This window comes from Rhodoferax sediminis (assembly GCF_006970865.1).
In the GTDB taxonomy this organism is placed as follows: domain Bacteria; phylum Pseudomonadota; class Gammaproteobacteria; order Burkholderiales; family Burkholderiaceae_C; genus Rhodoferax_A; species Rhodoferax_A sediminis.
The window spans coordinates 835,825-951,167 of the sequence record NZ_CP035503.1 but is presented as its reverse complement, the minus strand read 5'-3'; the positions used below and the strand labels follow the sequence as shown (position 1 = coordinate 951,167).

The 115,343-nt window shown below is 60.2% G+C and carries 108 protein-coding genes, 2 tRNA genes, 2 pseudogenes and 1 riboswitch (1 of these 113 running past the window's edge); of the genes and pseudogenes, 56 read left to right on the top strand and 56 right to left on the bottom strand.

What is annotated here, in order from left to right:
- Positions 1-1,100, bottom strand: the 5' portion of a protein-coding gene (locus EUB48_RS04565; RefSeq protein WP_142817812.1) for a proline--tRNA ligase. 646 nt of this gene lie to the left of the window's left edge; only the first 1,100 of its 1,746 coding nucleotides appear in the window; the start codon lies at positions 1,098-1,100; its stop codon lies off the left edge, out of view.
- A 91-nt stretch (positions 1,101-1,191) separates the two neighbouring features.
- Between EUB48_RS04565 and EUB48_RS04560 the strand changes: the two genes are divergently transcribed.
- Together EUB48_RS04560 and EUB48_RS04555 are read left to right on the top strand one after the other, a co-directional pair.
- A complete protein-coding gene (locus tag EUB48_RS04560; RefSeq protein WP_077563271.1) occupies positions 1,192-1,845 on the top strand; it encodes an RNA pyrophosphohydrolase in 654 nt (217 codons plus the stop codon).
- Positions 1,832-2,338: a CNP1-like family protein gene (locus EUB48_RS04555; protein WP_142817811.1), complete on the top strand. Its 507-nt coding sequence runs from the start codon at positions 1,832-1,834 to the stop codon at positions 2,336-2,338. The genes EUB48_RS04560 and EUB48_RS04555 overlap by 14 nt, the downstream gene beginning before the upstream one ends.
- A gap of 17 nt (positions 2,339-2,355) precedes the next feature.
- Here EUB48_RS04555 and proB read toward each other — a convergent pair whose 3' ends face one another.
- The 4 genes from proB to rplU all read right to left on the bottom strand — a co-directional run bounded on the left by proB (position 2,356) and on the right by rplU (position 5,329).
- Positions 2,356-3,531 (bottom strand): glutamate 5-kinase, encoded by a 1,176-nt coding sequence (proB, locus tag EUB48_RS04550; RefSeq protein ID WP_142817810.1) that lies wholly within the window; start codon positions 3,529-3,531, stop codon positions 2,356-2,358.
- Between the two features lie 61 nt (positions 3,532-3,592).
- On the bottom strand, positions 3,593-4,663 hold the full coding sequence (gene cgtA, locus EUB48_RS04545; RefSeq protein WP_142817809.1) for an Obg family GTPase CgtA: 1,071 nt from the start codon (positions 4,661-4,663) through the stop codon (positions 3,593-3,595).
- Between the two features lie 84 nt (positions 4,664-4,747).
- Positions 4,748-5,005, bottom strand: coding sequence for a 50S ribosomal protein L27 (gene rpmA, locus EUB48_RS04540; protein WP_077563278.1), 258 nt, complete (start codon positions 5,003-5,005; stop codon positions 4,748-4,750).
- Positions 5,006-5,017: 12 nt separating this feature from the next.
- Entirely contained in the window at positions 5,018-5,329 is a 312-nt protein-coding gene (gene rplU, locus EUB48_RS04535; protein ID WP_142817808.1) for a 50S ribosomal protein L21, read from the bottom strand.
- 152 nt (positions 5,330-5,481) lie between these two features.
- On the opposite strand from rplU, the gene EUB48_RS04530 reads away from it, so the two are divergent.
- From EUB48_RS04530 to EUB48_RS04510, 5 genes are all read left to right on the top strand, one after another.
- A complete protein-coding gene (locus EUB48_RS04530) occupies positions 5,482-6,465 on the top strand; it encodes a polyprenyl synthetase family protein (RefSeq protein ID WP_142817807.1) in 984 nt (327 codons plus the stop codon).
- 38 nt (positions 6,466-6,503) lie between these two features.
- Positions 6,504-6,580 (top strand) — tRNA-Pro (locus EUB48_RS04525).
- Between the two features lie 291 nt (positions 6,581-6,871).
- Entirely contained in the window at positions 6,872-7,255 is a 384-nt protein-coding gene (locus tag EUB48_RS04520) for a hypothetical protein (protein ID WP_142817806.1), read from the top strand.
- Between the two features lie 261 nt (positions 7,256-7,516).
- Positions 7,517-8,260: a hypothetical protein gene (locus EUB48_RS04515; RefSeq protein WP_142817805.1), complete on the top strand. Its 744-nt coding sequence runs from the start codon at positions 7,517-7,519 to the stop codon at positions 8,258-8,260.
- 389 nt (positions 8,261-8,649) lie between these two features.
- On the top strand, positions 8,650-9,642 hold the full coding sequence (locus EUB48_RS04510) for a methyltransferase (RefSeq protein ID WP_142817804.1): 993 nt from the start codon (positions 8,650-8,652) through the stop codon (positions 9,640-9,642).
- A 216-nt stretch (positions 9,643-9,858) separates the two neighbouring features.
- Here the strand turns inward: EUB48_RS04510 and EUB48_RS04505 are convergent, their stop codons facing one another.
- Positions 9,859-10,530, bottom strand: coding sequence for a helix-turn-helix domain-containing protein (locus tag EUB48_RS04505; protein WP_338052421.1), 672 nt, complete (start codon positions 10,528-10,530; stop codon positions 9,859-9,861).
- Between the two features lie 413 nt (positions 10,531-10,943).
- Here EUB48_RS04505 and EUB48_RS04500 point away from each other — a divergent pair, with 413 nt between their 5' ends.
- Together EUB48_RS04500 and EUB48_RS04495 are read left to right on the top strand one after the other, a co-directional pair.
- On the top strand, positions 10,944-11,240 hold the full coding sequence (locus EUB48_RS04500; protein WP_142817803.1) for a hypothetical protein: 297 nt from the start codon (positions 10,944-10,946) through the stop codon (positions 11,238-11,240).
- A 535-nt stretch (positions 11,241-11,775) separates the two neighbouring features.
- Positions 11,776-12,477, top strand: a complete 702-nt coding sequence (locus tag EUB48_RS04495) for a hypothetical protein (RefSeq protein WP_142817802.1) — start codon at positions 11,776-11,778, stop codon at positions 12,475-12,477.
- 257 nt (positions 12,478-12,734) lie between these two features.
- Here the strand turns inward: EUB48_RS04495 and EUB48_RS04490 are convergent, their stop codons facing one another.
- On the bottom strand, positions 12,735-13,055 hold the full coding sequence (locus EUB48_RS04490) for an ATPase with chaperone activity (protein WP_142817801.1): 321 nt from the start codon (positions 13,053-13,055) through the stop codon (positions 12,735-12,737).
- Positions 13,056-13,166: 111 nt separating this feature from the next.
- Positions 13,167-13,529: an H-NS histone family protein gene (locus EUB48_RS04485; RefSeq protein ID WP_142817800.1), complete on the bottom strand. Its 363-nt coding sequence runs from the start codon at positions 13,527-13,529 to the stop codon at positions 13,167-13,169.
- 212 nt (positions 13,530-13,741) lie between these two features.
- Between EUB48_RS04485 and EUB48_RS04480 the strand changes: the two genes are divergently transcribed.
- Positions 13,742-14,059 (top strand): HU family DNA-binding protein, encoded by a 318-nt coding sequence (locus EUB48_RS04480; RefSeq protein WP_142817799.1) that lies wholly within the window; start codon positions 13,742-13,744, stop codon positions 14,057-14,059.
- Between the two features lie 633 nt (positions 14,060-14,692).
- Here EUB48_RS04480 and EUB48_RS04475 read toward each other — a convergent pair.
- On the bottom strand, positions 14,693-14,866 hold the full coding sequence (locus EUB48_RS04475; RefSeq protein ID WP_244618330.1) for a hypothetical protein: 174 nt from the start codon (positions 14,864-14,866) through the stop codon (positions 14,693-14,695).
- Between the two features lie 473 nt (positions 14,867-15,339).
- Between EUB48_RS04475 and EUB48_RS04470 the strand changes: the two genes are divergently transcribed.
- The 6 genes from EUB48_RS04470 to EUB48_RS21825 all read left to right on the top strand — a co-directional run bounded on the left by EUB48_RS04470 (position 15,340) and on the right by EUB48_RS21825 (position 19,514).
- Positions 15,340-15,951 carry a LysE family translocator gene (locus EUB48_RS04470; RefSeq protein WP_142817798.1) on the top strand — a complete coding sequence of 204 codons (612 nt, stop codon included), beginning with the start codon at positions 15,340-15,342 and terminating at the stop codon, positions 15,949-15,951.
- A 263-nt stretch (positions 15,952-16,214) separates the two neighbouring features.
- Entirely contained in the window at positions 16,215-16,625 is a 411-nt protein-coding gene (locus tag EUB48_RS04465; RefSeq protein WP_168226700.1) for an ester cyclase, read from the top strand.
- A 144-nt stretch (positions 16,626-16,769) separates the two neighbouring features.
- The gene (locus tag EUB48_RS04460; protein ID WP_142817796.1) at positions 16,770-17,297 is read left to right on the top strand and encodes a DUF1697 domain-containing protein; all 528 of its coding nucleotides are present in this window, start codon (positions 16,770-16,772) and stop codon (positions 17,295-17,297) included.
- Positions 17,298-17,669: 372 nt separating this feature from the next.
- Positions 17,670-17,851, top strand: a riboswitch (yybP-ykoY riboswitch).
- A 3-nt stretch (positions 17,852-17,854) separates the two neighbouring features.
- Complete coding sequence (locus EUB48_RS04455) at positions 17,855-18,427, top strand: TMEM165/GDT1 family protein (RefSeq protein ID WP_142817795.1); 573 nt, start codon at positions 17,855-17,857, stop codon at positions 18,425-18,427.
- Positions 18,428-18,480: 53 nt separating this feature from the next.
- Complete coding sequence (locus EUB48_RS22095; protein WP_476705530.1) at positions 18,481-19,026, top strand: GFA family protein; 546 nt, start codon at positions 18,481-18,483, stop codon at positions 19,024-19,026.
- Between the two features lie 359 nt (positions 19,027-19,385).
- Entirely contained in the window at positions 19,386-19,514 is a 129-nt protein-coding gene (locus EUB48_RS21825; RefSeq protein ID WP_274595976.1) for a hypothetical protein, read from the top strand.
- 117 nt (positions 19,515-19,631) lie between these two features.
- Here EUB48_RS21825 and EUB48_RS04440 read toward each other — a convergent pair whose 3' ends face one another.
- The 4 genes from EUB48_RS04440 to EUB48_RS04425 form a co-directional block, all read right to left on the bottom strand.
- On the bottom strand, positions 19,632-20,564 hold the full coding sequence (locus EUB48_RS04440; RefSeq protein WP_142817793.1) for a cation diffusion facilitator family transporter: 933 nt from the start codon (positions 20,562-20,564) through the stop codon (positions 19,632-19,634).
- A 317-nt stretch (positions 20,565-20,881) separates the two neighbouring features.
- A complete protein-coding gene (locus EUB48_RS04435; RefSeq protein ID WP_142817792.1) occupies positions 20,882-22,135 on the bottom strand; it encodes a c-type cytochrome in 1,254 nt (417 codons plus the stop codon).
- A gap of 29 nt (positions 22,136-22,164) precedes the next feature.
- Positions 22,165-22,776 carry a c-type cytochrome gene (locus EUB48_RS04430; RefSeq protein WP_142817791.1) on the bottom strand — a complete coding sequence of 204 codons (612 nt, stop codon included), beginning with the start codon at positions 22,774-22,776 and terminating at the stop codon, positions 22,165-22,167.
- Between the two features lie 110 nt (positions 22,777-22,886).
- Positions 22,887-23,075, bottom strand: coding sequence for a DUF2970 domain-containing protein (locus EUB48_RS04425; protein WP_142817790.1), 189 nt, complete (start codon positions 23,073-23,075; stop codon positions 22,887-22,889).
- Positions 23,076-23,252: 177 nt separating this feature from the next.
- Between EUB48_RS04425 and EUB48_RS04420 the strand changes: the two genes are divergently transcribed.
- The 4 genes from EUB48_RS04420 (at position 23,253) to EUB48_RS04410 (ending at position 26,032) form a co-directional block, all read left to right on the top strand.
- On the top strand, positions 23,253-24,668 hold the full coding sequence (locus EUB48_RS04420; protein ID WP_142817789.1) for an aminotransferase-like domain-containing protein: 1,416 nt from the start codon (positions 23,253-23,255) through the stop codon (positions 24,666-24,668).
- Positions 24,669-24,859: 191 nt separating this feature from the next.
- On the top strand, positions 24,860-24,997 hold the full coding sequence (locus EUB48_RS21280; RefSeq protein ID WP_168226699.1) for a hypothetical protein: 138 nt from the start codon (positions 24,860-24,862) through the stop codon (positions 24,995-24,997).
- Between the two features lie 200 nt (positions 24,998-25,197).
- Positions 25,198-25,677 carry a hypothetical protein gene (locus tag EUB48_RS04415; RefSeq protein ID WP_142817788.1) on the top strand — a complete coding sequence of 160 codons (480 nt, stop codon included), beginning with the start codon at positions 25,198-25,200 and terminating at the stop codon, positions 25,675-25,677.
- Between the two features lie 46 nt (positions 25,678-25,723).
- Positions 25,724-26,032 (top strand): acylphosphatase, encoded by a 309-nt coding sequence (locus EUB48_RS04410; protein WP_142817787.1) that lies wholly within the window; start codon positions 25,724-25,726, stop codon positions 26,030-26,032.
- Positions 26,033-26,282: 250 nt separating this feature from the next.
- On the opposite strand, the gene EUB48_RS04405 is transcribed toward EUB48_RS04410, so the two are convergent.
- The 6 genes and pseudogenes from EUB48_RS04405 to EUB48_RS04380 form a co-directional block, all read right to left on the bottom strand.
- Positions 26,283-27,248: an IS481 family transposase gene (locus EUB48_RS04405; protein WP_142821089.1), complete on the bottom strand. Its 966-nt coding sequence runs from the start codon at positions 27,246-27,248 to the stop codon at positions 26,283-26,285.
- 184 nt (positions 27,249-27,432) lie between these two features.
- Positions 27,433-27,693 (bottom strand): hypothetical protein, encoded by a 261-nt coding sequence (locus EUB48_RS04400; protein WP_142817786.1) that lies wholly within the window; start codon positions 27,691-27,693, stop codon positions 27,433-27,435.
- Between the two features lie 979 nt (positions 27,694-28,672).
- Entirely contained in the window at positions 28,673-29,539 is an 867-nt protein-coding gene (locus tag EUB48_RS04395) for a tetratricopeptide repeat protein (RefSeq protein ID WP_142817785.1), read from the bottom strand.
- A 360-nt stretch (positions 29,540-29,899) separates the two neighbouring features.
- Positions 29,900-30,220, bottom strand: coding sequence for a glycine zipper 2TM domain-containing protein (locus tag EUB48_RS21820; protein WP_274595965.1), 321 nt, complete (start codon positions 30,218-30,220; stop codon positions 29,900-29,902).
- 627 nt (positions 30,221-30,847) lie between these two features.
- Positions 30,848-32,025, bottom strand: a pseudogene (locus EUB48_RS04385) (chromate transporter).
- Complete coding sequence (locus EUB48_RS04380) at positions 32,018-32,971, bottom strand: chromate resistance protein ChrB domain-containing protein (protein ID WP_142817783.1); 954 nt, start codon at positions 32,969-32,971, stop codon at positions 32,018-32,020. The pseudogene EUB48_RS04385 and the gene EUB48_RS04380 overlap by 8 nt, the downstream one beginning before the upstream one ends.
- Positions 32,972-33,138: 167 nt before the next feature.
- On the opposite strand from EUB48_RS04380, the pseudogene EUB48_RS04375 reads away from it, so the two are divergent.
- Together EUB48_RS04375 and EUB48_RS04370 are read left to right on the top strand one after the other, a co-directional pair.
- A pseudogene (locus EUB48_RS04375) lies at positions 33,139-34,190 on the top strand (DMT family transporter).
- A gap of 169 nt (positions 34,191-34,359) precedes the next feature.
- Entirely contained in the window at positions 34,360-34,770 is a 411-nt protein-coding gene (locus EUB48_RS04370) for an MAPEG family protein (protein WP_142817782.1), read from the top strand.
- Between the two features lie 158 nt (positions 34,771-34,928).
- Here EUB48_RS04370 and EUB48_RS04365 read toward each other — a convergent pair whose 3' ends face one another.
- Positions 34,929-37,196 (bottom strand): copper-transporting P-type ATPase, encoded by a 2,268-nt coding sequence (locus EUB48_RS04365; protein WP_142817781.1) that lies wholly within the window; start codon positions 37,194-37,196, stop codon positions 34,929-34,931.
- Positions 37,197-37,864: 668 nt separating this feature from the next.
- On the opposite strand from EUB48_RS04365, the gene EUB48_RS04360 reads away from it, so the two are divergent.
- The 7 genes from EUB48_RS04360 to EUB48_RS04330 all read left to right on the top strand — a co-directional run bounded on the left by EUB48_RS04360 (position 37,865) and on the right by EUB48_RS04330 (position 43,281).
- The gene (locus tag EUB48_RS04360) at positions 37,865-39,325 is read left to right on the top strand and encodes a TolC family protein (RefSeq protein ID WP_244618329.1); all 1,461 of its coding nucleotides are present in this window, start codon (positions 37,865-37,867) and stop codon (positions 39,323-39,325) included.
- A gap of 13 nt (positions 39,326-39,338) precedes the next feature.
- Complete coding sequence (locus EUB48_RS04355) at positions 39,339-40,709, top strand: multicopper oxidase family protein (protein ID WP_142817780.1); 1,371 nt, start codon at positions 39,339-39,341, stop codon at positions 40,707-40,709.
- A 35-nt stretch (positions 40,710-40,744) separates the two neighbouring features.
- Positions 40,745-41,239, top strand: a complete 495-nt coding sequence (locus EUB48_RS04350) for a cupredoxin domain-containing protein (RefSeq protein WP_142817779.1) — start codon at positions 40,745-40,747, stop codon at positions 41,237-41,239.
- Positions 41,236-41,682 carry a DUF411 domain-containing protein gene (locus tag EUB48_RS04345; RefSeq protein ID WP_142817778.1) on the top strand — a complete coding sequence of 149 codons (447 nt, stop codon included), beginning with the start codon at positions 41,236-41,238 and terminating at the stop codon, positions 41,680-41,682. The genes EUB48_RS04350 and EUB48_RS04345 overlap by 4 nt, the downstream gene beginning before the upstream one ends.
- 14 nt (positions 41,683-41,696) lie before the next feature.
- The gene (locus EUB48_RS04340; RefSeq protein WP_338052420.1) at positions 41,697-42,068 is read left to right on the top strand and encodes a copper-binding protein; all 372 of its coding nucleotides are present in this window, start codon (positions 41,697-41,699) and stop codon (positions 42,066-42,068) included.
- Between the two features lie 261 nt (positions 42,069-42,329).
- Entirely contained in the window at positions 42,330-42,542 is a 213-nt protein-coding gene (locus tag EUB48_RS21600) for a GDCCVxC domain-containing (seleno)protein (protein ID WP_142817777.1), read from the top strand.
- Positions 42,543-42,663: 121 nt separating this feature from the next.
- Positions 42,664-43,281 carry a class I SAM-dependent methyltransferase gene (locus EUB48_RS04330; RefSeq protein ID WP_142821086.1) on the top strand — a complete coding sequence of 206 codons (618 nt, stop codon included), beginning with the start codon at positions 42,664-42,666 and terminating at the stop codon, positions 43,279-43,281.
- Between the two features lie 88 nt (positions 43,282-43,369).
- Here the strand turns inward: EUB48_RS04330 and EUB48_RS04325 are convergent, their stop codons facing one another.
- From EUB48_RS04325 to EUB48_RS04315, 3 genes are all read right to left on the bottom strand, one after another.
- Positions 43,370-44,530 carry an IS30 family transposase gene (locus EUB48_RS04325; RefSeq protein WP_142817776.1) on the bottom strand — a complete coding sequence of 387 codons (1,161 nt, stop codon included), beginning with the start codon at positions 44,528-44,530 and terminating at the stop codon, positions 43,370-43,372.
- 393 nt (positions 44,531-44,923) lie between these two features.
- Complete coding sequence (locus EUB48_RS04320; protein ID WP_142817775.1) at positions 44,924-45,295, bottom strand: helix-turn-helix transcriptional regulator; 372 nt, start codon at positions 45,293-45,295, stop codon at positions 44,924-44,926.
- Between the two features lie 870 nt (positions 45,296-46,165).
- Positions 46,166-46,519 (bottom strand): H-NS histone family protein, encoded by a 354-nt coding sequence (locus tag EUB48_RS04315; RefSeq protein ID WP_142817774.1) that lies wholly within the window; start codon positions 46,517-46,519, stop codon positions 46,166-46,168.
- Between the two features lie 336 nt (positions 46,520-46,855).
- On the opposite strand from EUB48_RS04315, the gene EUB48_RS04310 reads away from it, so the two are divergent.
- Together EUB48_RS04310 and EUB48_RS04305 are read left to right on the top strand one after the other, a co-directional pair.
- Complete coding sequence (locus EUB48_RS04310; RefSeq protein ID WP_244618328.1) at positions 46,856-47,716, top strand: transglycosylase SLT domain-containing protein; 861 nt, start codon at positions 46,856-46,858, stop codon at positions 47,714-47,716.
- 204 nt (positions 47,717-47,920) lie between these two features.
- Positions 47,921-49,243, top strand: coding sequence for an N-acyl amino acid synthase FeeM domain-containing protein (locus tag EUB48_RS04305; protein WP_142817773.1), 1,323 nt, complete (start codon positions 47,921-47,923; stop codon positions 49,241-49,243).
- 18 nt (positions 49,244-49,261) lie between these two features.
- Here the strand turns inward: EUB48_RS04305 and EUB48_RS04300 are convergent, their stop codons facing one another.
- From EUB48_RS04300 to EUB48_RS04245, 12 genes are all read right to left on the bottom strand, one after another.
- Positions 49,262-50,047 carry a S1C family serine protease gene (locus EUB48_RS04300; RefSeq protein WP_142817772.1) on the bottom strand — a complete coding sequence of 262 codons (786 nt, stop codon included), beginning with the start codon at positions 50,045-50,047 and terminating at the stop codon, positions 49,262-49,264.
- 86 nt (positions 50,048-50,133) lie between these two features.
- A complete protein-coding gene (locus EUB48_RS04295) occupies positions 50,134-51,243 on the bottom strand; it encodes a nucleotidyltransferase domain-containing protein (protein ID WP_142817771.1) in 1,110 nt (369 codons plus the stop codon).
- Positions 51,240-52,157 carry an HprK-related kinase A gene (locus EUB48_RS04290; RefSeq protein ID WP_142817770.1) on the bottom strand — a complete coding sequence of 306 codons (918 nt, stop codon included), beginning with the start codon at positions 52,155-52,157 and terminating at the stop codon, positions 51,240-51,242. The genes EUB48_RS04295 and EUB48_RS04290 overlap by 4 nt, the downstream gene beginning before the upstream one ends.
- Positions 52,154-52,438, bottom strand: coding sequence for an HPr-rel-A system PqqD family peptide chaperone (locus tag EUB48_RS21815; protein ID WP_274595964.1), 285 nt, complete (start codon positions 52,436-52,438; stop codon positions 52,154-52,156). The genes EUB48_RS04290 and EUB48_RS21815 overlap by 4 nt, the downstream gene beginning before the upstream one ends.
- A gap of 56 nt (positions 52,439-52,494) precedes the next feature.
- Positions 52,495-53,118 (bottom strand): hypothetical protein, encoded by a 624-nt coding sequence (locus EUB48_RS04280; RefSeq protein WP_142817768.1) that lies wholly within the window; start codon positions 53,116-53,118, stop codon positions 52,495-52,497.
- Between the two features lie 179 nt (positions 53,119-53,297).
- A complete protein-coding gene (gene prsT / locus EUB48_RS04275; protein WP_244618325.1) occupies positions 53,298-56,045 on the bottom strand; it encodes an XrtA/PEP-CTERM system TPR-repeat protein PrsT in 2,748 nt (915 codons plus the stop codon).
- 76 nt (positions 56,046-56,121) lie between these two features.
- Positions 56,122-57,483 (bottom strand): PEP-CTERM-box response regulator transcription factor, encoded by a 1,362-nt coding sequence (gene prsR / locus EUB48_RS04270; RefSeq protein ID WP_142817767.1) that lies wholly within the window; start codon positions 57,481-57,483, stop codon positions 56,122-56,124.
- Positions 57,480-59,606 carry an XrtA/PEP-CTERM system histidine kinase PrsK gene (gene prsK, locus EUB48_RS04265; RefSeq protein WP_142817766.1) on the bottom strand — a complete coding sequence of 709 codons (2,127 nt, stop codon included), beginning with the start codon at positions 59,604-59,606 and terminating at the stop codon, positions 57,480-57,482. Before prsK ends, prsR begins: the two co-directional genes overlap by 4 nt.
- A gap of 4 nt (positions 59,607-59,610) precedes the next feature.
- Positions 59,611-61,014, bottom strand: coding sequence for a TIGR03013 family XrtA/PEP-CTERM system glycosyltransferase (locus EUB48_RS04260; protein ID WP_274595970.1), 1,404 nt, complete (start codon positions 61,012-61,014; stop codon positions 59,611-59,613).
- Positions 61,015-61,143: 129 nt separating this feature from the next.
- Positions 61,144-62,742, bottom strand: a complete 1,599-nt coding sequence (locus EUB48_RS04255) for a hypothetical protein (RefSeq protein ID WP_142817765.1) — start codon at positions 62,740-62,742, stop codon at positions 61,144-61,146.
- A 393-nt stretch (positions 62,743-63,135) separates the two neighbouring features.
- Complete coding sequence (locus tag EUB48_RS04250) at positions 63,136-64,380, bottom strand: pyridoxal-dependent decarboxylase, exosortase A system-associated (protein WP_142817764.1); 1,245 nt, start codon at positions 64,378-64,380, stop codon at positions 63,136-63,138.
- A gap of 26 nt (positions 64,381-64,406) precedes the next feature.
- Complete coding sequence (locus tag EUB48_RS04245; RefSeq protein ID WP_142817763.1) at positions 64,407-66,023, bottom strand: acyl-CoA ligase (AMP-forming), exosortase A system-associated; 1,617 nt, start codon at positions 66,021-66,023, stop codon at positions 64,407-64,409.
- Positions 66,024-66,157: 134 nt separating this feature from the next.
- Between EUB48_RS04245 and EUB48_RS04240 the strand changes: the two genes are divergently transcribed.
- The 4 genes from EUB48_RS04240 to EUB48_RS04225 are packed head-to-tail and all read left to right on the top strand — an operon-like array spanning position 66,158 to position 68,853.
- Positions 66,158-66,409 (top strand): phosphopantetheine-binding protein, encoded by a 252-nt coding sequence (locus EUB48_RS04240; protein ID WP_142817762.1) that lies wholly within the window; start codon positions 66,158-66,160, stop codon positions 66,407-66,409.
- A gap of 14 nt (positions 66,410-66,423) precedes the next feature.
- Complete coding sequence (locus tag EUB48_RS04235; RefSeq protein ID WP_142817761.1) at positions 66,424-67,308, top strand: hydrolase 2, exosortase A system-associated; 885 nt, start codon at positions 66,424-66,426, stop codon at positions 67,306-67,308.
- Positions 67,305-68,183, top strand: coding sequence for a hydrolase 1, exosortase A system-associated (locus EUB48_RS04230; protein WP_142817760.1), 879 nt, complete (start codon positions 67,305-67,307; stop codon positions 68,181-68,183). The genes EUB48_RS04235 and EUB48_RS04230 overlap by 4 nt, the downstream gene beginning before the upstream one ends.
- The gene (locus EUB48_RS04225) at positions 68,170-68,853 is read left to right on the top strand and encodes a hypothetical protein (RefSeq protein WP_142817759.1); all 684 of its coding nucleotides are present in this window, start codon (positions 68,170-68,172) and stop codon (positions 68,851-68,853) included. The genes EUB48_RS04230 and EUB48_RS04225 overlap by 14 nt, the downstream gene beginning before the upstream one ends.
- A gap of 581 nt (positions 68,854-69,434) precedes the next feature.
- On the opposite strand, the gene EUB48_RS04220 is transcribed toward EUB48_RS04225, so the two are convergent.
- A complete protein-coding gene (locus EUB48_RS04220) occupies positions 69,435-69,629 on the bottom strand; it encodes a hypothetical protein (protein ID WP_142817758.1) in 195 nt (64 codons plus the stop codon).
- Positions 69,630-69,767: 138 nt separating this feature from the next.
- Here EUB48_RS04220 and EUB48_RS04215 point away from each other — a divergent pair, with 138 nt between their 5' ends.
- Positions 69,768-72,926 carry a golvesin C-terminal-like domain-containing protein gene (locus EUB48_RS04215; protein ID WP_142817757.1) on the top strand — a complete coding sequence of 1,053 codons (3,159 nt, stop codon included), beginning with the start codon at positions 69,768-69,770 and terminating at the stop codon, positions 72,924-72,926.
- 68 nt (positions 72,927-72,994) lie between these two features.
- Here the strand turns inward: EUB48_RS04215 and EUB48_RS04210 are convergent, their stop codons facing one another.
- Entirely contained in the window at positions 72,995-73,606 is a 612-nt protein-coding gene (locus EUB48_RS04210) for a GNAT family N-acetyltransferase (protein ID WP_142817756.1), read from the bottom strand.
- A gap of 594 nt (positions 73,607-74,200) precedes the next feature.
- Here EUB48_RS04210 and EUB48_RS04205 point away from each other — a divergent pair.
- From EUB48_RS04205 to EUB48_RS04190, 4 genes are all read left to right on the top strand, one after another.
- Positions 74,201-75,988 carry a hypothetical protein gene (locus tag EUB48_RS04205; RefSeq protein ID WP_142817755.1) on the top strand — a complete coding sequence of 596 codons (1,788 nt, stop codon included), beginning with the start codon at positions 74,201-74,203 and terminating at the stop codon, positions 75,986-75,988.
- A gap of 3 nt (positions 75,989-75,991) precedes the next feature.
- Positions 75,992-77,242, top strand: coding sequence for a hypothetical protein (locus EUB48_RS04200; protein WP_142817754.1), 1,251 nt, complete (start codon positions 75,992-75,994; stop codon positions 77,240-77,242).
- A 121-nt stretch (positions 77,243-77,363) separates the two neighbouring features.
- Positions 77,364-78,122, top strand: a complete 759-nt coding sequence (locus EUB48_RS04195) for an FkbM family methyltransferase (RefSeq protein WP_142817753.1) — start codon at positions 77,364-77,366, stop codon at positions 78,120-78,122.
- A gap of 123 nt (positions 78,123-78,245) precedes the next feature.
- A complete protein-coding gene (locus EUB48_RS04190) occupies positions 78,246-79,133 on the top strand; it encodes a glycosyltransferase family A protein (RefSeq protein WP_142817752.1) in 888 nt (295 codons plus the stop codon).
- Between the two features lie 31 nt (positions 79,134-79,164).
- Here the strand turns inward: EUB48_RS04190 and EUB48_RS04185 are convergent, their stop codons facing one another.
- The gene (locus EUB48_RS04185) at positions 79,165-80,607 is read right to left on the bottom strand and encodes an oligosaccharide flippase family protein (RefSeq protein WP_142817751.1); all 1,443 of its coding nucleotides are present in this window, start codon (positions 80,605-80,607) and stop codon (positions 79,165-79,167) included.
- A 5-nt stretch (positions 80,608-80,612) separates the two neighbouring features.
- Positions 80,613-81,887 carry a glycosyltransferase gene (locus tag EUB48_RS04180; RefSeq protein ID WP_244618324.1) on the bottom strand — a complete coding sequence of 425 codons (1,275 nt, stop codon included), beginning with the start codon at positions 81,885-81,887 and terminating at the stop codon, positions 80,613-80,615.
- 171 nt (positions 81,888-82,058) lie between these two features.
- Here EUB48_RS04180 and EUB48_RS04175 point away from each other — a divergent pair, with 171 nt between their 5' ends.
- The 4 genes from EUB48_RS04175 (at position 82,059) to EUB48_RS04160 (ending at position 89,155) form a co-directional block, all read left to right on the top strand.
- Entirely contained in the window at positions 82,059-84,941 is a 2,883-nt protein-coding gene (locus EUB48_RS04175; protein ID WP_142817750.1) for a right-handed parallel beta-helix repeat-containing protein, read from the top strand.
- A 12-nt stretch (positions 84,942-84,953) separates the two neighbouring features.
- Entirely contained in the window at positions 84,954-86,519 is a 1,566-nt protein-coding gene (locus EUB48_RS04170) for an asparagine synthetase B family protein (protein WP_244618323.1), read from the top strand.
- A gap of 88 nt (positions 86,520-86,607) precedes the next feature.
- Entirely contained in the window at positions 86,608-88,110 is a 1,503-nt protein-coding gene (locus EUB48_RS04165) for an MBOAT family O-acyltransferase (protein WP_142817749.1), read from the top strand.
- A 46-nt stretch (positions 88,111-88,156) separates the two neighbouring features.
- Entirely contained in the window at positions 88,157-89,155 is a 999-nt protein-coding gene (locus tag EUB48_RS04160; protein ID WP_142817748.1) for a hypothetical protein, read from the top strand.
- A gap of 10 nt (positions 89,156-89,165) precedes the next feature.
- On the opposite strand, the gene EUB48_RS04155 is transcribed toward EUB48_RS04160, so the two are convergent.
- A complete protein-coding gene (locus EUB48_RS04155; RefSeq protein WP_142817747.1) occupies positions 89,166-90,032 on the bottom strand; it encodes a ThiF family adenylyltransferase in 867 nt (288 codons plus the stop codon).
- A 75-nt stretch (positions 90,033-90,107) separates the two neighbouring features.
- Between EUB48_RS04155 and EUB48_RS04150 the strand changes: the two genes are divergently transcribed.
- From EUB48_RS04150 to EUB48_RS04140, 4 genes are all read left to right on the top strand, one after another.
- Positions 90,108-91,178: a nitroreductase family protein gene (locus tag EUB48_RS04150; protein WP_142817746.1), complete on the top strand. Its 1,071-nt coding sequence runs from the start codon at positions 90,108-90,110 to the stop codon at positions 91,176-91,178.
- Between the two features lie 221 nt (positions 91,179-91,399).
- Entirely contained in the window at positions 91,400-92,095 is a 696-nt protein-coding gene (locus tag EUB48_RS21270; RefSeq protein ID WP_168226696.1) for a hypothetical protein, read from the top strand.
- Positions 92,096-92,226: 131 nt separating this feature from the next.
- On the top strand, positions 92,227-92,493 hold the full coding sequence (locus EUB48_RS21265; protein WP_168226695.1) for a PEP-CTERM sorting domain-containing protein: 267 nt from the start codon (positions 92,227-92,229) through the stop codon (positions 92,491-92,493).
- A 290-nt stretch (positions 92,494-92,783) separates the two neighbouring features.
- Positions 92,784-93,536 (top strand): hypothetical protein, encoded by a 753-nt coding sequence (locus EUB48_RS04140; RefSeq protein ID WP_142817744.1) that lies wholly within the window; start codon positions 92,784-92,786, stop codon positions 93,534-93,536.
- A gap of 107 nt (positions 93,537-93,643) precedes the next feature.
- On the opposite strand, the gene EUB48_RS21595 is transcribed toward EUB48_RS04140, so the two are convergent.
- From EUB48_RS21595 to EUB48_RS04110, 7 genes are all read right to left on the bottom strand, one after another.
- Positions 93,644-93,997 carry a group II intron maturase-specific domain-containing protein gene (locus EUB48_RS21595; protein WP_244618322.1) on the bottom strand — a complete coding sequence of 118 codons (354 nt, stop codon included), beginning with the start codon at positions 93,995-93,997 and terminating at the stop codon, positions 93,644-93,646.
- Positions 93,957-94,391, bottom strand: a complete 435-nt coding sequence (locus EUB48_RS21590) for a reverse transcriptase domain-containing protein (RefSeq protein WP_244618321.1) — start codon at positions 94,389-94,391, stop codon at positions 93,957-93,959. The genes EUB48_RS21595 and EUB48_RS21590 overlap by 41 nt, the downstream gene beginning before the upstream one ends.
- 425 nt (positions 94,392-94,816) lie before the next feature.
- A complete protein-coding gene (locus EUB48_RS04130; RefSeq protein WP_142817743.1) occupies positions 94,817-95,602 on the bottom strand; it encodes a PEP-CTERM sorting domain-containing protein in 786 nt (261 codons plus the stop codon).
- Between the two features lie 192 nt (positions 95,603-95,794).
- Positions 95,795-97,090, bottom strand: coding sequence for a hypothetical protein (locus EUB48_RS04125; protein ID WP_142817742.1), 1,296 nt, complete (start codon positions 97,088-97,090; stop codon positions 95,795-95,797).
- A 4-nt stretch (positions 97,091-97,094) separates the two neighbouring features.
- Positions 97,095-97,865: an outer membrane lipoprotein-sorting protein gene (locus EUB48_RS04120; protein ID WP_142817741.1), complete on the bottom strand. Its 771-nt coding sequence runs from the start codon at positions 97,863-97,865 to the stop codon at positions 97,095-97,097.
- A gap of 20 nt (positions 97,866-97,885) precedes the next feature.
- Positions 97,886-99,283 (bottom strand): ABC transporter permease, encoded by a 1,398-nt coding sequence (locus EUB48_RS04115; protein ID WP_142817740.1) that lies wholly within the window; start codon positions 99,281-99,283, stop codon positions 97,886-97,888.
- Entirely contained in the window at positions 99,280-100,026 is a 747-nt protein-coding gene (locus tag EUB48_RS04110) for an ABC transporter ATP-binding protein (protein WP_142821082.1), read from the bottom strand. The genes EUB48_RS04115 and EUB48_RS04110 overlap by 4 nt, the downstream gene beginning before the upstream one ends.
- Before the next feature lie 93 nt (positions 100,027-100,119).
- On the opposite strand from EUB48_RS04110, the gene EUB48_RS04105 reads away from it, so the two are divergent.
- The 7 genes from EUB48_RS04105 to EUB48_RS04075 all read left to right on the top strand — a co-directional run bounded on the left by EUB48_RS04105 (position 100,120) and on the right by EUB48_RS04075 (position 106,221).
- Positions 100,120-100,644: a low molecular weight protein-tyrosine-phosphatase gene (locus EUB48_RS04105; protein WP_142817739.1), complete on the top strand. Its 525-nt coding sequence runs from the start codon at positions 100,120-100,122 to the stop codon at positions 100,642-100,644.
- A gap of 119 nt (positions 100,645-100,763) precedes the next feature.
- Entirely contained in the window at positions 100,764-102,500 is a 1,737-nt protein-coding gene (gene pilB / locus EUB48_RS04100; RefSeq protein WP_142817738.1) for a type IV-A pilus assembly ATPase PilB, read from the top strand.
- A gap of 22 nt (positions 102,501-102,522) precedes the next feature.
- A complete protein-coding gene (locus tag EUB48_RS04095; protein ID WP_142817737.1) occupies positions 102,523-103,740 on the top strand; it encodes a type II secretion system F family protein in 1,218 nt (405 codons plus the stop codon).
- Complete coding sequence (locus EUB48_RS04090; protein WP_142817736.1) at positions 103,740-104,582, top strand: prepilin peptidase; 843 nt, start codon at positions 103,740-103,742, stop codon at positions 104,580-104,582. The genes EUB48_RS04095 and EUB48_RS04090 overlap by 1 nt, the downstream gene beginning before the upstream one ends.
- 4 nt (positions 104,583-104,586) lie before the next feature.
- The gene (coaE, locus tag EUB48_RS04085) at positions 104,587-105,195 is read left to right on the top strand and encodes a dephospho-CoA kinase (protein WP_142817735.1); all 609 of its coding nucleotides are present in this window, start codon (positions 104,587-104,589) and stop codon (positions 105,193-105,195) included.
- A 23-nt stretch (positions 105,196-105,218) separates the two neighbouring features.
- On the top strand, positions 105,219-105,974 hold the full coding sequence (gene zapD, locus EUB48_RS04080; protein WP_142821081.1) for a cell division protein ZapD: 756 nt from the start codon (positions 105,219-105,221) through the stop codon (positions 105,972-105,974).
- A 34-nt stretch (positions 105,975-106,008) separates the two neighbouring features.
- Positions 106,009-106,221, top strand: a complete 213-nt coding sequence (locus tag EUB48_RS04075) for a DNA gyrase inhibitor YacG (protein WP_142817734.1) — start codon at positions 106,009-106,011, stop codon at positions 106,219-106,221.
- A gap of 21 nt (positions 106,222-106,242) precedes the next feature.
- Here the strand turns inward: EUB48_RS04075 and EUB48_RS04070 are convergent, their stop codons facing one another.
- From EUB48_RS04070 to secA, 4 genes are read right to left on the bottom strand one after another with little or no spacing between them, the layout of a single operon-like run.
- A complete protein-coding gene (locus EUB48_RS04070; protein WP_142817733.1) occupies positions 106,243-106,731 on the bottom strand; it encodes an NUDIX domain-containing protein in 489 nt (162 codons plus the stop codon).
- Positions 106,728-107,681, bottom strand: a complete 954-nt coding sequence (locus EUB48_RS04065) for an ATP-binding protein (RefSeq protein ID WP_142817732.1) — start codon at positions 107,679-107,681, stop codon at positions 106,728-106,730. The genes EUB48_RS04070 and EUB48_RS04065 overlap by 4 nt, the downstream gene beginning before the upstream one ends.
- Positions 107,678-108,907 carry a bifunctional glutamate N-acetyltransferase/amino-acid acetyltransferase ArgJ gene (argJ, locus tag EUB48_RS04060; RefSeq protein WP_142817731.1) on the bottom strand — a complete coding sequence of 410 codons (1,230 nt, stop codon included), beginning with the start codon at positions 108,905-108,907 and terminating at the stop codon, positions 107,678-107,680. The genes EUB48_RS04065 and argJ overlap by 4 nt, the downstream gene beginning before the upstream one ends.
- Positions 108,908-108,937: 30 nt before the next feature.
- Complete coding sequence (secA, locus tag EUB48_RS04055) at positions 108,938-111,733, bottom strand: preprotein translocase subunit SecA (protein ID WP_142817730.1); 2,796 nt, start codon at positions 111,731-111,733, stop codon at positions 108,938-108,940.
- Positions 111,734-112,031: 298 nt separating this feature from the next.
- Between secA and EUB48_RS04050 the strand changes: the two genes are divergently transcribed.
- Complete coding sequence (locus EUB48_RS04050) at positions 112,032-112,346, top strand: DciA family protein (RefSeq protein ID WP_142817729.1); 315 nt, start codon at positions 112,032-112,034, stop codon at positions 112,344-112,346.
- 22 nt (positions 112,347-112,368) lie between these two features.
- On the opposite strand, the gene EUB48_RS04045 is transcribed toward EUB48_RS04050, so the two are convergent.
- The 5 genes from EUB48_RS04045 to EUB48_RS04025 all read right to left on the bottom strand — a co-directional run bounded on the left by EUB48_RS04045 (position 112,369) and on the right by EUB48_RS04025 (position 115,338).
- On the bottom strand, positions 112,369-112,929 hold the full coding sequence (locus EUB48_RS04045; protein ID WP_244618320.1) for a Crp/Fnr family transcriptional regulator: 561 nt from the start codon (positions 112,927-112,929) through the stop codon (positions 112,369-112,371).
- Between the two features lie 94 nt (positions 112,930-113,023).
- Positions 113,024-113,099 (bottom strand) — tRNA-Thr (locus tag EUB48_RS04040).
- A gap of 58 nt (positions 113,100-113,157) precedes the next feature.
- Positions 113,158-113,667 (bottom strand): ClpXP protease specificity-enhancing factor, encoded by a 510-nt coding sequence (locus EUB48_RS04035; protein WP_142817728.1) that lies wholly within the window; start codon positions 113,665-113,667, stop codon positions 113,158-113,160.
- 188 nt (positions 113,668-113,855) lie between these two features.
- Complete coding sequence (locus EUB48_RS04030; protein ID WP_077563118.1) at positions 113,856-114,467, bottom strand: glutathione S-transferase N-terminal domain-containing protein; 612 nt, start codon at positions 114,465-114,467, stop codon at positions 113,856-113,858.
- A gap of 100 nt (positions 114,468-114,567) precedes the next feature.
- On the bottom strand, positions 114,568-115,338 hold the full coding sequence (locus tag EUB48_RS04025; RefSeq protein ID WP_142817727.1) for a cytochrome c1: 771 nt from the start codon (positions 115,336-115,338) through the stop codon (positions 114,568-114,570).
- Positions 115,339-115,343: the final 5 nt, after the last annotated feature.

The following is a 115,343-nucleotide window of genomic DNA, read 5'->3' as shown; positions in this document are numbered from 1 at the left end:
CAGTCGCTCATGACCACCACCTCGCGGTCGGCCACGATTTTCACGGGCTTCTTGAGCTTGATCGGGCCCAGATAGCCGGGCTCGCAGCCAAAGTGCTCGTCGATCTCGGCCGCGCTGGCGAAGCGAAAGCCCGCATCCAGCCCCGGCACCTTGCCGACCTTGACCTCGTTCATGCCATGGTCGCCGCGCAGCAGCAGCAGCCAGACCTGGCTCCCGGTGGCTTCGCCCTGCTCGTTGACCGGGTCGGTGGCCAGCACCAGCGACTTGACCGTGGTCGACAGCGGCACGCCCAGCAGCTCGGCCACGGCGGCGCAGGTGCTCTTGCCGGGAGTCGGCGTCATGGTCATGGCTTGCGTTGCTGCCGGGCGCGGGCCGGCCGGCGCCAGCGCCTCTGCCTTTTCCATGTTGGCGGCGTAATCGCTGCCCGGGCAGTAAACGATGGCGTCCTCGCCGGTGGCGGCGATCACCTGGAATTCTTCCGAGAGGTCGCCGCCAATCGCGCCGCTGTCGGCCGCCACCGCCCGGTAGGTCAGGCCGAAACGGTCGAAAATCCGCCGGTACGCCTGCGCCATCACCTGGTAGCTGGTCTTGGCCGCGGCGGGGTCGCGGTCGAAGCTGTAGGCGTCCTTCATGGTGAATTCGCGCCCGCGCATCAGGCCAAAGCGCGGCCGGCGTTCGTCGCGGAACTTGGTCTGGATCTGGTAGAAGTTCCTGGGCAGCTGTTTGTAGCTTTTGATCTCCTGGCGCGCGATGTCGGTGATCACCTCCTCGCTGGTCGGTTGCACCACATAGTCGCGCTCGTGCCGGTCCTTGATGCGCAGCAGCTCCGGCCCCATCTTCTCGAAGCGGCCGGTTTCCTGCCAGAGCTCGGCCGGCTGCACCACCGGCATGCTCAGCTCCACGGCGCCGGCGCGGTTCATTTCCTCGCGCACGATGGCCTCCACCTTGCGGATCACGCGCAGCCCCATGGGCATGTAGCTGTAAATGCCGGCGCCGAGTTTTTTGATCATGCCGGCGCGCGTCATGAGCTGATGGCTGACCACCTCGGCGTCGGCAGGAGCTTCCTTGAGCGTGGAAATGAAGAACTGGGAGGCTTTCATGCTTGTTTTGGGAGACGCCGGGGGCTTGGCCCCTTGATGCACGCGGTACGCTGTGCATAATGGTCTCAGTTTAAAAATTTGGGGTTTGATTATGCTTGACCGGGAAGGCTTTAGGCCCAACGTCGGCATCGTCCTGCTCAACCAGAGAAATCAGGTGTTCTGGGGCAAGCGTATCCGCAGCCACTCCTGGCAGTTTCCGCAAGGTGGCATTGACCGGGGAGAAACCCCCGAGCAGGCGATGTTCCGTGAGCTGCAGGAAGAAGTGGGGCTTCTGCCGGATCATGTGCGCGTGGTGGCCCGCACCCGTGACTGGTTGCGCTACGAGGTGCCAGACCGGTACATCCGCCGCGATGCGCGCGGATTCTACAAAGGCCAGAAACAGATCTGGTTTCTTCTGCAACTGGTCGGCCACGACTGGGACTTGAACCTGCGCGCCACGAATCATCCGGAATTCGACGCCTGGCGCTGGAACGACTACTGGGTGCCGCTCGATGTGGTGGTGGAATTCAAGCGCGGCGTGTACGAGATGGCCTTGACCGAACTGGCGCGCTTTCTGCCGCGCCACGATCACCGCAACCGCTACCTGCGCGGCGGCATGCGCACGCGCGAGCATGAGCTTCATGAGCCCGAGCGCGAGCCGGGCGCCACGTTCGAGTTGCCGCCAGGGGCCACGTTCGAACCCGACCCGCAAGCCGACTATCCGCAGACACCACCACCGCCAAAAGGCACGCATGCGACGTCTTGAACAGCTGGCCGTGGCACTGCTGGCATGCGTGGCGTGCAGCGCCTTTGCGCAGCTGGCAGCGGAAAACCCCGACTGGAAAGAAATACAGGTGCCGCCGGCGCCCGCCTTCAGCACCCGCCGGCTCGTTGTGCTGGATCTGGGCGCCAATCAGGCGCTGAAATTCGGGGTCGATCCGGCTACCTTGTCCATCTCGAAAGATGGCGTGGTGCGCTACGTCGTGGTGGCGTCCAGCGCCAGCGGCGCGACGAATGCCATGTACGAGGGCATTCGCTGCGCCACGGGCGAGTTCAAGACCTATGCACGTGCCACGACCAGCGGCACCTGGAACACGGTCGAGGACCCGCAGTGGCTCTCCCTGTACGCCAACCTGCCGTCCAGGCACGCCCTGGCGCTGGCCGAGCAGGGCGTGTGCAATGGCAAGGCGCCCGCCAACTCCGTTGAAGCCATCCTTCGCCAGCTGAAAAACCCCCAGCAGCAGTACGAACGCCGCTGACCCCGCGCAGCCCCGGGTTACCGGGTCAGCACCAGGTTGTCGCGGTGCACCATTTCAGGCTCGGCCGCGTAGCCGAGCAGTGTTTCAAATTTGCTGGACGCCTTGCGGCAAATCAGGCGCGCCTCGGCGCTGGAGTAGTTGGCCAGGCCGCGCCCGACCTCGACACCCGCCGCGTCGCGCACCGCAATCACGTCGCCGCGCGAAAAATCGCCCTCCACGCCCGTCATGCCGATCGGCAGCAGGCTCTTGCCTTCGTCACGCAGCTTGGCGGCCGCGCCGCTGTCGACGGTCACGGCGCCGCGCAGCAGCAGGTGGTCCGCCAGCCACTGCTTGCGCGCCTGAATCTTGTGGGTTTGCGCCACCAGCAGCGTGCCGATGGCCTCGCCTTTTGAGAGTCGCACCAGCGCGTCCGGCTCGCGCCCCCAGGCGATCACGGTCGAGGCGCCCGAGCCTGCGGCCCGCTTGGCGGCCAGGATCTTGGTGATCATGCCGCCGCTGCCGATGCTCGAGCCGGCACCGCCCGCCATGACCTCCAGCGCCGGATCCCCCGCCTTGGCCTCGTGCACGAACGTGGCCGCCGGGTCCTTGCGCGGATCGGCCGTGAAAAGCCCCTTCTGGTCGGTCAGGATGATCAGTGCATCGGCCTCGATCAGGTTGGCGACCAGCGCGCCCAGCGTGTCGTTGTCGCCGAACTTGATTTCGTCGTTGACCACCGTGTCGTTTTCGTTGATGACGGGCACCACGCCGAGGCGCAACAGCGTCAGCAGGGTCGAGCGCGCGTTCAGGTAACGCTCGCGGTCGGCCAGATCGGCATGGGTCAGCAGCACCTGGGCGCTGCCCAGGCCGTTCTCGCGCAGCTTGGTCTCGTACATCTGCGCCAGGCCCATTTGCCCGACGGCGGCGGCCGCCTGCAACTCATGAATCTCACGCGGCCGCTTGACCCAGCCCAGGCGCTTCATGCCCTCCGCGATGGCGCCGCTGGACACCATCACGACCTCGCGTCGGTGCCCGGCCGCGCCGGTGCGCGTCGGCGTGCCCCGCTCCAGTCCGTGTACCAGCGCCGCCAGCTGACGGCACCATTCGCCGATCGCGGCTTCATCGAGGCCACGCCCTTCGTTGGTCACCAGGCTGGAGCCGACCTTGACGACAATGCGCCGTGCATCGCGCAATACGCCTGTGTTCTTTTTATTCATCATTTTGGCCTGTAGCCCTTACCGCATCTGCACCGGTAGCTATTATTTCTATAGTCCCGGGTTACTCCGCAGGCCCCTGCGCAAAGCGCGGATCCACGTAGTCCGACGGCTGCTCGGACACCTGTTGCGCCTTGATGTGTTTGTAGACATCTTTCACCAGCGCGGCACACCCTTCGTGCGTCAGGGCCGAGATTTCGAACACCGGGCCCTTGTATTTGAAGCGCTTGACGAAGTCGCGGACCCTGGCCGCACGCTCGTCCACCGGTACCATGTCGAGCTTGTTAAGCACCAGCCAGCGCGGCTTCTTGTACAGCGCCTCGTCGTATTTCTTGAGCTCGCCGACGATCGCCCTGGCCTGTGCGACCGGGTCCACGCTGTCGTCAAACGGCGCCATGTCCACCACGTGCAGCAACAGCCGCGTACGCTGCAGGTGGCGCAGGAACAGATGCCCCAGGCCGGCTCCCTCCGATGCGCCTTCGATCAGGCCGGGCAGGTCGGCCACCACAAAGCTTTGCTCGGGGCCGACCCGCACCACACCCAGGTTGGGATGCAGCGTGGTGAACGGGTAGTCGGCAATGCGCGGGCGGGCGTTGGAAATGGCCGAGATCAGGGTGGACTTGCCGGCGTTGGGCATGCCCAGCAGGCCGACGTCGGCCAGCACCTTGAGTTCGAGCTTGAGGCTTTTCTTCTCGCCGGGCCAGCCCGGTGTTTTCTGGCGCGGCGCGCGGTTGATGGCGCTCTTGAAGCGCATGTTGCCAAAGCCACCATCGCCGCCCTTGGCGATCGTGATGACCTCGCCGGGGACCAGCATCTCGTACAGCACCTCGCCGGTTTCGGCGTCGGAGATGATGGTGCCGACCGGCATCTTGAGCGTGATGTCTTCGCCAGCCGCGCCGAACATGTCGGAGCCCATGCCGTGCTCGCCGCGCTTGGCGTCGTGGCGACGCGAAAACCGGTAATCCACCAGCGTGTTGAGGTTGGGATCGGCCACCGCGAAGACGTGACCGCCACGGCCGCCGTCGCCCCCGTTGGGGCCACCAAATTCCTTGTATTTTTCATGCCGGAACGAGACGCAGCCAGCCCCGCCATCACCCGCGGAGATGTCGATGTACGCCTCGTCAACGAATTTCATGAAGTGTCCAGTTTACAAAGAATGGGGGGCCAAAACACAAAAGCCCCGGCAAAGCGGGGCTTCGATGGGATCGAAGTAACGACCTTATGCCGGCGTCACGCTGACCATGTGCTTGTTCAGCGAACCCTTCACGGCAAACGACACGTGGCCGTCCACCAGTGCGAACAGGGTGTGGTCCTTGCCCAAACCGACGTTGGTGCCGGGATGGAACTTGGTACCGCGCTGGCGCACGATGATGGCACCGGCTGTGATGAGTTCACCGCCGAAAGCCTTCACGCCGAGCATTTTGGGCTGCGAATCGCGCCCGTTTCGCGTAGAGCCGCCGCCTTTTTTCTGTGCCATGACTCTTGCTCCTTATCCTGCAATGGCGCCGATTTGCAGTTCGGTGAACTGCTGACGGTGCCCTTGGCGTTTCATATAGTGCTTGCGACGGCGCATCTTGAAGATGCGAACCTTGTCGTGCAAACCGTGCGCCACAACAGTGACTGTGACAGTTGCGCCGGACACCAAGGGCGTGCCAACCTTGAGTTCTGCGCCGTTGCCGACTGCAAGAACCTGGTCGATCACAATCTCTTGGCCTACGTCCGCAGCAATCTGTTCTACTTTAATTTTTTCGCCAGTGGCAACACGATACTGTTTGCCACCGGTTTTTATGACCGCGTACATGCCTTGACCTCTTCAATTGAGTTCTGCGAACGAATTTCCACAGAGCCCGAGAGTATAGCATGGTATGCAATCACTAACATGCCCACGCCGGGCGTCAGGAAAAAGGGACACCAGTGTTCCTATAATTGCTCAAATTTTCTGCACTGCCCGCCTTGTCCGCCCACTCCTCCAGCACCGCCGCCGTTCTCGCCCTTGTTGCCGACGACATGCGCGAGGTCGACAAGGTCATTGCCGAGCGGCTCGCCTCCAGCGTGCCGCTGGTGGGCGAAATCTCACACTACATCATCGCGGCCGGCGGCAAGCGCCTGCGCCCCGCACTGCTGCTGCTGACCTGCGGCGCGTTGGGCTTTGGCGGTGCGCAGCGCTTCAACCTCGCTGCTGTGGTGGAGTTCATCCACACCGCCACTTTATTGCACGACGACGTCGTCGATGCATCCACGCTGCGCCGCGGCCGCGCCACCGCCAACGAATCGTTCGGCAATCCAGCCAGCGTACTGGTCGGCGACTTTCTGTACTCGCGCGCCTTTCAGATGATGGTCGATGCGGGCGACATGCGCATCATGCAGATTCTGGCCGATGCCACCAATGTCATTGCCGAGGGCGAGGTGTTGCAACTCATGAACATGCACGATGCCGCGCTGGATGAGGCCGGCTACCTGCGCGTGATCCGCTCCAAAACGGCAAAGCTGTTCGAGGCCAGCGCCCGGCTCGGCGCCATCCTGGCCCCATCGACGCCCGAAATAGAGCAAGCCTGTGCCGATTACGGCCAAGCCCTGGGCACGGCCTTCCAGGTGATCGACGACGCGCTGGACTACGACGGTGACGCCAGCGAGATGGGCAAGAACCTGGGCGATGATTTGCGGGAAGGCAAGGCCACGCTGCCGCTGATCGTGGCCATGCAGCGCGGCACCCCGGAGCAACGCGCCACCGTCCAGCACGCGATTGAAACCGGTGCAGTGACCGAGCTCGAGCACATCATCGCCATCGTGCGCGAAACCGGTGCCCTCGACGTCACGCGCCAGGCGGCTGCATCCGAGGCGCAGCGCGCCATCGCCGCGGCGCGCTGCCTGCCGCAAAATTCGTACAGCGAGGGTTTGATAGAATTGGCGGCTCAGCTGCTGGAGCGCCGGTCCTGAAGCCATTTCAGTAACGGCGCTTCCTGACCAAGAGTCATCGGGGTGTAGCTTAGCCTGGTAGAGCGCTACGTTCGGGACGTAGAGGCCGGAGGTTCGAATCCTCTCACCCCGACCAGATTTCCCCAATGAAATCAATGGTCTAGCAAGACACCGGGCAGCCAGCGCCTGCGCAAACAGGCGAAAAGGGGCGAAATGTTCCAAATCTGTGCCAAATCGTCTTGCGTGAAGATTCGCATCCCTGCGCCTGGCTGCGCTGGCCGCCACAGCTGAGCCCCCTTGGGGTGGGCTGCAGGCGGCCCCGCACAGCCGCGACAACGCGCCTCTAAAGACGCGTTTTTTTAGCGCCACATCCTTAAAGTTTTTGATTGCCTAGACGGGTTTCCAGTAACTTTTTTGGAGAATCTTTGTGGCCAGCATTACCAACCGCTCGAATTTCGTTGTCACCGTCACAAAACACGACGAACTCGAGAAATCCTTTCCCTATGACGCCGACGACAAGCTCAAGGCCTATGTCAAGAGCTTGCGTGAGCAGGGGTTCAAACCCAAGCTGGTCCAGCTCGCCACCAGCTTCCTGGTGCGCGTGCGCCGCACCGGCCACCCAGAGCAGTCCATCACCTTCGGCTCGCGACAAGAGGCCGAAGCCTTCGATGCGCGCGTCAAGGCCGACCAGCACCAGGGCCTGTTCATCGACTACCCACCCTGCAAGGCCGTGTGTGAGCTCAGTCCTAACGGGCGCCTTGAGACCAACCCTGGTTATTCGACTGCTAGTTCAGTTTCTGCTTGGCCGTGAGACCTCGTGCAAGGCAATGCCCGAGGCCTTCACCAACCCAGGGCGAATGAGACCGGCGTCAATGCCTGTGTACCTCCTTCCATTACACGATGCACAAGTAGTTCCAAGGTTTTATCTTTCAACGATTGCCCGTGCGGTCAAGCAACACTGCGGCATGGGTTCAGCTTTTTCACAAGCTATTTGTTACATATAGTAACCACATCGGTATACTTATTTCAAGGCAGAAAAAGGGAGCAATCTGACGCCGACCCGAGGGAATGGATGAATAAGCAAGAAATTGCGGTCAAGGTGAAGACCGAAGCCGGCGGTGCATTGGTTATCGAAACACGCGACGGGAGTGAGCAGACCTACTGCCTCAACCAACATCGGACGATGTATCTGCACGTCCGGCAACTCCATGTGTCCAGGGAAGTGAACCTGTTTCGCTTCGGCGATGACGACCTCGGGCTGGCGCCCGAGATGTCACTGCTCGTGCGGGGCACGGCCACGCTTGAAGACCGGTCGATTTCGATCATTGGCGACCCCGACAGCAAGGTCCGGACGCTTGGTATCGACTTCTATGTGCTTGACGAGGACTTACGCCGCAAGCGCATGGAACTGGCGCAAAAGCACGGTCAGGCGCCGCGATACCCCTGCGCCAGACTTGGGTTCGTCCGTCACAGTCGCGGCATCGGCATTGACGACGACTGGTTCATCCAGTGTCAGGTTCCTCCTGCCACGCTGCGCGCCATTTCAAGCGCCGCGTCTTGCGGCACGATGGGCGTGATGAGCGTGGGGCTGGCGTTGCGCAGAATTTATTCAAGCGAAGCCCGCGCGTCACAGTCGGTGAAGGCCGACTGGTACTTGAGACCGAACCGCCGGGACAACACCGTGGACGCACCGGAAATGGCCTACGGCGACATTACCCTGCTCAGCTTCGAGGAAGCTCTGGCGCATTCGTCGCTCGAGGCCGTCCCTCAGCGCTATGCATTCGACGACACGATTCCAGCGCCTATGTTGGCATAACCGAATTGCCACACTACGCGCTCTTTCAACGCTCCCGGGAATATGGGGTGAAGCCATTTACGTTGAACATTAGACGTCGCTCCCCTACCGGGTTCGTGCGGGCGAAGCGATGTTTCGTTGCAACCCTATTCATTGCCTTGGCCGCGTTGATGCTGTCAATTTCGGTCGGCGCAGGTCAAGGTAGCGCCAGTTTTCAGATTTCCTTGAGGATTGTGGCGCGCCCGCCGGCGCCCAAAGTGAGCCAGCAGGTTATCTCCGCTGCGTCGCCCGGCTACCCACCGCACCCGATGTTCACGGACAGGGTGGTAGTCGAGGAGAAGTCCGGGGATAAATTCATTGTCCTCAAGACTGAGTTCTGAGTCCGTATCCCCGCCAGGCGGTAGCTCGAACTGGCCTTTTACTGGCAATCACGAGCACTCTTCGCTGCAGCTCGACTGGACGTAGCAACCGTTCTTGGGCCGGAAAGCCTGAATGCATCAGAGCTTACTGGACGGGTTGGTGCCAACGGTGACGCTCTTGGGCGTCTGATGCGATTGCTTGCGGCAATGGGGGTCTTCGAGGAAGTGGCTCCCATGGTCTACCGCAATAACAAGCTGTCCAACTGTCTGCGTAGCGACGACAGGCAAAGTGTGCGGGCCATGATTCTGATGCACAACTCGGAGCTCATGAGCCGCCCCTGGTTCGAGAAGTTGGAAGCCGGCATTCGTGACGGCACATCGCCGTTCCGACTCAGCCACGGCGAGGAATTATTTGATTACCTCGACCACCATGCAGACTTCGACCATCTTTTCTCAGAAGCCATGGACAGTGTTGAGGCATTGGCGGGCGACGGGTTCGCCACCGACCTAGATGGGAGCCGATTCGAGCGCATTATCGATATAGGCGGCTCGCGTGGAACCAAGGCGCTCTCCATTCTGAAACGCCATCCCAATTTGGTTGCGCTGATTGTGGACCGGCCGCAGGTTGTTGAGGAAGCCCAAAGGTATTGGGCAAATCAGCATACGGATGGCGTCGAACGCCTTCACTTTCAGGCAGGAGACCTGTTCGATGCGATTCCGGCAGCAACCGGTGCGAAGGATATTTATCTGCTCTCGGCCGTCCTGCATGCATTTGACGACAGCACTTGCATACGAGCACTGCAAAAGCTTCATGAAGCCATCGGAAGTAGTGGCGCGTACGTAGGGGTGCTTGAGATGGTCATGCCGGAAACAGGCGCCAACATCGCTAGCGCTTCCTTTGACATGCAGATGTTCGTTGGCTGTCGAGGACGCGAGCGGACCTTGTCCGAATGGAAATTGGTCATTCAAGCTAGTGGGTTGGTACTCGAAGAAGTCGTGCGTCTTCGGTCGCTTGGGAGTATTTTGGTTCTGCGGTCGAGGTGAAGATATCGACAACTTTGAGGTAGCCTATATGTCAGCTTCGGGCGCGAACTGGAAGCTCATCCGCCCCTGAGCTTGTGAGCCGAAACTCATTGCAGCTACCCACCGATGCAGGTGTGCAAAGACCAGGGGGCGACCGAAGAAAATCCCGGAAAGACGTTCATCGACATCGCCGCTGAGCCCTGAAGCTGCATCCGCTTGCCAGGCGTTAGCTAGAACTCACCGCTCCGGTTTTTGCCAAGCGTCATCATGCGCATGGGTTTCAAAGACGCGCGTCAGAGCGTCCCGGTCGATGATGTGAATATGTCGTGCGTTTACTTCAAGCAGGCGTTGTTGCTGGAAAATTGAAAACGTCCGGCTGACGGTTTCCAACTTCAACCCCAGGTAACTGCCGATGTCAGCGCGCGTCATTCGCAGGTGAAATTCGCTGAGTGAGTAGCCACGGGCCTTCAGGCGTCGCGACAGGTTCAACAGGAACGCCGCCAACCGCCCCTCGGCCCTCAACTGCGATAGCAGCGCGTGACTGTGCTCGCGCACAATCTCGCGGCTCATCAGGCGGGCGACGAGGCCCTGCATGTCGGCGTTGCCGGCCGCCAATTTGGCGAGTTGCGCGTAAGGAATGGCCGAAACCTCGGTGTCCTCCAGGGCCGTGGCGCTGCTGGCATGGCGGCCATAGGCCACCGCGTCCAGCCCGGTCAGTTCGCCCGCCATGTAGAAGCCGTTCACCCGCTCGCCACCATCCGCCATCGCCAAGCTGGACTTCAACGTGCCGCTGCGCACAAGATAGACAAAGACGAAGGGGTCTCCCTCGCGGTAGAGCGTTTGCGCAGACCTGACCTTGCGCCGGTTCAACGCCAGGCTTTCCAGGCATTCCAAGTCGGCGTCACTCATGCCGCGCGGTAGGAAATAGTCGCGCAGGTGGTGGCCAGCGCCCTCCGAGGTTGGCGGCACGGCTGGCGTCATCCCGGGCCATGCCTGACGGGGCAATATGGTCCCGGGGACAACGGGAGACTCAACGCCAGCACGGGGCGTAGCCTTTTCTTGATTATTGCTATGCATTTTCATTCACCCGGTGGAGTTGGGGAACACTACATGAGCAGCGGCGTTGACGCGCCGCAAATGCCCCATGGCGATATTACTCGCCCTCAGCCTCGACTTGGCCTCGGTCGACCTGCACCGTCCGCCCGAGGAAGACCCTGAGCAGAATGAGTTTCAGAACACGAGCCCTGAGATGATGGCTGCGTAACCAGGCCATCGAGCGACTGCTGGGTAAGTGCTTGCGGGCAACGTCATTTAAAAGAGCCATGAACCTGAAACAAGCTCCATTGTCCAGGCCGGCAGGTTGGAAATCAGTGTGCCTCGCAGCAGTATTTCTCGGTGTGGCCTCATCGATGCTGCCGATGTCGGTCGGCGCAGGACAAGGCAGCGCCAGTTTTCAGATTTCCCTGAGGATTGTGGCGCGCCCGCCGGCGCCTCAGGTGAGCCAGCAGGTTATCTCCGCGGGGTCGCCCGGTTACCCACCGCACCCGATGTTCAAGAGCCAAGTGATGATCGAGCAGAAGTCCGGGGATAAATTCATCATCCTCAAGACCGAGTTCTGAGGCTGCATTTGCTTGCCAGGCGTTGGCTCCGACTCGCCGCCCTGGGCTGTCCCCGAGCGCCGTCATGACCTGCACGTGGCGGCCAAAGGCCTTTTCCTTCAATGCGCAAGTGCCGTCATGCGGCATTAATTCACAGTTTCGGCCCTTTTCCAATGCTGCTCGCCGTTGTTCGCAGGACTGGCACCTATAGAATTCCCGAAAAAAAGGGGGCCATCTGCTTTAGTACGGAAACCTTTTGCCTCCTGTCTCTGTTTTTTCGGGCATCGCAGATGCCCAGCCCCCGCGGATTGCGTTGACCGGCATCGCCTATTTGGCGAGCGCGCAAACATCTGCGGGGCGACCTCCCCACTCCACCACGTTGAGCAGACGCTCGAGCAAGTCGCGGGCTCTTCCACGCCAGGGTCGGGGCACCTATCGCTCCGACTGCGCCGCGGAACCTGCAACACACCGACGGGCAGATTCTGTCGCGACCCCGGCCAGTCAGCCATGGCAACTCCATCCGTACGGGCAATGAAGTGCCAATTCAGGGAACTCAATGAATCAGGAAAAAACTGTGGCCAGGGTCCACGCCGAAGTCGACAACAAGCTCGTCATCGAGACACACGAAGGCCTACAGCAGACCTACCTTCTCAACCCCAATCGGACCATGTACCTGCATGTCCGCCATCTTCAGGTGTTCAACGAGGCGCGCCGGTTTCGCTTCGGCGACAAGGAACTCGGACTGGCGCCGGCGATGTCGCTGTATGTGCGGGGAAGGGCGGCACTCGAAGGAGGGTCAATTTCGGTTGTCGGCGACCCAGACAACAAGGTTCATATGCTCGGCATCGGTTTTCATGCGTTGGATGAGGATATACGCTACAGGCGCGAGGAGCTGGTGCAAAGGCAAGGGAGCGCGCCGCATTACACCTGCGCAAGGGTGGGGGTTGTTCATCACAAGCTGGGTCTCGGCAACGACGATGACTGGTTCGTCCAGTGCGAGCTCCTCCCTGACGCGCTGAACGCCATCGCGCACGCCGTGTCTTGTGGCACGATGGGCGAAATGACTGTGGGGCTGGCGTTGCAGGGAATTTACGCGGCCGGCGACGGCACGCCCCAGTCCGCGAAGAACGACTGGTTCTTGAGACCGAGCCGACGGGACAACACCGTTGAGGCGCCCGAAATGGCTCAAGGGGACATTGCCCTTCTCAGCTTCGAGCAGGCGCTGGCGCACCCCGCGCGGCAAGCCTGCCTGAGCTGAATGCGAGCGATGAAATAAAGCGACGCAAACAGCTGCCGTATGGCACACGCCCGAGTGTCAGTCTGAACGTCTGCTTCCGAGAAAGTCGAATGACCGCGATGGGCGCAAAGCAGAAGTCTGCCAGGGAGGCAAACTGTTCGACTAACTGCGGCGTCACACGCTGATACGCAAGGTCACAAGGTCACCTTCGGCTTCGCCGACAGTGTTGGGATGCAACCCTTTGACTTAAAACGGCCGCCGCCCGACGTCGCACATCTCTACTCGACGACGGCAAAGTCTGGCAACGCCCAGTCCAACAGTTCGGCGAGGCGGCGAATCACCCACTCCGCCTCCTTTTCGGTCACCGCCTCAGCATCTGCCTTCAAGCCCTGGAGGCAACGCACAAGTACGTCCATCTCGGTCATATCCAATCTGAAAGACATGTCCCTCGCGTGTTCAGTGAGCATGTCGGCCATGTCTTCGCAGAGTTCATAGCGACTGGCTACGACCTCCCGAGGGGCGTTGGGTTTGTGTCGCCCAGGGTCGACATACAGCACCATGAATGACTGCGGAATCTCAATTTGGTATTCGTCTGACACGATGAGGTTCCTTGCACCCGTTGCCAGGTAGAACGTGCCCGGGCGCTACAGCCGGACACCAACATTGTCGGCGGCAACGGGCAGCATTTTTTTCCACCGAGGGGTTTCGCTCTACTTCACTTCCAGGTCTTGCGGTGTCTTACCCGACGCCAGCGCGTCCTTGTACCACCTCGGGCGCATACCGTGGCCAGTCCATGCGTGGCCCGCGTCATCGCGGTATCGAATCACGCCAGCAGGCTTCTTGGCCGCCTTCTTACGTGTCTTCCTTGCGACGACCTTTCCCGTTGCCTCGATAGTCTTGACGCCCTTGGCAGTTCGTCCCGAAAGGCCCAGGTCGGCGGCCGTCAGTCCGTAGTGTGTAATCGCCTCTTTGATGCGCGCAACAACGCCGGCGACTTCCTTTGCCTTTACCGCATCAGCCTTTTTTTGCAGTTCTGCAATCTGGGCATTCAATTGAGCGAGGGTTTTTGCCATTGATAATTCCTGTTTTTTGAGAAGAGGCGCAGAGCATAGCGCAAATTAACCCCAATTGAGTTCATCCGGAATTGATAAGCCGGAACGAATACTGCTTAGTCGCAAGCCTGGCGAAATCCGATTTCCATCACCTTCTATGGGGACGCCAAAGGCCTCCAGTCGTTAACCCAGTAAACTCACCACCTCATCAACTCCATTGCAACCAATCAAAAATGAATCGCGCTGAACTCATCGAAAAGCTTGTTTCCAAGAACCAAGACCTGTCCAAAGCGGCTGCCGGACGCGTCCTGGATACCCTCATTGAAACCATTCAGGTTGCCGTCAAAAAAGGTGACTCAGTCACTCTGGTCGGCTTCGGCACCTTTAAATCCGCAAAGCGCGCTGCCCGCACTGGCAAGAACCCGAGCACTGGCGCTGCGCTCAAAATCCCAGCGAGCACCGTGCCCAAGTTCACGGCTGGGTCAAGGTTCAAGGCCATCGTTGACCCGAAGGCTGCTGCTCGCAAGGCCGCCAAGGCTGCTGCCAAGTAGCCAGCAGAACTCACCTCCTCCCGGTCGGCTCTGCGTCGCTCGGTGAAAGTAGATGCCGCTTGACCCGATGGGTGGCGGCTTTTTTTTCACGGGGATTGGTCCTATCTTCACGAGTCTTACCTGCGTGGCCGGAGCCAGAGCTGCGGGTCATCAAGCCGGATACAGCCCGGCTCGCCGCCCAAAGTTACCCCTGCGAACCGTGGTCTAAGCTGTGGATAAAGGTATGCACAACCTGCGAACGTGGCGCCAACCTTGGGTATGCCGTCGTCGCTCAAAAAATCAGCACACGTAGTGGCCCTCTTGACCAGCGGTGGATAGACTTGCCAACAGGGCCGAGCGCTCACGGCTAAACGATTCAAAGTGGGGACAAGGCATCCCCTCAGGCAGGAATCGACTCGAATCGGTCACGCTGGATTGCGTGTCGCCGACCGATTCGCCACGGGGATGCCTAGCCACTCAACGCAGCGAGCGGCACCATTGGCTACTGGACCGACCGGGCGGAATGTGGCCGGAGCGGGGCATTCAAACGGTCGCGGTGGGTTGAACATTGAAGGGCCGAGCGACCAACGCTCGACGCAAGTGGGAAATGAATCGGTCCGAGCAGCGGCACCCGGCCGATTTCTGCTCGAGGTCTTACCAAAGCGCCGAGTCGCGCATGTCCATCAAACGCCTGCGCTGACGGTTGCGAAGCCATACCTTCACAACCCAGGCGACCATAATGATGCCGAGTCCTGCACCCACCATGGCTCCCCAACCGCGCTTCGCGCCGGACGTCCACAGTTCGGCTGCGACCAGCGCGGCAACCAAGACAATTACTCCAATGGCCTGTCTCATCTCTGAACGTTCTTTCTACATTTCACTGTGGCCATGATAGTTCGACCGGCGGCCGTCGTCCCGCAACCGAACGGAGTCCTGTTTCGACTTCCCCTCAAGGTTGATGCAGCTCATCGACCAAGGGTGAAGCGGTCGTTGCGCACCGAGGTAGGAATGCCGTCAAAGCGGCGGTATGCCTGGGAGCGGACGCGTCATACGCGTTGAACTGGGTACCCGCGGAAGGCTGATTGACGCCATGCAGGTGTTCAAGGTTGACAAACCCCTAACGACCCGAACGCACCTCACGCAGCAACGGAGTCGCCATAGAACGCGCAACGCGGAGAGAGACCGGCCAAGGTAATTGGCGTCAACCAGCCACCGGGCACGAAGTGGAAGACTTAACCACCGAGTTCATGGCGTGTCGCTGTAAACTGGTTTCCATGTACGAACAAGCGAGCTGAGATTCGATGGCCCTACACACTTGGTTGCTTTATCTTGTCGCTGCAATGGGTCTGTCGCTGACGCCCGGCCCGAATAGTCTGCTGGTGTTGAGCCATGGTGCGTTGCACGGCCATCGCAAGACGTTGTTCACGGTGTCAGGCGGGGCGCTCGGCTTCGCGGCTCTGATTGCATTGTCCATGTTCGGCATTGGCGCCGTGCTGCAAGCTTCGGCGAGCGCACTCACCATACTCAAGCTGGTAGGTGGCGCCTACCTGGTATGGCTGGGCATTCAGCTCTGGCGGGCGCCGGCGATTCGCCTTCAGCCAGATGCCTCCGAAGCCGACACCCGGGGTGCCACGATGCTTCGACAGGGTTTGCTGACGGCTGTCTCCAACCCGAAAGCATTGCTGTTCTACGCCGCTTTCCTGCCCCAGTTCATCGACCCGCACCGTAACCTGCTGATTCAGTTCATTGTCATGGCGGTCATTTTTGTGACGGTTGAATGCATCGTGGAATACCTGCTGGCACTTCTGGCGCATCGCATCCGTCCGTTGCTCGAGCGTGCCGGCAAGCGCTTCAATCGCGTCTGCGGAGGTCTGTTCGTAGCCATTGGCGTGGCTTTGCCGATGATGAAATGAGGCCAGGCGGCAATGCAGACCCGCATGAGTCCGCTCTCTGGCAGATATTCCCTTTAGGCACAGGTGCAGGCGGCGCAAATCGACCAGGAGCGGCCGTTCAGCCCTGGAGTTCAGCCCGGTAGCGTTCGTCATCAGGTATTGCGGGATGTCGCTGGTTTCTCGGGACCGGCGAGAGTCGGTAGGGCTTCCGTTTTTAAGGCGGCCCTCCCCTGAACTTAGCCGGTATCATGTGCAATCTCGACTTTGCACCTGCGAGGTATAACGTGCTCGAACAGAACAAAGCCACTGTCAAAAAGTTTCTGCATCAAGTGCTATCCGTCGGCGACATTGATGCGACCGGCGACTACTTTCACATCGACATGGTCGAGGAAGTCCCGTTGCCCGGGCAAGGTCCTGGCTTGGCAGGCCTCAAGGAGACGTTGGCTATGTTGCGGCAGGCGTTTCCCGACATGCACTGGGATGTCGAAGAGCAGATGGCGGAAGACAACCGCGTGCTGACGCGCTTTGTTTGGCACGGAACCCATCAGGGTGCCTTTTTGGGAATTCCTCCTACGCAGAGGTCAGTCAGCGTCTCGGGTATGGTCATTGACCGCTTCGAAGGCGCGAAAATCAAATCCACTCGAATTCTCATGGACACGCTGGGCCTCATGCAACAGCTCGGTGCGTTACCGTGAGGTTTGACTTCGTTTGCGGGCCTTAATCTGTTACCCACAAACTGTGCCGGAAGTAGTCGACCGGGGGCGGTCACTCGTCCATCGGGCTAAATCCGACCAAGAGCAGACGCTCGACCGTTCGGCGAAAGTGGCTAGAATTTTTCGATGACCGTTTTCATTGCACTCCTGCGAGCCGTCAATGTTGGAGGAACTGGCAAGTTGGCGATGCGCGACCTGAAACTCATTTGCGAGCGAGCGGGCTTCAAGCGGGTCCAAACCTACATCGCCAGCGGCAATGTCGTGTTCTCCAGCGGCAAGACCGAGGCTCGGGTGAAGGCGGCGCTGGAGAGCGCTCTTGCAGCCCATGCCGGCAAGCCGGTAGGGGCGTTGGTGCGCACAGCCGTCGAGATGCAATCCGTACTCGCGCACAACCCGTTTCGGGACATGCAACCCAGTCGGACGGTCGCGATATTCCTGGATGCGCCGCCGCCTTCCGACGCGGTCTCTGGTGCCGTCGGCCAGCAGACTGAACTCATCGCGCCTGGACAGCGGGAACTCTATGTTTTTTACGACAAAGACATCGCCTCGTCAAAGCTGAGAATTCCGGCGGCCAAGACGGGAACGGCGCGCAACATGAACACGGTGGCGAAGCTGGTGGACATCGCAACCGGGCTGTCTGAATACCGGGATTGAGTCAACGCGCAAACTCAATCGCGAAGTTCCAGTCTCCAATGCGGATGTTCGGCGGAGTGCGACCACAACCGGCCATTCGTCGCACGGCCAGAATGTCCTCTCAATCTTTACCCCGTCAAAGCAGTACTCAAAAGTGCCTTGTACCTTCGCCGCCTTCGTGTTGGTGACGAGTCTGTCTGCATCGGGTTTATTTTTCAGCCGTTCACCAGCTTGCCTCTCGTGACTACAGTCTTCAGCGGGTCAATGCTTGGACTCCAACCTTGCACGCAAGATGCCTTACTTCTCCTGCGCCTTGATGGGACTTGTCGGTGTGCTCATGGGTGTGCAGGCCTCGCTGCAAATCGCAGCAACCTGAGGCTCGCAGGTTAGAATTCGTCTGTCACTGGGGAGTAGTCTCCCTTCGAGCAATTCGGAGGGGCTTGCGTCAACATACTTGGTCATTGTTTGACCATGGTGCAAGCGGTTTCAAACTTGACAAGACCTTTGACCACATTGCCTTCGGTTTGGCCGGGAGGGCTCTGTGGTCATTGTTTTTTTGTCTGGCCTTGGAACCCCTCATGGAAGCTTTATTCGTATCTACTGGTGTCGTTGCTCTCGCTGAAATTGGCGACAAGACCCAACTCCTTGCCTTCATTCTGGCCGCTCGCTTTAAGAAGCCCATCCCCATCATCGCTGGCATCTTGGTTGCCACGCTGGTGAACCATGGTTTGGCAGGCACCCTTGGGGCTTGGATTACCTCGGTCGTCCGCCCGGACATCATGCGCTGGGTACTGGGAGCGTCTTTCATTGCGATGGCTATCTGGACCCTGATTCCCGACAAAATTGAGGAAGAGGAAACGCAGGTTGCCAAGCATCTTGGTGTGTTTGGTGCAACCTTGGTCACCTTCTTCCTGGCTGAGATGGGTGACAAAACGCAGATTGCCACCGTTGCCTTGGCCGCCCATTACGGAGCGCCTGTCATGGTCATTGCTGGAACGACCTTGGGCATGCTCTTGGCCGATGTTCCTGCCGTGTTCGTCGGCAACAAATTTGCTGCCAAGATACCCATGAAGTTGGTGCACTCCATTGCCGCAGGCATTTTCGCGGTCATGGGCCTACTTACCTTGTTTCAAGCTGACAAGCTTTTTTAGGAACTGGCCGGCCAGCTCAGGGCCCGAAGCCGACGGTGACAATTCCAGCTTGAATGCCGGCAGAGCAGTTATCGACCAGGAGCCGACCTTCCGGTAAGATGACCAGAATGCGGCCGACCGGACCCTCCGATGGGGAGGCTGCTGAGGAACAGGAGGAGTCCGTGGTTATTGCGGGCGCTTGCCATTGCGGCAACATTTCGTTCGAGTTCACTTGGGAGCCGGAGCCTTCCGAGATTCCAGCGCGCGCGTGCAGCTGCTCGTTCTGCGCCAAACATCGCGGCGTCTGGACATCCAATCCCATCGGGGTTCTCAGGGTAACGATTGCGGACCCGCGGCTCGTCTCCAGGTACGTCTTCGGAACATGTACGGCCCAGTTTCATGTCTGTGCGCGATGTGGCGTTGTTCCCCTGGTCACCAGCTCGCTTTATGAGCACATCTATGCCGTCGTGAACGTCAATACGTTCAATAACGTGGAGCCGTCGCTCCTAAGCCCTTCTCTCGTTTCGTTCGAAGGAGAGAGCGTCGAGTCGCGGCTCGCTCGTAGACGACGCAATTGGATTTCAAATGTTCAGTTTGTCGAGCCGACAATGGCAAACTGAGGTCTTCTGAAAATTCGTACGACCGCAAAGGGCGCCTCCTGGTCGGCGCCATGCGACCAAGCCCCGTCGTTGGCTGGCATCGCCCAATTCGCCCGATAGCTGACCTTCGCGGCGCGCGCACAACAAGCTTTGCTGGGTCCAAGAGCGGACCATCGATGCCAAGCCACGTCAAACGAGGGGACCAGTGCTTGCCCATTAGGAGTCTGGAGGTGCGGTATCCTGCGGGCGCATCGTCGATGGGGAAAAAATGATGTCAAGCGATTGGAAGCGCCGAATCAGACTGTTTGTCGAGCGCTTTTGGCAGCCGACCAGCGCGTGCATGACCTCCATGCCGGGCAGCTGGGGCAATCTCATGAGCCTTGCCCACTGGACACTCGCACTACAGACAGGTCGACTTCACCGGCGACTTCGGACACGAGATTGGCGTTCTAGAGATGACCGTGAACGAGGACGGGCAAATTGTTCGTATCGACGCCAACCTCGAATAGCCAGCACAAGTGACTGAAAAGCCACTCGGTTTGGTAAGCGCCAGTGCTCGCACGTGTCAGGAACTTCCCGGCCAAGAGCGGCCATTCTCCAGCAGACGTTCTCGTCCCTTGCTGACTTTACAGGGCGCCCAGTTTGGGCTTGGGTTTGCCCGCATCGGGCTCGAAGAATGACCAGCGTAGATTGGGGAAGTGAGCCTGCAAGCGCTCCTCTACTTCATCGATAGCTGAAACCAGTGCATCTGCGCTGGGCATCGGGACCATTTTTGCCTTCACCGCGACAGCAACCTCGGCGCCCAACTGGAAAGTAATGAGGTTCACGATGCGCTCCACCTCCGGCTGACTAGCGACGAACTCCGTGATGGCCGCGCGCATCTCTGGAGAAGCAGACTCCCCGGTAATAAGGCTCTTGACCTCCGTGGTGACCGCGAACGAGACCCCCATCAACAGGAGACCAACCGCAATCGAGCCCAAGGCATCAAAAATCGGGCTTCCAGTGATACCCGTAAGCGCGAGCGCCACAAATGCCATGGCCAGGCCAGCGAGGGCTGCGATGTCTTCGCCCGTGATTACGAGGAGTTCCGATTGCCGCGTTTCGCGGAACCAGCGCCAAAGACTCTTTTCTCCGCGCTCTGCGGCCAACCCCTGCAATGCGCCGCGCAGACTCACGCTCTCGAGAACCACCGCGACCAGCAGTACGCTCAGAGATGGCAGGAGGTACTTCACGGGCTCCGGATGCAGCAGGGATTGCGCCCCGTGCCAGACCGAAAACAGTCCTCCAATGCTGAAGAGAAGAACGCCGACCATCATGGACCAGAAGTAAACGACTCGGCCGTATCCCATTGGGTGGTCCGGTGTTGGCAGCTTTTTGGCTTGCTGCATGCCGACGAGCAGAAGAACCTGATTGCCGCAATCAGCGAAGCTGTGCAGGGCCTCGGCGAGCATAGCGCCGCTACCGGTAAAGAACGCAGCGACCCCCTTGGCCAGAGCAATACCTCCGTTCGCGCCGAGCGCGTAGAAGACGGCCTTGAGCGAACCGGAACTTTTTGGCATTTGAGTATCCTTGTGAGGCTGAACGGGTTGAACCATAGCCACTCTGTTCAAACCGAAGAAGATAGCACCTTCATCGTGGCCCTCCGCCATGGTCCGGGATAGGTCAACACGTCGTTGGCGTGGCTGGGGGGGCGACCAATACCGATTGGCAGTTGTGGAAGTAGTACCCCGGATGACTCATAACGACCAACTGCGGACATTCAACTCATTGATTAATAGCGAACATCCGCGCTGGCAAATGCCACCACAAGCTGAGTCATCAATCTGGATTTCCAGCTTGACGTTGATACGGCGGTCGGGGACAGAACATCTCGGGCTCACCAGACTCTGTGAACATCGAATGTTGAGATGGCAGGTGCCGCATTGCCCCATGCCTGGCGGACATACGTGGCGACGGCGGCGATGTCCTCATGGCTCAGAACCTGACCGAAAGGTGGCATACCGAACGGCTGCGGATTGCCCGCCGTGCTGGGCGAGAACCCGCCATTGCGGATTACTTGCACCAGATTGTTTGGGGCGTGCAGCAGCACCGCACGGTTGCCTGCCAAGGCCGGGTAGATGGACGGCACGCCTTGTCCCCTATCGCCGTGGCATGTCGCGCACTGTTGCTCGTAGACCTTCGCTCCACGGTCCAGCACACGAGAGGATGCTCGCGCGGCTTGCTTCCTTTCGCTCTCGCGCACCGGGATGCTTGCCAGATAATCGACCATGGCGTTCAGGTCCTGCGGGGTCAGGTACTGCGTGCTGCTGTAAACGACATCCGCCATCGGGCCGGACACGGCCGCGTGCTGGGACACTCCGTTCTTGAGGAGCTTGATTGCTTCCTCGCGCGGCCATTTCTGCAGGCCTGCCTCGTTCGGACTCGCGAGCGAAGGCGCATACCAGGCCTCGTCCGGCATGAGTCCGCCAGCGAATTTGGCGTTCACGCTCGTCGCACCTAACCAGTTGCGGCTGGAGTGGCAGGCAGCGCAGTGCGTCAAACCGTCCACGAGGTACCGGCCGCGGTTCCATTCGGCCGTCTTCTGCGTATCCGGCTGCAGGGGTCCGGCGCGGAAGAACATTGCCCGCCACAGTGCCAATGCCGCTTGCGTGTTGTACGGGAACGGCAGGTCATTCGCCTTGTTCGCCCGCTCCACCGGTGGCACAGCCTGCAGGTAAGCAAATAGTGCGTCAGAGTCTTCGCGGGTGACGTTCGTGTAGCTCGGGTAGGGGAATGCCGGGTACAGCAGTCGGCCGTCTTTGGAGCGACCGTAGTGCATGGCTCGCCAGAACTCCGCCGTCGACCAGCTGCCGATGCCCGTTTTCGGGTCCGGAGTGATGTTGGGGGCGAACACGGTTCCGAACGGAGTCTCGATGCCGCGGCCGCCGGCGAATTCTGCCGAGCCAGCCATGCTATGGCAGCCCATGCAATTGCCTGCACGAGCCAAGTATGCGCCCCGCTCGATGAGCGCCGGGTTGGCTGCTGCCGTTGGTGCTCCTGTACTCAGTGGTGCTTCTCCGCGTACGTTCAGCCACGCGACGAGGATGCCAACAAAAGCAAGGAGGCCTGCAAAGTACAGCAGCAAGGACATCCAGCGGCGGTACGGAGCTCTCGATGTGTTCACTGCTCCTCACTCCCACAACGCATCGGATGCGGCTGCATGGCAATGGGCGCCGGCACGACGCCACTTGGCGAGGTCTGGGCTGAGAGCCACCTCGCCATGACCGAAACTTCATCAAGTGACAGTCGCCTGGCAATGTCGGCCATGCAATCGGGTGCCTTTGCCTTTCTTTGCTCGGTTCTCCACGCGCCGAGCTGAGCCACCAGGTAGTCTGCAGGCAGCGTGAGGAGACCTGGTATCGCCGGCAGCGACCCCGCCATTTGCTGGCCGTGGCAGGATATGCACGCGGGGATGCCGCGCTCTGGTGCCCCTTGCCGGACCAGTTTCTCGGCGGTGCGCTGCTCAACCGCGGTCAGCCCGCTAGCCCGGGCTGCTGGGTAAGGCAGGTCGAGCTCAGCGAAGTACTTCGCAATGTCTTGAAGGTAGCCGTCAGACATGTGCTGCACGAGGTGGTTCATCGGCTCGTACTTGCGCAGCCCAGACTTGAAGTTCTGCAACTGGTTGTACAGGTAGCCTGACGGCTTTCCCGCAATGCGGGGAAAGTAGCCTTGGTTCGTGGCTCGGCCTTCCTTGCCGTGGCACACAACGCAGGCCTGCATGCGCTGGACCATTGTGTTCTGCACTCCTGCACCGAGTTTGGGTGACTCAGCGGCTTGACTCCATGAAGATTGCAGCCCCGCCAGCAGTAGCAACGTTGCACCGCCTCGACGTATCGAACGTATCACTTTAGTGTACTCACGGCCAGGTTCGCCAGCCCAAAGATTGTGAACAGGAAAGCGGCCAGCAGGACGATGGCCACCGCAAACAGGCCCAGCGGCTTTACCTTGGCCAAGTCTTCACTGCTGCCAGAGCGACTGCCAATTCCGATGAAACTCCACAGCACGGTACGGATGTAAACAAGCAAATTCATGACAGCACCTCTGTGACAACTATGGCGCTATTCCTGCTTCTTTGGTAGCCTCAGAATTGCGAATTAATTGCATATCAGATGCAGAATGGTGGGGCTTTTCTCATCTGCAAGGGTCAATACAGTACAGTTTCATGACATGCATATATTTCACATATCAGAGTCGAAAGACTCACTGTCATGAAGCGCTACGAAGCAATCGCCCAGGGCATCTCGGAATCCATCGCGAGCGGCATCTTTCGCCCGGGCGACCGGCTTCCCTCTGTACGCGATACGAGCGAAAGCCGCGGCGTCAGTCCTTCAACCGTCTTTCAGGCGTACTACCTGCTGGAGGCACGTGGGTTGGTGCAGGCGCGGGCGCGCTCCGGATACTTCGTGAGCCACGCCAGCACTGTGCAAAGCGAGCCGGCGGCTTCCGAGCCCCCTGCGCACGAGCATGAAGTCGAAGTCTCGGAGCTCGTATTCCAGGTTCTTGGCCATGCACGAAATCGAAACCTGGTTCCCCTGGGGTCGGCGTTCCCCAGCCCGTCGTTGTTCCCGTTGCCAAAGCTCGCACTGGCGCTGGGTAGGGCGGCCCGGAACCTTGACGCCTGGAAGACAGTCGAGCACCTTACTCCGGGTAGTGCCGACCTGCGCCGGCAAATTGCCCTGCGCTACCTGGCGATGGGCTGCAACGTTGATGTCCAGGAGTTGGTCATCACGAACGGCGCGATGGAGGCGCTCAACCTCTGTCTCGAGACCGTGACCGGCCCGGGTGACCTTGTCGCCGTCGAATCACCCACGTTCTATGCGGCGCTGCAAGCCTTGGAACGCTTGAACCTGCGAGCGGTCGAGGTGGCTACGCATCCCCGCACGGGTATTGACGTTCAATCGCTTGCAGCCGTGCTGGAGCGGCACCCGGTGAAGGCTTGCTGGCTGATGCCAAACTTTCAGAACCCTCTGGGCAGTTTGATGCCTGAACCCGCGAAGCAGGCGCTGGTTGCCTTGCTCGCCCAGCACGACGTTCCATTGATTGAGGATGATGTCTACGGCGAGCTGTACTTCGGTCCTCACAAACCGCGGCCAGCGAAAGCATGGGACAAGAAGGGGTTGGTGATGCACTGCAGTTCGTTTTCCAAGTCCCTCGCGCCGGGCTACCGGGTGGGATGGGCCGCCGCCGGCCGGTTCGCGGCCGCTGTTGGAAAACGCATGCTGATGAGCTCACTCTCCGCGTGCGTTCCCGCACAGGAAGGCTTGTCAGAATACCTGCAGCGTGGCGGATACGACCGGCACCTGCGGCAGCTGCGCCAGGCGCTCGCTGAGCAGAGGCGGTTGACGGTGCGCTTGATTTCCAAGCACTTCCCGTCTGGCACGAAGGTTACGCAGCCCGATGGCGGCTATTTCATTTGGGTGGAGCTGCCGCAGCCCATCGATGCGCTCGAGCTTCACCGCCTGTCGCTTTCCCAGGCCATCAGCATCGCGCCGGGACACCTGTTCTCCGCCGACCATCGCTATTCGCATCACCTTCGAATCAACTTCGGCCACCCCGAGAACAAGCAGTTCGAAGAAGCCATTAAAACCGTCGGAAAGATTGCCCGGGCCCTCGCAGCACGCTGACACTCCCTTGAATTCCTTCGGGCCTCACGCTGTGGTAGGTCGAGCGCGGAAAAATGAACCGCCCCAGGTTTCGTAGACACGTCACCTTTTCGTTTTGGCCAACACCGGACAGACGACCTCACGGGACACGTCCGACTCGTTCGGCGCCAATTCATCAGGTTGTCATCATTGCGCTGGATACTTAACGAGCCGTGAAAGACGCACCGGGCTTTCTCGGTATGCTGGTGTTCCCCGTCCCCCGGGCGGGGAGGCTGTCCCCGGCGACGGCATTTCATCAAGTGAAGAAGCCGCTGGAGAAGAAGACCATATCCCGGCGCGACGAAGGCTGAGCCATGCTACGCAAAATCTGTGGGGCACCATCTGTGGCAGGGCATTTGGCGCCCTAGGCCAGGCGCTGGGCAGGAACATGTGACATGGTCCTTAAATCTACAAACCTTGATGACAATATCGATTTAACGGACGAGAATGGCCTAAAAGACTAAGGTGCTTTTTTTTCAGCGCCTCTCAATTTCCTTCAAGGAGTTAACCAATGGAATTTAGCTTCACACTGAGGTTTGAACTGCGAGAGGGTTCCGAGCCCGGCCGACTACTAAAACGCCTGGCCGAGGCCGGCTGCAGCCACGCCTTCATGGGCACCGGTGCGCAGAGTCTCGCCTTGCGCTTCACGCGAGAGGCGAACGGTGCGATGGCGGCCGTGATGGACGCGCTTGCCAAGGTGAAGTCGGCTATGCCTCAGGCCCGCCTGCTTGAACTCAGCCCGGCGTTCAACGGCCACAGCGTGGAAGCCACCCAAGTGGTTGCCGCCACCCTTTGGCTGCTGGCCCAGCCCCGCCAGAGTCCAGTCACGGTATCACTGGACTCTCCTGGCAGGCCGGCTGAAGCGGTGGGAGAAATCCGCGCGTCAAATCGATATCTCGTTGGCAGGCCAGCCCCGCGAGTAACGACGGTGTGGGCCGCGAAGGCGGGCTCCATCGCGACTCATCGGGAAGGGAGCCGTGCTAGACCTTAGGCGGGGATGTGCCAACGGATACATGCGCATGCAAGGGGCTGCGCACATGGATTCTCTCGACAAGGATGGAACGATTCAGAATCGGCTGGTGCGAATATATGGCCGTGTACAAGGCGTCGGTTATCGGGAAGCTTGCGTGCGCCGCGCGCGGGCGCGGGGCGTCACCGGCTGGGTCCGTAACCGCGTGGATGGCTCGGTAGAGGTGATGCTCCAGGGCTCGTCGGAGCAGCTTGCGGACATGTGCAACTGGCTTCGGGATGGCATATCCGCAGCAGTTGTCGACAAGATTGAGGTGACGGAGATGCAGCCACCGCTCCCTCGGTTCGACCCCTTCAACCGCTTGCCCACCCTGTAAGGCCATGTTTGAGCTCTGTCCCAACGGACGCCATGCGACCTTTTACGGACCTTGCCGCATCTCGTTAACCTGATATTGCCTTGTCAGATTTTGTGTGACAACATGAACGCGTTGAGCCGGGGCGCGTCGTGATTCAGTCAGGCAGCCATAAACTGCTTCCACTTTGACGCGCGCGATGGACGCCCCGACAGACGAGTAACGACGGGCGGGCGGACAAAGCAGGAGCACACATGTGGGTGACACTTTTCACCTAGGTGTTTAGTCCCGGCATTTGATGGATCGGGTCAATGGTGAATTGATCTGGCTCTGAAGTCCAGCATTTGCAGATGTATTCATAGGGCGTCAGCCCGCTGAGAGTCTTCAAGCGCCGGGCGAAGTTGTAGGCGTCGATGAAGTCTTGCAGGTGTTGCCTGAGTTGCTCATGGCCGTCATAGTGGTAGCGCTTGACAGTGGCCTCCTTGATAGTGCGATTCATGCGCTCGACCTGTCCGTTGGTCCAGGGATGGTTGGGTTTGGTGGTGCGATGCTCGATGCTGTTGCTCGCACAGATGCGATCGAACATATGCATGCGCAACCTGGCCGTCGGACCATTCCTGCGCGAGGGGAGGTCGCAAAACTGGATTCCGTTGTCGGTGAGCACTGTGTGGATCCTGTAGGGCAGCACATCGATCAACTCCTGCAGGAACGCTGTGGCGGTCTGAACCGTGGCACTTTTTTCCAGGCGCACGAAGGCGAATTTCGAAGTTCGGTCGATGGCCACGAACAGATATAGCTTGCCCTGGGCAGTGCGCACCTCGGCGATGTCGATATGAAAGTAGCCGATCGGGTAGCGCTTGAACGTCTTGCGCGCCGGCTTGTCGCCCTCGATCTGCGGCAGCCGGCTGATGCCATGGCGCTGCAAACAGCGATGCAGCGATGAGCGCGTCAAATGGGTGATCGTGGGCTGCAGTGCGTACAGGCAGTCGTCTAGCGGCAGCAGCGTGTGCTTGCGAAAGGCAACGATGATCGCCTCGTCCTGCGGGGAAAGCACCGTGGACTTCGGCTGTCTCGGGCCTGTCGGATGGTCTGCTGTGGAGGTACGCCGCCTCCACTTGGCCACCGTCTTCTGGTTGATTCCATGGCGCCTGGACAGGGCCCTCAGACTCTCTTGACTATTTTGTATTGCTCGACGTACCGCCTCTGTCGTCGTGGCGCAGCCGTGAGGAACTTGGACCATAGTGCTTCCTTCCATTCAAACGAAAAGATTGCACCATTAAATTCCGGGACTGAACACCTAGGTCAAATCGCCTGGAAGTCTGGACGAAATTAAAGAGCCAAGCCTGCGGTCACGAATAAGTGACCAGAGCAGAAAAAAGGGGAGTTGAGTTGCCCCATCCCCCTTTATCCAGAAGTCAGCTCGCTTATTTGGCAGCAGAGGCCGCAGGTGCGGCAGCATCAGCCTTCTTGGCGGCGCTCGCTTTTTTTACTTTCTTGACAGTGTGCTTCTTTGCTGTGGTTTTTTTCACTGCGGGCTTCGTCTTTGTGTTTGCAGCAGCGGGCGCAGTCACAGCTGCGGGAGGGGTTGCGCCTTCATCCTTTGGCGCGACAGGCGCCTGAGCGAACGACACAGCAGCAACACTTGAAAGCAACGCAGCAGCGATAAGGGTCTTGATATTCAACATGATTAGTACTCACTCAAAAAATGACAATCGTAGTAGCTCCGACCATCTCGAGCGAGCCAAAGTTTTATTCTGGCTTGTATCCACAACGTAGGCACCCTCTCGACGTTGACTACCTATACTTTTCTTTACAGACCTTTTGACGCATCTGGATGTTTGGCGTGCAGCAAGCGCAGTGTGCCGGTGTGGGTGGTCATCCCATATAGTGACAAGTTTCAGCGCTGAAACTTGCAGGGGGCCATGCAACGGCTATGGTATCGACTACATCAACCCGCTGGCCTGCGATGGTGCCGATTCGCGGGTGAGCACGCCATGGCAAACGAAAGCCGATGCTGAGACCTATGGACAAGTGGGAGCGCGAAGTGACAATGCCCGCCGCAAGCCGCTTTTCTGACGGCTGGTGCCGTTGTCAACAGTCAACGCTTAAACAGCAGGACTACGAGCAGGAGCACAACGCCCGCCAGAATAATCTTCAGGACGGAATGAGCAACCGTTGGCTTTGTGGATTTTATGGGTTTCAAGTCATCATATTGCGACCGCAGAACCGATGGTATTGTTGTATCGTGAGTATCGTGATTCATTAACGTTGTCCAAGTTGACTGACTCATCCGTTCGGTGCTGGGGATGCTATTGATATCACCGTGAAGAGTCAAGCTTTCATTAAATCGTCTGGCGCTGCCATCGCGATACATTTCACGCGGGCATCAAGCATGCGCGCCTCACCTCTGAAAGCATCAATGCTGAGAGCTGATAGGTTGAGTTTTGAAGATGTGGCCGCTCTGGGCCGGATGCGCGTTGTTGGACTCGGCCGATTACACAGCAAGACTTGCGCGAACGTTTGAGCGGCGGATTTCCGGCGCCGTCGCACGCAAAGCCCGCAACATGCGGGCTTTTGGTTGTCTCGCGCTGTTGTCAGTAATTGGCAACTAAACGGCATGAGCACGAGCAGTAGGACGACACCGGCCGAACGTCCCGGCTGCGACTAATTGTCCCAGTCGCCACCACCCCCAACGTCGACGCTTGCACCGTCATCCCAAGAACCAGGGTCATTGACGCCAAAGTCCTGACCGCCCATGTCGGTGTTTCGGTCCAGGGGTTGGTTATCGTTGTTGCCGAAGTTGCCGACCTGTGCTGCCAATTGGTTATGGTTACCCATGAGACTGCGCCCAATGGCCTCGGCTGCCATCACACCGGCGCCTACGGCCAATCCCGTGGCTACGCCGCCCATGATTTGGCCGCCTAGGCCGCTGCCGACGGGTTGACCAACGGGCGGTTGCATCACGCTCCCAGCGCCCGTGCCAAACGTCTGAGGGCCGCTCATACCGCCCTGGTTTGCGTAGACCGGTTGTGGTGCCAAGGGTGCGGGCACGCGTCTGCGGAACAGGAAGTAGCCCAAAACCATCACGCCGCCAGCGAGCAACAGAGGCAGGCGCCAGGCGGAGGAAGACGTGGGGGTTGCAGAAGTGGCGTAGTGCACGGTCGAGCCGCCGAGCGCCATCGGGCTGCTCCTGGCGGGAAGTTGCGAGCGCAGGGCCTGGAGGGCTCCTGCTTTGGCAAAGGAAAGCCCCGGGGCCAGCTTTTCGGCGGTCGTCAGCGCCTCACGGGCCTGAGCCAGCTTGCCCTGACGCGCATAGAGCTCGCTTTGCACGTAGTGCGCCTTTGCGCTGTTCGGGTGAGCAACCAGCACTTGTTGCATCATGGTCTGAGCTTGCTCGAGCTTGCCGGCCTGGGCCGCGGCGTAGACCTGGTCCATGGTGGGTTCGGCTTGTGCCATGGCAAACCCGAAGCTCAAAAATGATGCAACAACAAGCCACTTGCCGGCTCGCTGAAGGATGGATTTGTACTGCATTTGTTGCCTTTAAACGTAGACGTTACGCCACGCAGATGTGGTGGTCTATCTGGCCAAAGCAAGCGCAAAAGTGTGTCGCCCTGGTAAAGCTCGCGGATGAGAGCAGCTGCCGTGCCAACATCTGCGTCGCAATAGTCCACCGGCCATTTCGCGCCGTCGGACATTGAGCTTTGTTCCGCGTCATCACTCTAGAATCGTGTGACGGCTCCGGTAATGCCCTGAGCTGTACCCGAGCGCGACCAGCGCTGGACATGGCGTGCTGCACAGTGGACACCCAGACCGTGCAGGCATTAGTGCCGGCCGCCACATGTTTCCAGTCGAACGGCCTGCCTAGACTGCCTGACGACGGCATCTAAAGAGTTACGGATTTCGTTTGGCAATTTCATTGCCAAGAAATCCACCCCCCACAGCCCCAGCGATGGTTGCCAAGGTTTTTCCATTGCCGCCGCCTACCTGATTGCCCAGCAATCCACCGACCACCGCACCTACGCCGATGCCAATAGGGCTATTTTTAGCAACGGGTGCTGGCTGTTGGTACGCGGGTGCTGGCTGTTGGTACGCGGGTGCTGGCTGTTGGTACGCGGGTGCTGGCTGTTGGTACGCGGGTGCCTGGGAGTACTGCTGGCTGTACTGCGCCTGTGCGTGCTGGACCGGATGGTGATGCACGACGATTTTGTGCACCGCGTCCTCATCGCGGACTGCGGGAGCAACTACGACTTGCTGCGCAGGTGCAGATATCGGTGCGACGACGGGAGCCTGTGCGGTCACTGGCGTGGTTTGCGCAGCGGTGGCATGTGAAGTCGGTAATACGCCAGTGATGGCTGCTATGCCCAGCAGGCTCACGAGTATGACGGACACGGCTGCACCCGCCATCAAGGCGGTGAATGCGGTTCGAGGATTGATTCATTTCCATTTGAGATTCCGATTGATAATTTTGATTGACGGCCCACGGGTTTACAACGCGCGACTCAAAAGGAAAAGTGACGCGCAAGGCATCTCAGTTGTAACGGAGTTCAACAGAAACCACGGCCCGAGGTCTCGCCTTTTCGCTGAAAGTTTTCGGCTCGCAGGCCAACATTGGCGAAAATGTTGGCGAATTTCGTCAACGAGCTGTGCGGTCTTGGCGCAGACGTTCACTACCCAGAACCGTTGGGGGAAATGGACATCCGAGCATTCGCTCTCGGTTGATACGGACGTCGGCCTCGGGCGCATCTGGGGCGCCGCGAACGACCAACAGCGGCCATTCGGCCCCACATTACAAAGACGGTGGCCGTGCATTGGCTCTTGGAACGGTACCCTTAGTACACCTCAGAGGGCGTGGCGCCCCAATGTCAGAGCAATCCCGATGACCGCGGCGGCAAGCACCACCACTGGCTCCGGGAGCTTTTTAAATCGCCACAGAATCACCACCGTGACCAGCGCGAGTATGACAGTCGGCACATCAATCAGCGAGCGTTTGGCCAGCACGATGACGGCGCCAGTGATGGCACCGATGGCGGCTGCGGTCACGCCGTCGACAAATGCCAGCAAGCCAGGAACCTTGCCATACTTCCTGAAGTACGGCGCCGGGATGATGGTGAAGAGATAGCAGGGCAGGAATGTCCCCAGTGCGGCCACGCATGCGCCCGGCATGCCGGCCACCAGATAACCGATGAATCCGACCGTGATGACCACTGGCCCCGGGGTAATCATGGCAACCGCAACGGCATCGACGAACTGCTGTTCGGTCAGCCAGTGATGCTCTGTCACCACCCCGCTGTACAAGAACGGAACGATGGCAAGGCCCGAACCGAACACAAAAGCGCCGGCCTTGGCGAAGAACAAGGCAAGCTGCATCAGCAGGGGCTGGTCGAGCGTCGCCGCAACCCCCGCAACACCCACGATAGGGAGCGCCACGCTGTGCAGGCGATTGCTCGGTCGCCATTTCGGCGGCGCACGCCACAGCCAGGTGATGACGCCAGCGAGCAGGAACATCAGCACAGACTCCGTCTCGAACGCAACCGTGACTGCTGCTGCAATGAGGTAGATGGCCCACAGCAGCCGGTCACGTCCGATGTTTTTTGCGGTGAGCTTGTGGGCACTCAACGCGATGATGCCAATCACGCAGGCCCCCACGCCGTAGAACACGGCATGCATCCATGGCAGCCCACCAAAGCGTATGTAGGCCCCCCGAGCGCGACAACCATCGAGAACGACGGCAGCACGAACGCAATGCCGGCGAGGGTAGCGCCCAGGATGCGGTAGTGCACATAGCCCATGTAAATACTGAGCTGAGCGGCAAGGGGGCCTGGCGCGAGTTGGGCCAGAGCCAGGCCTTCCCGGTAGTCGGCATCCTCAATCCAGCTGCGCCGCTCCACGAGGTCACGATGCATATAGCCGACGAGTGCCACCGGTCCGCCAAATCCCATGGCCCCCAGCCGCAGCATATAGAGGCACATCTGCCACAGCGTGTAGGTCGGACCAGCAGGCTTGCTCGCATCAGCCATCGGCCTTCTCTCCAATCTTGAATGCCTGATACAGCCCGTCGAAAGCACCCAGGGCCGCCACCACCAACTCGTCGTCATTCTGGTGGAGCGAGCGCAACCCGTCGAAGAGAGCGCCCATCCCTGTCGCCTCGGCTGGTGCCTCGCCACCAATATCGAGGAAGCGGACGATTCGTCCTACGTAGGTCAGCGCCCAGTCTTCTTCGAAACCGAAAGACGCCATCAGCACCTCAAAGGTCACCCGTTCGCCACGGTGCGTGAATTGCGCGCCGTCGAAGTCATATCCAATGGCAAGCGCCGGAGCGTCTGCAGGCTTGGACAGCCAAACGAGCTTGGATGCCGGGTCGATAAAGCGACGGATAAGCCAGGCGCTGGCCAGACGGTCTATGCCCGGCCGCTTGCGGGTCGCCCAGGTTTTACGCTGAAAGTTGGCCTTGTCCAAACGCTCAATCAAGCCTTCGGACATCGTGGGCTCGTCCGGTGAGAACTGCAGGGTAATGGCCCGCTGGAGCCGGTCCAGGTTCTTGCGCCCGCGCTGTTGGGCGGGGCCGGGAAAGAAGTCGGTGCGGCAGATGTCCTCGAAACTTTTCTGGAGCCGGCGCAGCATTCGCATCGCTGCGGCTTCGGATTCAGTCTTGAGGGTTCGGCCGGCCTGCGAAATGCGTTCGCCGAGTTCCCCGAAGGCCTGTGCACGGTCAAACAACATGACGTGAGCGCGCTCTTGCTGCGCTCCTTCGGAGACGATACGAACGATTTGAGCACTCCCCCCGGTGGCCGCCACGTCTGCCTCGATGGCCTCCAAAGCACTGCGCAACTCAGGGTGGGTGGGTAGCAGGTACACCCCATCTCGCAGGGTTCCGGCCCCAAGTGCTTTCAGTTCCCGCCAGATTCGCGTTCGGGTCGTCGCACTGTTTGCAGGAAGGCTGAGAATTAGCGCTAACCATTCCATGTTATACAGATAACGATAATGTTATAAAGTTTATAGTAATTCAAAAAATAACTCATCGCAAGAGAGTTTGGAGCGATTGAGCGGTCTCGGTGGTTACCTGCTGGCCAGTGCCGGGCCGGCCGCTGCCCCACCCCCCCACAGTCGTGCCCGAGCGCGACAATATCCAAATGAAACGTTTTCCCGCTCTGGGCCACCCGGGCGTCCTTGCGGCGCTGGGTGCAGCCATCTTGTTTGGTGCAGGAACACCGCTGGCCAAATTACTGATGGGAAGCGTCAATCCGTGGATGCTGGCCAGCTTGTTCTATCTCGGGTCCGGCTTGGGTCTGTGGATTTACCGCTGGGTTCGGAACGTCGCGCCAGTGACCATGCCGGCGAACGAGTGGCCTTGGTTGGCTGGCGCGATTGTGGCGGGCGGGGTGGTCGGCCCCGTGTTATTGATGTACGGCCTGACACACATGCCGGCCTCGGCGGCGTCGCTGCTGTTGAACGCGGAAAGCGTCTTTACGGCGCTCATTGCCTGGATAGCATTTAAGGAGAACGTAGACCGGCGCATTGCCCTGGGCATGCTGGCCATCGTGCTCGGGGCAGTCGTGTTGAGTTGGCCCGACAGGGCAGACTTGACGAGCGCCATGCCGGCCGTTGCCATACTCGGCGCGTGCCTGGCTTGGAGTCTCGACAACAACCTGACCCGGCGCGTGTCTTTGAACGACGCCACCTGGATAGCCTGCATCAAGGGCCTGGTCGCAGGCAGCGTCAATCTTGCGTTGGCTTTTTCCATCGGTGCCCGGTGCCGCCCTTGCCCTATGTTGTCGGGGCCGCCGTGGTCGGTTTTTTAGCCTACGGGGTGAGTCTGGCCCTGTTTGTCGTAGGCCTGCGGCATTTGGGTACTGCGCGCACCGGTGCATATTTTTCAGTGGCCCCCTTTTTTGGCGCTGCCTTGGCGTTGCCACTTCTCGGCGAGCCACTCACGGTGAAGCTGGTCGTCGCCGGCATGGCGATGAGCGTTGGGGTCTGGCTCCACCTGACGGAGCGCCACCAGCATTTTCATGCGCACGAAGCGATGGAACACGACCACGAGCATGTTCACGACGAACACCATCAGCATGCGCATGACAAGGGCGTTGATGCCAGTGAGCCTCATCGCCATGCGCACCGCCATGAGCCGATGGCGCACAGCCACGAGCATTACCCGGATGCGCATCATCGCCATGAGCATTGACGACAACGGCAGACGTTCACGACAGCACATCAACTCATTTCGTGCCGGAATTCACCTGCTGGCAAAAGAGCTCGAGGTAACGTTAGTCCTCACGCGAGTCACATTGACGCTTAGGCGAGCCTTGGATACGCTGGGAACTTTGTAGTGCAACCTTGGGGGAGGCTAAACCGTGACTACCATCTCTGCTTCGGTGTTGACCGCGTTCATTGGCTGGTCGTTGTTGCTGCTCATCCTCATGGAGGCGCTTCGCACGCGACTGGTGGTGAAGGAGGTCGCCCTGTCGAACGCGTTCACGCCGGACAACGCCAATCTCTCGCCGTTCATGCAGCGGCTTTCCAGAGCGCACGCGAATTGCATCGAAGGTCTTCCCTTGTTCGGCGGCCTCCTGCTCATCGCCATCGCCACAGACAGAACCAGTGTCACGGACAGTCTCGCGCCCTGGTTTTTGGTGGCCCGTCTTATCCAATCGAGCGCCCATCTGCTGTCGCTCAGCGTGCCCGCGGTGAATGTCCGGTTCTCCGCATTTGTCGTGCAGCTGGCTATCGCAGCTTATTGGGTGTGGGCGCTTTTGGTACGCTAGGAGTCGTTCGCGTTTGCATCCACTGAACTCCAATGGCGAAGACTTTCCAGCCGCTCAATTGATGGTCCAGGCTGCGCAAATCGTGGCCGACACCATGCGAATAATTGTTGACAGTCGCGAGGGGCCTTCATCTCCTCTAAAACTGGACCGTCCGAGCGCTACTCATCAATGCGCACGCCCCGCAATCGCAGCGAGTTGCTAATGACGCTGACCGAGGACAGCGCCATGGCCGCGGCGGCCACCACCGGCGACAGCAAGATGCCGAAGAACGGGTACAGCACACCCGCGGCCAAAGGAACGCCGGCGGCGTTGTAAACAAAGGCAAAGAACAGGTTCTGCCGGATATTGCGCATCGTTGCTTGCGACACCCGCCTGGCGCGCACGATGCCCAGCAAGTCACCCTTGAGCAGGGTCACCCCGGAACTCTCCATCGCCACATCGGTGCCCGTTCCCATGGCAATGCCCACGTCGGCGGCCGCGAGCGCGGGCGCGTCGTTCACGCCGTCGCCCGCCATGGCCACAATGCGCCCCTCGGACTTCAGCCGCTGCACGACCAGGCTCTTGTCTTGCGGAAGCACGTCAGCGATGACTTCGTCAATGCCCAACGCCTTCGCCACTGCTTGTGCCGTCGTCTGGCCGTCGCCTGTGAGCACCACGACCCGAATACCGTCGGCGCGCAGTGCCTTGATGGCCTGGGGCGTACTTTCCTTGATGGGGTCGGCGATGCCGACGAATCCAGCGAGCTGGCCGCCAAGGCCGACGAAGATGACCGTGGCGGCCTGGGCCCGGACCGCTTCTGCCGCGGCCGCGAGGCTCCCCACATCAATGCCCTGTTCTGCAAGGAACCTGGGTCTGCCGCAGACAACCTGCACCCCCTCGACCACGCCCACCACGCCCTTGCCGGCCGGCGAGCCGAAGTCCGTGACCGGGGACAGTGTCAACTTGCGCTCCAGGGCAGCGGCGACGATGGCAGCGGCCAGCGGATGCTCGCTGGCGCGCTCCACACTGGCCAAGTGCTGGAGCACCGTGTCGCGCTCGAACCCGGGCGCCGGCTCGATGTGCGTCACTCGTGGCCGGCCCTCGGTCAGTGTCCCCGTCTTATCCAGCACCACGGTGTCAACCTTCTCCATGCGCTCCAAGGCTTCGGCGTCCCGGACCAGCACGCCCACCTGGGCACCGCGCCCGACCCCGACCATGATGGACATGGGTGTGGCAAGACCCAGGGCGCACGGGCAGGCAATGATGAGAACCGACACCGCCGAAATGAGCGCGTAGGTGAAGGCCGGGCTCGGTCCCCATATCAACCAGGCCACAAAGGTCAGCACGGCAATCCCGATGATGAGCGGTACAAACCAGCTGGCCACCTGGTCGGCCAGGCGCTGGATGGGAGCGCGGCTGCGCTGCGCCGAGGCCACCATATGAACAATCTGGGCCAGCAGCGTGTCGGCGCCGACCTTTTCCGCGCGCATGACCAGGCCGCCGGTCTGGTTCAGCGTCCCAGCCGTGACTTTTGAGCCAGGCGCTTTGACAACCGGCATCGGTTCGCCGGTCACCATGGACTCATCGACGCTGCCCTTGCCTTCAACGACCGCGCCATCGACCGGTACTTGCTCGCCGGGGCGCACGCGCAGCAGGTCGCCCACCTGCACCGCATCCAGGGGCACATGCTCGTCGCTGCCGTCAGGCTTGACCCGCATGGCATGCTTTGGCGCCAGGTCCAACAGCGCGCGGATGGCGCCCGAAGTTTTCTCCCTGGCCCGAAGTTCCAGTACTTGTCCCAACAGGACGAGCACGGTGATAACAGCGGCGGCCTCGAAGTAAATAGGTACGGCACCGTCCTCAGTCTGGAAGGCCGCCGGAAAAAAATGTGGCTCCAGCGTCCCAATCATGCTGTACACCCAGGCCACTCCGGTTCCCAGAGCAATGAGCGTGAACATGTTCAGGCTGCGATTTTTCAGGGACGCCCAAGCCCGCACGAAGAAGGGCCAGCCCGCCCACAGGACGACAGGCGTGGCAAACACAAGCTGCACCCAATTGGATGTCTGCTGCCCGATTGAATGGTGCAGGTTCACGAGATGGCTACCCATCTCCAACGCGAATACCGGCAGCGTCAGCGCCAGGCCGACCCAGAATCGGCGGGTCATGTCGCGCAATTCAGGGCTGTCGCCAGTCTGTGCCGTCGCGACAACCGGCTCCAAGGCCATGCCGCAGATGGGACAATGGCCGGGCCCCATCTGGCGCACCTGGGGGTGCATCGGGCACGTGTACTCGACCTTGGCTGCGCCGACCGGAGCGGGTTTCAAGCTCGCCATATCGGCATGCACGTCATGATGGGCGTGGGCAGAATGGTCATGCGCCACGTGGCCATGATGAGCGTGCGGGTCTGCCGGCGGCTCGGCGGCCATGGGAGTTGCGGGGTCTGGCATGTTCTTCTCCTTCGTTGCACATAGAGTATTGACCTTCCCCCGGGGGGAAGGTCAATACTTCATCCGCACAGGAAATTTAAACTCCTTCTCTACACGCAGCCTGGCCTTCAACGCCCTCGAAGTAGCTACGAAAACAAAGCCTGTGATAGCATCAAAATCGTGAAAAGACTCCGCATCTGGCTCCTGATATTGCTTGCCATACTGCTCCCCATCCGGGGCGCGTTGGCCGCTGGCATGCTGTGCGAAGCGCCCGATGCGTATGCGACCACGGCGTCACACAGCCATCAGCCGGCTCACGGCCACGCTGTTGCGCACGATGGCGTTCAGCCGGCCCAAGACGCTATCGATGATGGCACCCCTATGTCACATGGTAAATCACTTGGTGGTGCGGATTCCTGCAATCTCTGCGTTGTCTTTTGCTGCTCGGTCGCAGCCATGGTGAATCAGGTTCTGACAGTGCCTGCACCTCTCGATTTGGCGTCAACTCCCATTCCCGTCTTTGCCGCTGCCGCACCGAGCTTTGTCCCGGACGGCCTCGAGCGCCCCCCGCGAACCATCTGACCTGACCCACGCCTCCTGCGCGAGGCTTGACAGCACTCGTGCGCCCGTCGCACGGGTACCCGCTGACGTGGGCCTTGTCCTGCGTCACCCCCCAGATGGTTTGAATCATGATGAAAACACGAATAATGGCAACGCGTGCCGAAATGCGTGCGCCGCACTCGATGCGGCCACTGAAGCGCCTTGCTGCTGCGGGGGCTGCATTATTCCTCGCCGGCTGCGCGACGGTGTCTCCGGACGGTGGCTTCGGTACCGTGCAGCAGCTCACGAAGGAGCGCACCGGCCAAACCGCTACATGGCAACGCCCCGACGCACAAGCCGACTCCGCCAAGGCGCGCGTGGACGAGTTGCTCCAGCAGCCACTCACGGCAGACAGCGCAGTCGAACTCGCATTCCTTAACAACAAAGGCTTGCAGGCGAGCTTTTCGGAGCTCGGCATCGCCGAGTCTGACCTCGTTCGAGCGGGGCGGCTTCGCAACCCCTCGTTCACTTTCGGGCGGCTGAGCGGGAATGGCGCGGTGGAAATTGACCGCAGCATCCTATTCGATGTGCTCGGCCTTTTGACTATGCCGCTGGCCAAGCAAGTCGAGCAGGCTCGCTTCGAGCAGGCCCAGCTGCAGGCGGCCTTTGAAGCGGTCGGTGTCGCCGCTGACACGCGGCGCGCCTACTTCAGCGCCGTCGCGGCCCAAGAACTGGTCAAGTACTTCGGTCAGGTCAAGGAAGCTGCGCAGGCTTCGAGTGAACTGGCTCGCCGGATGGCCCACACAGGCAACTTCTCCAAACTGACACAAATGCGCGAACAGGCGTTTTATGCCGACGCGACAGCCCAACTGGCTCGCGCCCAGCACCAGGCTGTGGCCGAGCGTGAACGGTTGACGCGGCTTTTAGGCCTCGGGAGCGACCAATTGAACTTCAAGCTGCCCGAGCGGCTGCCGGAGCTGCCGAAGTCCGCGGTCGAGCCGAAGGACGCCGAGCAGACGGCAATGGATAAACGCCTGGACGTCTTGATGGCCAAACGATCCGCGGACGCCGTGGCGAAGTCACTGGGACTCACGAAGGCCACCCGCGTTGTCAACGTTCTGAACTTCGGTTACGCCAACAGGAGCCAAACGGGTGAGGCGCGCAGCAACGGCTACCTGATTGAGCTGGAGCTGCCCCTGTTCGACTTTGGCGTGGCGCGGTTGCTGCGCGCTGAAGCGACCTATATGCAGGCCGTCAATCGCACGGCACAGGTGGCCATCAATGCTCAATCCGAGGTGCGCGAGTCCTACTCGGCGTATCGGACTGCATTCGACCTGGCGCAGCACTACCGTGATGAGGTGGTGCCCCTCAGGAAACGCATCTCGGAGGAGAACTTGCTTCGCTACAACGGCATGCTCATCAGCGTCTTTGAGCTGCTGGCGGACTCCCGCGAGCAAGTCAGCAGCATCACCGGGTATGTCGAGGCCCTACGCGACTTTTGGGTGACCGACACCAACCTGCAGACGGCCCTGACGGGCCGCTCACCGGACGCCAGCGCCACCGAACGCCCTTCCGCCAAAGCTGCGCTGGCGGCTGGCGGAGCTCATTGAAGAAACACTCATCATGAACAACCGTAGAAACTTTATTCGAACCGCCGGCGCCACTATGTTGGGTGCCACCGCCGTCAGCCGCGTCGGCGCGGCCTCACTGCCCGAGGCCGTTATCCAAACGTCCCCGGACATGCAGCCGCCGTTGATACCAACCACCGGCCGCCCCTACAACCCCGTCGTCACCCTGAACGGCTGGACCCTTCCCTGGCGTATGAAGAACGGCGTGAAGGAGTTCCATCTGGTTGCCGAGCCGGTCGTGCGCGAAATCGCGCCCGGCATGAAGGTCAACCTGTGGGGCTACAACGGGCAAAGTCCTGGCCCGACCATCGAGGTTGTGGAAGGGGACCGGATTCGGATATTCGTGACCAACAAACTACCGGAAGAGACCACCGTGCACTGGCATGGCGTCTTGCTGCCGTCCGGCATGGATGGCGTCAGCGGCCTCACGCAGCCCGCGATAAGGCCAGGCAAGACCTTCGTCTACGAATTCGTTCTGCAGCGCTCGGGTACCTTCATGTACCACCCTCATGCGGACGAAATGACGCAGATGGCGATGGGCATGATGGGCATGTTCATCGTCCACCCGAAGGACCCGCGTCAGATGAAGGTCGACCGGGACTTTGTGTTTCTGTTGAATGCCTACGACGTCGACCCAGGCAGCGCTACGCCCAAGGTCAACACGATGCTGGACTTCAACCTTTGGACCTGGAACAGCCGCGCGTTTCCGGGTATCGACCCATTGGTCGCGAGAACCGGTGACCGAGTGCGCATTCGCATGGGCAACCTGACCATGACCAGCCACCCCATCCACCTGCACGGTCCACACTTTGAGGTGACCGGAACGGACGGTGGCTGGATTCCCAAGACCGCCCGCTGGCCCGAGGTCACCACCGACGTTGCCGTAGGTCGGATGCGCGCCATCGAGTTTGATGCCTTGGCGGGCGACTGGGCGTTCCACTGCCACAAGGCGCACCACACGATGAACGCCATGGGCCACGACGTTCCGACCATGATTGGCGTCGACCAAAAGGACGTCGCCGACAAAGTCAGGAAGCTCATTCCCGACTATATGGTGATGGGCGAGCGCGGCATGGCCGACATGGGCGAGATGGAGATGCCCTTGCCTGACAACACGCTGCCCATGATGACTGGCCAGGGACCTTTCGGGGCCATCGGGATGGGCGGCATGTTCAGCGTCGTCAAGGTGCGCGATGACGTGAAACCAGGCGATTACAAGGACCCGGGTTGGTACAAGCACCCAGCCAAAACGCTCGCCTATGAGTACACCGGCGGACTACCCAATCCCGCTCGCGCGGCAGGCCCAACGGCGGACAAGACGACGCTGATTGTCCGCAAGCCCATGGGCGGCCACGAAGGCCATTGAACCCAATTCTCCGTTTTGTTTAAAGAAAGTAACCAATGAATACCCAAAACCCACTGAAGGCAGTCGCCTTCGCACTGGCGTTCGCCTCGACTGCTACTTTTGCGCATGGCAACGCGCACGCGCCAACGACAGCGTATGACGCGGCAACAGTGGAAGAGACCGCCTTCGGCCACGCCGGTGACCCAAAAAAAGTCAACCGAGTCATCAAGCTCAGCATGAGCGACGCGATGCGCTTTACGCCGTCTGACATCACCATCAAACTAGGTCAGACAGTGAAATTCGTCATCAGTAATCGCGGCAAGGTCCTCCACGAAATGGTCATCGGGACCCCTGAAGAGCTGAAAGAGCACGCGGCGCTGATGAAGAAGTTCCCCGAAATGGAGCACTCGGACGCCAATATGGCCCACGTCAAGCCAGGCATGAGTGGCGAAATCGTATGGGAATTCACGAAACCGGGCGAGTACAGCTTCGCCTGTCTGGTTCCCGGGCACTTTGAGGCCGGGATGGTCGGACAGGTGGTGGTGAAGTGAAACGCCGCGCATTGCTGAATAGCATCGTCTGGCTCCCCCTGCTGCAGGCCCTGCCGGCCGTCGCAGCCGTCGACATCCATGTCTACAAAACCCCCGATTGCGGTTGCTGCGCTGGATGGGTCGACCACCTCAAGGCCGAGGGTTTCTCGGTGACAGTGACGGAAGTCGCCGACACCTCGCTGACCCGTAAGCGCCTGGGCATGCCCGAGCGTTTCGGAAGTTGCCACACCGCTCTGGTCGAGGGCTATGTCCTCGAAGGTCACGTGCCTGCGGCTGAGGTCGGGAAGTTGTTGGCCAGCCGACCCAAGGCCATCGGCCTGGCGGTCCCGGGAATGCCCGCCGGCTCTCCCGGCATGGAAATGGGTGCTCGCCGGGACCAGTACAAGGTCCTGTTGGTTGACCGCAACGGCCACGATACCGTTTTTGCCACGTACCCCAAGTAATTCAGGGAACTCTCATGAAACCTATCAATTTTCTTCTTGCTGCGCTCATCGCTTCTACCGGTGTGAACGCGCAGACCGCGTCCGATGACCACGCCATGCACCATCAATCTTCGGTTTCCACGTCACCGGTGTTGGCGGAACAAGCCGGCGCACCCGGCGCGGTTGCCACGACCGAGGGTGAGGTGCGTAAGGTGGACAAGGACGCCGAAAAGCTGACTATCAAGCACGGGTCGATTGCGAATCTGGATATGCCGGGGATGACGATGGTGTTCCGCGTGTCCGACCCCGCCATGCTCGATTCCGTGAAGCCAGGCGACAAGGTGCGTTTCATAGTCGACCGCATCGGGGGCCTGTTTACAGTCACCAAAATTGAGCCGGTGCAGTAACACCATCGATACCGTTTTGTCGACGCAGTGAGGCCCAAGTTGACCCGCCGACGGCGGCCCGGAGACTTCACAGGAATATCCGCTCCCAACTGATTTCAGGGTGCCAAAGTCTCATAATTTTGAGAAAAATTAGTCGTCACGCACATTGAGATGGCAAAGTGAATGATGACAGACGAGGCTTGCTTCGCAACGCTTCGATTTTTTCAAGTCCACAAAGAGGCTACCGCCCATGGGAACCAGATTTGCGCGAAGGCAGCCCACATGAATACAGCGATTCTTGAGTCAATCCTGACCTGTCCGCACTGCGGCCATGCAAAGCAGGAAACGATGCCAACCGATGCCTGCCAGTTCTTTTACGAATGCGAGAACTGTAAAGCGTTGTTGCGCCCGAAGATGGGGGACTGTTGCGTTTATTGCTCCTACGGCACCGTGAGGTGCCCACCGATGCAGGAGCAGCGAGGATGCTGCGGCTGATGAGCCGACTGCAGACTCTCGTCGCAGACCGAATGGGCGCAGCAACGCGTTTGGGGACCGGAAGCACCATCGCGAGTCGAACGGATTTCGAGTTAGTGTCTTTATGCAAAAGGACGAAAGAATGAGCGCCCAAAATCACTGGGAGCAGGTCTATCAGACCAGGGCGCCGGACGCGGTCAGTTGGTTTCGCCCGCATCTGGAGCGCTCGCTTGCGCTGATAGAAAAGGCCGCCTCGAATCGTGGAATGTCCGTCATTGATGTGGGGGGCGGCGAGTCGACCCTGGTCGATGATTTGCTCAGGGTAGGTTACCGTGACCTCAGTGTGCTCGATATCTCGCAGGTGGCCATCGATGCAACGAGGCTTCGGCTTGGCCCCGCCAGCGATGCAGTAACGTGGTGGGTCGCTGACGTTGCCCATGTCGCCTTGCCTACGGCGCGGTACGACGTGTGGCACGACCGTGCGGTTTTTCATTTTCTGACGGACGACACGCAGCGCAGAGCCTATGTGCGTCTCGTCATGCGTGCCGTCAAGCCCGGAGGCCATGTCATCGTGGCGACGTTTGGGCCTGAAGGGCCCACCAAGTGCAGTGGTCTTGACGTGGTCCGATACAACTCTGAGGGGTTGCACAGTGAGTTTGGCGACGCATTCCAGCTTATAGAAAGCGCAATGGAGGTACATCAGACTCCGTTTGGCACGACACAGCAGTTTCTTTACTGCTATTGCATCAAGTCGTCGTGAGACGACAGGGTGGCGCCGCAAAGTGGAATCGTGCGTCGCGCGTCCGTCCGCTTTAGGCAGGGTCAAGCGACCGCTAAGGGCGGCGGATTCAACCGGTCGATGCAACAGATTCGCTGAACATCTCAGCGGGCGTGTGGAAGCCGAGCGTCTTACGCGGCCTCTCGTTCAATTGTCGCGCGATCGCATTGAGCTGAGCCTGTGAGTAACCCGAGATATCGATGCCCTTCGGCATGTACTGCCTGAGCAGCCCGTTCGTGTTCTCGTTGCTTCCGCGTTGCCAGGGGCTCCGTGGGTCGCAGAAGTAAACCTGGATGTCAGTGGCCATCGTGAATTGCTTGTGTCCATGCATCTCCGTGCCTCTGTCCCAGGTCAGTGACTTGTAGAGCTCCTGCGGCAGCTTGCGAGCATTCTTGATGAGCGCGTTCACGACCGTCTGCGTGTCTTTGCCTTCCAGCTTCACCAACATCACGTATCGCGTTTGGCGCTCAACGAGCGTCGCAATTTGGCTGTTGGCGCTGCCGCAGATCAAGTCTCCTTCCCAGTGCCCAGGCACTGCCCGATCCTCGACAGAGGCGGGGCGCTCACTGATCGAAACGGCATCGACGATCTGCCCATGGATCGCCGTCTTCTGCGTGTGATGACGAGAGCGACGCATGCCGCGTGCACGTCTCAGGTGCTCCAGCAGCTCCTTCTTCAAGGCGCCACGCGCTTGGATGAACAGGCTACGGTAGATGGTTTCGTGTGACACGTGAAAGGTCTCGTCGCACGGATAAGTATGCTTGAGCCACCCAGCGATTTGCTCCGGCGACCACAGCGTGCGCAGCTTGTCGGTCACGACGCGCGCCAAGGCACGGTTTTCACCCAGTTTGCAGAGCTTGGGACGATGTGCCCGATCCCAAGCTCCGCTGTCGGCCTGGTTCGCTCGATAGCCAGCTCGCCCGCCATTGCGCTCGATCTCGCGGCTAACCGTAGAGGGCGCTCGTCCGATTCGCGCCGCGATCGCACGGGCCGAGTGACCGATCATCAGAGCGCGAGAGATTTCCTCTCGCTCAGCAAGCGTCAGCGCCAGCCTCGAACGATGCCGTTCGGGCGGGCGAATCCCGCCCGTCTGAGCCAGGATGCCTCGTACAGACCCGTGCGATCGATCAAACAGGCGAGCGATCTGATGAAGCGTCCAGCCAGCTTTCCAGCGCTCCCACATCAATGCCTTCTGGCTGTCCGTGTAGTAGGTTCGTTTCCGGTATTTCATCTGCAACACTCCTTCCGCTCGGGGCGGGTCATAGTGTGTTGCATCGACTGGTTGAATCCGCCGCGCATAGCGGAACTTCACCAAGCACACAACTCGCTCACTTAGCCGATTCATCGCTCGGGCCCTATAGTCGCGTACTCTTGCTCCCCTATTGCTTGAATTCCCGATGCCTGGGCGCAAGTCGACCAATGGCCAAATACTCGATTGAAATTCGGCGCCCCGGGGCAAATGCTCACTTTTTATTCAGGTGAATAGTGCGGCCTGAAACGCAGTCATCGCCATTTTGAAGATGCCCACTTCAATCATGAGCGTTTTTATGGACGCCGAATTCAGGTGGCTTGTCGGGCTCGGTGCAGGCCCGGGCAACTGACGGACATGTGACCCACACAACCATCAATCGGCCATCAATTTCGCTATCCGGCGCTCATCGCGCGCGTTACTTTTCGAGAGCGCGACGCTTCCCTTCGGTGGCCGAACGCCGGTGCTCACGAAAGTCTTGGTCGACTTCGCGCTATGTGCCGTCTCCCAAGTGACCGGTGGGCAGAGTTCATTCACAGCTTTTATAAATGTGTCAGGATGCCAGTAGACGCGGCCGCCGATTTGGACAGACGGTGGAATAGCCCCCTCGGCGCGCCAGTTTTCGATGGTGCGCACCGACACGGAAAATATGGCGGCAACATCCTGACGCGTCAGCAGCTTGAAGGGGGCTTGAGCCTCCGACTGGGGGTTGGAAGGCGCGGATTCGGGAAGCGCTGATTCAGACATGCGCACATCTCACAAAAGTTGTTGATGCGATGTGTAGGAAGTGCTTTCTTTTAGGTACCGCCCGGCCTTTAGCCCAAGACGCATGCGTCACTGGCGCTGGTCATCGTGAACGGGGCATCACCTCGAGTTTCGCGACGCACTCGGGACCAAGCGCTCGGTGACGCACGCTCCCGCGGAGCATTTGCCCATCGGCCCATAGGGAGGGATGAGCCGAAATGCCTGCCCACGGCACGGGCAGGTATGTGTCATGTTGAGCGTGACTCAGAGCCGGCGCCGCAAACCCCAACGCGGATGGTGCGCCCCGCCCCGTGCTGCCCGGCGCCCTGGACCCGCCAACATATCCAATGTCAGTCGGCGGGAACACGAGCAGCCCGGTCGCTACACGAGCATCAAGCAATGATGGTGCTGCACCGGGATGCGTGAATTTTGGCCGCAAAACAGGCAGCAAGTTGCAAGTCGAAACAGCTGAACGAGCCACGCATTAGTCCGGCCATCTTCAGCTTTGGGCGGAGGGGCAGTCTCAGGGAGCGCCGATAGTGGACCCAAGGCAAACCCCTTGAGCGGCCGAACTCCCCCGGGTTGGTTCCGGTTGCGCCTGCCGCCCTATGGGCTTGGATAAACGTCTTTCGCTGGACTCGGATTCGGACTTGATGAGCCGTGGGGTTCCAAATCTGTGCCAAATCTGTTCCAATTGGTACTTCGCTCAGTTGCGTGCATCTGCGCGAAAGTACGAAGTAAGATGTAGCTTTGTGGCCTAAAAGGGCTGCAAAACGCCCGTTTTGACCATCTGAGGCCATTCGGGACGTAGAGGCCGAAGGTTCGAATCCTCTCACCCCGATCAGATTTCTCCAATGAAATCGATGGTCTGTCTTAGTTAACCTCGAGATCTTCCGGCGTTTTGCCCGACTCAAGTGCGGCCAGGTACCACCGCGGTCGTTTGCCGTGGCCGGTCCATGTATTACCCGCTTCATCGCGGTACCGAATAACGCCCGCCGGCTTCTTCGCCATCTTCTTGCGCTTCTTCTTCGCAACGACTTTGCCGGCCGTCTCGGCAGCCTTGGTGCCTCGTCTCGAGAAGCCAAGGTCGGCGGCCGTAAGGCCGTAGTGCGCAATCGCCTCTTTAATTCGCTCAATAACACCGATTGCTTCTTTGGCCTTAACGGCCTCGACTTCCTTTTGCAGCTTGGCAATCTGGGCATTCAATTGCGTGAGGGTTTTCGCCATCGTCAATTCCTTTGTTAGAAAAGGGGCAGAGCATAGCTCAGTCTTGCCGCAGCTGCGCTCAATGAGATGAAGCAGGACGAGCCAAATAACATTTCTGTCTTCAAAGGACCTGACTCAATCCAGGGCAAGGCCATCTGCATATTTTTTCCCTTTTATCACTGGACGACTGCCCTATGCGCGACCGAATTGGGCGGCTCCATTGCGCGGGCCCTGGACTGACAATGTGGAAGTTCACCGGTGATTCCCGGAGTTTTCATTGATGCACCGCTCTGATTGGCAGGGTTACTTCTAGGGTGTAGCGTGACAAACGCGAAAAAAGCGAGAATACTTGTAACCATGCGCATGCGCTTTTCACGCTTCCTGCCGGTGTTGATGGCGACCTTCTGTGCTGCCGTGGCGGCACAGGGCGGGGACTCCACGCCCAAGGGGGCTGCCGCTGATGGCGATCTGATTTTCAGGCTGCGCATGGAGGCCATTGCGTATGAGCACGGCGAAGGCGTGCCGCGCGACCCTGTTCTGGCCAGTGCCCTGTACTGCAAGGGCGCACGCCTGGGCGACGCCCAGGCGCAATACAACCTGGGATGGATGTACGCCAACGGGCGCGGGCTGGAACGCAGCGACCAGGTGGCCGCTTTCTTTTTTCAATTGGCCGCCGAGCAGGGGCTTGAAGCCGCGCAGCGCATGCTGAAGATAGTGGGCGCTCCCACCGGCGAGGTGCCCGACTGCATGCATGATCCCGCACTGCCGCCCGCTACGCCTGCGGCGCAGCCGAGCGTGGATTACCGGACAATTGCCCCGCGGAAAATTTTTGATCTGGTGACGAAAATGGCTCCTCAGTACCAGGTGGAGCCGCAGTTGGCACTGGCCATCATCGCCGCGGAATCCAACTTCAACAGCCTGGCACTATCGCCCAAAAACGCCCAGGGGCTGATGCAACTCATCCCGCAAACGAGCGTGCGCTTCAACGTAAAAAATCCCTATGACCCGGTGCAGAATATTCGGGGTGGTCTGACCTACCTGCGCTGGTTGCTCGCCTATTTTCGGGGCGACGTGGCATTGGTCGCCGCTGCCTACAATGCAGGCGAAGGCACGGTCGAACGCTATCGGGGGTTCCGCCATACCTGGAAACCCAGGCTTATGTGCAGCGCATACTCAAGTCGGTCGGCGCCTCGGCCCACCCGTTTGACGAAACAGTGACCCGGCCTTCTCCCTCATTGCCTTAATCTGAAAAAAATAGACGGTGACAGCGATTACAGTTTGCGACAAGGTCAACGGCCTCAGCGGTTTTGATGGCTTTACGATCGGGAACCCGATCTACCCTGGAGAGAATTTGTCGATACCCTGCAATCGGGTGGGGCACATGGAGATTTGGAGAATGCCCCTCGTTTTTGACCTCCATGAATGAAAAATTCGCACACACCAATCACTTCAATCGCAAAAAGGCTTTTGCATCAAACGCTTCGAAGGGCATTTTCCTTCTTCCCGCGAGCCCTGCGGTTTACGGTGTACCGGTCGTTTGTTGATTGCGACCCCCATCCCGACAACCGACTGGTTCTCAAGATTGCAGAAACCAGGGAAGAACTGGAGGCGTGCTTCCGGCTCCTTCATGACGCCTATGTTGGCAGCGGCTTCATGCAGCCCGACCCATCGGGCATGCGCGTTACCATTTACCACGCGTTACCTACGACAACCACGCTATGCGCCAAGTTCGACGGCATGGTTGTCGGGACCATTTCGCTGATCCGTGAAAGTGTTTTCGGCTTCCCCTTGCAGTCGATTTTTGACCTGGAAGAGATTCGCGAACACAAAGGCAGGATCGCTGAAGTATCAGCGCTGGCAGTGCACCCGAAGTTCAGGAACACGGGGGGAACCATCCTGTTTCCGTTGATGAAATTCATGTATGAATACTGCACCACTTTGTTCGACACCCGGCACCTTGTGATTGCCGTCAATCCCAACCGGATTGAAATGTACGAGTCTCTCCTGTTCTTTGAAAGATTGAAGGAAAACCCGGTTGACCATTACGACTTCGCCAATGGAGCGCCGGCGGTGGGCGCCTGCGTCGACCTGCGCCTGGCGCCTGGAATTTTCAAGCGGGTGTACGGGAAAAAGCCAAGACGCAAGAATCTTTATCGGTATTTCCTGCGCACCAGGCTGCCCAACATCAAGATGCCGAGCCGGCGCTACTTCACAACCAATGATCCGGTGATCACGCCGGATTTACTCGATTATTTTTTCAACCAATGCACTCCCACTTTTCAAAATCTGAGTGAAAGGGAAAAGGGGTTGCTGCATTCCATCTACAACCTCCCGGAATATAAACAGGTACTACCGACCACTTTTTCGGAGTCAGACTTCCGGCTTCGCCACCGCAAGCATCAACGGTATTCACTCAAATGCCCCGGCAGCTTCTCTGTCACTGGCCCTGAAAAAACGGACGTCTACGATCTGCAGGTGGTAGAGCTTTCCGAGCATGGCTTTCTGGCGCATTCCAGGGTGCCCCTACCCTCCAACATTTGGGGTGAGGCCGCCATTCTGTTGGGGCAAGAAGAAAAGTCGGTGACCCAGGCCATGGTCGTGCGCGGTAAACACAAGGGGCTTCGCGGCTTCTATGGATTCACACTAATAGAGCCCGACCTTCCCTGGCGAAAATTTGTCGGTGTGTTGAAGTCCGGCATGACCCACGAAGACCTGGACAACGCCAGCCGATTTTTGGCAGACTGAGTGGCCCGGCCCTTGGGGTCAATCGGACTTGCCCCGTTGCAACAACTGCTGAATAAACCTGGAAGGGATGGCGTAGCTGATTCCCGATGGATGAGTCAGTGCGGATTCCCGGGTTCCTTTGATGAACACCATGTTCACGATACCCAGCACGTCGCCCGTGTCTGGATCGAACAAGGGGCCGCCGCTGTTACCGGGGTATGCCGTGCCATCGAGCTGAAAAATATCAAAATCGCCGCCAGAGCGCAGGCTGCGGATTGTTTTTTCATTGAGTTGCCGAGCCGAAGGCGTCGGCATGGCCGCCGCGACAATGGACGACACCATGCCGCGGTGCGTGACTGGTGAAAAACCCAGCGCCCCCCCGATGGGGAAACCCATGAACGCGACGGCTTTTCCTTCCTGAACAGCTGTTGAGTCTCCCATACGCAGCGCCGGCACCGCCGGCCCTTCAATACGCAGCATGGCCAAGTCATGAACCGCATCAATTTCGAGCACCTTTGCGGGCCTCATCTGCCATTGGTTTTGGTCTACCCTGACCTGGACCACCAAGGCCGCGTCGAAATCTTTTTCCTCCGGAGGTTGGAGGACATGGGCGTTGGTGATCACCAGATTGCTGCTGCCCGCATCCCCGGCGGCCGCCACGAAACCGGTACCTCGGAGCGTGAATCGCGGATTATTCGTAGCCTTATAGGTTCCCACGATCACCACGGACGGTTTTACCCTGGCAATGGTGCTGATCATGTCGGCCCGCGAGAGCCCGGTCAGCAGGAGGCCGGCAAGAAAAAGAAAAAACACTCTGCACTTCATCTTTCGCTCCCCAATGGTTTGGTTGGATGCCACCCCTCGCGCAACTCCCTTATACACAAACCGCGCGACAGGTCAAACCCTGACGCTCAGCGGACAACCTGATCCGCATTCATCGCGGCCTTGCCATTCTTCGGGAAGTAGCGCATGTAAGCCTTGCGGGTCAGGTGCGGAACGATCAGATACCAGGGCATTCGCAGATAGTGGGAACGGATATACAACAGCCAGCGCGCAAGGTTGCTCCCAGGCTCGTCACAGCTCGGGTGCAGCGGCTGCAAAGCTCGGTTGAGCAGTGCAGACATCAGCTGGCGGGTGATCCAGTTCGGCCGGATGTCCTGCAGCGCCTGGGCCGACTCCTGCGGTGCACGGGTGCCAAAGAGGCGCTGGGTATGGTGCAAGGCGTGAAACAGCGGCTCGCCCAGTCCCAGATCCCGGGCTCTGGCAAACAGCGCGCCCCAGAACCCCGCGTCCGTGCCGAAATGCAGCAGTAAATCGTTGATATCGAGCAAATCGCGCAGACCATGACTGAATTCACCTTCCTGGAACAAATGAACGGCACTGTGAAGCACCATGTCCACGGGTGCCAGGACGTACACCCCCTCCCAGCCGTCAATCGCCACCGCGCACTCCAGCAACCGGGCGCCGTCGACCTTGAAGCGCGAGGTTGGCGGCGTGATGGTGTGGTGGACATCGATCACCGTGCCGCGCTGCACATGCGTCATGGGCGGTATCTCATGCATCCACTCGCGGTAATAACGCTGGTTGTAGGCATCCCGCTCTTCGCTGATCCAGCCGTGTCGAAAAAGTGCACCCTCTACTTCTGGCAAACACTCCTTCTTGACCATGATGTCGATGTCCGAAAACAATCGACCATGCCGGGGCGGTAGCCCTGCGACGAAGTACGCCGCGCCCTTCAGCATGACGACGGGTGTATCGACGCCCATCAGCGCGCGACGAATGCAGAGCGTCTCCCATTGCACTTCATGGTGCTGGCGCTCGATCAGTCTCAGCGCGCCTTCAAGGTACTGGCGCGGCTGCTTTGGGACTGTCACCAGCCAGTGATGATCCGCATAGTGCCGTGCGAGGCGACCCAGCAAACGGGCCTGTCTCGCCTGGCCCAGAACAGTTTCCCACTTTGACAGAGTCCATGCGGGTTGCTCGTTTGGTTGCGCCCACACTTGCGCAAGCAGACTCCTCATGCCGATCTTCCCTCTGCAAGCTTGTCAAACACCGACACGGCATCGTCAAGCCGGCTGTATGTGAAGTCGTAGCAATCGCTTGCCGAGACAACATCGGCGAGCATTTCAAAGCCAGCCAGTCCAAGCACTGTGTAGTTGAACGCATTGCGCCCCAACTCCAGCATGCTATTGGCTTTTGAGCGTGCAGTCAGTTCAGCTCCCGCATCAGGAACATACTTCGGAAATATGACCCAGCCCGCCCGAGCCTGATCATTCAACCGATTGACATGGGAAACGGGAACCTTCATATGGCTGACCGATCCCTTGGAAGTGTCATGCGTTACCCGGTTCAGGACGGCGCCCGGCACAAACTGCCTGATGACGTCCAAGGATTCGTTTTTCAGGCTGATGGGTCGGCCCAGCGGCACTATCAAACCATCCGTCAGCGAAATCAGGGTCAGCTCATCCGACAGCAGCCGCCAGCCCCGGCTAACGAGGCCTGCGCAAAGCGTACTTTTTCCCGAGCCTGGGGGCGCCGGCATGATGGCGGCCAAGCCCTTTTTTTCGATCACCGCGGCATGCAGACAAAGATACTGGTGCGCTTGCGTGGATATGCACCAGTTCATTGCCCATTCAAGCAGGGGAAAAGCATGGTCAACGGGCAGGGGAGCAAATGGAGACTGGCCATCATAGGTAAATTTCACCTGCGGCCGCCACCAGCGCCGCAAGCCGCGGCTGCGAGCCAGGGTCACCGTGAAGTCAACAAACTCATGATCGTCAGCCAGAGGGTAATCTGAATAAAGCGCAGCCAAACCTTCAGCCACAGACTGAATTCCTGAGACGATCCTGAAATTGAAGGGGCCCGTTCGAATGGTGAGCCCCCCGCCGCCAAGTCGACGACTAACTTCGACTGGGCTTAGGTCCGACAAGGTCATTGCAGTGTTGACTCGATCAAACCCGTCGTAGCCAGCCGCTCCAAAACGCCGCGCACCGCATTTGACAGTTCATGATCGTTGGTAACCGTCAACTCGCTGGCGATTCGCGATACCAACTGGTCAATGCAGCCTGCACAAGCCTCGACGGCCAGGAGCGTCGCGGCAGTGAGTGTGTCCATCTGATGGGTCTGCCCGGAGCCAGCGTCGAACACCACCCACTCATCACCCCAGCATCTCCAGTGAAGTGATGCAAGTTCGTTGAGATGCCAGACTATAGACAATGGACTGCTTGTTCGCCAATCAATGAATGAAAAATGGATCCTCGGCCTATCATCATTTACGGCGTATGGTTCTCCATGTATGTTTTGAAAAACGTCAATGCATCCTGGTATGTCTTGGATCCGGAGCCGGCATTGTAAAACGCCAAAACTTGATCGCCGGAGTATGGAAAGTTAAAACTATGTGAAAGTGCGTTCAGCCAAGCACATATCCAGTGAAACTCATCGGTATTCGAGAACTTGCCTCCGACACCTGGGGACATCACCTCAAAGAGCGTCGGTGGACTGCCGTCAGGATTCAGCAAAGTGCTCGCCCGGAAAATGTCCCGGCACAATGCATTGGGGTCGGTGGGCCACTGACGTTTTGGCACCAGTTGCCCTTTGGAATCCGTAGTCGTTTGCCCCCACCACCCCGGGCTGTAGCCACCACACGTCTCACTGGTTGTCGTTGTCGAATGCACGCCGGAGAACATGCCGGAGACGCTGCATTGATGCTTGCCATCAAATGTCAGGAGGCTCTGACCCGCCAGGGTCTGGATAGGCACCGTAGCCGCCAGAACGGCCGATCCCTTGCCCAAGCTCTTGAGCAACATGTGGCGACGGGCAACGGCTTGCGGTGACAGCGCTTGTGCTTCTGTCTCTACTTCGTCTTGATCTGTCGATTTCGTCTTTTCAATGGCCATTTAGATTTCCTTGCCACACCAGGTGGCCGCCCAAGCGTCACCGAAAACGTATTCCATAACCCTGCACTTTAATTAATGTGTAGCATATTTCGTGCCTCACGCTCGCCCCCCTTGATTCATATAGTTATTTTAGGAATAACTCTTGGGAATCGAAACAATTGTAAAAATAATCGACACTCTTACAAGCCTTTCAGCAGCATTGCCACTTCCGCCTGCGCCGTGAACGTATCGCCCAGCTTGCCCAACTCCTCCAGTTCCTTCCTGGCCAGATCCTTGTTGCCCGCCTTGATATTGATTTTCGCCAGATTCAGTTTGAACGCGGTATTTCCCGGCTGTAGGGCCAGCGCCTTGTTTTGAAGCTCCAGCGCCTTTGCATAGTTGCCCTTGTCCGCCAGCAACATGGCCAGGGTGTCCATGAAGGCCGGCTGATTGGGCGCCAGCACGTTTGCCTTCTCGGCGTAGCCGATGGCATCGTCCTTGTTAAGCTTGGCGCTCACCCATGCCAGATTGTTATAGGCGCCGGCATTGTTCGGCTGCAATTTGACGATGGCCGCAAAGTGCTGGCTGGCGCCTGCGTAGTCCTTGAGCGCAATGGCCCGGTCACCCAGATAAAACAGGAAAGCAACGTCCCTGGGGTTGTCCTTCTGCCAGGTGGATGAAAGCCTGTCTGCTTCTGCGCCTTTTCCGGATGCCAGCAAAACGGAATGCAGCTTGACGGCCAATTCGGGCGAATTCACCTGCTTCAACCCGGCGCGGTAAGCCGTCGCAGCGCCATCCCAGTTTTTCTGCGAGGCATCAATGTCGCCTTCCAGCACATAACCAACGGCTTCTCGGGGCCGTTGCTTTTGCACGGTACGCGCCACGTCCAGCGCAGCTTGTGTCCTCTTTCCATCCAGATCAAGCACGATCAGCACGCGTTGCGCCTCAAGAAAATCCGGCTTGATCTCCAGCGCTTTTTGCAGGCTCTGTGCTGCAGCATCCTTGTTCTTCTCTGCCATGTGCACGCCCGCCAGGCGCATGAACGGCTGCGGCGACAGCGGCTGCATGTCGGCCAGTTTGTTGTAGGTGGTTACGGCCTGATTGAGTTCACCCGACGCCTGCTGCGTGCGGCCCAGCGCATCGAGTATCTCAGGACTGTCCGGCAATGCGGCAACGGCATTTTGGGCTACCGATGAAGCCTGTTTGACGTCTTTATTGCGCAGATAGAAGTCAATCAGCAGCAGACGTGGCGTTGCCTGGGTAGGGTCGGCCGTCACTGCATTACCCAAAAGCTTGGCGACTTCATCCGGTTTGGCTCCCGACGCTCCCGCCAGTTCGGCCAACGCGACCCAAGCCTGGCCACTCTTGGGGTTCTTCTGCAAAACCGCCTCGAACCGCTTTTTGGCGTCGTCAGGTTTTTTGTCGGCAACGTCCAGACCGGCCAGACTGGCGACTGCCGGAAAGTAGTTCGGGTCTATCGTCAAGGCCCGTTCAAAGCTTTTTCGTGCACCCGCGGTGTCTCGCATGGCCTGCAGCGTTCTGCCCTGCAGGAATGCGGCCAGGGGTTTGTCAGGCTGCTTTTTCTCAAGACCGTCGATGGCCTTCAATGCCTTGTCATACTCTTGGCGCCGCAGGTGTGCGCTGATCAAGGCCAGGTCCGCCGTGGTACCCGGGTCGGAGACGGCAATATTTTGCAATTCCGCAAATGCAGTGTCTGTGGAGCCTTGCATCAAATGGGTCAGCGCCACGGCGGTCCGCTTCCTGCCATCCTTGGGTGCTTGCTGTACCGCTTTCTCGAAGTAGTCCTGCGCCTGTTTAAGATCGCCATTTTGCAGATAGACGTCGCCGGCCACCGAAAGCAGTTCGGGATCGGTGGTGTCCGGCTTCAACGCGGGAAGCAAAGTCGTCATCGCCTTGGCCGGCTGCCCGGAGCGCAGATAGGTCACCACCAGCAGGCGACGAGCCAGGGCCAGGTTAGGCGCAGCCTGCAGGGCGCGGCTCAAATAGTCCTGCGCTGCAGGCAATGCATTCAGTTGAAGCTCCACGGCACCGGCCAATTGCAAGACCTGGATATTCGCGGGCGCGGCCGCCAACACCTGCTGCGTCAAGTTCCGCGCCGATTTGAAATCTTTTTTCTGAAAGGCCAGTTGAGCCTCCAGGTATTTGGTCTGTGGCTGATTCGGCGCCAACTTTTTCAATGCCTCGATCTGCTTGTCTGCTTCCGCCATCTTGCCTTGCTGCAACAAGGTCGTGACCAGGGCCGCATGGCCGGCCAGAAAATCCGGCTTGATTTCCAGGGATTTCCGGTAAGCCGCCACAGCCTCGTCATCCTGCTTTTTGGCATACAACAAAATATCGCCCTTGAGCTTCCATGCCTCGAAACTCCTGGGCGATTTGGCAAGCACATCGTCCACCATGGCCAGTGCCCCATCGAAATCGCCCCGGCGCGCCTTTTCCCCTGCCTCGGCGACAAGCGCCGGCGCGTAGCCGGGCGCAGCCGCCAGCGCGGCATGTAGAGCCGCTTGTGCGAGGTCGGGTTTGTCCTGCATGGCATAGGCGGAAGCCAGCGTCATCTGCAGGCTTGCCTTGGCCTGCGGCGCACCCAGTACCGTACCGGAGAACTCATCGGTTATTTTTTTGGCCTGCCCCTGAGCGAGCATGGACTGTGCCAATGGCGGAATCACCGCTGTTTGCGGATATTTCAAGTCCAGCGCCTTGCGCAATTCGGTTTCCGCACCCACAGGATCGCCACTCTCGAGCAGCGTGGTGCCCAGCAAAAAACGCGCCTCCGGCAAGTTCGGATCACTCTGCAGCGCATTTTTGATCTGGATAACCGCCGCCTTGCGATCGTTCTTTGCCAAATACTCTTTGGCAGACACGATCATCGCTTCAGGCTTTTGACCGCAGCCAGCAAGCGCCAGCGCAACCAGCAGTGCCGGCACTGTCATGCATCTACAGGGTTTTCCGGAAGTCATTGTTAACACCCTTAAAGTGGATTCAGAAAATTCAGGTTGTGGTTTCAAGCTACTTCAAACCCAGCCGGTACATCAAGTCGTAAAGTGTAGGCCGCGTCACTCCCAGCAATTCAGCCGCCTTGGCCATGTTGCCATTGACGCGGCCCAAAGCTGCAATGATCGCCTGCTTGTCTGCATTGTCACGAATATTGCGCAGATCCAGTGATGTGTCGATTTCATCGGCTACGGAGTCTGCCAGGCCGATATCTTCACTGGAGATCTGACTGCCTTCTGCCATGATGACGGCACGCTTGATGCAATTTTCAAGTTCGCGGATGTTGCCGGGCCACGAATATTGCTCAATCGCCCTGACGGCGTCTTCACGAAGCGTCATGGCGGAGCGCTTTTGCTCCTGTGCAAAGCGTCGCACGAAAGCATGCGCCAGCAGTGCCGCGTCCCCCACGCGGGCACGCAGCGGCGGGATTTTGACCACGATCTCGGCCAGCCGGTAATACAGGTCCTCGCGGAATCGGCTCTCCTTGGCGAGCGCATTCAAATCCTGGTGGGTGGCGCAAACGATCCGCACATCCACCGGTATTTCCTGCCGGCCGCCCACGCGTTCTATGGTTCTTTCCTGCAAAAACCGCAGCAGCTTGGCCTGCAACGAAAACGGCAGATCGCCGATTTCGTCCAGCATCAGCGTGCCGCCATGGGCCATTTCAATTTTACCCAGCGTCGTTTTTGATGCACCGGTAAACGCGCCCTTCTCATACCCGAACAACTCGCTTTCCAGCAGGTTTTCCGGTATGGCAGCGCAGTTGATGGCCACAAATTTTTCCGCGCGCCGTGGCGACGACTGGTGCAGCCCGCGCGCCAGCAATTCCTTGCCGGTGCCACTTTCACCGAGCAGCATGACGGTGGCGTTGCTGCTCGCCACTTTTTCGATGGTGCGGCAGATGCGCAGCACCTCCGGGTCGCGCGTCATCAGGCCCGACAGGGCGTCGGGCTGGTACATGCCCTGCAGGCGCCGATTTTCGCTTTGCAGCTCAAACAATTTGAAGGCCCGCTCCACCGTCAGGTTGAGCAACTCGGGCTCGAACGGCTTCGCCAGGAAATCGTAAGCACCCATGGCCACGGCACGCAAGGCATTCGCCTGGTCGTTTTGCCCGGTCAGGACAATCACCTTGATGTCCGGGTCAAAAGCCATGACCTGCTCCAGTAGCCTGAACCCCTCGGAGACCGAGTCTGCATCCGGCGGCAGGCCCAGGTCCATCGTCAGCACCGCGGGCGCACTTTTGCGCAGTTGCTGCAGCGCGCTTTCCCGGTCATGGGCCGTCACCGACTCAAAGCGGTCCAGCGACCATTTGATCTGCTTCTGCAGTGACAGGTCGTCCTCCACAATCAGCAACGAACGTGTTTTTTCCGAGGTCATGAAGTTTCCAGCAAATGAAGGCCCGACTCGTTCCGGGTTTCAAACAGGGGTAACAGTATGGTGATGGTGGTGCCACGCCCCAGTTCGCTGCCAACCTCGATGCGCCCCCCCAATTCCTGCACATACTGAAAACTTTCATACGCGCCTATCCCCATGCCAGATTGCTTGGTGGTCTGAAATGGCTTGAACAACCGCTCGCGAACGAAATCCTGCGACATGCCCGCTCCCGTATCCTTCACCACCACCTTTGCCTGACCGCTCACACGCTCCAGCGTCAGCCAGACCCGGCCGTTTGCGTCCGTGGCATCCAAGGCGTTTTGCACCACATGGCCGATCACGCGCTCGAGTCGCTCTTCATGGCCGCGAGTGACAACCTGGCCGTCCAGCTGGAGTTCGAGCTTTCTGCCCCGCCCCGCCGCAACCGCCTCGATACGCTCAATGATGGCGCCCAGATTCACCCCGACAGCAGTCCCGGGCGGGGTCGCTCCTTCGCGCAACTGCATCATCATCTGCCGCATCTTGTCCAGTGAGTTCTCGACCGTCGTCAACATGTCCTGCTGGAACTCGGGGTTATGACTCAATCGTTTGGCATTCTTCATCATCAACGAGAGCTGCGTCACGATATTTTTCAGATCGTGCACCACAAAAGCCGACATGCGGTTGAAGGCGTCAAATTTCTGCACCTCCAGCAGCGCTTCGGTCGCCTGCATCTGCGCCAGGAAGCTGGCCGCCTGCCGACCTGCTGTTTTCAGCAGATCATTGACTTCCCAGTTCACGTCCACGCGCGTGCGCGCGCTGGCCAGCACCACAAAACCAATCAGCTGCTCGCCCGCCATCAACGGCACGACCAGCCATGCATGCGCCAGCTCCTGCAGCCAGGTCGGCAGCTTCAATTGCCCATAACGGCGAGAATAAGAGCGGTACTCTTCGAGGTTGATCACCCAGCCGCTGGTCGCCATGAATTGGCACAGCGGCGAGTCGACACCCTCGACTTCCACCGTCTGTGCCAGGTTCCAGCGCGCGGTCTGCTGGAACCCGCTACCGCCACGCGCTCTCAGCCACAAACCGCCAGCGGGACTCTCCAGCATGTTCGCCAGACCCCGAATCACCTGCTGGCCCATCTCCTGCGGCGAATTCTGGGCCGACAGGGTGCGCGTAAATTTCAGCCACTCCTCACGGTAGTCAAAACGATAGCGAAAAAAATGCTTGCTCAAAAATACCCGCAGCTTGGCACGCATCGCGCCCGACAAGCCCAGAAACAGCAGGACCATCAGTGCAAAAAACATCAGGCCCAACTGGAGCGCACGCCCCCAATCGCCGCCGAAGTAGCGGATGTAGTAACCGACCGCCGAAATGAATGTCAGATACAGGCCGGCCATCAGCAGCGTGGCGGTCTGGAAAGCCGCTCTGGGCGACATATGGATTTTGGAAATCCAGTCGCGGCGCCGCGCCATGGACAGCAGCAGCAGCGGAACGACCAGGGTATGCACAGCGCCACGAATACTGAGGGCGTCGGTGTCCAGGCGGTTGAATAAAACCGCTTCGGAGAACACATACAAATCAAACAAAAATGCGCTGAACAAGCCCAGGCACAAGGGTTTGATATTCCAGCGCGAGTCTTCCGTCACATTGCGGAACACCTGCTCCAGCAAGACCAGCGCAAACACCGGCGAGACCATCTCGCCAAACAGGATCCAGCGTGAGGTCTGGCCAAAAACGCTGACATGCAAGGTGCTGAGCAGCAGCGCCAGCAACCCGAAGCACACCACCGCCACGGCAACCGGTGCCATCCAGCGCATGCTGGCTGGTTTGCCGATCGCGCCGGCGCCATTGGCGCCGTTTGCGCCCAGCAAAATCAACAAAAATGCATACCAGCAGCCGTACCTGGCAATGTCCGCCAGAATGCTGAAAAACAGCAAGGCTGGCATGCCCGTCCACAAGAACGCCAGCCCCAACCAGCCCCACAGCGCGCTCGACGTGATCGCCGCCAGGATCGTTGTTTTGGACCAGTCGCGCAGCGAACGCAAATAGCCGGTCTGAAGCAGCCACAGGGCAAAGCCCGTGTAAGCCAGCCCGACCAGGCCATAGCTCCATGCGGTCAGGACGAGGTTGTCGCTGTCCATGGTGCTACTGGGCGCCCTTGCCCATCAGAACCACGCCCACCGTTTCAAACAGCACCACGAGATCAAGAAACAGGGAGTGGTTTTTAACGTAGTAGAGGTCGTACTGCAATTTTTCGACCGCGTCTTCAACTGAGGCTCCATAGTGGTAGCGCACCTGCGCCCATCCCGTCACGCCAGGCTTGACGCTCTGGCGCACCGCAAAATACGGTATCTCCTGAGTCAGCTTGTCCACAAAAAACGGCCGCTCCGGGCGGGGGCCGACCAGACTCATGTCGCCCCTGAGAACATTAAAGAGCTGCGGCAACTCGTCGATGCGGACCTTGCGCAACCACCGGCCCACCCGTGTGACCCGACTGTCGGTCGCCGAGGCCCATACCGGCTTCCCGTCTTTCTCGGCGTCGGTGCGCATGCTGCGAAGTTTCACCACGCTAAAAAGTCGCCCGTTCAGCCCCACGCGCTCCTGCCGATACAAGATCGGACCAGCGCTCTCGAGTCTGATCAAAACCGCGGCCACCAGCAGGATCGGGGAGGCGACCACCGTCAATACAGAGGCACACACGATGTCAAAGAGGCGTTTGGTGATGGTGCGCATCACGCCCTGGTCAAATCCTTCGCCAAAAATCAGCCATCCAGCAGATACCGAATCGAGCCTGATCTGGCCCAGTGTCATTTCAAAGTAGGTGGCAGTGTCAACCACCCGCACCCCCTGCAGCTTGCAGTCAAGCAGTTCGCGCATCGGCATGCTGCCACCCCGGCGCTCGGTCAGGGCCACCACGATCTCATCGACCCGCGCCTGCTGCACGACATCGGTCAATGATTTGTCGCGCGGCAAAACCGCCCAGCCCGAGACTTCGGTCACAACCTCGTTGGGGCTGGCATAGTAGCCCACCAGATCGACGTTGGGGTCCGACTTTTTCAGGGTCTGGCCGACCAGTCTGGCGCCCTTGCCCGAGCCGTAAATCAGTACCCGCTGGCGTATCAGTGCACGCGGTCCGATATGCGTCGCATAGATACGGTGCATCAGCATGATGATCAACCCGCCCAACAGAACCAGCATGAACACCTTGCCGTTTTGCAGCTTCACCGGGGAGAGATGAAAAATGCCGTAAGACAGGGGCAGCGCCAGGAGCAGCACAATCGCTCCGCGAGCGCTCGTCTGGCTCACCGTGCGGCTATGCACCCGATCGTACAGTCCGAGGCTCGAATTGATCAGCAAGATCGCGAGCGCGAACAAGACCGCTGTGGTCCACAGGATGGATACGACCGGCTGGTTACCCACGCCAGCCACTTGGTACAGGATGGCAACCACCACGGTAAACGACACCAGACCCAGGTCGAGAAGGATGTGGAAAAACGTACGTTTATGAAAATAACAATTGAAAATTTTTATCATGCTCAAGCTCCCCATCGCCAAGCCAGGCCGCAGGCGCGGCCCTTATCCTGACTTACGCCCAGAGCCGTGCCGCAGCACCGCGGTAACAGGTGGCCAAAACGCCCATGTTACCCACCATTACAAGCACGACCAAGATGTCCGGGATCATTCGAGGTCTTGCGTTGCCTGGATGGCATAGATCGCCATCAAAAAGAAAAGAAAAGCCACGCGCGGCACATCCATCAAGCTGCTCACCGCGCCCAGCAACAGCGCCCCACACAACGAAGCGGCCAAGTACGGCGACAGCGGCAACAAGCGCCCCCGGCCCGTTGTCAGGCGCCCAACCGCATAGACCAGCAGCGCCGCCAAAATCAGCAAACCCGCCAACCCCCGCTCAACCAGCACCTCAAGAAAAAGATTGTCCAGATGCCAAGGCAGGAAATAAGCCTGGGCCGCAGGAAACCAGTGCGCCATCCCTTGGGTGAAGCTGCCGTTTTCAAGCAACTCCTTGCCCAGTGATCCGATCAAGTGGACATTGTCAACATCCACAGCCCCTCCGGCATTGCCGACCGACAGCGAAAACAGGCGCAAGCGTGATGCATTCCGCGTTTTTGCCGTCAACGTCGAGCCCTGTAATGGCAGTGTCAGCGCTTGCCATTCGGTTGCACCCGGGGAAACCCTAATGTAGGCAGCCTGGCAACGCCCGTCAAACAGCAAATGCCGCTCGCACAATTCCAGATAGAGATCGGCTTCATGCGTGACTCTCACATTCAGCCGAACCCAGTGCGGGCCGCTGGACGCCGCACTGACACGCTGCGTCAACGCGTACAGGCCGCCCAAATCCGGCCGGGTCGCGGGACCGCTGATGGTCACAAAATCATGGGGACGCTCACCCGGCCCCCGTTCCTCGTGCCACTTGATGCTGCCCGAGAATTCACCGTTGGGCACATGCTCCGCATAGTTGGCGGGCAATCGCCCAAGCCCCTTGCCCAGCCACCATTGAGCGGGCCCCTCCAGCAGGCCAACGCCATGGCGCCAATGCGCGAGCCGGCCCGTCAGGTCGCGGTCGGTACTGTTCAGGCGCTGTGACATGAAGGAACCGCCGCCAACGGCCAGCACCTCGACCGCCAGCGCCAGCACCAGCAGCAAACCTGCCCTGCCGCGCCAGCTCCCAAGCCCGTGCCGTCGCCACGCACTGGTCAAAAACACCCGCAGTTCGAACCCGGACCTTTGCGCCCGCAGCAGCAAGCCCAGCAGCACCAGCGAGCCCGCCACCGCAAAATAAACGCCACGGGAAAACGTGGTCGAACAGGCGTACGCCACGACCAGGGCCAGCGCCGCAGCACCCGCCCAAGGCAGGGGGCGACGCGCGGCGACCAGCGCCCACACCACAAAGGGCGACGTCAACGCCAGGTAGGCATCGATCGCCGCGCCGCCCACATGCATTTCCCAAAACAGGGCAACGGTACGGTAGTGCTCCGAAAAATCGAACAAACCGGGAAACGCCGCCCGCTCCCATACCACCGCCAGCGCAACCACAGTCAATCCCAGCACCACTCCGGTGGCCAGGCGCTGGTCAGCCAACACCCTGGCGCGGGCAAGCTCTTGCTGCAGCAAGGGGATCAGCAGCAGCGCAAAGCCCAGGCTCTTGAAGATGCGCAAGCTGTTCAACGGATCGGTATAGCCGGCGAACCAGCCAAAAGAAAACCCGCCCGCGTCGGCAAATCCGCGCAGCAATGCCAGCAAGCCGGACGCGGCCAGCAAAACCGTGATCCCCAAAAACACAGGCGGCAATCTTTTCAACCCGGGGGTGGCGTCAGCGTAGAAAGACCACGCCAGCCGGACATAGCCGCCGGCCAGCGTCCCCAACAGCAGGATGTCGAATTCCTCAAAAACCAGCCACCCGGTCCAGGGCGAGAAGTTCAAAAAGGGCAGACAGGCAGGCACCACCAGCAGCCAGATCCCCGGGCGGCACGCGACCACGAGACACCACAGCGCAAAAATAGCCAGCAGCGCGCCGGGCCACAACGGGTGATGCCAGGCCAGCGCCGCTCCGGCAGCCCCGCTGATCAGGGCCATCAGCAGGCTAGCCAGTGCCTTCAGCAATCCGCCTTGCGATGGGTTGGGTGGGTGGCCAACTAGCAAAGCGGCACGGTCCTAGACCAGCACTTCAAGACAGGCAGGATGCCCCAAAAACCCCTGCGGACTGGCACTGGCGCCATAGGCGCCCGACTGGAACACCACCACCAGATCTCCAGCCTGCGCCACCGGCAGCGTCATTCGGTCGGCCAGCAGATCGAGCGGCGTGCACAAGGGCCCGACCACCGACGCTGTTTCGCGCTCCCGCGCATCGGCCCGGTTGCCAACCGTGACCGGGTAGTTTTTGCGCACCACCTGGCCAAAATTGCCGGATGCCGCCAGATGGTGATGCAGCCCGCCGTCGGCCACCAGATAGACCTGGCCGCGCGAGACCTTACGGTCCACCACACGGGTCACGTAAACACCCGCCTCGCCCACCAGGTAGCGGCCCAGCTCGATCACCAACGAGGCATCCGGCAGTTCTGCCTGCGCGCGCTGCGCCAGCCGCGCCAGGTTGTCGCCGATGGGCGCCAGGTCCAGTGGCTGTTCACCGGGGAAATACGGTATGCCAAAACCGCCGCCCAGATTCAGAAAGCGCACCGGCGCCGGCGCCTGCTGCGCCAGCCGCAGCGCCAGCTCGTAGGACTTTTGCTGCGCCTCGCAGATCGACTCCGCACGCAGGTTCTGCGAGCCGGCAAAGAGATGGAAACCTTCGAAAGCCAGCCCAGCCCGGGCGATGCTGACCAGCAGCGCAGGAATCTGCTCGACGTCCACGCCGAACTGCTTGGGGCCACCCCCCATTTTCATGCCCGAGCCCTTGAGCTCAAAGTCCGGGTTGACCCGCACCGCCACCCGCGCCGGCAAGCCCAACTGGCTGCAAATGGCCTGAAGCACGGCGACTTCACGAAACGATTCCAGATTGATCAGCACGCGCGACGCCACCGCCTGGCGCAATTCGGCATCGCGCTTGCCCGGCCCGGCAAAGCTGATCTCGTGCGGCTTGGTACCGGCATCCAGCGCTACCTTCAATTCACCGGCCGACGCGACGTCGACGCCATCGACCAGACCAGCCATCAGCCCCACCACGGCGGGCATGGGGTTGGCCTTCATCGCATAGTGCAGCTTGACCGTCGGGGGTAACACATGGCGCAGCGTGGCAACCCGTTCGCGCAACAGCGCGCGGTCATAGGCATAAAAAGGAGTCTGCCCCACCCGCGCCGCGAGCAATGACAAACACTCGCCGCCGACCACCAGCTCGCCACCGCGCACGGCGAACTGGTTCATGGGGGCATGGACGGGCAGTTGGCGTTCAGTGACAGACATGGATTGACCTCGCCTTTGAATGATGTTCAGTGCCCATGGCGCTCGGCCCAGTCAGCCGCCAGCAACTTACGGTCTATCTTGCCGTTCGGATTGCGCGGCAGCGGCCCGGCAACGATCTCTATGCCCGCTGGCACCATGTAGGCGGGCATCCGGGCGCGGCATTCGGATATCAAGTCATTTATGGCCACAGCCCTTTCCCCGACTACGCATGTAGCTATCACATGTATAGCATGTCCAAGGCTGGGATGCTCCACGCCAAAGGCCGCGCACTCGCCCACCAATTTCGTGGCGTACAAAACTTCTTCCACTTCGGTGGGGCTGACCCGATAGCCCGAGGTTTTCATCATCTCGTCGCGCCGGCCGATGAAATACAAAAACCCCTCGGCGTCCTGGCGTACCGTGTCGCCCGAAAAAACGGCGTATTCAGGCAACTGCAGGCCCGGCTGCCGCCCTGGCGCGTCCACCGGCACCAGCTTGTAGCGCTCCGCCGTCTTTTCGGCGTCGTTCCAGTAACCCAGGCCCACCAGCGCACCGCGGTGCACCAGCTCACCGGGCTCGTCCGGCGCGCAGGGCGAACCATCGTCGCGCAGCACCAAAATTTCGGCATTCGGAATTGCCTTGCCGATCGAATCCGGACGCCGGTCCACCTCGGTGGGCGGAAGGTAGGTGGAGCGAAATGCCTCGGTCAATCCGTACATCAAAAACGGCTGGGCCTGGGGCACGCGTTGGCGCAGCAGGTTCAGCGTCTCGCGCGGCATGCGGCCACCGGTATTCGCGAAATAGCGCAAATTCTGCGCGATGGCGGCCGGCCATTCGAGCTGGGTCAGCTGGATATACAGCGGTGGCACGGCCGTCAGGCCCGTGACTTTTTCGCGCTCCATCGCCTTGAGCACATCGCGCGGCAGCAGGTAGTTGAGCAAGACCACGCGCGCACCGGCGTGAAACGCCGTCGTAAGCTGGCTGAACCCCGCATCGAACGACAGGGGCAGCGCCGCCAGCAGCACGTCCTGCGGCCGGTTATCCAGGTATGACGCCACGCTTTTGGCGCCGGCCACCATGTTGCGGTGCGAGAGCATCACGCCCTTGGGTCTGCCGGTACTGCCCGAGGTGTAAAGAATGGCGACCATGTCCGAGTCAATCACCCGGTGCCCGTGCCGCGCGGGGCTGCCGAGCAAATCCGTCCACGAGGTCAACGCCAGGTGGCCGGCAGGGGCTCGGCCTGCCGGCGACGCACCCGCCGCCGCGGCGGTGACCACCACGTGCTTCAAATCAGGGCATTCCGCTAACACCTCCCGCAGCAACGCCAACCTCTCGGGCGAAGTCACCAGCACGCGCACGTTGCAATCGCGCAGGATGAAAGCCACCTGTTCCGGCTTGAGCAGCGGATTGACCGGTACAAAAACGGCCCCGGCCGCCGGCGCGCCAAAACTGGCGATGACGGTCTCGAAACGCTTTTCAAGATAGATCGCAACGCGCTCGCCGCGTGCCAGGCCAAGCCCCATCAAACCCGCGGCGAACCGGCTGACCTGGGCGGCCAGTTCCGCATAACTCAGCGAAGCAGTACCACTGGTGAGTGCGATTGCTCGTGGCGTTCGCCCGGCCGCGCCGGCAATCAGTTCGTGCAGGAGTGTGGATTCGGTCATGGGAAAGCAATCAAAGCCATGTCAATTCATCAAAGAACAGGCGGCCACCCAATGCCCGCCCTGCTCCGCCGGCTTTTGCCCCCTAAAATCGTCAAATTGCCAATCGGGTCCCATCAGCCAGTACGGAGTTTTAATTGAACATATCACATGAAGTCTTGCGCGTTCTGGACGAAGTATTGAGCCTGAATGGCCGCTCGGCCAGCTTCACGCGCGACACACCGCTGCTCGGCGCCATCCCAGAGCTCGATTCCATGGCGGTCGTCACGCTCATCACCACGCTCGAAGAGCAGTTGGGCCTGGTGGTTGACGATGACGACATCGACGGCTCGACCTTTGCCACGGTCGGCTCGTTGACCGACTTCGTCAGCGGCAAACTCGCCGCCTGAACGCACGCCACCCCATGCCGGACCAGCCCCAGGCTTTTTTCCTTCCTGCCGGGGCGGCGCAAACCACGCCAAACAATCAGCGGTTTTGCATTTTCTATCCGGCTGAGGTCGGCCCAGGCAGCGGCGCCGCGCGCGGTTTGGTGCTCTATATCCACCCCTTTGCCGAAGAGATGAACAAGGCGCGTCGCATGGCCGCCCTGCAGGCGCGTGCATTGGCGCAGGCCGGTTACGCGGTGCTGCAGATCGACCTGCTCGGCTGCGGCGACAGCTCTGGCGACTTTGGCGACGCCAGCTGGCAAGACTGGGTTAACGATGTGCTGCAAGGCTGCCGCTGGCTGCGCCAGCGCAGTAAGGCCCCGAGCGCCGATACAGGCCAGGTACCGCTGTGGCTCTGGGGCCTGCGCGCAGGCTGCCTGCTGGCGGTGGAGGCGGCCAGGCAGCTTGGCGAGCCCTGCAATTTCCTATTCTGGCAACCACCCGCCACCGGCAAACCGCTGCTGCAACAGTTTTTGCGCCTCAAGGTGGCCGGCGACATGCTGGGCGGCGAGGGCAAAGGCATCATGGCAGGCATGCGCCAGCAGTTGAATTCAGGTGCGTCCGTCGAAGTGGCTGGCTATCTGCTGTCGCCCGGGATCGCCACCGGGCTGGAACAGGCCTCCCTGCAGCCACCTGCCTACCCTGCCGCGGCTCAGCGCCTGGAATGGCTGGAACTCTCCACCCGTGAAGACGCTGGCCTGAGCCCCGTTTCTGCGCAAGCCATCAGCCAATGGGAACAAGCCGGCTACACCGCCCGCAGCCAGATCGTGAGTGGCCCCGCGTTCTGGCAAACAACCGAGATCGAGGACGCCCCGGCGCTGATTGCGGCCACCATGGCGGCTCTCTCCGGCTTGCCCGCATGAACTACACCGAAGAGGCCACACTCTTCGCCTGCGAAGGCGACACGCTGGTGGGCATTCTCTCCAGGCCAGAACTGCCGGAGCAAACCGGTGTCGTCGTCATCGTGGGCGGCCCGCAATACCGCGCCGGCAGCCACCGGCAGTTTGTCTTGCTGTCGCGCGCACTGGCCGCCGCCGGCTATCCGGTGCTGCGCTTTGACTATCGGGGTATGGGCGACAGCACCGGCACCCAGCGCGATTTCGAGGCCGTGAGTGCCGACATTGCCGCCGCCATCGAGGCGCTGAAACAGCGCGTGCCCGCCGTCAGGCAAGTGGCGCTGTGGGGCCTGTGTGACGGCGCATCGGCCGCGCTGCTCTACTGGCACGAAACCAGTGACCCGCGCATCAGCGGCCTGTGCCTGCTCAACCCCTGGGTGCGCTCGGAAGCCAGCCTGGCGCGCACTCAAGTCAAGCACTACTACCGCCAGCGCTTGATGCAAAAGGAGTTTTGGCTGAAACTCATGCGTGGCCGGGTCGCTTTGGGCGCTGTCAGTGGCCTGATACAGAAAATCCAATTGGCCAACACCACCGCTGACAAACGTGCCTCCAAAACCAGGCAAGCTCTTTTTCAGCATCGCATGGCGGCCGCCTGGCATGGATTCAACGGGCACCTGCTACTGCTCTTGAGCGGGGACGACTACACAGCGAAGGAATTTGTGGAATATGCCGGCGCAGACCCAGTCTGGAAAAATTACCAGAACCACGCCGGCTTGCTGTGCCGCGAAATTGACGGCGCCGATCACACCTGCTCCACTCCGAATGCTAGCGAGATGGTGGAGACCTACACTCTTGCATGGCTCACCGGTCAATCCAAAGGGAATCAAAATGGCACTCCATGAAACAACGCAGTTCGGCCGCCTATCCAATGCCGCCAGTTTGCTCATCGGTTCGGCGGTTTTTCTGCTTGGCGCTCTCGGGGCTACCGGCGCATTGGCTCAATCTGAAGCGAGTAGCTGCGGCTCTCTCGACAACGCCTACGGCCCCTACGACTACCGTACAGACGAAGACAAGATTGCCATCGTCTTGAAGTACCATTTCACTCCAGCCGTAGAAGCCCTGGTTCGTGGCTCTACCAGCAAACAGCCGGGTGGTGACATTGATTACACGCTACGAGCCGCTCCCAACAACCCCCGCGCGCTCATGGCGATGATGCGTTTGGGTGAAAAAGAAAAAACACCACAACCGAGCGGCTCAAGCTATCCCGTCGAATGCTGGTTTGATCGCGCCGTGCGGTTCCGCCCGGACGATGTCATTGTTCGCATGATCTACTCCACATACCTCAACAAGCAGGGCCGTCGCGCCGACGCTATCAAGGAGCTGGGAGTTGCCACCACCTACGCCAAAGACAATGCGTTTACCCACTACAACATCGGCCTGCATTACTTCGACCTGAAAGACTATGACCACGCGCTGGTCGAGGCGCATAAGGCAATGACTCTCGGATTCCCACAGACCGCCCTGCGCGACAAGTTGCAGAGTGTTGGCAAATGGACCGAGCCCGCAAGGTGACCCATCGCCGGTAAGGCGAAAGAGGGCAGGCAAGGCCTCGGCGTCGAATACGTACGCCTTGTCGAACTTGCCGCAACACATGCCGTATTGACAATCGAGCATCGATCGCCCCAAACCGCATGGCCACCAGAGCGGCCTGGAGCGGTAAAATCAAGACGCTATCTTATTCATAGCAAAATCACCAGTTGATACAAGTGCTACCGCCATTTTTCAAATAAATTTTCGGCGGCGTCCGAAATTCGGCGATGCCACTTCGCCGGCCTGGCAGTCCGGTTTTGCTAACGCGGCGGTTCACAGTAGTCTTTTGTTAGAGAAGCGGAATCAGGCAGCTTGGTAAGTTCGGTGTCGCTGAGTCCGGAAAGAGCAGCGACAACAGCGCCTATCTCAGCGTTCGTGAGTGTCGATGAACTTGACACTTAGAGTCGCTGCGTTTTGTTAAGCATTTGATTCATTTGAATATTTTTCCGTGGTGCGAAATATGCTTCAGTAATAAAACCGCCAATTCGGTGGCCCAGTCTCTGCCCGGAGGGCTCGCATGGCCGTTCATTGGAAATCTTCTGCCTCCCGCATCACCGCACTTGTCAGCTTGCTTGTTTTGTCGCATTGCGGGCGACCGCCGCGCCGTTCTTCCTAAATACCGGCAACCCGGACGGTTTAATGGCCACCGCATCCTGTCCTGCCAGCATGGGATTAAAAATCGATACGGCGTTGGACTCCCACGATAGCCTTTTGCCCAACCTAAGCTTTATAGCGAGCACCCCTAGGGTTTTGTCCATACTCGGAAGCGTCCAAGGGATGCCATACTTCGCCTCACACAGTTGAACTTCCTATGCCTATTGCCCCTTTGAGGCAGCCATGAAGAAGTAGTCGGCAGAGGATATTGTTCGCAAACTGGATCCTTCGGAGGTAAAACCATGACTCTCATTGCTAGCGTTTCAGATAGAACTCAACAAGAGGCGACTCGTGGAGCAGAAGCAGTTCACAGGGTTTTCCGAAGCGTGAATTTTATTTCGTGCCGCGTCCTGTCTCTTTTGTCTCTCTTATTGGTCAGCATGATCCTGACGGGTTTTCTTGCGGGCTGCGGCGGCGGATCGGACGCATCGGGACAATCGTCCGCTACTGGTGGCTCCCCTGGCGTGACTGCGCTGTCTGCCAATATTGTGGTCACCGCCGATTCGAATCAGGTCAGCAGTAAAGGGTCATTCCGGCCGGCCACTGCCTATCTATCGCGCAGTTCGAGAGTCATGAAGAGCGCCGGCGATGGGCAAAGCGCGGTGACGTTTTCGACCAGCATCGTCACGCCCGGCTATTACCAGGTTTATGTGTGGTGGCCGCAGACAGCTCCTGGTGCAGGCCAGGTCGATGTAAGGGTTCACCATGGCGGCGGTACGACTGTGACGACGGTCGACCAGAGCATCCTTGGCGGCCAGTGGAATTCGGTTGGCACTTACCTGATGAATACCGGTAGTGCCGCGGTTGACGTCGCGGATCGCCAGGGCACCGTCGCGTATGCGGACGCAGTGCGTTTTGCCTATGTCGGCGACAGTGCCCCAGTACTGGGGATCGGCGCTACTGAGCTTCCGCTCGCGAATGACGGCGCCCCCTATACGGCATCGCTGGACGTGAATGGCGGCGTCGCGCCCTATACGTTGAGCGTCAGCAAGGGCACATTACCGGCCGGAATCAGTCTCGATTCTGCGACCGGGGTGATCTCCGGGCGTCCGGTCTATCTTGGTTCGTTTCCGTTCTCTGTGAGCGTGCGTGATGCCAGCGGCGAGAGCGCAACGACAGATTTCACAATCACGGTGTTGCAGGCAACGACGGCAGTTGCACCGAGTGCGCTGGCACCCGTCATTGCACATGCGCTGAGACTGGACGGCAGGCCATCTGGTGCCGCCCCCGCCTTGAGCGGACTGCTGTCTGTGATCACTTCGATGCCGGAAGGTGAATGGTCGATGGTCAACCTCAATCATTTTTCCGATGTGTGGACGCCGGATGACCTTCGCCCGCTCTATGGCTGGTCCAATCCGCCGCCGTCCAAGATCATTGAAGCCTGGAGTTCATTTGCGTGGGATCCCAATCGCGGCGATCTGATTCTGTTCGGCGGCGGTCACGCCAATTACCCTGGCAACGACGTCTATCGATGGCACGGCACAACGAGGCTGTGGGAACGCGCCTCGTTGCCAAGCCAGATCACGCAGGACGACCTCGGCAACTGGATGGCGATTGACGGACCGGATGCCGCACCGATTGCCGCGCATACCTACGACAACAACTTGTTCCTGCCGCTGATCGACCGCTTCATCGTGCTGGGTGGAGGTGCCTTCAACAGTGGGGGCGCCTACTTGCGCGAGGTGACACCGACCACACAGCGCCATACCGGGCCTTATCTGTTCGACCCGTCACTGGCAAACCCGAATGAGGTGGGCGGCACGACCGGTTCGCACGTGCAACGCGTAGCGCCTCATCCTGAAATCATCGGCGGCAACATGTGGCAGAACCGCGATATCTGGAAAAATATTCCCGGCAACCCTGCGCTGCCCGGTGGCTATGTGAATAGTTGCACTGCCTATTCAGCGGAAGGCGGCCGCGATGTCGTGTACGAGGCGGCGATCGATGCCGGCGGGGGCACTTCACTGGGCCTCTACAAGTACACCATTAATTCGGTCAGTGATCCAACACAGGACACGATACAAAAGGTTGGTGCGTTCTGGAACGGGACATCGGCCGCAACCTCGTGCGGTTACGATCCGACAGACAAGGTACTGCTGCGCATCGGCACAAACCAGATTCCATTCGTCTACTGGGACATGCACAATCCTGGGCCGGGAAACAGGGACTCGCGCATGACGCCGGTCGATGCCACTGGTGAATTTCCTGCACTGCTGTCCAGCGGCGCGTTGAATCTTGCGAATTGCGGCATGGATTACGACCCCACGCGCAATCAGTTCGTAATGTGGTGCGGTGATGGTCGCGTGTGGAGCATCAAGCCCCCGGCAACCTTGTCGCCGAATGGCTGGACCATTACCAAGCAACCTGCACCGCTGCTGGCAACGCCGAACGGCGATTACGGCACGGGCATCCTCGGCAAGTGGAAGTACATCGACAATCTGGATGTGTTCATGGGCCTGCAGGATGCCACCCAGGGCAATATCTGGATCTATAAGCCAGTCGGCTGGAAAAATCCGTCCGGGAATCTGGTTCCGCCACCGACTGTGTCGTTGACCACGCCGGCGAATGGCACCAGTTTTGCCTCCGGTGCACCCATCACGATTTCGGCCAACGCGGCATCGCCGACCGCGTCGATTTCCGAAGTGGATTTCTATAGCGGCGCGAACAAGATCGGAGTCGCCACGAGTCCGCCGTATTCGTACACCTGGACCCAGGCGCCTGCAGGCAATTTCCAGGTTGTGGCAATCGCGGTGGACAGTATTGGTCAACAGACGATTTCTGCGCCAATCAACATTACCGTTCAACCGGGGCCGACCGGAACCGTGCAATTACAGGATGGCGTCAATGGCTATGCCCTGACGCAGGGCACCTTCCTCGACAGTTATAACCAGGGCTATGTGATGGGAGGGCAGACCTTCCTGCGAAATCTAGGCGCACAGTACACGGACCTGATTCGGTTCGCGATCTTCACGCCCGAAGGCGGGCCGCTGACGCCAGGCGCGACCATACAATCGGCGACCTTGAGTCTGTACAAGTACAGCTATTACTCCGCCAACTACAGCTTGAACCGCATGCTGGTGAACTGGTCCGAAGCGGGTGCTACCTGGCTTCAGGCGAATGTCGGGCAGTCCTGGAACACGATCGGCGCGCAAGGCTCGGGGACCGACTATGGAGCGAGCCCGGACGCGACCGTAACCACCGGTTTCAATCCCGGCTGGGTGACCTTCGACGTAACTGCCGCGATCCAGAGCATGAGTTCGGGACAGGCCAATTACGGCTGGCGCCTGGTGACCCTGGCGGGGTCAGATACGCAGAATTTGCGGTACTTTTATACCAATCATTACCTCGCGAATCCGGCGCAGCGGCCGATCTTGACGATTACCTATTCGACCGCGCCGTAATCAATCAAGCGCCGTCCTGCAGCTACTCCGCGAGCCACGCGGCCTCCGAGTGTGCCGCACACGAAACCTCAAGACTCCGATGTCACTTCGAGTTTGATGTGTAGTGCAGGGCGGCCGCCAAGCGCTGCGAACGGCCTTTGGCTAGACAACATCCATTGAAAAGGCCCCACACCTACAAACAGGGCCCATCCGCAATCTATCGCTCCCAAGCTTCGATGCGAGGCTTTGGAGCGTTGATTAAATGCATTGATTCTGCTCACGGTGTGACTGACGCCTAGCGGCTTAAGCAGTGCATCGAATGCGTCCCATTGCTTTGCAAAAAGAAACCCGAGTCGTTCCGACTCCGCGACAAAAACATCAAAATCCCACACATAGCGACCGCCCTGGGGCAGCAAAAAATCCACCCGAACCTCATCTTCGGCATAGGGTCCGCGAACGAACCAGATGCAGCCGACCAGCGATTCATCCCTGGTCGCCACCAGGCATTGGGCCCCCTGGACAAAGCGCTGACGAATGACCGCCGATGGGCGATCCAGGCTATCTAGAATTGGGTCGAATTCGGTCAACAGGTGGAACGCGAATTTTTTTCCGCGACTGGGCGGCAGACGGGGATGATCGGCCAGCGGTTGAACCACCAGACGATAGCAATAGAGGCCGCATTTGCCATTGATGCGGCGCATTAGACGATCCACTAGATACAAGGACGCGGTCGATGCACCCAATTCCCGGACCAAATTCTTCAGGCGTCGCCAAATCGAGTTCATCATTGCGCAACAAGTTTTTTATCCACCATCAATGGGCGAGTTTATGTTGTGCCCGGCCTACGCCGAAAGTGCTATCGAGTTTTTGCACTGAGCCTCTTATGATGGGGACAATCCCCGCAGCATTCGGGGCAGTCCACATCACTTGAAGGCGTTATGTCCAAAGTCTCCAGACGGAAATTTCTGGGCCACCTGACGGCCACGCTAGGCAGCGCTGCTGCGGTCTGCCATGGGAGTGACGCTGACGGGGCCAGTGCCGCAGGCCCAACATCGAATGGGTCACCGGCCGGCCACCTCCAGTTCACGCTGAGCAGCCCCGTCGGCGCAACCCGTGCGCCGTTTTGCCTTGGCTACGCCTTTCGCAAGGGGCAAATCCCGGCTGGGCGACCCGTGACCTCGAATCTTACCAACCTGCAGGTTACTCCGAAAAATTATTGGCCGGATGGCTCGCTGAAATTTGCGATTGTGGCTGGCTCGACAGCGCTGACGGCTGACAGACCGGTCACAGCATCATTGACAATCGGCGCCGCAGACGCCACGCCTGCCCTGACGACCGCCGATCTGCGTGCCACCGGCATCACGGCCAGCATTGCCGCGGGCGCTTTTGGTACGGTCCAGTGGGCGGCAGCCGACTGGAACAATCCATTTCAAACCTGGGTCAGCGGCCCGCAAATGTCTTCGTGGGTCTATCGCAAGGCGGTTGGCAATGACGCGCACCTGGTCGCGTGGCTGGAGGTGCGCCTTTTTGCGGGCGGCGCGGTCGAGGTATTGCCCTGGATAGAGAACGGCTTCCTGCGCGTGGCCGGGCCCACCAGCAAGGCAGCAACCTATGGCTTTTCGCTGGGCGGCAGGCCGCGTTTCAGCGCTGAGATCGACCTGCCCAATCACTGCCGCACGCCGCTGGTTGCGGGCGCCGCGCTGTCACACTGGCTGGGGGCGGACCCGCAAGTTACGGTCAAGCACGACACCGCATACATGCAAACCACCGGGCTGGTGCCAAGTTATCGGGCTACGGTGCCTGCCGATGCGGCAGCCATCAAGCGGCTGGTCACCACCTATACGCCTTTGCAGGTGGGCAACCATTCGCCTGGCATGGGCATGGCAGGCTACCACGGGTCGATTGGCCTGTTACCCGAGTGGGACGTGCTCTATCTCACCAGCGCCAGCCCCAGCGCCAGCCCCAGCGCCAGCCCCAGCGCCAGCCCCAGCGCCTACGCCTACGCCGGCCTGATCGTCAATGCTTACGGCGGCGGACGCTATGGCATTCATTTCCGCGACGAAACCACGCAGCGGCCGCTGCGCTTCTCCGGCTACCCCAGCTTGGTGGTGGGCGAGGGCAGCGGCATCAGTTCGTCCGGGGCATCATCCACCAACAGCTACACACCTGCTTCCACCGGCACGCCACCGGCCACATGGGCCTCCAGCCACCACCCGTCCCTAGGCTTCATGGCTTATCTGGTGACCGGGCGCTGGTACTTCATGGAAGAGACCCAGTTCGTCGCAACCCTGAACTACCTCAAGAACTCCAATACGACACGCCTCAACGCGCAAGGCATATTTCAGTCCTCCGCAGGAGCCAACACCACGCGTGGTGCGGCATGGGCCATACGCTCGCTGGCGCAAGCCGCCTGCGCGACGCCCGATGGCGACACAGCTCTGCGCCATGAATTCCTGGCCTCGCTACAGGCCAACATCGACTGGAACCATGCCCGATATGTGGCACAGCGCAACAACCCCTATGGCTGGGTTCAACCCTACAGCGACTACACAGGTGTGGGTGATGGCATCTATTTCGAAGCCACGTGGATGCAGGATTTTTATACCGCCGCATTCGGTTATGCCAAGGCCATGGAGCCGGCCCTGCCCGGCGCCAGCAGCCAGCGGCTCACGGAATTTTTTGCCTGGAAGGCACGCAGTATCGTGGGACGGCTGGGCGGCGGCGCGCCCACCGACTATCTGTATGCAGACGCGGCCCAATACACCATCGCAGTCGCCCCTACGGACACGCCCGATTTTGTGACCGGTACTGGCCCCTGGCATGCGAATTGGGGCACCATCTATGCGGACACACTGAAGGCGCCGAATCCGGGCACTGCACCCGGCCTGAGGGGCGCTTATTTTCCAGACGCCACGAGCTACTGGGGCAACCTGCAGCCGGCCATCGCCTACGCCGTGCAGCATCGGGTACCCGGCGCCGTCGAGGCATACCAGCGCATGACGTCCGCCTCCAACTGGCGCCAAATGGTATCGAACTTCGATGTCAACTGCGTATGGAGCGTTCAGCCCCTAAGGCAAGCTTAGACGATGAAACATCCTGTCTGTCCGCATGCTGCGCAACTGCCATCCAGCACACGCCGACAATTCCTGCATCTTGCAACGGCACCAGCAAGTTCGTTGCTGCTGGCCGCATGGAGTGATGCGGCATTGGCTGAGCAGTCCCGCTTGACATCAGCATCACCACATATCCCCGCACTAGCGGCCGGGCCGTTGCCCGACTGGGTTGTAAACCTGCCACTTTGGCAATGGCATGAAATACCGAACACGGCGCTGGCCAGCGTAGAGCCGGCAACGCGTTCCCTCGGAGACACCGGCCCCCGATCCAAGATCGACGCCTGGTGCGGCGCCTGCCTCAAGCGCAGCGGCAGCGTGTACATGCTCGGCGCGGCAGGCGGGCACGGCGACTATGCGGGCAACGAAGTCGACGCGCTGGCACTGAACGTGGTCGCCCCCCGGTGGACCCAGCTTCGCGGGCCAACGCCCAACGCCGACATCATCGGCTCTGCGCAGTTCTACCTCGACCACAGGCCCTCGTCCGCCCACACCTACTACTCCACACAATTCATCAATACCCTGGACCGAATGCTGGTGTTTGCCAGCCCTGGCGTGTTCGGAGGGATTTATCCAACTGCGCCAGCCGACTTCCCTTATAGGGGAGACAAGCGCTCTTTCAGTTTTAGCGTCGCATCGGGCGATTGGGATCCACCCGACTATGTGGCGCGGTTTCCCGGCACAGGCGACCCGTTTGCAGACCTGTGCGTCAAACACCCCTTGACCGACGACGTGTACTACTCCCGAAACTATGGCTCCGGCTGGTACCGGTGGGCCAGCGCTACCAATACCTGGACGCGGCTGTCAGGTGTTACGAGGGGACCGTGGTACGCCGGTGCCGCCATCGACCCGCTGCGCAATCAGATGCTCATCGTCGGTGGCTACAGTCCCGTAGCACCGGAGGTGCGCGGCCTCGATGGCACACCGGTGCCGGCAGCCTTTACCGGTTTGGGTACTGCAGCCTTGACTCCCACCGGCTACCCAGGGGTGATTTATGACGAAGCCACGGACTGTTACCTAGTGGCATTCAATTCAGGTTCGTCTATCAAAATCCTGCGTGTGCACCCCGAGACCTGGCTGGTGGACGATCCCGCCGTGGGCGGCATCGCACCGAAAGCAAGAGCGAATGGCCTGCAGAACGCAGTGCAGTACGTGCCCGAACTCCGCGGATTTGTGCTGACAAACAAGTACGATGGCAATGTCTTTTTCGTCCGCACAGTGGCCTGAAATCGTCTTCGATCCAGAGTGGATCGAATGACCATTCATGTAGAAATGGGCCAAACATTGAATCGAAGGATTCAAAAAACTTCGAAATGAAATTCGAATTACCGAGGAAGAAATAGAAATCATGTTAAAGCAGTATTTGAAAAGTGCGCTGATAAGACTCGCGCGTTCTCGCGAATACGAGCTTATTCCAGCTTGGTCTTTCGACAGGCAACCGCTTGCACGACATCTCAGGGCGATTTTTGAACGCTACAACGTTGATTGCGTTTTTGATGTTGGTGGAAACTTGGGCCAATATCATGACCTGTTGCGCGAAGAGGTTGGATTTAAAGGATTAGTATTTTCTTTCGAACCAGTCAGCAAGTACATTGACATTCTCAGGGAAAAATCTGAATCTGATCAAAAATGGCAAATTTTTGACTTCGCTCTGGGTAGCGCAGAAGGTTCGGCCCCAATTAATGTGACAAAATCCCCAGGTTTAAACTCTTTTCTGGAGCCACAGAAAGATGTGGTACAGAATTTTTGGCCTGCTGGTGAGGTTACTGGTATCGAGCAGGTAAGAATTCGCGTCCTTGATTCAATTTTCGAAGACTTGCGTCGCGAACATAGTTTTCATGCACCTTATTTAAAGCTGGATACACAAGGCTTTGATCTTGAGGTGCTAAGAGGTAGCAAACAATCATTGATTGAATTTCGGGCACTTCAGACAGAGGCGTCAATCAAACCCTTGTACCAAGGGATGCCAGATTACCGGGATATTATTGAGCACCTCGCGGAAGCCGCCTTTGAGTTGAGCGGGATGTTTCCGGTTTCACATGATGAAGCCTTGCGACTAATCGAATTTGATTGCTTGCTCATTAATCGCTTGCATACTGCTGCATGATCTCCAAGGATTAGAAAAACGTGCCACTTAAAACGAATAGCGTTAAAGCAAGTTTTTGATAAATAATGAGCTTGAATTCTGACTTTATTTCTCGATATGCGAATTGCATTAATCAGTCATGATATGGACAAGCAAAACTCTAAAGTCAGTGTCATCATTCCTACAACGGCTGCCCGTGCGAGACGCTCGCTGCTAAAGCGGGCCATTGAATCCATTCGACGCTCTTCACAATTTCCTATTAAAATCATCGCTGTGGTAAATGGCAATCGATTTGATGTAGGCACTTGCGATTGGCTCAAAACTCAATCCGATATTCTCGTTGAATATCTCGAAAAACCTTCTGCTCCAGAAGCTGTGCTAAGGGGGCGAGAGTTGATTACAACAGAGTTTTTTTCTACATTGGATGATGACGATGAGTATCTTGAGGAAGCCACTGACTGGAAAATACAGCTAATGAATTCTAACCAAGCCTATGATCTTGTCGTAACTAATGGTTATAAACATATGAATGGTACCGATATCATTTTTTATTCCGATCTTACAAAAGTTTCTGCTCACCCTTTAAGATGCCTAATGAGTTTTAATTGGCTGCATAACTGTAATGCGCTTTATCGAACTGCGTCTATCGAGACTTCATACTTTAAAGATAGTCATCCCTACGCAGAATGGACGTGGTTGGCATTCAAACTGGCGATGAAGAACAAGAAAATTGGTGTACTGAATAAGCCCACCTTCAGGTACAACGACACGCCAACTTCACTTTCAAAATCTAGTAGCTATCGAAACAGCTATTTACCATTATTTGAAAAAATGCTTAACCAGAAGCCTCCGTCAGACATAGCGCAATTGATTCGCAGGAAAAGAGGGAGAGCCTGGCACGATGCATCTCACGCGTCCTTAGAAGATGGAAATCGCTTGGAGGCGTTGAAATACCATTGGCGAAGTCTTATGGCGCCAGGCGGCTACCGATATCTCAGCTACACGCGACATCTTTTATTTCCTTATCGATAACTCTGAAACTGAACTTTTTGAAGGTAAGCTCTTATGCGGTCCGTCGCTTCAGCTTTACCCAGACCGCCAGTATTTCCTCTTGCAGCGGATGCCGAAAAATCAGCACACCCGTCACAAAGCCCACGCCACTAGCTACCCCGCCCATCACTAGAGGCATCACTACAACTTCGGGATACGGGCCGTATATCCACAACACGAGTACAGGCCCTATCGCCGCTATCAAGGCAACTGCCGCACTCTTACCCAAGGAAGGCAGCAGACCATGCAGCGGTAACTCAATTTGCCGAGTCGTTGCGCGCAGCCATAGCATTGCCGTTACTGCGGCAGCCACAATCGTCGCGACGCCCAGCATCAAAAGACCCTGCGAGGCACCGATCGCCACAAACGCCACGCCCTGTATCGCACTAAAAACGGTGACTTGGGCAATAGTGCCTACCGCACCCGATGACAGCAGCGCAACCTCGCAAAGCGCCGCCGGCACGCTGAACGCCATGGCTACGGCCAGCAGGCGCACCAGGTCCACCGACTGGTCCCACTGGTGGCCGTACAAGAGTCGCACGACGGGCTGCGCCAGACAAACCAGCGCAAGGCAAAACGACCAGCCAAAGGCCGTGACATAGGCGGTTGATTTAAGAAACGGCTCCACAAAGCTGCCGTGCTCGCGCGACTGCCGGGCGAACCACGGCAGACACACGGCGCCCACCGCATCCACAAACAGCCGGTTGAACATCTGCACAAGACCGTTGGAGCGCGAATACAGCCCCGCCGCGGTCAAGCTTTGCAGCTTGCCCAGAAACAGCTCAGGCGCGTTATTTGCCAGCACGGTGATAAGCGTGCTGGCCGTGAGCTTCGAGCCAAATGCCAAAACCCGCCTGATTTCTGCCACGCCCGGCAGCCACGGAAAAGACTTGGGCCGGTAGTACACAGCGATCAGTGCATTGGCCAGGGTAGAAGCCAATGCTCCAAATGCCAGGCTGATGGGGCCATAGTGGTGCCAGGCCAGAAAAATGGATACCAGCGCTCCGCTGAGACCCGCTGAAAAGCGCATGAGGGCAACGCTTTCAAAACGCATCTCGCGCATCAGCCACGCATAGGTCAGCGAGCCGAAGGGGTTGATGGCGTAGTTCAGCGCCACGACCAGCATGATGTTGCGCATGCGCGGCTCGTTATAAAACAGCGCCACCGGATAGCTGGCCAGCAACACGACGCACGCCAGGCCCAGGCCCAGGCCCAGTTGCACGGCCCAGACGGCACGGATGCGTTCGGTGGTGAGTTCTCTTTCCTGGACCAGATATTGGCCCGCCCCCAGGTCGCGCACGGTAGCGACAAACATCAGCAACACCATGGTGACTGAAAACACCCCGATCTCGGTGGGCGTTAGCAGCCGCGCAATCACCATCGACGAGGCCACCGAAATCGCCAGACTCGCGTAGCGATCGAGAAAAGAGAAAACTAGCGATCTGCGGGTGGACATGCGGCTCAGTACCTGCTGGCGGCAACGCCCGACGCGGCCGTGGCTTGCGCCAGCAGGCTTGCCAGGGCTTGCGAGCGCCCGCGGCGGGAGGCTTGCTGCACGGCCTGCGCTGGCGGCAAGGCTGCCTTGCCTTGGCGCCAGTCATGCATCAGTGCAGGTAGGACCCGCGCAATTTCGTCCGCTGAATCAAGCCGCGCAATGTCGTTGAGGCCCGCACCGCGCAGAACGCCGGCCGTGTCGCCAGCGGGGTCAGTCAGGCCAAGTATCGGTTTACCCGCGCGCAGGTATTCGTAAATCTTGGCGGGTATCTGCGCATTGCAATTGCTGGCCTGCATGACCAGCAGCGCATCGACCGCGAGCATTTCGGCGAGTGCCTCGCGGTACGGTATGGCCGGGCACAGTTCGATAAAGCCTTGCGCACCATGAGCTTGGGCGAGGCTTTGCAACAAATCATCGTGCACCGATGCGCGAAAGCGGATGCGCAGGTCGGCCGGACTCAGCACCCCCGTCTTTTGCAAGCGGCCCAGTGCTTCAAACAGTTGGGTCGGGTCACGCTCCGAGGGGTAAACGATGCCGCTGTGCAGCATCAGAAGCGGCCGCCTGCCGTTCGCCAGGGTGCTGCCTGTGGTTGCTTGCGGCGCCACCGAAGCAAAGCTTTCTTCGTCATAGCCGTTTTCCAGCACAACCATGCGACTGGCTGCGGCGGGGTAGCGCTGCTGGTACATGCGCGCCGCGCCGGGAGTAGTAAAGACGCAGCAGCGTGCGCGCGCCGCGGCGTCTGCCTCTATGGCCTGGTAGCTCTGCCAGGTGCGCGGATCCGCGGGGTAGCCGTCCTGCGCCATCGGGTCGCGAAAGTCCGCGATCCACGGGATGCCTGTTTTGCGGTGCAGCTTTGACGCAATCACGTGCGCCGTGGCAATGGGGTAGGTGGACCAGATCACGTCGGGCTTGTATTCGTCAATCAGTTTGATGCCCTGACGGATGGCGTCAAACTTCCAGCTGATCCAGCGGTCGGGCCGGGCCATCCAGCCCAGGTAGCGCCCCTTGAGCTGCAGGTGGCGCGCGGTGTCCAGCGCAAAGGCGCGGCGCACCACCGTTGCGGTGGGCACATCGGCCAGCAGGTCGTCGCTGGTATTTTCGTAGGCGCGCGGGTGGGCACTGAGCACTAAGGGCTGCCAGCCCAGCGCCGGCAAGTGCTGCACAAAACGCAAGGTGCGCTGGATGCCACTGCTGCCCGCCAACGGCGGGAAGTGGTAGGCAATCATCAGAACTCGTTTCAAGCAGGCTCCGGGGTTCCGCGTTTTCAGGGTGAACGCGTGGTACAAAGTGTGCTGCCCGTCGCACTGGCGCCGTCCGGGAGATACCCACAGGATTCTATGGCAGAGCATGCCCACCGCCGTTCACACACAGACCGCCGCAGCGCCACGCGCCTGAGCTTGTTGCCTTGTGTGTTGGCCTTGGTATCTGGGGCCGCCGCAAGCCTGACGCTGGCCGCGCACTACCCGCTGGCCCCTGCCGTCATGGCCACCCTGGTGCTGGCAGGCTGGGCCGCCTTTTTTGCCTGGCCCCGGCTGTGGTTGCTGGTGGTGCCAGCGCTGCTGCCCATCATTGGTTTGATGCCCTGGACGGGGTGGATCACCTTTGAAGAGATGGACATCCTCGTCCTTGCGGTAGCGGCCGGTGGCTATGCGCGCCTGGCGTGGCCCGTGCGGGACGGCGTGCCGGGCCTGTCGGGTGTGTCGGTGCTGGCCTGGCTGTTGGCCCTGCTGTTCGCGGCATCTACCCTGGTCGCCGTGTGCCGGGGCTTTTCGGACGCTGGCGGATTCAGCTTTGGCTGGTTCCAGGGTTATCTGGAGCCGATGAACAGTGTGCGGCTGGGCAAGAGTATTTTGCTGGCGCTGCTGGTGCTTCCACTGTGGCAAAGCGCCTTCAGGCAACAGCCAGAGCGCGCGCAGCGTCTGCTGGCGTGGGGCCTGATGCTGGGGCTGGCTGGCGCAGCGTTAGCCACTGTCTGGGAGCGCGCCGCATTTACGGGGCTGCTGAATTTTTCTACTGACTACCGCACCACCGCCCTGTTCTGGGAGATGCATGTCGGCGGTGCCGCGCTCGATGGCTTTTTGGCCTTGACCGTGCCGTTTGCGTTGCGCGAGCTGATGCTGGCCCGTACGCCAACCCGCTGGGGTCTGGCGGTCACAGTCTTGGCGCTGGGCGCCTATGCCTGCCTGACGACGTTTTCGCGCGGGGTTTATCTGGCGGTGCCGATCGGCGCGGCGGTGTTTATGGGCTTGCACGCGCGGCAGATCAAGCTGCTCGCGCCTTCGCCAACCACTGGATATGTGCAGGCGGGTCAGGCGGACACCGGCATGTACCTGGGCGCGGCACTATTGCTGGTGATCGGGTTTGCCGCGGGCGCGGCCTGGATGTTTCAGACCAGCGGCTACCGGGGCATGGCCGCGCTGCTAGGCACTGTGGTCTTGATGCTGCCGCTGGCGCAGGTGCTGCGTCGCTTCAAACCCGGCCAGTGGCTCGCTGGCATGGCGCTGGGGCTGGTGCTGGTGTTGCTGGCGGGCGCGGTCGGCTGGCTGCTGCCCAAGGGCGCCTATGTGGCATGGGGGCTGGCGGCAGTCTTGACGGCAGCCATGCTGTGGCTGGGCCGGCGCGCGACCCCTGCTGCTTCGATGGCCGGCCCCATGGCCTTTGGCGGATTTTTGGCGACTGTGGCAGCGGGCGCGCTAGTCGCCAACCACTGGGGGGACGCGGCAGGGCTGCTGCATGCTGCGCCCGCCTTGCTGGCCGTATTGGCGGTGAGTTTAGTAGCGGGTGCGCGCCGCAAACCCCTGTGGCCGCAGGCGCTGCGCTGGCAGGCGACCATGACATGCACCCTGGGCATGGTGGCAGCGGTCGTCGGCGTGATGGACGGTGGCGCGTACATGGATAACCGGTTTTCTACCGGCGAACAAGACCTTGGCGTGCGGCTCGCGCACTGGCGACTGGGCCGCGACATGTTGCGCACACCGGCCGACTGGTGGCTGGGCAAGGGCATGGGGCGCTTTCCGGCCAACTACTTTTTGCTTGGCGATCCGGAGCAGCACCCCGGCGACTACCGGCTCAAACACGAAGATGGCAACACTTTTCTCACGCTGACGGGGGGGCTGCACGTGCTGGGCTGGGGGGAAATGCTTAGGGTCTCGCAGCGGGTGGCGCCGCCCGGCAGCTCGGCCCTGGTGACGGCGCGGGTGCAGGCCGACAAAGATGTGCAACTGCATTTTGAGGTGTGTGAAAAGCACCTGCTTTACAACGGGGGCTGCATGTTGGCGGAGTCCATCGTCAAGGGCCTGCCGGGCGTGTGGCAAAACCTGCGGGTGCCATTGAAGGGTGGAGCAGTCAGCCGCGGCAACTGGTACGCACCCCGCCTGCTGGCCTTTTCAATGGCGATGGCGTCCAGCGGCGGAGTGGCCAACCTGGCCGACGTGGCCTTGACCGGCGCCGACGGGCGCGAGCTGCTCACCAATGGCGACTTCTCGGCCGGCATGGCGCACTGGTTTTTCTCCAGCGACCGCTACCACATGCCCTGGCACATCAAGAGCCTGTACATGGATGTGCTGTTCGATCAGGGCCTGGTCGGTCTCGCGCTCTGGGGCCTGCTGCTGGCGGGCGCCCTGTGGCGCACCAGCCTGGGCGGCGCGCGCCGGCACTCGCTGGCGCCGGCGCTGGCGGCCAGTCTGAGCGGTTTTGCCGTGGTTGGGCTGTTTGATAGTCTGGTCGATGTGCCCCGCGTGGCGTGGCTCTTTTACCTGCTGGTGCTGGTGGCTTGGACGCTGCCGCGCCAGCCGCAAGCGCCTGCGGCTGCGCGGCACCGGCAGCGCGGGTCCGTCGCGAGCCTGGCCGCGCTCGCGCTGCTCTGTCTGATGAGTGGGCTGCCCGGCAACGCGCGGGCCGGCGCGTTGGAGCCGGCCCCGCAGGTCATCCACGTCGGTGCCCATCAAACTACAAAAACAATAGCTGAAGCCGCACGACTGGCAAGGGCTGGAGCCACTATTGACGTAGATTCCGGCACCTATGCGGGAGATGTGGCCGTGTGGACAAAGGACAACCTCACGCTGCGCGCTGTGGGCGGGCGCGTGCTCCTGCTGGCCGACGGCGCGGCGGCCGAAGGCAAGGCCATCTGGGTGGTGCGCGCGCACGGCATGCGTGTGGACGGCTTCGACTTCGAGGGTGCGGCGGTGCCCGACCGCAATGGCGCAGGCATCCGGCTGGATGACCCCACGCATAATCCATTGGCAACGACAATGACAGCGCCCGTGCCGCGCGAGGCACCTTCTTTGCCGGAGTGAGACGAAAGACCCATGAGCGACGATATTGGCGACCTGATGCCCCCGACCGACCTGGCCCCTGAAGCGGGCCCGCATTTGTCCGACGACCGTGGCGCTCTGACGGTCGACCGCTTTGGCATCCACTCGCTGTGCTACCGCGTCGATAACGGCCAGCTGCGCTTTGCGCCGCGTGCCGATGAACTCGCGGATGTCAACACGGAGATCGACCCGCAGGCGATTTTTGACTACCTGTACTTTCACGCAATCCCGTCGCCGCGCACCATCTACAAAGGCATTTACCGGCTGCCGCCCGGGCATCAGGCGGTCATGGAAGACGGCAAGGTCACGGTGTCACCGTACTGGCAACCGCGCTTCGAGGAGCAGCACAACCCGTCGTTTGCCGCCTTGAAAGACGAGTTCCGGCAACTGCTGCAGCAGGCGGTGGCGGCCCAGCTCGACGGCAACAAGCCGGCCTGCTTCCTGAGCGGGGGCACCGACAGCTCGACCGTGGCGGGGATGATCGGGCTGGCCAGCGGCAAGGTGGCGGCCTCGTATTCGATCGGCTTTCATGCGCAGGGCTACGACGAGATTGAATACGCGCGGCTGGCCGCCAGGCACTTCAAGACCGAGCACCACGAGTATTACGTCACGCCCGAGGATGTGGTGCGCAGCGTGCCGACCGTGGCCGCGTATTTTGACCAGCCCTTTGGCAACTCGTCGGCGCTGCCCTCCTACTATTGCGCCCGGATGGCGCGCGAAGACGGCGTCAGCAAGATACTGGCGGGCGACGGTGGCGACGAGCTGTTCGGCGGCAACAGCCGCTACGCCAAGCAGCGCATATTTGGCTGGTACGACCATGTGCCGGGCGTGATTCAAAAAGGCCTGATGGAGCCGCTGCTGGGCAGCAGCGCTGCGCAGGCACTGGCGCTGACGCGCAAGGCGGGCAGCTATGTGGAGCAGGCCCGCGTGCCCATGCCCGACCGCATGCAGATGTACAACCTGATCATGCGTCTGGGCCCCAGCGAAGTGCTGACGCCGCAGCTGATGGCGCAGATCGACACGACGGCGCCGCTGCAGTTGCAGCGCAGCGTCTGGCAGGCGCCGGCGCAGGGTAGCGCCCTGAACAAGGAACTCGCCTACGACTGGCGCTTTACCCTGGCCGAGAGCGATTTGCCCAAGGTGCTGGGCGCCACCGGCTGCGCGGGGCTGGCGGTAGGCTTTCCGATGCTGGACCAGCGGCTGCTGGAGTTCTCGCTCAAGCTGCCGACCGACTACAAGCTCAAGGGTTTGAAGCTGCGCTGGTTTTTCAAAGAAGCGCTGCGCGGATTTTTGCCGGACGCGACCATCGCCAAGAAGAAGCAAGGATTCGGGCTGCCTTTTGGCGTGTGGGCCAACACGCAGCCGGCCCTGAAGGCGCTGGCCACCGACTCGCTGCACGGCCTGGCCCGGCGCGGCGTGGTGCGCGCTGATTTTGTGCAAACCCTGTTGACGCAGCGGCTGCCCGAACACCCTGGCTACTTTGGCGAGATGGTGTGGATTCTGATGATGCTGGAGCAGTGGCTGGCGGCGAAGGCGCCGGGGTTCAACATGCCGGGCTGAGATTACTATTGAATAAATAGCACACTGTGCTGGTGGATAAAGGGCTAGAGGCTTATTTTGCTCTGAAGTTTTGAAAATCTGACTCACCGTGCTGTTCACAACCGCTGCCTTCATCTGCGTTTTCCTGCCAGTCACCCTGATCGGCTTTTTTGCCATTGCCCGCTTCAGTCATGCGCGGGCCGCGCTTTGGCTTTTTGTTGCCTCCGTGTTTTTCTACGGCTACTGGATGCCGGTGTTCACGCTGCTATTGCTCGCGTCGATCACTGGCAATTTCTGGGTCGGCACAAGGATCGCGTCACTGGCCAATGCTGACGATGACCGCAAGCGCGCGCAGGCCACAAGGTGGATGGTTTTTGGCGTCGCCGCCAACCTCACGCTGCTGGGCTACTTCAAGTATGCGAATTTTTTTGTGGACAACTTCAATGCGGCCGTGGGCTCGAGCTGGGACATTGGCCGTGTGATTCTGCCCATCGGCATATCGTTTTTCACCTTCACGCAAATTGCGTTTCTGGCCGACGCCTGGCGCAAGGGCGTACGGGAATACCGGTTTGTGCACTACGGCCTGTTCGTCTCGTATTTTCCGCACCTGATCGCCGGCCCCGTGCTGCACCATGCACAGATGATGCCGCAGTTCAGGGATGCGGCGACTTATCGCTTCAACAGTGGCAACTTCAGCGCGGGCCTGGCCATCTTTGCGCTCGGGATATTTAAAAAGGTGGTGCTGGCAGATGGCATCAGTCCGTACGCCGATGCCATTTTCAAGGCGGCCGACCTGGGCATGTCGCCGGATTTTGCGGGCGCCTGGCTGGGTGCCCTGGCGTATACCTTGCAGCTGTACTTTGATTTTTCCGGCTATTCGGACATGGCCATCGGTCTGTCGTGGATGTTGAATGTGCGGCTGCCTTTCAACTTCAATTCCCCCTATCGGGCGATCAATATCAGCGATTTCTGGCGACGCTGGCACATGTCGCTGTCCCAATTTTTGCGCGACTATTTGTACATCGGCCTGGGCGGCAACCGCAAAGGGGTTGTGCGTCGCTATGCGAACCTGATGGTCACGATGGTGTTGGGCGGTTTATGGCACGGAGCCGGCTGGTCTTTTGTGATTTGGGGCACGCTGCACGGTCTCTATCTGGGGATAAACCATGGCTTTCGTGCGCTGTGCGGCCCGGGCTTGTGCGCGCGCTTCGATCGCAGCCGTCTGTTTGGCGCATCGTCATGGCTGCTGACCATGCTGGCGGTCATCCTGGCCTGGGTCGTGTTTCGGGCCGAGACCTTGCGGGGCGCGGGCAGGATACTGGAGCGCATGGTTCACCCTGCGAACACCGGCCATGTACATACCCTGCTGTGGAATGCCGGCCTGAGCTTGTCCGTGGGCGGTCTGTGGTGTGTTGTGCTGGGGGCCATGGCCTGCCTCATGCCCAACACCAACGCCATTGGCGAGCATCTGCTGCGTCGCTGCCAGTCCCGTTCGGGCGCGACCGCCTACGCGCTGTTGATCGCGGGCGCCAGCAGTGCCGCGGTCGCGTTTTTGCTGCTGATGAACATCACGCGTGATTCGGTCAGCGCCTTCATCTACTTCAACTTCTGACATGACGAGAAAGTTCTTCCTGTGGTTGGCGGGTATGGTCGGCTTCTTGCTGCTGCTGGAGATTTTTTTCCAGCTGCTGCCAGTCTCCACATCGACAGAGACCGGCTATTACATCGATCCGCTCATCCTGAGCTACCCACCCTATCACCACTGGACCACGTCGACCGGATGGGACTTGCGCAACGTGCAGCGGCTTGAATCGAACAACCTGGGTTACGTTGCCAATCGAGATTTTGAGCGCAACGCCAATGCAGTGGCCTTGATCGGTGACAGTTTTGTTGAAGCATCCATGCTCGCGGCCCCGGATCGGCCTGGCGCCCAGCTCGAACGCGCATTGGGCGGCCGACCCGTATTCGCCATGGGCAACCCTGGTACCGCGCTGCTGGATTACGCCGAGCGCATCCGGTTTGCGCACACGCACTTTGGTGTGCGCGATTTCGTAGTGCTGATGGAGCGTGGCGATGTCAAGCAATCCCTGTGCGGTTCGGGCAATATCAATGGGCCGTGTCTCGACCCGAAAACACTGGAGCCGCACATTGAAAAACAACCGCCGGCGGGGACGTTAAAACGCATCTTTCGCCACTCGGCGCTGGCGCAATATGTGTTTGGTCAGCTCAAATTCAGCCCGCAACAACTGTTGCGCCAGGCTTTTCCGCCGGCACACGGCTCCCACGCAGCGTCGTCGCAGCTGGCAAGCGGCGCCGCGCAGATACCGCCTGGGCGAACCGCGCCTTATGTCGATGTCGTCACCCACACGTTCTTCGAGCGCATCAAGCCCTACGCCACCGGCCGTTTGGTCATTGTGATCGACAGTGACCGGCGGGCACTGGCCAAAGGCCGGTTGAAGCCGGATCCGTCGCGTGCGCGGTTTATCCAGCTGGCCCGTGCCGCGGGCGCCACCGTGATCGATACGGAACCCATTTTTCAAGCGCATTTCGCCCGATCGCACCTCAGTCTGGACGTGGGGCCCTACGATGGCCACTTCAATGCGTTGGGGGTGAGCCTGGTCACACAGGCAGCGGCAACGGCGCTTGCGCAACCGTAGATTGCCATCATCAACCGTCAGAGCGCCCGCGCAGTACCGGCCGTATGAACTTCAACAGCAATTGCTGCAAGGGGTTGGCGTTGCCAAACGGACGCCAGGTCCGCTTGAGCTTTTGATGATAGGCGTCGAAGTGCATGCCCCACGGCGCCGCCCTGACGGTGCCACGCCCCAGCAGCAGCTTCAACACCGACGTGCCCGTGACGCCAGCGCACAAGTCGCAGGCCATGATGGTGGATGGGCCCCGCTTCGCCCGGAAATCGACCGCTTCCGGCGCCACCAGGTAATGGCGTTGCATCATGGCGGGCGACAGACCCGCGATAAAACGCGCATATTGCTCGTCCGACTCATGCCCTTCCACCTTGAAGTAGTCCTCAAAACTCATGCCAGTGGGGCTGAAGTGGAGAAAGGCGACGCCCATACCCAGCGGCGCGGCCGTCAGCGCGGGAATGCCCTTTTCGCGGCACTTAGCAAACACCATGCGCCGCGCGGGCAGCACGAAGAAGTCCAGCCCGTCCACATAAACGTCCGCATCACGCAAAAACTCGTCCACGTTATCCGGCTGGACGCCCTTGGGGAACAGTCGCAGATCGATCTCCGGGTTGATGTCCCGCGCCATCCGGGCGACTGTGTTTATTTTGGTTTGCCCCATATGGGACATGAAGGCGCCGGCCTGACGGTTCAGGTTATGGACGTCGAAGTCGTCAAAGTCGGCAATGTTGAAATTGGCAATGCCGAGCCGGGCCAGCGTCAGCAAGTGCGCGCCACCGACGCCACCCAGTCCCGCAATGGCGATGCGGGACTTTCTGAGTTGCTGCTGCTCTGCTCGCGTCACCCATCCAAAATTGCGCGAGAAAGCTCGGTCGTAGTCAAAGGTCATTGATCTCGCAGCCGACGCTGCGGGTGTGTTAGATTTTGCATTGTGCCCTCGAACCCAACGCAACGAAATAGAGTAGTGACCCGCGACATGCTGTCCAGTGTTCTCGACCTTGCGCGGTGGGCTCCCAGCGGCGACAACACACAGCCGTGGCGCTTCGAGATTGTGGACGAGCACTTGATCCGGGTGCATGGTTTCGATACGCGGGATCATGTTCTTTACGACTACGACGGGCATCCGAGCCACATCGCGCATGGCGCGCTGCTTGAAACGATGCGCATTGCGGCGTCCGGCTTTGGTCTGACCACCAGTTGGTCTATTTCTTCCGGGGGTGAACACCGCAGTCCTGTTTATGACGTGCGTTTCGCGCCGGACGCCACCATGGTCCGCGACCCGCTGTTTGATTGCATCGAAGCGCGCACCGTGCAGCGGCGCCCCATGAAGGCAGCGCCTCTCACCGGTGTGCAGCGCCAGGCGCTGATCGACGCCGCGGGTGGGGACTTCAGCGTGCAATTTTTCGAATCATGGAGAGATCGCGGGCGGGTAGCGCGTCTGCTGTGGAACAGTGCGAAGGTGAGGCTGACTTGCCCCGAGGCCTATCCCGTTCACAGAGACGTGATCGAGTGGCGCGCGCGCTACAGCAAGGACCGTATTCCGGAGCAGGCCGTCGGCGTCAACCCGGCAACCGCGCGCCTGATGCAGTGGGTCATGCAAAGCTGGGGGCGCGTGCAGTTCTTCAATCGTTACCTGTTGGGTACGGTGGCGCCGCGCATCGAGCTTGACCTGCTACCCGGCGTGTTCTGCGCCGCGCATATGTTGGTGCGCCCCAAGCGGCCGCCGACTGGTTTGGCGGACTGGATCCAGCTGGGCATCGCCGTGCAGCGCATCTGGATGACCGCGACGCACTTGGGCTTGCATCTGCAGCCGCAGATGACGCCGGTGATCTTTCGCTGGTACGCCCGCGCCGGGCGCCACTTTTCCCGCGACCCGGCGTTGTTTGAACAAGCGCTCAGGCTGTCTGGCGATTTTGAACAGATTGCCGAGGCTACGCCACGAGATGATTTCGGCTTCTTCGCACGGGTGGGCGTATCGCCACAGCCCCGCAGCCGATCTCTCAGGCACGACCTTGCGGCGTTGATGAAGGGTTGACCGATTCACTTCGTCCGGGCACTCCCTCGGGCGTGGCCGGCGCGATCCGGTTCGGGTTTTGTCGGGTTTCTTTACATGGCGGCCCGTCAAATCCGTCGAGATTCCACAAGCTATTGATTTATTTAGTGTTGCTGATGTAGGCACAAATATTGCTATTTCTTGGGGGATACCCTTACGATCCAGATCCCCTGGGCCGGTATCTCGGTCAAAGCGAGACGATCATGAAGACCTCAAGCAGAAAATTTCAGTTACTGGCCGTTGGAGCGGCGCTGGCAGCAGGGATTGCAGCGCCGGCGCAAGCCACGCTTGATCTTTCGGGTGCGAGCTACGTCACCTACGGCGATGCCAATTCGTATGCGCTGCAGGTCGATGGTACTATCGCCGGCAGCATCGGGCCGGGCAGCCCCTTCTATGTCAATTCCACGCCGGGGGCGATCAAGGATCTGATCGTGGTTGCCACGGGAGCCAGTGGCGGGCCTGTAAACACCAATCTTCCCGGGATGGACAATGCCTTGTCGACTCCGAGCGGCACGGGCGGCAGCAACTTCTTCTCTGGCATCTGGAACAGCACACTGGCTGCCTTCACCGGCTTCGCTAATGCAGCTCCCATTTTTTTCTTCAATAACAACCAGGTCAATAGCGGCGCCTCGACCAACCAAAATGTCGCGGTCTGGGCACAAGTCAGTTTGACCGGGGCGGGCCAAAACACAAGGTATTTCGACTTCACCAACAGCAACAACCCATACGCCCTGTTTACGGACACCCCCCCGGAGGCGGCGTATTCATGGGTACGGCAGGTACCGGCTCCACCGCAGGGGTGGATGTCGCCCCGGGGTCGCTCCCGGGGCCGATCGCGGGCACCAATGCCGCCACGGACTATGTCCTCTCTGGTGGGGCAATCTGCCTTTCCACTGTAGCCAGCATCGCTGGTCCGGTAAACACCCCTGTTTCCTGTACAGGTGCGATACCCCACGGCGCGGCAATCAACAACAACCTGGGTGCCAACCAGGCCGCCTATGCCATCGTCTCACCGGCACTGGACGCCTTCTTGGCATCCTGGATCGGCGGAGGATTCTCTGGCTACACCGACATTCATGTTGACCTTCGCTTCGGCTGCGATCCGGCCACCATCGGCACCAACGGCGGGACGGCGGGTGTAGGGTCTTGTATCGGCCGCGATGCCAATAACGGCTACGAGCAGTTGTTCATCGGGACATCAACGACCGTCTCACAAGTACCGGAGCCCGGGATTCTCAGCTTGCTGGCACTCGGCTTGCTAGGCTTGGCCGTGACGTCGCGGCGCCGGAAAGTTTGACGCTGATTTCGGCGAAAGCATCATGAGAAAGGCCCCATCGGGGCCTTTTTTCATGGCAGCCTTCTACGAGTGATTCCGATGCGGCGACCCGCCCTGTGAGCCTTGCTTGGCCGGGCTTGCGCCAACCGCTATCAACGCCCCAGCTTGGCGCTTGGCGGTCCGCTGGCTATCGACGAAAAGCCCACTTATTTTGCCAAGATGCGATTTCGTCCTACAAGCTGCTTCCGGGCACAGCTTACGATAGCTTGGGTAACGCGCTTATCAACGAATCTCTAACTCAAGGAGCCAGCATGCCACGGATTTCAAAAACCTTCATTGCTACGCTTTTGGGTGGTTTACTCGTCACTGCGTGTGGCGGATCGACCAGTAACGGAACCGGTGCCGCAGCAGCAATAACCTTTCCCCTTTCGACCGCACTTGCCAACTTGTATAAGTCGGGTTTTCACACAACGGTTACTGTCAGCGGCACGGCTACATCCATTTCCAATAAAACTAGCTATCCATTTACGGCATCGCTGAGCGTCGATGAAACACCAGCTAACGCGGGCGCTACTTTTGAAAACCAGGCAGCCCTTCAAATGACCACATCCCTTACCGGGACGTTCAATATAAACAACGTTAACGATAGTTTTTCAAGCATAAGTCAAAATTTCTTGTCCCCCACCAACCTGCTGCTTGGAGTAACTGCAACTTCTTATTGCGTCGCATCCCTCCCGAGTCAATATCCCGGAACGATCACCATCGGACAAGCGCAATCAGTTGTGACTTATGATTGCTTCAAGGACAGTACCAAGGCGTCACCGACAGGAACCGCAAAAGTTAGTTTTCTCGTCAGCGCAGGAAATGCACCATCTACGGCGACCTTTTCCACACTTGAAACTTTTACAGACACAACCGGTATACAAACACAATTTACCCAGAAGAATTTTCTTATCGACACATCCGGAAACATCAGCTTTGAGTCTTTGAGCTTTATCGGTTTCCTGACATCGAATACTGGTGGAACAACCAGTGATATTCAGTTGAACTTCAAATCCCTATAGGCTGCTGCGCGCCAGCGCAGCACGCCCAGATCCGCAGGTGCTGCGGCAGTCACCTTAAACACACATCAGCAAGCGCCGCCAGCTCGGAGATCGAGTAGGCTGAGCGGTTACCCCCTCAGCCCTCTCACGCCACCGTACGTGCGGTTCCGCATACGGCGGTTCAAACAGGACGCTGGAGATGCTGGTGGACAGTCACCAGCGAGACCAGCCCGAGTTGCGTGAAGTATTTCGGCGGCAAGGCTGCGGTCATATGCTTGGCCCCGGCGTTCCACCAAGGGCCCCGCCCGTTGACGCTGGATTTCCATGCGCGTTGGGCCTAAAGCCCATGTGCGCGCAGTTTCGACTCCCGCGTTTTCGCGGCGCTTCCATTGCCGCCAGACGATGCAGCGCAGTCGCCTGCGCAACCATGTATCAAGCTCTTCAACAGGCCGCCGGCTCTGGGTCAGGCTGAAGTAATTCATCCATCCCCTCAGAACCGGATTGAGCATCGCGATGATCCGGGCCAGTTGACCTGCCCCGGCCTTGACGGCACGGTTCGCGCATGCGCCCTTTCAGGCGCTCGATGCTCTGCTTGGCGATACGGATTTTGCTGGCTTGGTGCACCGTAACGCTGTAGCCCAGGAACTTGTGCACCCACGGTCTTGCTACGGCACTCTTGGTCTCGTTCACAGTGAGTTTGAGCCGCTTTACAAGAAAGCTCCTCACCCCCGCCATGATCCGTTGCCCCGTCCGCTGACTGCTGACGTAGATGTTGCAGTCATCCGCGTACCTGCAGAACGACAGCTTGCGACGTTCCAATTCCCGGTCGAGATCGGTCAGCAAGATGTTGGACAGCAGCGGCGACAGGGGCCGCATTGGGGCGTTCCCTTCGTCTTGGCCACCTGCATCCCGTCAGCCATCATCCCGGCCTCAAGGAATCTGCGAATCAATCTCAGAACCCATGAGTCTTGTACCTGTCGCGCCACCCGCGCCACCCACTTTCACGCTTATGCTTGTCGGATCTACGCCGCACCGCTTCCGTGCAAGTTTCGGGCTTTAGTGAATTGGGCCACCTCACCCCCGCTACGACGCCTCATATCCGCTCGCCTGGAGTCAGGCCAGCGCTTTGCCCTACAGCTTCCTTCAGATTCGCAGTCGCCCGCGAAACCCTTGTCTTGGGCTAACACTTCCCCTTGCCGGGCGTATAGAGGACTTTCACCTCCAAGTAAGTGCGCCCTGCCGGGCGCACCATAAAAAAAAGCCCCGTGATTTCTCACAGGGCTCCATGAAGCTGAAGATTCTCAGGACTTCATTTTGCGGCGGGTCATGAATCCCAAGCCAAGCAGGGCAAGACCAAACAGGCTCAGCATGGACGGCTCGGGCACTGCCAAGCGGAACTGGCCGTTATTGGAAAGATTCAGATCGGTCGTGCTATTTGCAGCAACCGTACCGAAGTTGGTACCAAACGCAGTGTTGTAATCAGTCACCAAGTTCGCATTGACATTCGGCGTATTTCCAAGAATGACGTTGGTGGTGGCAAAACCAAGAAGCAGGCCCGTCGGCGAATTAGCGATAGACGCAAGATCGTTCATGGCGCTGTCAAAGAAATAGCCGGTAGCCAGACTGGTCGCCTTGAAGATGAACGAAATCGTGCCATTTGGCAGCACGCTGTTCGCCAAGAGGACGGCGCTGCCCGCCTGAAGGGTAAAGGTGCCTATATTTGTGGCGCCGGAGAAAACGTTCAGGGAGCCACCGGGATTGAAGCTAAGGGGCCCGCCAACCGACCCGGAGCCCGACCCAATAAACTTGGCCGTGAGGGCTGGATTCAGGAGAGTGGAGCCATCAGCGCTCAAATTCAAGAAACTGCCAACTTCGTTGAATGTAAAGTTAGTACCCACAAAAGTATTGTGCACATAAGCCGTGCCGGTCAGGTCCAGATAGTCATGCACCAGAACAGGCGCATTGCCGCCGGCCCCATCGGTGTCCAGATACCAGTTGGTCAACGTGGCGGAAGCAGGCGCAGACAGCGAGAACAAGCTCGCAGCGACTGCAGCACCGGCCAAGAGTTTTTTCATCATCGTCTTCATGGTGGCTTCCCCTAGTAGTTCAGTGGTTGGGTGTAATCGACTTCTCGCGAAGAGATAAGCAGATTGCGTGCCAGAAGATCGATCAATCTATAAGTTGTTGATTTATCTCGAAAAATGCCGGTTTTACGTGATTCTTGCGAAATCGAGCCGGCACTGGTGTAAAGAATTTCGACGATATTTCCGCGACTTCCTTCAGAAATAGTAGGTCCCCAACACCTGCACCAGCCGACGATCGGGCAATACGCCGAAGTCGCTGGTGGCGTTGCCCATGTTCTGCTGCAGCTGCAGGGTCAGGTCGAACTTGGCCCAATGGTGGCGCAGCTCGACCCAGGCGAGCCGGCTGTTGTCGTCGGGGTTAAGGCGGAGGTAAGCGGTCAAATCCAGATTTTTGAGCCAGAGGCTCTTTTGCGTGACGTAAATCAGGTAGGCCTGCCGGGACGCCAGATCCTGAAGCTGCAGTGCTCCACCAAGGTAGGCGAGCTGGCTGGCGGGCGCCGTGCTCGAGGCGCCCAGCGCGGCCCAGTTGGACTGGTTCAGCGCAAAGCCGTTGTATTCGTATTCGGCGGTGATCGACAGCTTGCTGCTTGTGGTGTAGGTGACGCCCCCCACAAAGCGATTGCGCGTGGACGTGCTGCTGGATGGCAAGGACAACGCGCGGCTCAGCAAATCGGGCTCCTTGCTTCGCGTCAATTCCATATGGGCGACAGCGGCGTCCGATAGCAAGGCGGTCATATTGGCGCCCAGTGCGGGCGACAGGGCGGCGTCCTTGTATAGGAATAACTGGCTGCTGACGCGTTGCGACCACTGGGTGCCGAGTGCGACCAGGGCCCGATTGCGATTGTTGGTCGAGCCGAGGTCGGGGCTCCAGCCCGCCGCGTTGGGGCTATCCGCCAGCTTGGGCGAGAGGGCAACCGACAGCGAGCCACCGCTCCACAGCCGCTGCGCGCGCAGCATGACGCTGCCCTGGCGGTTTTCGCGCAGCGCAAACGGGTCGGCGGTGGTCACGACGCGAAGGCCGCCATCGCGGAAAAAATCGGTCGGGTTGTAGCCGTAGCCCGGCCCATAGCGCAGGTTGATGCGGCCAAACTCCAGCACCGTGTCCCGACTCTCGGGCTGCCAGCTCAAGTAAGCCTCGCGCAGGGTGTTCACGGTCGCGTCGGCGCCGGAGGCTGGTGCGGGATACAGGTGGTCGACGCGGTCCGAGAGGACCGCACGCAGGCTCGGGCCCATCTGTGCAGTGGTGGAAAAGTCAAATGAGGCGCGCGCGGTATCGACGCTGTTGGGCTGGTAACGCTGGCTGGAATTGCCAATGGCGCCCTCGATGTACATCCGGGTATCGGTGGCAGCCGGCGCGGCAGCGGCCTCAGGCGCGCTCTCCAGGCCCAGGGCGTCCGTATCGGCGGCATCGGTTGCGGCGTTTACCGGGGCGACCTGCAGTGAGGCCAGCGCCACCAGCGTGGCAAGAACGGAGCGGGCAAATGGATGCATGGATTTAGTTGGGTTGGAAACGGGGCAGAAAATCTCGCTGCATCCAGCTGTCCGGAATGGCACGCGCCTTGTAGTCGGAAAAACGCATCAGCGTGACGGACTGGGGGTTGAGGCCGTCGATGATCACGGTCTCGGTCGGACGCTCGGCGCCGAGCTGGAGTTGAAAGTGGCGGTAGTAGGCGGTCTTGAGCAGGCGCGATGATTCTGCAAAGAAACGCGCCTTGAGCGGCCGGTTGTTTTCAGCGTCGACCCACATCTCGATGCTGGCGTAGGTGGCGTCCGGTGCCACTGCCGTGAGGGCCAGCTTGTGGGCCATGCGGGTATGGCGCTCGCCATCCATGATTTCTTCATCGCCGACCAGCGTCGCCTGGTAATCCTTGGCCAGGTTGACGGTTGCCACATCCCCATTGGACGCCTGGCCCAGAAGCCGCTGCTGGGGCGATAGCCGCACGCTGGCCTTGCTGGTCGGATCGTAAAACCACATATCGTTGCCATTTTTGAGCATCAGCTTGCCAGCATCCCGGGCCGGCAGCACAAACCGGATCAGGCTGGCGAATTGATCCCCTTGCCGCTCCGTGCGGGAGTAGCTGACCAGGGTGCTGGTGTCCACCTGCTTGCCCGCCTGGAACTCGGTCAGGGTCACGGTCACGCTGAACGGGCGCCCCGGGTTGCGGATGGCATCACTGGCGGTCAGGATCTCATGCGCGTTCGGAGCGGACCATGCCAGTGCCGGCCCGAGCAGAAAAGACAGCAAAAACAGAAACAGTGAGCGCATGAGCGTGGAGCCTCTTTCTATCAAGCGTGGCGCAGGGCCTCGACCACATCCAGCCGCGCGGCACGGTGGGCCGGCCACCAGGCCGACAGGATCGCAATGCAGATGAGGCCAAAGGTTGTACCGAAGATCATACGGTTTTCGCCCCACACGGTGACCGTAAACGGCACCAGCTCGACATTTCCGGGCGGCAGCCAGGGCATGCCTATCTGATTGACGATGACAGACAGTATCAGCGCCAGCACGACGCCAAGCACAGCCCCCGCAAGGCCGAGCAAGGCGCCCTCGGTCACAAACAGGCGTCGGATGCCGCCCCTGCGCAAGCCAATGGCACGCAGCGTGCCAATCTCGACGGTGCGTTCGACCACGGTGGTGTTCATGGTGTTGCTAACAGTAAACAGAACAATGCCGCCTATCAGTATGAAGACAAAACCGAAAATGGTGTCGAACATCTGCATGGTCTGGACATAAAACGGATTCAGTTGCCGAAAATCGAGCACGGCCAGTGGCTGGCCGCCGGAATGCCTGGCGAGTATCGCCGTCAGGCGCTCGCGCGCTGCGGGGATCTGATCAGAGTGTCGCAACTGGATCATGATCGACGTCGCCTTGGGTGGAGATTTACCATAGATCAGCTTCTGCAACTGCGCGAGATTCATCATCAGGGAAACCTCATCGAGCTCCTTGACACCCTGATCTTCGGCGCCAATCACCTCCAGCGAGGTAACGTTCGGTGCGCCTTGTGTATTGACGACCAGCACGTCAATATGGGGGGGGCTGCCCTTTGTGGCAGGGGCCGTCGCAGGTGTCTCCTGCAGGCTGAGCTGGGCAATGTCGTCGGGCAGCGCCTTGCCGTCGGGCTTGTGCTCCTTTTCCGGCCGGGGACAGTTGACTATTTTCAGTGCATCGCATAACTGGAGCACCCGGGCGACGCCGGTCCCGACGATGGCGGCATCGGCCGGCGCTCCCTCCAGGGCGGACGGCGGCGCCTTGGTGCGCAGATCAAAGTCGTTCCAGAGCCGCATGCGGTTACGGTCGGCCGCCACGAAGCCATTGCCAATAATGGTGCGGGAAACGTTCGCCGCATAGTTGGCGGCAATGCCACCGAACTGCAGGTTTGGCGTAACCACCAGCACCATGTTGCGCAACACTTCATCGTTCTGGATGTCGGCAATGATCTTGCCGTAATCGCTGATGCCATAGGCCGTCGGGTTCCCGCTGCCATACAGGTAAAAGTCGCGGTGCTGAATCTGCAGGTGGCCACCGGTGCGCACATTGCGCGTATGCAGTTCGTAATTGACGTTGGTACTGAAACCGCCAAACAGAAGAATGGAGGTCGAACCAATGGCCATGGCCAGCAGGGTCGCCAGTGAGCGGCGGCGGTTGCGCAAGAGGTTTCGCACCGCCAGATTAAGCGTCATCATGCCGCGCCCTCTGCGCCGGTTTCGCCTTTTCGGCGTATGCCTTCAATCGCTCCGTCTTTCAGAAAAATCGTGTCGTCAGCGGCCTTGATCACGTCCGGATCGTGGGACGAAAAAATAAAGGAAACATGGTATCGGTCCACCATCTGCCGCATCAGGGCGAGAATGGCGGCCCCGGTTTGACTGTCCAGATTGGCGGTCGGTTCGTCGGCGATGACCAGCTTGGGCTTGCGCGCCAGCGCCCGCGCAATGGCGACCCTCTGGCGCTGCCCACCCGACAACTGGCCCGGAAAATTCCGGGCCTTGTCGCCCAACCCCACCGCATTGAGCAGCTTGGTTACCCGGTCACCGCGTTTTTTGGCCGATGCGCCCGCCAGCAGCAACGGATATTCGATATTTTCGTAAGCGCTCAGAACCGGCAGCAAGTTGAAGTTCTGAAAAATAAAACCGATATTGTTGGCGCGAAAGTCCGACAGGGCGTCGTCGGTCAATTCCCCAACCTTGCAGTCGGCCACGATGATTTCGCCGTCGTCGGGCCTGTCGATGCAGCCGATCATGTTGAGCAGGGTCGTCTTGCCGCTGCCAGACGGGCCCAGCAGCACGGTAAAGCAGGCGCGCCGGACTAAAATATCAACGCCCTTGATCACCGGAACGCTGACGGAATCCATGTGATAGGTTTTTTCAACCTGCGTCAGAACGGCCACCGGTCGATGATTTCCTGCGTTGTCCGCCTTCCGCTCTGTCATCTTTCGCCCCAATTGAACTATGCCCACCAGCAACGCCAATTATTACCACATCCGAAGTCGCCGCCCGTATCGAAAACAACTTGGGACACCGCGATGAAACTGCTGATGGTTTGCATGGGCAATGTGTGCCGCTCGCCCATGGCGCAAGTGGTGACGTTGCACATGGCAGAGCAAGCGGGCCTGGCGCGCGACATCCTGGTGGACTCGGCGGGAACCCATGCCGGTGCCCGTCGCGAGACACCCGATCCGAGGGTCAAAATGGTTCTTGCCGCACGCGGATACCCGGTTGGCATGAGCCGGGCGCGACAAGTGATCGAGCGCGACTTCGATCGCCATGACCTGATCCTGGCGATGGACCAGGCCAACCTGAGCGAGCTGCGGCGTCTATGCCCTGCCGAATACGCGCACAAACTGCACCTGTTTCTCGAGTTCGCCCAAGGCGCGGACGGCGGCGAGGTTCCCGACCCTTACTATGGCAACGTCGAGGGCTTTGAGCGCGTGCTCGACCTTTGTGAAGCCGGTGCGCGCGCGCTGATCGATCGTCTCCGGAAGGCACCATCGTCGACAAGCCTGCCTGCGCATGCGATAGCGGTGGGAGCGGAAACCAGCCAACCGTGATTTTTTTGTGCCTTTATGCCAACTCCTGGGTCTTTCGTATTGTGTTTCCTGATTTACAGTGGCAAGGCAATCGGCGATGATTGACTAGCCCCCTTACATTGGAATACATTTTTCTGGACATGGCTGTCGTCGATTCAATTCCCAAGGAAACGTCCACCATGGCTTTGCCGGGGCTGGGACGCACGCTCGTTTCCGCAGGAAAGCTTGGACAAAAATCAGCCGAGGAAATCTTTCGCAAGTCGCAGACCGGCCGCACCAGCTTCATTGCCGAGTTGACGGGCTCCGGTGCGGTTTCTGCCTCGGATCTGGCGCACACCATGTCGACCGCCTACGCAGCGGCTTTGCTGGATCTGGATGCCATCGATACGCAGCGCCTGCCCAAAGGGCTGCTTGACGCCAAAATTTGCCAAGACTACCGCGTGGTCGTGCTGAGCCGGCGCGGTAACCGCCTGATTGTGGCGACTGCCGATCCATCGGACCAGCAAGCCGCCGAAAAGATCAAGTTTGCGACCCAGCTCGGCGTGGACTGGGTGATTGCCGAGTACGACAAGCTGTCGAGAATGGTGGAGGCCAACGCGACGACGGCGGCCGAGGCCATGGACAACATCATTGGCGAGGACTTCGAATTTGACGAAGCCACGATGGAGGCCGCCAATCCCGACAGCAGCGAGGCCACCGTCGCGGAAGTCGAAGACGCACCGGTCGTCAAGTTCCTGCACAAGATGCTGCTGGATGCCTTCAGCATGCGCGCCTCCGACCTGCATTTCGAGCCGTACGAGCACGCCTACCGCGTGCGCTTTCGCATCGACGGCGAGTTGCGTGAAATCGCAGCGCCCCCTGTGGCCATCAAGGACAAGCTGGCATCGCGCATCAAGGTGATCTCGCGCATGGATATCTCCGAGAAGCGGGTGCCGCAGGACGGGCGCATGAAGCTCAAGATCGGGGCCGACCGCGTGATCGACTTCCGGGTCAGCACGCTGCCCACGCTGTTCGGCGAAAAGATCGTGATCCGTATCCTCGACCCCAGCAGCGCCAAGCTCGGCATTGAGGCGCTGGGCTATGAGCCGGAGGAAAAAGAGCGGCTGCTCAAGGCCATCAGCCGCCCCTACGGCATGGTGCTGGTCACGGGGCCGACCGGCTCGGGCAAGACCGTGTCGCTGTACACCTGCCTGAACATGCTCAACAAGCCGGGCGTGAACATCGCCACGGCCGAAGACCCTTCTGAAATCAACCTGCCGGGCGTCAACCAGGTCAACGTCAACGAGAAGGCGGGACTGACCTTTGCGGTCGCCCTCAAGTCGTTTTTGCGCCAGGATCCGGACATCATCATGGTCGGCGAAATCCGCGACCTGGAAACCGCCGACATTTCTATCAAGGCGGCACAGACCGGCCATCTGGTGCTGTCCACGCTGCACACCAACGATGCGCCATCCACGCTCACGCGCATGCGCAACATGGGCATCGCCCCGTTCAACATCGCCTCCAGCGTCATTTTGATCACGGCCCAGCGGCTCGCGCGCCGGCTCTGCGTGGCCTGCAAAGCGCCGGTTGACATCCCGCATGAAACACTCGTGGACGCCGGCTTCAGGGACGACGAGGTCGACGGCTCGTGGACCCCTTACAAGCCGGTCGGGTGCGCGGCGTGCAACAACGGCTACAAGGGTCGCGTCGGCATCTACCAGGTCATGCCGGTGAGCGAAGAAATTCAGCGCATCATCCTGCGCGATGGCAGCGCCCTGGAAATTGCCGAGCAGGCCGAGCGCGAAGGTGTGCGCTCGTTGCGCCAGTCGGGCCTGCACAAGGTCAAAATGGGCATGACCTCGCTGGAGGAAGTGCTGGCCGTGACGAACGAATAACAGGGAAGACCCAAAGGGACCTATGGCGACTGCAGCGACCAAGAACATCAAGGAATTTGTCTTCGAATGGGAAGGCAAGGATCGTAATGGCAAGCAGGTTCGCGGCGAGACCCGTGCCGCCGGCGAAAACCAGGTGCAGGCGTCCCTGCGCCGGCAGGGGGTCCTGGCCAACAAAATCAAGAAGCGCAAGATGCGCGCGGGCAAGCGCATCCGCCCGAAAGACATGGCGATTTTCACGCGCCAGCTCGCCACCATGATGAAGGCCGGCGTGCCACTGCTGCAGGCCTTCGACATCGTCGGGCGCGGCAACCCGAATGTCAGCGTCACCAAGCTGCTCAACGACATCCGCACCGACGTCGAGACCGGTACCTCGCTGAGCGCGGCGTTCCGCAAGTTTCCGATGTATTTCGACAACCTCTACTGCAACCTGGTCGAAGCAGGCGAGGCCGCCGGTATCCTGGAGCAGTTGCTGGACCGGCTGGCGGTCTACATGGAAAAAACCGAGGCCATCAAGTCCAAGATCAAGTCCGCGCTGATGTACCCGATCTCGGTGCTGGTGGTGGCATTTGTGGTGGTGGCCGTGATCATGATTTTCGTGATTCCGGCGTTCAAGCAGGTGTTCAGCTCCTTTGGCGCCGATCTGCCGGCGCCCACGCTGGTGGTGATCGCCATCAGCGAATTTTTCGTCTCGTATTGGTGGCTGATTTTTGGCGGCCTCGGCGGCGGCCTGTACTTTTTCATGCAGGCCTGGAAGCGCAACGAAAAAGTGCAGATGTTCATGGACCGGCTGATGCTCAAGCTGCCGATTTTCGGCGCCCTGGTCGAAAAATCCTGTATCGCGCGCTGGACCCGCACGCTGGCCACCATGTTCGCGGCCGGTGTCCCGCTGGTGGAAGCGCTCGACTCGGTGGGCGGTGCTTCGGGCAATTCGGTGTACGCCCTGGCGACGGAAAAAATCCAGCAGGAAGTCTCCACCGGCACCAGCCTGACCGCGGCCATGGGCAACGCGAACCTGTTTCCGAGCATGGTGCTGCAGATGTGCGCCATTGGCGAAGAATCCGGCTCCATCGACCACATGCTGAGCAAGGCAGCTGATTTTTACGAGGCCGAGGTGGACGACATGGTGGCCGGCCTGTCCAGCCTGATGGAGCCCATCATCATCGTGGTCCTGGGCGTCATCATCGGTGGCATCGTGATCTCCATGTACCTGCCGATCTTCAAGCTGGGCCAGGTTGTCTGATGCTGGTCTCGCAATGGTTTGACGCCGCACTTGGCGGCGTGATCGGCTTGCTGCTGGGCAGTTTTCTCAACGTGGTGATCTATCGCCTGCCCAAGATGCTGGAGGCGCAATGGGCGGCCGAATGCGCGGAGATCTCGGGCAAGGAGGCGGTCGAGGGGCAACCCTTCAACCTGATGGTGCCGCGCTCGCGCTGCCAGCAGTGCGGCCACCAGATCCGTTGGTACGAGAACATCCCTGTCCTGAGTTATCTTTTTTTGCGTGGCAAATGCTCGAACTGCACCGTGCCCATCAGCCTGCGTTATCCGCTGGTGGAACTGGCCACCGGAGCGCTGTTTTACTGGTGCATCTGGCACTGGGGCGCCACACTGACGGGCCTCGTCTGGTGTGGCTTCTCGGGCGCCATCGTCGCGCTGGCGTTTATCGACTGGGATACCACGCTGCTGCCCGACGACATCACGCTGCCACTCTTGTGGGCTGGGCTGCTCGCCGCGGCGCTGCAGTGGACCGACGTGCCGCTGGTGAGCGCGATCTGGGGCGCCGCGGCGGGCTATCTTTCGCTGTGGCTGATTTACTGGATTTTCAAACTGATCACCGGCAAGGAAGGCATGGGTTACGGCGACTTCAAGCTGTTCGCGGCGCTCGGGGCCTGGTTTGGCTGGCAGGCGCTGGTGCCCATCATCCTGATGGCGTCGGTGATTGGCGCCGTCGTCGGCATCGCCCTGAAGTTTTCGAGCGGGCTGCGCGAAGGCGGCTATGTGCCGTTCGGCCCTTTCCTGGCAGGCGCCGGCCTGACCGCCATGGTTTTTGGGCCGCAATCGATCCTTCACGTCGTGGGGTTGTAACGCCATGACCGCAGTCACCCGACTCGGGCTCACGGGCGGCATCGGCAGCGGCAAGAGTACGGTCGCACAGATACTGGCCGACCTCGGTGCGGCCATCATCGATGCCGACGCTATCGCACGCAGTGTGACGCTGCCGGCCGGCGCTGCCATCGGCCCGATCGCCACGGAATTCGGCAGCGACTTCATCACGCCGCAGGGTGCGCTCGACCGCGACCGCATGCGTGAGCTGGCCTTTGCCGACGCCAGCGCCAAACGCCGCCTGGAGGCCATCGTTCATCCGCTCGTCGGGCAGGAAACACAGCGCCAGGCCGACGCGGCCATTCGCACGGGGCGCCGCTGCATCGTCTTCGACATTCCCCTGCTGGTCGAATCGGGACGCTGGCGCCAGCACCTGGATTGGGTGCTGGTGCTCGACTGCACCGCCGAGACGCAGATTGAGCGCGTGATGGCACGCAGCAAGCTGAGCCGCAGTGCGGTAGAGCAGATCATTGCCGCCCAGGCCCCGCGCCTGCAGCGCCTGGCCGCGGCCGACATGGTGATCGCCAACGACAATTTGCCGCTGGCGCTGCTGCGTGCCCAGGTGCTGCAAATCGCGCCGCGCTTCGGGCTATGATTGAAGCACTGGAACCCGCAAGCGTGATACTGTACGAATACCCCTTCAACGAACGCATACGCACCTATCTGCGTCTTGAACACCTGTTTCGCCGCCTGGGCGAGCTGGTTCCGCGCGACCACCCCCTCGACCACCATTACGCCCTGACCACCATCTTCGAGGTGATGGATGTGGCGACGCGGGCCGACCTCAAGTCGGACGTGATGCGCGATCTCGAGAAGCAAAAGCAGACGCTGAACAGCTACCGCGGCAACCCGGCAATCGCCGAGTCGGTGCTGGACCACGTGGTGGGGGAACTCGATGCCTGTTTTTCGGCCGTCAACAACCTGCCCGGCAAGGCCGGCCAATCGCTCACCGAAAACGACTGGCTCATGAGCATCCGCAGTCGTGTCGGCATCCCGGGCGGCACCTGCGAATTCGACCTGCCGGCCTATTATGCGTGGCAGCACAAGGATGCAAACACACGCCGGGCCGACCTGGAGCGCTGGGCCACCACGCTGGGCCCGCTGGCCGAGTCCATTCACCGGCTGCTCAAATTGCTGCGCGAGTCCGGCGTGCCGCAAAAAGTGGTGGCCAGCGCCGGTCAGTTCCAGCAAAACCTGCCGCAGGGCCGCACCTTCCAGCTGATGCGCCTGCGCATCGACCCCGCCCTGGGCCTGGTCCCCGAAATCAGCGGCAACCGGCTGATGGTGTCGGTACGCCTGATGCGCCATGAAGCCGATGACCGGCTGCACGCCAGCAGCGACGACACCGCCTTCGAAATGACCCTGTGTTCCTGAAATCGCGTCAAACCACCTGAACCGCGCCGCTGCCATGCAACAGGCCAGCCCACCCCCCAAACTCGTGACCTGCCCGACCTGCGGCGGCGACAGCGTTTACGCGCCCAGCAACCGGTACCGGCCCTTTTGCAGCGAGCGCTGCAAAAACATGGACCTGGGCGCCTGGGCCAGCGAGCGCTTTCGCATGCCGACGCAGGATGCGCCGGACGACGCCGTTTTTGGCGATGCCAGGCGCGACGATTCTTGAGAGAAAAGTGGCTGTAGCCCTTTATGGGTGTCGTCTATCAGCTACCAAATGTGTAGCACCTTCGAATTGGCGCTCGCGCGCCAGCCAGCCCAGTACGGGTACGGTGCCGACCAGCACGGGCGCCACGCGCACCGGTAGCCGCTGCCAGGCAAACGACTGGCCCTCGCGCATTTGCAGCTCACCGGCCCACTCGAATACCTTGCAGAAGTTCAGCCGCACCAGCGCGTGCGGGTAGTCCACCAGTTCCACCCTCCAGGGCACGACGGCGCCGACGGCAATACCGAGTTCCTCGTGCAACTCGCGGCGCAAGGCCTGCTCGACGGTTTCACCCGGCTCCAGCTTGCCACCCGGAAACTCCCAATAGCCCTCGTACACCTTGCCCGGCGGGCGCGAGGTCAGCAGGAAGTCACCGTCCGGCTGAATCAACACCCCGACGGCGACATCGACCACGGCGCGGCTGGCGCTGCCCTCACGCGGGCGATCCGCGTCGGCGACCAGCACTGAACTCATGCCGACCGGGCGCCGCCGGGCGGCCCCAAGGCGCCCACGGCCCCCTCGGGGGGCAGCGACGACACGGCGTGCGAAGCAGGGGGGCTATTTCGCCCCGCATAGTCGCGCGCAAACTGGTAGGCCACCCGGCCGCTGCGCGAACCCCGCTCGAGCGCCCAGACCAGTGATTCGGCGCGCGCCGCGGCAATGGCCTGCGCGCTCACGCCAAACGAGGACAGCCACTGCGCCACGATGGCAAGGTACTCATCCTGGTTGAACGGGTAAAAGCTGACCCACAGGCCAAAGCGCTCGGACAGCGAAATCTTCTCCTCCACCACCTCGCCGGGGTGCACCTCGCCATCCTCGGTGTGGGTGTAGGTGAGGTTTTCCTTCATGTACTCGGGCAGCAGGTGGCGCCGGTTGCTGGTGGCATAGATCAGCACATTGGGCGTGGCCGCGGCCACCGAGCCGTCCAGTGTGGACTTGAGGGCCTTGTAGCCGGGCTCGCCCTCGTCAAAACTCAGGTCATCGCAGAACACGATGAATTTTTCAGGCCGCTGCGCCACCACGTCCACGATGTCGGGCAGGTCGATCATGTCGGTCTTGTCGACTTCGATCAGGCGCAGGCCCTGTCTTGAGTAGGCGTTCAGGCAGGCCTTGATGAGCGATGACTTGCCGGTCCCGCGCGCCCCCGTCAGCAACACGTTGTTGGCCGGCTTGCCCTGCACGAAATGCAGGGTGTTGAGCCGGATTTTCTCTTTCTGCCCGTCGATTTCTTTCAGGTCATCCAGGCTGATCGCACCGACATGGCGCACAGGCGTCAGCAGGCCATGGCCTGAATGGCGTCTGCGGTAGCGCCAGGCGATGGCGGTGCTCCAGTCGGGGGGCGAGAAGGGCTGGGGCAGCGCCGCCTCGATGCGGGTCATGAGCTGCTCGGCGCGCAGGATCAGGCGTTCAAGGTTTTCGTTCACGAGCGGTAGTCCGCGTTGATCGACACATAGTCATGGCTCAGATCGCAGGTCCACACGGTGTCCGTGGCGCTGCCGCGGCCCAGCACCACCCGCACCACGATTTCGCTTTGCTTCATGACGCGCTGGCCGTCTTCTTCGCGGTACGCCGGGTTGCGCCCGCCTTGCGCGGCGACATGCACGTCGTCCAGGTACAGGTCGATCTTGGTCTGGTCCAGGTCGTCGATGCCAGCGTAGCCGACCGCGGCCAGGATGCGGCCCAGATTCGGGTCGCTCGCAAAGAAGGCCGTCTTGACCAGCGGCGAGTGTGCAATAGCGTAGGCCACCTGGCGGCATTCCTCGCCGGTCTTGCCGCCTTCCACCTGGATCGCTATAAATTTGGTAGCGCCCTCCCCATCACGCACAATGGCTTGCGCCAGTTTTTGTGCCACACCGGCGATGGCGGCCTGCAGCGCACGGCCATCCAGGCTGTCGAGAGAAGTGATGGGCGCATGCGCCGCCTTGTTGCTGGCGATCACCACGAACGAATCGTTGGTGGAGGTGTCGCCATCGATCGTGATGCGGTTGAACGAGCCCTCGGCCAGTGCCTTGACCATTGGCCGCAGCACGGCCTGATCGACGCAGGCATCGGTGGCGATGAAGCCGAGCATGGTCGCCATGTTCGGCCGGATCATGCCCGCGCCCTTGGCGATGCCGCTGATGCTGACCTTCGCGCCGCCTATCATGACCTGCGCGCTGAAGGCCTTAGGCACCGTATCGGTGGTCATGATGCTCTCGGCCGCGCGCACCCAGTGGTCGGCCCGGGCATCCGCCAGGGCGCCCGGCAGGCCGGCCTCGATGCGCTCCAGCGGCAGCGACTCCATGATCACGCCCGTGGAAAACGGCAGGACCTGCTCCGGTTCCAGCGACAGCTGGCGCGCCAGCGCCATGCAGCTGGCACGGGCGCGCGCCAGTCCGTCCTCGCCGGTGCCGGCATTGGCGTTGCCCGTGTTGATCAGCAGGGCGCGAATCCCCTGACCCCCGGCCAGATGCTCACGGCACACCTGCACCGGCGCCGCGCAAAAGCGGTTCTGCGTGAACACCCCTGCGACGCTGGCGCCGGCGTCGATCAACACGACGGTGAGGTCCTTGCGGTGCGCCTTGCGGATAGCGGCCTCGGTCACACCGAGGCGTACGCCGGCAATCGGGTGCAGGTCGGCGGGATCGGGAGCAGTCAGATTGACGGGCATGGATGGCTCTCCAAATACGCGCTGACCCGGTCAGGCCAGCTTGCCGTGGCAGTGCTTGTATTTCTTGCCGCTGCCGCAGGGGCAAGGGTCGTTGCGGCCCACACGCGACAGGGCCGCACCGGCCACGGCGGCCGCGGCGGCTGAAGCGGTCGGGCGCAGGTGCTGCCCCTTGATCGTTCCCTCGTCCACCACGGTCTCGACGTCACCGGTTTCGGTCGGTGCGATATAGGTCACATTGGCAATGTTTTCGGCGCGGCTGCCGAGTTCTTCGGCCGCCTGCCCAAGCTGCTCGCTGGATTGCACCTGCACGGTCATGAGCACCTTGGTGACATCGTTCTTGACCGAGTCGAGCAGCTGTCCAAACAGCTCGAACGCTTCGCGCTTGTACTCCTGTTTGGGCTGCTGCTGGGCGTAGCCGCGCAAATGAATGCCCTGGCGCAGATAGTCCAGCGAGCTCAGGTGTTCGCGCCAGTGCGAATCGATGCTCTGCAGCAGCACGATGCGCTGAAACTGGGTGAAGTTCTCGCCCCCGATCTGCTCCGCCTTGGCCGCGAAGGCCGCATTGGCGGCTTCGATCACCGAATGCAGGATGTCTTCGTCCGTGATGGCGCTGGCCGCCTGCACCTGCTGCTCCAGGGGCAGCTCGATCTGCCATTCTTTGCGCAGCACCGTTTCGAGGCCCGCAAGATCCCACTGCTCCTCCACCGACTCGGCCGGCACGTACTGGCGCACCAGATCGGTCAGGCAGCCTTCGCGCAAGGCCTCGATCTGCGCCGTCAGATCACGCGCATCGAGAATGTCGTTGCGCTGTTTGTAGATGACCTTGCGCTGGTCGTTGGAGACGTCGTCGTATTCCAGCAATTGCTTGCGGATGTCGAAGTTGCGCGCCTCCACCTTGCGCTGGGCCGATTCGATGCTGCGCGTGACGATGCCCGCCTCGATCGCCTCGCCATCGGGCATCTTCAGGCGCTCCATGATGGCCTTGACACGGTCGCCCGCGAAAATGCGCATCAGCGAGTCGTCCAGCCCCAGGTAAAAACGCGACGAGCCGGGATCGCCCTGGCGCCCAGAGCGCCCGCGCAACTGGTTATCGATGCGACGCGACTCATGGCGTTCGGTGGCGATGATGCGCAGGCCCCCCTGCTGCGTCACCAGTTCGTGCTCGCGCGTCCATTCGGCGCGCAGCTGCTCAATGCGGGCCTGTTTGGCGGCCGCATCCAGGGTTTCGTCCGCCTCGACCGCTTCGATCGCCTTTTCCACATTGCCCCCGAGCACAATGTCGGTGCCGCGGCCCGCCATGTTGGTGGCGATCGTGATCATCTTCGAGCGCCCGGCTTGCGCCACGATCTCGGCCTCGCGTGCGTGCTGCTTGGCATTGAGCACCTGGTGCGGCAGCTTTTCCTTCTGCAGCAGCTGGTCGATGATTTCGGAATTCTCGATCGAGGAGGTGCCGACCAGCACCGGCTGACCGCGCTCATAGCACTCGCGGATGTCCTTGATGGCCGCCTCGTATTTCTCGCGCGTGGTCTTGTACACGCGGTCCAACTGGTCGTCGCGCCGGCTCGGCCGGTTCGGTGGAATCACGATCGTTTCCAGGCCGTAGATTTCCTGGAATTCGTAGGCCTCGGTATCGGCCGTTCCGGTCATGCCGGCCAGCTTGTTGTAGAGCCTGAAGTAATTCTGGAAGGTGATGGAGGCCAGCGTCTGGTTCTCCGCCTGGATGTTCACGCCTTCCTTGGCTTCCACGGCCTGGTGCAGGCCTTCACCCCAGCGCCGGCCCGTCATCAGGCGTCCGGTGAACTCGTCGACGATCACGATTTCGCCGTCCTGCACCACGTAATGCTGGTCGCGGTGGTACAGGTGGTTGGCGCGCAGCGCGGCATACAGGTGATGCACCAGGGTGATGTTGGCCGGGTCGTACAGCGTTGCACCTTCCGGAATCAGGCCCAGATTGAACAGGATGCGCTCGGCATTTTCGTGGCCCTGTTCGGTCAGGAACACCTGGTGGGTTTTCTCATCGACCGTGAAATCCCCCGGTTTCGTGATACCTTCTCCGGTGCGCAGGTCGGCTTCGCCCTCCTGCTTGGTCAGCATCGGCACCACCTTGTTGATGGTGATGTACATCTCGGTGTGGTCTTCGGCCTGGCCGCTGATGATGAGCGGCGTGCGGGCTTCGTCGATCAGGATCGAGTCCACCTCGTCGACGATCGCGTAGTTCAGGCCGCGCTGCACGCGGTCCTGCACCTCGTACACCATGTTGTCGCGCAGGTAATCAAAGCCGTATTCGTTGTTGGTGCCGTAGGTGATGTCGGCCCGGTAGGCGGCCTGCTTCTCCTCGCGCGGCAGTTGCGGCAGATTGATGCCGACGGTCAATCCGAGGAAGTTGTACAGGCGCCCCATCCACAGGGCGTCGCGATTGGCCAGGTAGTCGTTCACGGTGACCACATGCACGCCCTTGCCCGTCAGCGCATTCAGGTACACAGGCAGCGTGGCGGTCAGCGTCTTGCCCTCGCCGGTGCGCATTTCCGAGATCTTGCCGTCGTGCAGCGACATGCCGCCGATGAGCTGCACGTCGAAATGGCGCATCTTCATGACGCGCTTGGAGCCTTCGCGCACCACCGCGAAGGCCTCCGGCATGATCGCGTCGAGGGTCTCACCGTTGGCAACACGCTCCTTGAACTCCTGTGTTTTCCCGCGAAGCTCGTCGTCGCTCAGTTTTTCGTAGGCGGGCTCCAGGGCGTTGATGCTCTCGGCAACTTTGCGGTATTGCTTGAGGAGCCGGTCATTGCGACTGCCGAATATTTTGGTGAGAAAGTTGGTGGCCATGAATGCGAGACCGCTCTGCGGGCCCGTCATGGCCTGCAAGGCGACCGAAATCCCTAATATGTTGGTGGATTCAGGTGGGGTCGCGGCTGCAAAATGCAACGATGGCGGGGCAGCTACAGCGTTGACCAAACCTTGGATTTTACCTTTGTGCCGGCTGGCGCCTGCCGTGGCCGCTCACGCTGCCATCGCGGCATCGGTCTTTTTCGGCGCTGGCAGACTCCATCTTCCTTCAAAAGCGTTGTGGCCACGATAATCGAGGGCTCATGAAGCCTCTTGACGATCCGTGGCCACGCCACCCGTGAACCGCCCTCACCGCGCCGTCTCGCTGCAGCAGGCGGCGCAGGAATCGCCGACGCTGGCCCGCTTGAGCGAACTCGCGCGCGATTCGGGTGAGCGCCTCAAAGCGATCGAGCGCCTCATTCCCGAGGCGCTGCGCAGTGCCATCAAACCGGGGCCCATTGACGGAGAAACGTGGTGCCTGCTGGTTCAGAGCAATGCGGCGGCAGCCAAGCTCAGGCAGTTGCTGCCTTCGCTTCAGTCCCACTTGCGCAGCCAGGGCTGGGAGGTCAGCGCCATCCGGCTCAAGGTCCACATCAACCCCGAGCCGCAGTAGCCCTTCGCGAGCGAGCCGGCCCTCAGGTCGCCGCAACCCTCTTGGGCTTGTTGGCCACCCGCTTGGCCATGACCGTCCCCAACGCCAGGGCAATGCGCAGCGCCAGCGCCGGCTGCCGGTTGGCAAGGTCCATGAAACGGATCAGGCTGAGGCGCCACAGCTTGCAGGGGCCGGCGGCGACGGCATCTGATTTGCGCGCCATTCTGGAAAAAAACGCCCATTCTCCGACCACCGATCCCGCACCGATCATCGCCAGATTCATGCGGCCTTCTTCATCCACGCAATGCACACTGAGTGTGCCGCTTTCGATGAAATACACCGTGCGGTCCGTCGCGCCCTGCTCGATCAGGACCTGGTCCCGCGCGAGCGCAAAGGGCTGCAGGTAGTCGCCGAACACGGCCCACTCGGCCGGCGTGAAAGGCAGGTCGAGCGCGTCATAAGCATGATTTTTGGCAATCACCTGGGCGAGGTGCTGTACTAGAGATTTGGCCCCAATAGGCTGAGAGGATTTCATAGGGACGCGACGATAATCTGCGCCCCGCGAGTTCACAAGAAAAATCGGAAATAAATCCAAAGTATTCAATCAAACCATAAAATCCTGCGCAGTTTTCGGCTGCCCGCGCCTTGCCAGGAAACGTACGGGCGTCGAGGTTGCTTGATACTGTGAGGCAGTGAAATGGTGCCGATTGTCGGATTCGAACTGACGACCTACCGCTTACAAGGCGGTTGCTCTACCAACTGAGCTAAATCGGCGACTTTGTTATTTTATTGGCTTGGGGGGCGGCAGCCACCGCGGCGGCCTAAACCCTGCCTACTTCACCCGTTTGAGTGAAGGGCGCCCCCCTCCCGAGGGGCGTGGTGGCTCTGAATCACCATCGTGCGGCGCATCATCGGCCGGTGCGATCTGCACCACCTTGGGGTCGGTTTCCACGGGGCGCGTTGCATCCGGCACACTGCTCAAACCCGGCGCCTTCGATGCCTCGTCGCCAGCGGGTGCAGACACCGGAACCGGAAACGCCATGCCCTGCCCGTTCTCCCGGGCATAGATCGCAATCACGCGACTTACGGGCACCATGATCTCGCGCGCCGTGCCGGCAAACCGGGCCTTGAATTCGATGAAGTCGTTGCCAAGCTTGAGCGAGCTGGTTGCATCAAAGCTGATGTTGAGCACGATCTCGCCGTTCTTCACGTACTCGCGCGGCACCTGGACGGACTCGTCCACCAGCACGGCCACGTAAGGGGTCAGGCCGTTGTCGGTGCACCACTCGTACAGCGCCCGGATCAGGTAGGGCCGGGTCGAGGAGGAATCCAGGGCATTCATGAATTCAGCCAAATTAAACCCGGACCAGCGCCGGCCGCGCCGGGCCGCCCCAGGCAAGGCCAGCCCCCTCGGGGCTGAGGCCCGCGGCTCCAAATCCGCCTGCGCAGGCTTGGACGGGCCGAAGGGTCGTCGCGTCTCGCGGCGGCTTGTTCAGCGAAGCACACGAAGTGGCAAGCGTGGGGTCCATATTACTTGCGCATCACCTTTTCGGACGGTGTCAGCGCTTCAATATAGGCCGGGCGCGAAAATATGCGCTCGGCGTACTTCAGCAGCGGCGCCGCGTTCTTGCTGAGGTCGATGCCGTAGTAGTCCAGGCGCCACAGCAGCGGGGCGATGGCCACGTCGAGCATGGAAAAGTTCTCGCCCAGCATGTACTTGTTCTTGAGGAACACCGGCGCCAGTTGCGTAAGGCGGTCGCGGATGTGCGAGCGGGCCTTTTCCAGCGCCTTCTCATTGCTTTTGGAGGCCCGGTTCTCGAGCGTGGAGACGTGCACGAACAGCTCCTTCTCGAAATTGAGCAGGAACAGGCGCACGCGCGCACGGTCCACCGGATCGCCGGGCATCAGCTGCGGATGAGGGAAGCGCTCGTCGATGTACTCGTTGATGATGTTCGACTCGTACAGGATCAGGTCACGCTCGACCAGGATGGGCACCTGGCCATACGGATTCATGACGTTGATGTCTTCCGGCTTGTTGTAGAGATCCACGTCGCGGATCTCGAAATCCATTCCCTTTTCGAACAGCACGAAGCGGCAGCGATGGGAGAACGGGCAGGTGGTTCCTGAATAAAGCACCATCATGGTGAAGACTCCTGAAAATCAAAAAGAGTGGGATGCCGGGAGCATTCCCACTCTGGAAGGCTCGGGCGACGCACGCCGGCGGCGCCCGAGTCGCGTGTAATTATTTGACGTCTTTCCAGAACGCCGCGTTGAGGCGCCAGGCAATGATGGTAAACACACCCAGGAACAGCAAGACCCAGACACCCACGCGCACCCGCGTGTTGCGCGATGGTTCACTCATCCATTGCAGATAGCTGACCAGATCACCCACCGATTGCTCGAATTTCAGGGGCGTCATGGTCCCCGGCGTGACCTGCTGCCAGCCGCGGAAAACCTCGGCATCCTCGCCGGTTTCCTTGTCCTTGATCTTGTCGAAAATCGGCTTGCGCTCGCCTTGCAGTTCCCACAGGACGTTGGGCATGGCCACATTGGGGAACGCCAGGTTGTTCCAGCCGGTGGCCTTGGAATCGTCGCGGTAGAAGGTGCGCAAATAGGTGTACAGGTAGTCCGCCCCGCTGCCGCCATGGCCCGCGCGCGAACGGGCAACCAGGGTCAGGTCGGGCGGGTTGGTACCGAACCATTCCTTGGCTTGTGCCGGACTGATGGCCGCGACCATCGTGTCGGCCATCGTGCCATCGGTGGGCAGCAGGTTGTCCTTGATCTGTTGCGTGCTCAAGCCGAGGTCCTGCAAACGGGTGTAGCGCATGAAGGCCGCGGAATGACAATTCAGACAATAGTTGACAAAGAGTTTGGCGCCCGTCTGGAGCGCGGCCAGGTCGTTGGTCTGGTTCGGTGCCTTGTCCCAGGCAATGCCCCCCTCGGCAGCTTGTGCGCCCGCCATGAACGCCATGGCGGCCATCAGGCCCAGAGCCAGTTGTTTCAGTTTGCTCATTGTTG

Bases quoted from the DNA above. Each gene is read 5' to 3' on its own strand.
- EUB48_RS04560 (WP_077563271.1), top strand. From the start codon at position 1,192: ATGCTTGACCGGGAAGGCTTTAGGCCCAACGTCGGCATCGTCCTGCTC.
- EUB48_RS04555 (WP_142817811.1), top strand. From the start codon at position 1,832: ATGCGACGTCTTGAACAGCTGGCCGTGGCACTGCTGGCATGCGTGGCG.
- proB (WP_142817810.1), bottom strand. From the start codon at position 3,531: ATGAATAAAAAGAACACAGGCGTATTGCGCGATGCACGGCGCATTGTC.
- cgtA (WP_142817809.1), bottom strand. From the start codon at position 4,663: ATGAAATTCGTTGACGAGGCGTACATCGACATCTCCGCGGGTGATGGC.
- rpmA (WP_077563278.1), bottom strand. From the start codon at position 5,005: ATGGCACAGAAAAAAGGCGGCGGCTCTACGCGAAACGGGCGCGATTCG.
- rplU (WP_142817808.1), bottom strand. From the start codon at position 5,329: ATGTACGCGGTCATAAAAACCGGTGGCAAACAGTATCGTGTTGCCACT.
- EUB48_RS04515 (WP_142817805.1), top strand. From the start codon at position 7,517: ATGAATAAGCAAGAAATTGCGGTCAAGGTGAAGACCGAAGCCGGCGGT.
- EUB48_RS04505 (WP_338052421.1), bottom strand. From the start codon at position 10,530: ATGAGTGACGCCGACTTGGAATGCCTGGAAAGCCTGGCGTTGAACCGG.
- EUB48_RS04500 (WP_142817803.1), top strand. From the start codon at position 10,944: ATGAACCTGAAACAAGCTCCATTGTCCAGGCCGGCAGGTTGGAAATCA.
- EUB48_RS04495 (WP_142817802.1), top strand. From the start codon at position 11,776: ATGAATCAGGAAAAAACTGTGGCCAGGGTCCACGCCGAAGTCGACAAC.
- EUB48_RS04485 (WP_142817800.1), bottom strand. From the start codon at position 13,529: ATGGCAAAAACCCTCGCTCAATTGAATGCCCAGATTGCAGAACTGCAA.
- EUB48_RS04480 (WP_142817799.1), top strand. From the start codon at position 13,742: ATGAATCGCGCTGAACTCATCGAAAAGCTTGTTTCCAAGAACCAAGAC.
- EUB48_RS04470 (WP_142817798.1), top strand. From the start codon at position 15,340: ATGGCCCTACACACTTGGTTGCTTTATCTTGTCGCTGCAATGGGTCTG.
- EUB48_RS04460 (WP_142817796.1), top strand. From the start codon at position 16,770: ATGACCGTTTTCATTGCACTCCTGCGAGCCGTCAATGTTGGAGGAACT.
- EUB48_RS04455 (WP_142817795.1), top strand. From the start codon at position 17,855: ATGGAAGCTTTATTCGTATCTACTGGTGTCGTTGCTCTCGCTGAAATT.
- EUB48_RS22095 (WP_476705530.1), top strand. From the start codon at position 18,481: ATGCCGGCAGAGCAGTTATCGACCAGGAGCCGACCTTCCGGTAAGATG.
- EUB48_RS04440 (WP_142817793.1), bottom strand. From the start codon at position 20,564: ATGCCAAAAAGTTCCGGTTCGCTCAAGGCCGTCTTCTACGCGCTCGGC.
- EUB48_RS04435 (WP_142817792.1), bottom strand. From the start codon at position 22,135: ATGTCCTTGCTGCTGTACTTTGCAGGCCTCCTTGCTTTTGTTGGCATC.
- EUB48_RS04430 (WP_142817791.1), bottom strand. From the start codon at position 22,776: ATGGTCCAGCGCATGCAGGCCTGCGTTGTGTGCCACGGCAAGGAAGGC.
- EUB48_RS04425 (WP_142817790.1), bottom strand. From the start codon at position 23,075: ATGAATTTGCTTGTTTACATCCGTACCGTGCTGTGGAGTTTCATCGGA.
- EUB48_RS04420 (WP_142817789.1), top strand. From the start codon at position 23,253: ATGAAGCGCTACGAAGCAATCGCCCAGGGCATCTCGGAATCCATCGCG.
- EUB48_RS04415 (WP_142817788.1), top strand. From the start codon at position 25,198: ATGGAATTTAGCTTCACACTGAGGTTTGAACTGCGAGAGGGTTCCGAG.
- EUB48_RS04410 (WP_142817787.1), top strand. From the start codon at position 25,724: ATGGATTCTCTCGACAAGGATGGAACGATTCAGAATCGGCTGGTGCGA.
- EUB48_RS04405 (WP_142821089.1), bottom strand. From the start codon at position 27,248: ATGGTCCAAGTTCCTCACGGCTGCGCCACGACGACAGAGGCGGTACGT.
- EUB48_RS04400 (WP_142817786.1), bottom strand. From the start codon at position 27,693: ATGTTGAATATCAAGACCCTTATCGCTGCTGCGTTGCTTTCAAGTGTT.
- EUB48_RS04395 (WP_142817785.1), bottom strand. From the start codon at position 29,539: ATGCAGTACAAATCCATCCTTCAGCGAGCCGGCAAGTGGCTTGTTGTT.
- EUB48_RS04380 (WP_142817783.1), bottom strand. From the start codon at position 32,971: ATGGAATGGTTAGCGCTAATTCTCAGCCTTCCTGCAAACAGTGCGACG.
- EUB48_RS04365 (WP_142817781.1), bottom strand. From the start codon at position 37,196: ATGCCAGACCCCGCAACTCCCATGGCCGCCGAGCCGCCGGCAGACCCG.
- EUB48_RS04360 (WP_244618329.1), top strand. From the start codon at position 37,865: ATGATGAAAACACGAATAATGGCAACGCGTGCCGAAATGCGTGCGCCG.
- EUB48_RS04355 (WP_142817780.1), top strand. From the start codon at position 39,339: ATGAACAACCGTAGAAACTTTATTCGAACCGCCGGCGCCACTATGTTG.
- EUB48_RS04350 (WP_142817779.1), top strand. From the start codon at position 40,745: ATGAATACCCAAAACCCACTGAAGGCAGTCGCCTTCGCACTGGCGTTC.
- EUB48_RS04340 (WP_338052420.1), top strand. From the start codon at position 41,697: ATGAAACCTATCAATTTTCTTCTTGCTGCGCTCATCGCTTCTACCGGT.
- EUB48_RS21600 (WP_142817777.1), top strand. From the start codon at position 42,330: ATGAATACAGCGATTCTTGAGTCAATCCTGACCTGTCCGCACTGCGGC.
- EUB48_RS04330 (WP_142821086.1), top strand. From the start codon at position 42,664: ATGAGCGCCCAAAATCACTGGGAGCAGGTCTATCAGACCAGGGCGCCG.
- EUB48_RS04325 (WP_142817776.1), bottom strand. From the start codon at position 44,530: ATGAAATACCGGAAACGAACCTACTACACGGACAGCCAGAAGGCATTG.
- EUB48_RS04320 (WP_142817775.1), bottom strand. From the start codon at position 45,295: ATGTCTGAATCAGCGCTTCCCGAATCCGCGCCTTCCAACCCCCAGTCG.
- EUB48_RS04315 (WP_142817774.1), bottom strand. From the start codon at position 46,519: ATGGCGAAAACCCTCACGCAATTGAATGCCCAGATTGCCAAGCTGCAA.
- EUB48_RS04310 (WP_244618328.1), top strand. From the start codon at position 46,856: ATGCGCATGCGCTTTTCACGCTTCCTGCCGGTGTTGATGGCGACCTTC.
- EUB48_RS04305 (WP_142817773.1), top strand. From the start codon at position 47,921: ATGAAAAATTCGCACACACCAATCACTTCAATCGCAAAAAGGCTTTTG.
- EUB48_RS04300 (WP_142817772.1), bottom strand. From the start codon at position 50,047: ATGAAGTGCAGAGTGTTTTTTCTTTTTCTTGCCGGCCTCCTGCTGACC.
- EUB48_RS04295 (WP_142817771.1), bottom strand. From the start codon at position 51,243: ATGAGGAGTCTGCTTGCGCAAGTGTGGGCGCAACCAAACGAGCAACCC.
- EUB48_RS04290 (WP_142817770.1), bottom strand. From the start codon at position 52,157: ATGACCTTGTCGGACCTAAGCCCAGTCGAAGTTAGTCGTCGACTTGGC.
- EUB48_RS04280 (WP_142817768.1), bottom strand. From the start codon at position 53,118: ATGGCCATTGAAAAGACGAAATCGACAGATCAAGACGAAGTAGAGACA.
- prsT (WP_244618325.1), bottom strand. From the start codon at position 56,045: ATGACAGTGCCGGCACTGCTGGTTGCGCTGGCGCTTGCTGGCTGCGGT.
- prsR (WP_142817767.1), bottom strand. From the start codon at position 57,483: ATGACCTCGGAAAAAACACGTTCGTTGCTGATTGTGGAGGACGACCTG.
- prsK (WP_142817766.1), bottom strand. From the start codon at position 59,606: ATGGACAGCGACAACCTCGTCCTGACCGCATGGAGCTATGGCCTGGTC.
- EUB48_RS04260 (WP_274595970.1), bottom strand. From the start codon at position 61,014: ATGGGGAGCTTGAGCATGATAAAAATTTTCAATTGTTATTTTCATAAA.
- EUB48_RS04250 (WP_142817764.1), bottom strand. From the start codon at position 64,380: ATGTCTGTCACTGAACGCCAACTGCCCGTCCATGCCCCCATGAACCAG.
- EUB48_RS04245 (WP_142817763.1), bottom strand. From the start codon at position 66,023: ATGACCGAATCCACACTCCTGCACGAACTGATTGCCGGCGCGGCCGGG.
- EUB48_RS04235 (WP_142817761.1), top strand. From the start codon at position 66,424: ATGCCGGACCAGCCCCAGGCTTTTTTCCTTCCTGCCGGGGCGGCGCAA.
- EUB48_RS04230 (WP_142817760.1), top strand. From the start codon at position 67,305: ATGAACTACACCGAAGAGGCCACACTCTTCGCCTGCGAAGGCGACACG.
- EUB48_RS04225 (WP_142817759.1), top strand. From the start codon at position 68,170: ATGGCACTCCATGAAACAACGCAGTTCGGCCGCCTATCCAATGCCGCC.
- EUB48_RS04220 (WP_142817758.1), bottom strand. From the start codon at position 69,629: ATGGACAAAACCCTAGGGGTGCTCGCTATAAAGCTTAGGTTGGGCAAA.
- EUB48_RS04215 (WP_142817757.1), top strand. From the start codon at position 69,768: ATGACTCTCATTGCTAGCGTTTCAGATAGAACTCAACAAGAGGCGACT.
- EUB48_RS04210 (WP_142817756.1), bottom strand. From the start codon at position 73,606: ATGCGCCGCATCAATGGCAAATGCGGCCTCTATTGCTATCGTCTGGTG.
- EUB48_RS04200 (WP_142817754.1), top strand. From the start codon at position 75,992: ATGAAACATCCTGTCTGTCCGCATGCTGCGCAACTGCCATCCAGCACA.
- EUB48_RS04195 (WP_142817753.1), top strand. From the start codon at position 77,364: ATGTTAAAGCAGTATTTGAAAAGTGCGCTGATAAGACTCGCGCGTTCT.
- EUB48_RS04190 (WP_142817752.1), top strand. From the start codon at position 78,246: ATGGACAAGCAAAACTCTAAAGTCAGTGTCATCATTCCTACAACGGCT.
- EUB48_RS04185 (WP_142817751.1), bottom strand. From the start codon at position 80,607: ATGTCCACCCGCAGATCGCTAGTTTTCTCTTTTCTCGATCGCTACGCG.
- EUB48_RS04170 (WP_244618323.1), top strand. From the start codon at position 84,954: ATGAGCGACGATATTGGCGACCTGATGCCCCCGACCGACCTGGCCCCT.
- EUB48_RS04155 (WP_142817747.1), bottom strand. From the start codon at position 90,032: ATGACCTTTGACTACGACCGAGCTTTCTCGCGCAATTTTGGATGGGTG.
- EUB48_RS21270 (WP_168226696.1), top strand. From the start codon at position 91,400: ATGAAGACCTCAAGCAGAAAATTTCAGTTACTGGCCGTTGGAGCGGCG.
- EUB48_RS04140 (WP_142817744.1), top strand. From the start codon at position 92,784: ATGCCACGGATTTCAAAAACCTTCATTGCTACGCTTTTGGGTGGTTTA.
- EUB48_RS21595 (WP_244618322.1), bottom strand. From the start codon at position 93,997: ATGAATTACTTCAGCCTGACCCAGAGCCGGCGGCCTGTTGAAGAGCTT.
- EUB48_RS21590 (WP_244618321.1), bottom strand. From the start codon at position 94,391: ATGCGGCCCCTGTCGCCGCTGCTGTCCAACATCTTGCTGACCGATCTC.
- EUB48_RS04130 (WP_142817743.1), bottom strand. From the start codon at position 95,602: ATGAAGACGATGATGAAAAAACTCTTGGCCGGTGCTGCAGTCGCTGCG.
- EUB48_RS04125 (WP_142817742.1), bottom strand. From the start codon at position 97,090: ATGCATCCATTTGCCCGCTCCGTTCTTGCCACGCTGGTGGCGCTGGCC.
- EUB48_RS04120 (WP_142817741.1), bottom strand. From the start codon at position 97,865: ATGCGCTCACTGTTTCTGTTTTTGCTGTCTTTTCTGCTCGGGCCGGCA.
- EUB48_RS04115 (WP_142817740.1), bottom strand. From the start codon at position 99,283: ATGATGACGCTTAATCTGGCGGTGCGAAACCTCTTGCGCAACCGCCGC.
- EUB48_RS04110 (WP_142821082.1), bottom strand. From the start codon at position 100,026: ATGACAGAGCGGAAGGCGGACAACGCAGGAAATCATCGACCGGTGGCC.
- EUB48_RS04105 (WP_142817739.1), top strand. From the start codon at position 100,120: ATGAAACTGCTGATGGTTTGCATGGGCAATGTGTGCCGCTCGCCCATG.
- pilB (WP_142817738.1), top strand. From the start codon at position 100,764: ATGGCTGTCGTCGATTCAATTCCCAAGGAAACGTCCACCATGGCTTTG.
- EUB48_RS04095 (WP_142817737.1), top strand. From the start codon at position 102,523: ATGGCGACTGCAGCGACCAAGAACATCAAGGAATTTGTCTTCGAATGG.
- EUB48_RS04090 (WP_142817736.1), top strand. From the start codon at position 103,740: ATGCTGGTCTCGCAATGGTTTGACGCCGCACTTGGCGGCGTGATCGGC.
- coaE (WP_142817735.1), top strand. From the start codon at position 104,587: ATGACCGCAGTCACCCGACTCGGGCTCACGGGCGGCATCGGCAGCGGC.
- EUB48_RS04075 (WP_142817734.1), top strand. From the start codon at position 106,009: ATGCAACAGGCCAGCCCACCCCCCAAACTCGTGACCTGCCCGACCTGC.
- EUB48_RS04070 (WP_142817733.1), bottom strand. From the start codon at position 106,731: ATGAGTTCAGTGCTGGTCGCCGACGCGGATCGCCCGCGTGAGGGCAGC.
- argJ (WP_142817731.1), bottom strand. From the start codon at position 108,907: ATGCCCGTCAATCTGACTGCTCCCGATCCCGCCGACCTGCACCCGATT.
- secA (WP_142817730.1), bottom strand. From the start codon at position 111,733: ATGGCCACCAACTTTCTCACCAAAATATTCGGCAGTCGCAATGACCGG.
- EUB48_RS04035 (WP_142817728.1), bottom strand. From the start codon at position 113,667: ATGAATGCCCTGGATTCCTCCTCGACCCGGCCCTACCTGATCCGGGCG.
- EUB48_RS04030 (WP_077563118.1), bottom strand. From the start codon at position 114,467: ATGATGGTGCTTTATTCAGGAACCACCTGCCCGTTCTCCCATCGCTGC.
- EUB48_RS04025 (WP_142817727.1), bottom strand. From the start codon at position 115,338: ATGAGCAAACTGAAACAACTGGCTCTGGGCCTGATGGCCGCCATGGCG.